At 61.2% G+C, this 115,343-nt stretch carries 106 protein-coding genes, 4 tRNA genes, 2 rRNA genes and 1 pseudogene (2 of these 113 cut by a window edge); 34 read left to right on the top strand and 79 right to left on the bottom strand.

The window, feature by feature from the left end; translation table 11 throughout:
• Window positions 1-1,115, top strand: the 3' portion of a protein-coding gene (locus tag AC6I6U_RS07240) for an ArnT family glycosyltransferase (RefSeq protein WP_497881304.1). The gene continues 340 nt to the left of window position 1, outside the view; 1,115 of the gene's 1,455 nt are visible here — the last part of the coding sequence; its start codon lies off the left edge, out of view; the stop codon is at window positions 1,113-1,115.
• Between the two features lie 56 nt (window positions 1,116-1,171).
• Here AC6I6U_RS07240 and AC6I6U_RS07235 read toward each other — a convergent pair whose 3' ends face one another.
• Window positions 1,172-1,507 carry a hypothetical protein gene (locus AC6I6U_RS07235; protein WP_497881303.1) on the bottom strand — a complete coding sequence of 112 codons (336 nt, stop codon included), beginning with the start codon at window positions 1,505-1,507 and terminating at the stop codon, window positions 1,172-1,174.
• Window positions 1,508-1,625: 118 nt separating this feature from the next.
• The gene (pmrG, locus tag AC6I6U_RS07230) at window positions 1,626-2,300 is read right to left on the bottom strand and encodes a lipopolysaccharide core heptose(II)-phosphate phosphatase PmrG (protein ID WP_497881302.1); all 675 of its coding nucleotides are present in this window, start codon (window positions 2,298-2,300) and stop codon (window positions 1,626-1,628) included.
• 244 nt (window positions 2,301-2,544) lie between these two features.
• On the opposite strand from pmrG, the pseudogene AC6I6U_RS07225 reads away from it, so the two are divergent.
• Together AC6I6U_RS07225 and AC6I6U_RS07220 are read left to right on the top strand one after the other, a co-directional pair.
• Window positions 2,545-3,735: pseudogene (locus AC6I6U_RS07225) on the top strand (methyl-accepting chemotaxis protein); the annotation flags it as partial.
• A 39-nt stretch (window positions 3,736-3,774) separates the two neighbouring features.
• On the top strand, window positions 3,775-4,638 hold the full coding sequence (locus AC6I6U_RS07220) for a methyl-accepting chemotaxis protein (protein ID WP_497882997.1): 864 nt from the start codon (window positions 3,775-3,777) through the stop codon (window positions 4,636-4,638).
• Between the two features lie 167 nt (window positions 4,639-4,805).
• Here AC6I6U_RS07220 and AC6I6U_RS07215 read toward each other — a convergent pair whose 3' ends face one another.
• Window positions 4,806-6,722 (bottom strand): sigma-54-dependent Fis family transcriptional regulator, encoded by a 1,917-nt coding sequence (locus AC6I6U_RS07215; protein ID WP_497881301.1) that lies wholly within the window; start codon window positions 6,720-6,722, stop codon window positions 4,806-4,808.
• Window positions 6,723-7,085: 363 nt separating this feature from the next.
• On the opposite strand from AC6I6U_RS07215, the gene exaC reads away from it, so the two are divergent.
• The 12 genes from exaC (at window position 7,086) to AC6I6U_RS07155 (ending at window position 21,969) form a co-directional block, all read left to right on the top strand.
• Entirely contained in the window at window positions 7,086-8,606 is a 1,521-nt protein-coding gene (gene exaC / locus AC6I6U_RS07210) for an acetaldehyde dehydrogenase ExaC (RefSeq protein WP_497881300.1), read from the top strand.
• 252 nt (window positions 8,607-8,858) lie between these two features.
• The gene (eat, locus tag AC6I6U_RS07205) at window positions 8,859-10,229 is read left to right on the top strand and encodes an ethanolamine permease (RefSeq protein WP_497881299.1); all 1,371 of its coding nucleotides are present in this window, start codon (window positions 8,859-8,861) and stop codon (window positions 10,227-10,229) included.
• A 318-nt stretch (window positions 10,230-10,547) separates the two neighbouring features.
• Window positions 10,548-11,942, top strand: a complete 1,395-nt coding sequence (locus AC6I6U_RS07200; RefSeq protein ID WP_497881298.1) for an ethanolamine ammonia-lyase subunit EutB — start codon at window positions 10,548-10,550, stop codon at window positions 11,940-11,942.
• Complete coding sequence (eutC, locus tag AC6I6U_RS07195) at window positions 11,939-12,769, top strand: ethanolamine ammonia-lyase subunit EutC (RefSeq protein WP_497881297.1); 831 nt, start codon at window positions 11,939-11,941, stop codon at window positions 12,767-12,769. The genes AC6I6U_RS07200 and eutC overlap by 4 nt, the downstream gene beginning before the upstream one ends.
• Before the next feature lie 107 nt (window positions 12,770-12,876).
• Window positions 12,877-13,335, top strand: a complete 459-nt coding sequence (locus AC6I6U_RS07190; protein WP_497881296.1) for a GNAT family N-acetyltransferase — start codon at window positions 12,877-12,879, stop codon at window positions 13,333-13,335.
• 264 nt (window positions 13,336-13,599) lie between these two features.
• The gene (locus tag AC6I6U_RS07185) at window positions 13,600-14,253 is read left to right on the top strand and encodes a DedA family protein (protein WP_497881295.1); all 654 of its coding nucleotides are present in this window, start codon (window positions 13,600-13,602) and stop codon (window positions 14,251-14,253) included.
• A 4-nt stretch (window positions 14,254-14,257) separates the two neighbouring features.
• On the top strand, window positions 14,258-15,070 hold the full coding sequence (locus AC6I6U_RS07180) for a M90 family metallopeptidase (RefSeq protein WP_497881294.1): 813 nt from the start codon (window positions 14,258-14,260) through the stop codon (window positions 15,068-15,070).
• A 144-nt stretch (window positions 15,071-15,214) separates the two neighbouring features.
• Window positions 15,215-15,742, top strand: a complete 528-nt coding sequence (ppa, locus tag AC6I6U_RS07175; RefSeq protein WP_017902328.1) for an inorganic diphosphatase — start codon at window positions 15,215-15,217, stop codon at window positions 15,740-15,742.
• 228 nt (window positions 15,743-15,970) lie between these two features.
• Window positions 15,971-16,729 (top strand): LexA family transcriptional regulator, encoded by a 759-nt coding sequence (locus AC6I6U_RS07170; RefSeq protein ID WP_497881293.1) that lies wholly within the window; start codon window positions 15,971-15,973, stop codon window positions 16,727-16,729.
• Between the two features lie 545 nt (window positions 16,730-17,274).
• Window positions 17,275-19,209, top strand: a complete 1,935-nt coding sequence (locus tag AC6I6U_RS07165; protein WP_497881292.1) for a putative bifunctional diguanylate cyclase/phosphodiesterase — start codon at window positions 17,275-17,277, stop codon at window positions 19,207-19,209.
• Complete coding sequence (locus AC6I6U_RS07160) at window positions 19,182-20,666, top strand: leucine-rich repeat domain-containing protein (protein ID WP_497881291.1); 1,485 nt, start codon at window positions 19,182-19,184, stop codon at window positions 20,664-20,666. Before AC6I6U_RS07165 ends, AC6I6U_RS07160 begins: the two co-directional genes overlap by 28 nt.
• A gap of 130 nt (window positions 20,667-20,796) precedes the next feature.
• Window positions 20,797-21,969 carry a GGDEF domain-containing protein gene (locus AC6I6U_RS07155; protein WP_497881290.1) on the top strand — a complete coding sequence of 391 codons (1,173 nt, stop codon included), beginning with the start codon at window positions 20,797-20,799 and terminating at the stop codon, window positions 21,967-21,969.
• A 137-nt stretch (window positions 21,970-22,106) separates the two neighbouring features.
• Here the strand turns inward: AC6I6U_RS07155 and AC6I6U_RS07150 are convergent, their stop codons facing one another.
• The 6 genes from AC6I6U_RS07150 to AC6I6U_RS07125 are packed head-to-tail and all read right to left on the bottom strand — an operon-like array spanning window position 22,107 to window position 32,463.
• Window positions 22,107-22,916, bottom strand: a complete 810-nt coding sequence (locus AC6I6U_RS07150) for a YfaP family protein (RefSeq protein ID WP_497881289.1) — start codon at window positions 22,914-22,916, stop codon at window positions 22,107-22,109.
• Window positions 22,917-22,919: 3 nt separating this feature from the next.
• Window positions 22,920-24,566 carry a DUF2300 domain-containing protein gene (locus AC6I6U_RS07145; protein ID WP_497881288.1) on the bottom strand — a complete coding sequence of 549 codons (1,647 nt, stop codon included), beginning with the start codon at window positions 24,564-24,566 and terminating at the stop codon, window positions 22,920-22,922.
• 1 nt (window position 24,567) lies between these two features.
• Complete coding sequence (locus tag AC6I6U_RS07140; protein WP_497881287.1) at window positions 24,568-29,139, bottom strand: alpha-2-macroglobulin family protein; 4,572 nt, start codon at window positions 29,137-29,139, stop codon at window positions 24,568-24,570.
• Window positions 29,136-29,906: a DUF1175 domain-containing protein gene (locus tag AC6I6U_RS07135; protein ID WP_497881286.1), complete on the bottom strand. Its 771-nt coding sequence runs from the start codon at window positions 29,904-29,906 to the stop codon at window positions 29,136-29,138. Before AC6I6U_RS07135 ends, AC6I6U_RS07140 begins: the two co-directional genes overlap by 4 nt.
• 5 nt (window positions 29,907-29,911) lie before the next feature.
• Window positions 29,912-31,636: a DUF2138 domain-containing protein gene (locus AC6I6U_RS07130; protein ID WP_497881285.1), complete on the bottom strand. Its 1,725-nt coding sequence runs from the start codon at window positions 31,634-31,636 to the stop codon at window positions 29,912-29,914.
• Window positions 31,637-31,671: 35 nt separating this feature from the next.
• Complete coding sequence (locus AC6I6U_RS07125) at window positions 31,672-32,463, bottom strand: YfaP family protein (protein ID WP_497881284.1); 792 nt, start codon at window positions 32,461-32,463, stop codon at window positions 31,672-31,674.
• Between the two features lie 411 nt (window positions 32,464-32,874).
• On the opposite strand from AC6I6U_RS07125, the gene AC6I6U_RS07120 reads away from it, so the two are divergent.
• From AC6I6U_RS07120 to dxs, 3 genes are all read left to right on the top strand, one after another.
• Complete coding sequence (locus AC6I6U_RS07120) at window positions 32,875-33,117, top strand: exodeoxyribonuclease VII small subunit (protein WP_017123293.1); 243 nt, start codon at window positions 32,875-32,877, stop codon at window positions 33,115-33,117.
• Window positions 33,114-34,001, top strand: coding sequence for a (2E,6E)-farnesyl diphosphate synthase (gene ispA, locus AC6I6U_RS07115; RefSeq protein WP_497881283.1), 888 nt, complete (start codon window positions 33,114-33,116; stop codon window positions 33,999-34,001). Before AC6I6U_RS07120 ends, ispA begins: the two co-directional genes overlap by 4 nt.
• 129 nt (window positions 34,002-34,130) lie before the next feature.
• Window positions 34,131-36,029, top strand: coding sequence for a 1-deoxy-D-xylulose-5-phosphate synthase (gene dxs, locus AC6I6U_RS07110; protein ID WP_497881282.1), 1,899 nt, complete (start codon window positions 34,131-34,133; stop codon window positions 36,027-36,029).
• A gap of 51 nt (window positions 36,030-36,080) precedes the next feature.
• Here the strand turns inward: dxs and AC6I6U_RS07105 are convergent, their stop codons facing one another.
• From AC6I6U_RS07105 to nrdR, 11 genes are all read right to left on the bottom strand, one after another.
• Window positions 36,081-36,500 (bottom strand): MFS transporter, encoded by a 420-nt coding sequence (locus AC6I6U_RS07105; protein WP_497881281.1) that lies wholly within the window; start codon window positions 36,498-36,500, stop codon window positions 36,081-36,083.
• A complete protein-coding gene (ribA, locus tag AC6I6U_RS07100; RefSeq protein ID WP_497881280.1) occupies window positions 36,497-37,114 on the bottom strand; it encodes a GTP cyclohydrolase II in 618 nt (205 codons plus the stop codon). The genes AC6I6U_RS07105 and ribA overlap by 4 nt, the downstream gene beginning before the upstream one ends.
• A 99-nt stretch (window positions 37,115-37,213) precedes the next feature.
• The gene (locus AC6I6U_RS07095; RefSeq protein ID WP_497881279.1) at window positions 37,214-37,984 is read right to left on the bottom strand and encodes a substrate-binding periplasmic protein; all 771 of its coding nucleotides are present in this window, start codon (window positions 37,982-37,984) and stop codon (window positions 37,214-37,216) included.
• A 10-nt stretch (window positions 37,985-37,994) separates the two neighbouring features.
• The gene (locus tag AC6I6U_RS07090; protein ID WP_497881278.1) at window positions 37,995-38,498 is read right to left on the bottom strand and encodes a phosphatidylglycerophosphatase A family protein; all 504 of its coding nucleotides are present in this window, start codon (window positions 38,496-38,498) and stop codon (window positions 37,995-37,997) included.
• Window positions 38,495-39,460: a thiamine-phosphate kinase gene (gene thiL, locus AC6I6U_RS07085; RefSeq protein WP_497881277.1), complete on the bottom strand. Its 966-nt coding sequence runs from the start codon at window positions 39,458-39,460 to the stop codon at window positions 38,495-38,497. Before thiL ends, AC6I6U_RS07090 begins: the two co-directional genes overlap by 4 nt.
• An 18-nt stretch (window positions 39,461-39,478) precedes the next feature.
• Window positions 39,479-39,979, bottom strand: a complete 501-nt coding sequence (gene nusB / locus AC6I6U_RS07080) for a transcription antitermination factor NusB (RefSeq protein ID WP_497881276.1) — start codon at window positions 39,977-39,979, stop codon at window positions 39,479-39,481.
• Window positions 39,976-40,452: a 6,7-dimethyl-8-ribityllumazine synthase gene (gene ribH / locus AC6I6U_RS07075; protein WP_108096324.1), complete on the bottom strand. Its 477-nt coding sequence runs from the start codon at window positions 40,450-40,452 to the stop codon at window positions 39,976-39,978. Before ribH ends, nusB begins: the two co-directional genes overlap by 4 nt.
• Window positions 40,453-40,543: 91 nt before the next feature.
• Complete coding sequence (gene ribBA / locus AC6I6U_RS07070; protein ID WP_497881275.1) at window positions 40,544-41,635, bottom strand: bifunctional 3,4-dihydroxy-2-butanone-4-phosphate synthase/GTP cyclohydrolase II; 1,092 nt, start codon at window positions 41,633-41,635, stop codon at window positions 40,544-40,546.
• Window positions 41,636-41,651: 16 nt separating this feature from the next.
• Entirely contained in the window at window positions 41,652-42,314 is a 663-nt protein-coding gene (locus tag AC6I6U_RS07065; RefSeq protein WP_497881274.1) for a riboflavin synthase, read from the bottom strand.
• Window positions 42,315-42,359: 45 nt separating this feature from the next.
• A complete protein-coding gene (gene ribD / locus AC6I6U_RS07060; protein WP_497881273.1) occupies window positions 42,360-43,499 on the bottom strand; it encodes a bifunctional diaminohydroxyphosphoribosylaminopyrimidine deaminase/5-amino-6-(5-phosphoribosylamino)uracil reductase RibD in 1,140 nt (379 codons plus the stop codon).
• Complete coding sequence (nrdR, locus tag AC6I6U_RS07055) at window positions 43,496-43,960, bottom strand: transcriptional regulator NrdR (protein ID WP_026144921.1); 465 nt, start codon at window positions 43,958-43,960, stop codon at window positions 43,496-43,498. Before nrdR ends, ribD begins: the two co-directional genes overlap by 4 nt.
• Before the next feature lie 140 nt (window positions 43,961-44,100).
• Here nrdR and AC6I6U_RS07050 point away from each other — a divergent pair, with 140 nt between their 5' ends.
• The 3 genes from AC6I6U_RS07050 to trxA all read left to right on the top strand — a co-directional run bounded on the left by AC6I6U_RS07050 (window position 44,101) and on the right by trxA (window position 46,192).
• The gene (locus AC6I6U_RS07050; protein WP_497881272.1) at window positions 44,101-44,556 is read left to right on the top strand and encodes a hypothetical protein; all 456 of its coding nucleotides are present in this window, start codon (window positions 44,101-44,103) and stop codon (window positions 44,554-44,556) included.
• Window positions 44,553-45,209 carry a 50S ribosomal protein L11 methyltransferase gene (locus AC6I6U_RS07045; RefSeq protein ID WP_497881271.1) on the top strand — a complete coding sequence of 219 codons (657 nt, stop codon included), beginning with the start codon at window positions 44,553-44,555 and terminating at the stop codon, window positions 45,207-45,209. Before AC6I6U_RS07050 ends, AC6I6U_RS07045 begins: the two co-directional genes overlap by 4 nt.
• Window positions 45,210-45,319: 110 nt before the next feature.
• A complete protein-coding gene (gene trxA, locus AC6I6U_RS07040; RefSeq protein ID WP_497881270.1) occupies window positions 45,320-46,192 on the top strand; it encodes a thioredoxin in 873 nt (290 codons plus the stop codon).
• Window positions 46,193-46,328: 136 nt separating this feature from the next.
• Here the strand turns inward: trxA and AC6I6U_RS07035 are convergent, their stop codons facing one another.
• Window positions 46,329-47,141, bottom strand: coding sequence for an XRE family transcriptional regulator (locus tag AC6I6U_RS07035; RefSeq protein ID WP_497881269.1), 813 nt, complete (start codon window positions 47,139-47,141; stop codon window positions 46,329-46,331).
• 179 nt (window positions 47,142-47,320) lie between these two features.
• On the opposite strand from AC6I6U_RS07035, the gene AC6I6U_RS07030 reads away from it, so the two are divergent.
• The gene (locus AC6I6U_RS07030) at window positions 47,321-48,763 is read left to right on the top strand and encodes an alanine/glycine:cation symporter family protein (RefSeq protein WP_497881268.1); all 1,443 of its coding nucleotides are present in this window, start codon (window positions 47,321-47,323) and stop codon (window positions 48,761-48,763) included.
• A gap of 75 nt (window positions 48,764-48,838) precedes the next feature.
• A complete protein-coding gene (locus AC6I6U_RS07025; protein WP_497881267.1) occupies window positions 48,839-49,828 on the top strand; it encodes an asparaginase in 990 nt (329 codons plus the stop codon).
• A 151-nt stretch (window positions 49,829-49,979) separates the two neighbouring features.
• Here the strand turns inward: AC6I6U_RS07025 and AC6I6U_RS07020 are convergent, their stop codons facing one another.
• Complete coding sequence (locus tag AC6I6U_RS07020) at window positions 49,980-50,330, bottom strand: hypothetical protein (protein WP_497881266.1); 351 nt, start codon at window positions 50,328-50,330, stop codon at window positions 49,980-49,982.
• Window positions 50,331-50,474: 144 nt separating this feature from the next.
• Here AC6I6U_RS07020 and AC6I6U_RS07015 point away from each other — a divergent pair, with 144 nt between their 5' ends.
• The 5 genes from AC6I6U_RS07015 (at window position 50,475) to AC6I6U_RS06995 (ending at window position 54,623) form a co-directional block, all read left to right on the top strand.
• Entirely contained in the window at window positions 50,475-51,068 is a 594-nt protein-coding gene (locus AC6I6U_RS07015; protein WP_497881265.1) for a DUF2796 domain-containing protein, read from the top strand.
• Window positions 51,069-51,203: 135 nt separating this feature from the next.
• The gene (locus AC6I6U_RS07010; RefSeq protein WP_497881264.1) at window positions 51,204-51,914 is read left to right on the top strand and encodes an ABC transporter ATP-binding protein; all 711 of its coding nucleotides are present in this window, start codon (window positions 51,204-51,206) and stop codon (window positions 51,912-51,914) included.
• Between the two features lies 1 nt (window position 51,915).
• The gene (locus AC6I6U_RS07005) at window positions 51,916-53,181 is read left to right on the top strand and encodes an ABC transporter permease (protein WP_497881263.1); all 1,266 of its coding nucleotides are present in this window, start codon (window positions 51,916-51,918) and stop codon (window positions 53,179-53,181) included.
• Between the two features lie 11 nt (window positions 53,182-53,192).
• Complete coding sequence (locus AC6I6U_RS07000) at window positions 53,193-53,726, top strand: DUF3299 domain-containing protein (RefSeq protein WP_497881262.1); 534 nt, start codon at window positions 53,193-53,195, stop codon at window positions 53,724-53,726.
• 198 nt (window positions 53,727-53,924) lie between these two features.
• A complete protein-coding gene (locus AC6I6U_RS06995; RefSeq protein ID WP_497881261.1) occupies window positions 53,925-54,623 on the top strand; it encodes an OmpW/AlkL family protein in 699 nt (232 codons plus the stop codon).
• A gap of 59 nt (window positions 54,624-54,682) precedes the next feature.
• Here AC6I6U_RS06995 and pgnE read toward each other — a convergent pair whose 3' ends face one another.
• Window positions 54,683-55,612, bottom strand: a complete 930-nt coding sequence (pgnE, locus tag AC6I6U_RS06990; protein ID WP_497881260.1) for a UDP-N-acetylglucosamine epimerase PgnE — start codon at window positions 55,610-55,612, stop codon at window positions 54,683-54,685.
• Complete coding sequence (locus AC6I6U_RS06985; RefSeq protein WP_497881259.1) at window positions 55,605-56,489, bottom strand: sugar nucleotide-binding protein; 885 nt, start codon at window positions 56,487-56,489, stop codon at window positions 55,605-55,607. Before AC6I6U_RS06985 ends, pgnE begins: the two co-directional genes overlap by 8 nt.
• 189 nt (window positions 56,490-56,678) lie before the next feature.
• On the opposite strand from AC6I6U_RS06985, the gene AC6I6U_RS06980 reads away from it, so the two are divergent.
• Window positions 56,679-60,989, top strand: coding sequence for a DEAD/DEAH box helicase (locus AC6I6U_RS06980; RefSeq protein WP_497881258.1), 4,311 nt, complete (start codon window positions 56,679-56,681; stop codon window positions 60,987-60,989).
• Here the strand turns inward: AC6I6U_RS06980 and AC6I6U_RS06975 are convergent, their stop codons facing one another.
• The gene (locus AC6I6U_RS06975) at window positions 60,990-63,092 is read right to left on the bottom strand and encodes a mechanosensitive ion channel family protein (protein ID WP_497881257.1); all 2,103 of its coding nucleotides are present in this window, start codon (window positions 63,090-63,092) and stop codon (window positions 60,990-60,992) included.
• A 376-nt stretch (window positions 63,093-63,468) separates the two neighbouring features.
• On the opposite strand from AC6I6U_RS06975, the gene AC6I6U_RS06970 reads away from it, so the two are divergent.
• Together AC6I6U_RS06970 and AC6I6U_RS06965 are read left to right on the top strand one after the other, a co-directional pair.
• A complete protein-coding gene (locus tag AC6I6U_RS06970; protein WP_497881256.1) occupies window positions 63,469-64,644 on the top strand; it encodes an AAA family ATPase in 1,176 nt (391 codons plus the stop codon).
• Complete coding sequence (locus tag AC6I6U_RS06965; protein ID WP_497881255.1) at window positions 64,637-65,338, top strand: hypothetical protein; 702 nt, start codon at window positions 64,637-64,639, stop codon at window positions 65,336-65,338. The genes AC6I6U_RS06970 and AC6I6U_RS06965 overlap by 8 nt, the downstream gene beginning before the upstream one ends.
• Window positions 65,339-65,364: 26 nt before the next feature.
• Here the strand turns inward: AC6I6U_RS06965 and AC6I6U_RS06960 are convergent, their stop codons facing one another.
• The gene (locus AC6I6U_RS06960) at window positions 65,365-68,664 is read right to left on the bottom strand and encodes an ATP-binding protein (RefSeq protein ID WP_497881254.1); all 3,300 of its coding nucleotides are present in this window, start codon (window positions 68,662-68,664) and stop codon (window positions 65,365-65,367) included.
• A gap of 285 nt (window positions 68,665-68,949) precedes the next feature.
• Here AC6I6U_RS06960 and AC6I6U_RS06955 point away from each other — a divergent pair, with 285 nt between their 5' ends.
• Both AC6I6U_RS06955 and AC6I6U_RS06950 read left to right on the top strand, forming a co-directional pair.
• Window positions 68,950-70,848, top strand: a complete 1,899-nt coding sequence (locus tag AC6I6U_RS06955; RefSeq protein ID WP_497881253.1) for an MAC/perforin domain-containing protein — start codon at window positions 68,950-68,952, stop codon at window positions 70,846-70,848.
• Between the two features lie 78 nt (window positions 70,849-70,926).
• The gene (locus AC6I6U_RS06950) at window positions 70,927-71,763 is read left to right on the top strand and encodes a hypothetical protein (protein WP_497881252.1); all 837 of its coding nucleotides are present in this window, start codon (window positions 70,927-70,929) and stop codon (window positions 71,761-71,763) included.
• A 97-nt stretch (window positions 71,764-71,860) separates the two neighbouring features.
• Here the strand turns inward: AC6I6U_RS06950 and AC6I6U_RS06945 are convergent, their stop codons facing one another.
• Window positions 71,861-72,367 carry a single-stranded DNA-binding protein gene (locus AC6I6U_RS06945; RefSeq protein ID WP_497881251.1) on the bottom strand — a complete coding sequence of 169 codons (507 nt, stop codon included), beginning with the start codon at window positions 72,365-72,367 and terminating at the stop codon, window positions 71,861-71,863.
• Between the two features lie 9 nt (window positions 72,368-72,376).
• Entirely contained in the window at window positions 72,377-73,774 is a 1,398-nt protein-coding gene (locus tag AC6I6U_RS06940; RefSeq protein WP_497881250.1) for an MFS transporter, read from the bottom strand.
• Between the two features lie 190 nt (window positions 73,775-73,964).
• Here AC6I6U_RS06940 and uvrA point away from each other — a divergent pair, with 190 nt between their 5' ends.
• Window positions 73,965-76,799, top strand: a complete 2,835-nt coding sequence (gene uvrA / locus AC6I6U_RS06935) for an excinuclease ABC subunit UvrA (RefSeq protein ID WP_497881249.1) — start codon at window positions 73,965-73,967, stop codon at window positions 76,797-76,799.
• Window positions 76,800-76,984: 185 nt separating this feature from the next.
• On the opposite strand, the gene bfr is transcribed toward uvrA, so the two are convergent.
• The 51 genes from bfr to AC6I6U_RS06680 form a co-directional block, all read right to left on the bottom strand.
• Window positions 76,985-77,449: a bacterioferritin gene (gene bfr / locus AC6I6U_RS06930; protein WP_497881248.1), complete on the bottom strand. Its 465-nt coding sequence runs from the start codon at window positions 77,447-77,449 to the stop codon at window positions 76,985-76,987.
• 156 nt (window positions 77,450-77,605) lie between these two features.
• Window positions 77,606-79,054, bottom strand: a complete 1,449-nt coding sequence (locus AC6I6U_RS06925) for a catalase (RefSeq protein WP_497881247.1) — start codon at window positions 79,052-79,054, stop codon at window positions 77,606-77,608.
• A 191-nt stretch (window positions 79,055-79,245) separates the two neighbouring features.
• A complete protein-coding gene (gene rplQ / locus AC6I6U_RS06920; RefSeq protein ID WP_017901545.1) occupies window positions 79,246-79,632 on the bottom strand; it encodes a 50S ribosomal protein L17 in 387 nt (128 codons plus the stop codon).
• Between the two features lie 42 nt (window positions 79,633-79,674).
• On the bottom strand, window positions 79,675-80,676 hold the full coding sequence (locus AC6I6U_RS06915; RefSeq protein WP_003186012.1) for a DNA-directed RNA polymerase subunit alpha: 1,002 nt from the start codon (window positions 80,674-80,676) through the stop codon (window positions 79,675-79,677).
• A gap of 22 nt (window positions 80,677-80,698) precedes the next feature.
• Window positions 80,699-81,319 carry a 30S ribosomal protein S4 gene (gene rpsD / locus AC6I6U_RS06910; protein WP_010443914.1) on the bottom strand — a complete coding sequence of 207 codons (621 nt, stop codon included), beginning with the start codon at window positions 81,317-81,319 and terminating at the stop codon, window positions 80,699-80,701.
• An 18-nt stretch (window positions 81,320-81,337) separates the two neighbouring features.
• On the bottom strand, window positions 81,338-81,727 hold the full coding sequence (gene rpsK / locus AC6I6U_RS06905) for a 30S ribosomal protein S11 (protein ID WP_007924177.1): 390 nt from the start codon (window positions 81,725-81,727) through the stop codon (window positions 81,338-81,340).
• 30 nt (window positions 81,728-81,757) lie between these two features.
• Complete coding sequence (rpsM, locus tag AC6I6U_RS06900; protein WP_497881246.1) at window positions 81,758-82,114, bottom strand: 30S ribosomal protein S13; 357 nt, start codon at window positions 82,112-82,114, stop codon at window positions 81,758-81,760.
• Window positions 82,115-82,243: 129 nt separating this feature from the next.
• The gene (rpmJ, locus tag AC6I6U_RS06895; protein WP_002555468.1) at window positions 82,244-82,360 is read right to left on the bottom strand and encodes a 50S ribosomal protein L36; all 117 of its coding nucleotides are present in this window, start codon (window positions 82,358-82,360) and stop codon (window positions 82,244-82,246) included.
• 28 nt (window positions 82,361-82,388) lie between these two features.
• Window positions 82,389-83,717 carry a preprotein translocase subunit SecY gene (gene secY / locus AC6I6U_RS06890; protein WP_010443917.1) on the bottom strand — a complete coding sequence of 443 codons (1,329 nt, stop codon included), beginning with the start codon at window positions 83,715-83,717 and terminating at the stop codon, window positions 82,389-82,391.
• Window positions 83,718-84,152 carry a 50S ribosomal protein L15 gene (gene rplO, locus AC6I6U_RS06885; RefSeq protein ID WP_010220318.1) on the bottom strand — a complete coding sequence of 145 codons (435 nt, stop codon included), beginning with the start codon at window positions 84,150-84,152 and terminating at the stop codon, window positions 83,718-83,720.
• A 3-nt stretch (window positions 84,153-84,155) separates the two neighbouring features.
• Window positions 84,156-84,332 carry a 50S ribosomal protein L30 gene (gene rpmD, locus AC6I6U_RS06880; protein ID WP_026144795.1) on the bottom strand — a complete coding sequence of 59 codons (177 nt, stop codon included), beginning with the start codon at window positions 84,330-84,332 and terminating at the stop codon, window positions 84,156-84,158.
• Between the two features lie 2 nt (window positions 84,333-84,334).
• Window positions 84,335-84,835 (bottom strand): 30S ribosomal protein S5, encoded by a 501-nt coding sequence (gene rpsE, locus AC6I6U_RS06875; protein ID WP_017901539.1) that lies wholly within the window; start codon window positions 84,833-84,835, stop codon window positions 84,335-84,337.
• A 3-nt stretch (window positions 84,836-84,838) separates the two neighbouring features.
• Entirely contained in the window at window positions 84,839-85,189 is a 351-nt protein-coding gene (gene rplR, locus AC6I6U_RS06870; protein ID WP_003186037.1) for a 50S ribosomal protein L18, read from the bottom strand.
• A gap of 10 nt (window positions 85,190-85,199) precedes the next feature.
• The gene (gene rplF, locus AC6I6U_RS06865; protein ID WP_010443920.1) at window positions 85,200-85,733 is read right to left on the bottom strand and encodes a 50S ribosomal protein L6; all 534 of its coding nucleotides are present in this window, start codon (window positions 85,731-85,733) and stop codon (window positions 85,200-85,202) included.
• A 12-nt stretch (window positions 85,734-85,745) separates the two neighbouring features.
• The gene (rpsH, locus tag AC6I6U_RS06860; protein ID WP_017901536.1) at window positions 85,746-86,138 is read right to left on the bottom strand and encodes a 30S ribosomal protein S8; all 393 of its coding nucleotides are present in this window, start codon (window positions 86,136-86,138) and stop codon (window positions 85,746-85,748) included.
• Window positions 86,139-86,349: 211 nt separating this feature from the next.
• Window positions 86,350-86,655 (bottom strand): 30S ribosomal protein S14, encoded by a 306-nt coding sequence (gene rpsN / locus AC6I6U_RS06855; protein WP_497881245.1) that lies wholly within the window; start codon window positions 86,653-86,655, stop codon window positions 86,350-86,352.
• A gap of 13 nt (window positions 86,656-86,668) precedes the next feature.
• Window positions 86,669-87,208, bottom strand: a complete 540-nt coding sequence (rplE, locus tag AC6I6U_RS06850) for a 50S ribosomal protein L5 (protein WP_010443923.1) — start codon at window positions 87,206-87,208, stop codon at window positions 86,669-86,671.
• Window positions 87,209-87,228: 20 nt separating this feature from the next.
• Window positions 87,229-87,543 (bottom strand): 50S ribosomal protein L24, encoded by a 315-nt coding sequence (gene rplX / locus AC6I6U_RS06845; RefSeq protein ID WP_010443924.1) that lies wholly within the window; start codon window positions 87,541-87,543, stop codon window positions 87,229-87,231.
• 11 nt (window positions 87,544-87,554) lie between these two features.
• Window positions 87,555-87,923, bottom strand: a complete 369-nt coding sequence (gene rplN / locus AC6I6U_RS06840; RefSeq protein WP_010443925.1) for a 50S ribosomal protein L14 — start codon at window positions 87,921-87,923, stop codon at window positions 87,555-87,557.
• A 23-nt stretch (window positions 87,924-87,946) separates the two neighbouring features.
• A complete protein-coding gene (gene rpsQ / locus AC6I6U_RS06835) occupies window positions 87,947-88,213 on the bottom strand; it encodes a 30S ribosomal protein S17 (protein ID WP_010443926.1) in 267 nt (88 codons plus the stop codon).
• 2 nt (window positions 88,214-88,215) lie between these two features.
• Entirely contained in the window at window positions 88,216-88,407 is a 192-nt protein-coding gene (gene rpmC, locus AC6I6U_RS06830) for a 50S ribosomal protein L29 (protein ID WP_002555481.1), read from the bottom strand.
• Window positions 88,407-88,820, bottom strand: coding sequence for a 50S ribosomal protein L16 (gene rplP, locus AC6I6U_RS06825; protein ID WP_003228729.1), 414 nt, complete (start codon window positions 88,818-88,820; stop codon window positions 88,407-88,409). Before rplP ends, rpmC begins: the two co-directional genes overlap by 1 nt.
• A gap of 12 nt (window positions 88,821-88,832) precedes the next feature.
• The gene (gene rpsC / locus AC6I6U_RS06820) at window positions 88,833-89,519 is read right to left on the bottom strand and encodes a 30S ribosomal protein S3 (RefSeq protein ID WP_010443927.1); all 687 of its coding nucleotides are present in this window, start codon (window positions 89,517-89,519) and stop codon (window positions 88,833-88,835) included.
• A 13-nt stretch (window positions 89,520-89,532) separates the two neighbouring features.
• Window positions 89,533-89,865, bottom strand: a complete 333-nt coding sequence (rplV, locus tag AC6I6U_RS06815) for a 50S ribosomal protein L22 (RefSeq protein WP_003103908.1) — start codon at window positions 89,863-89,865, stop codon at window positions 89,533-89,535.
• Window positions 89,866-89,876: 11 nt separating this feature from the next.
• Window positions 89,877-90,152, bottom strand: coding sequence for a 30S ribosomal protein S19 (gene rpsS, locus AC6I6U_RS06810; protein WP_002555486.1), 276 nt, complete (start codon window positions 90,150-90,152; stop codon window positions 89,877-89,879).
• A 16-nt stretch (window positions 90,153-90,168) separates the two neighbouring features.
• Entirely contained in the window at window positions 90,169-90,993 is an 825-nt protein-coding gene (gene rplB / locus AC6I6U_RS06805; protein ID WP_497881244.1) for a 50S ribosomal protein L2, read from the bottom strand.
• Between the two features lie 14 nt (window positions 90,994-91,007).
• Window positions 91,008-91,307: a 50S ribosomal protein L23 gene (gene rplW / locus AC6I6U_RS06800; RefSeq protein WP_002555488.1), complete on the bottom strand. Its 300-nt coding sequence runs from the start codon at window positions 91,305-91,307 to the stop codon at window positions 91,008-91,010.
• Window positions 91,304-91,906 carry a 50S ribosomal protein L4 gene (gene rplD / locus AC6I6U_RS06795; protein ID WP_010443949.1) on the bottom strand — a complete coding sequence of 201 codons (603 nt, stop codon included), beginning with the start codon at window positions 91,904-91,906 and terminating at the stop codon, window positions 91,304-91,306. The genes rplW and rplD overlap by 4 nt, the downstream gene beginning before the upstream one ends.
• Before the next feature lie 12 nt (window positions 91,907-91,918).
• The gene (gene rplC, locus AC6I6U_RS06790) at window positions 91,919-92,554 is read right to left on the bottom strand and encodes a 50S ribosomal protein L3 (protein ID WP_010443950.1); all 636 of its coding nucleotides are present in this window, start codon (window positions 92,552-92,554) and stop codon (window positions 91,919-91,921) included.
• 81 nt (window positions 92,555-92,635) lie between these two features.
• Window positions 92,636-92,947 (bottom strand): 30S ribosomal protein S10, encoded by a 312-nt coding sequence (gene rpsJ, locus AC6I6U_RS06785; RefSeq protein ID WP_003186070.1) that lies wholly within the window; start codon window positions 92,945-92,947, stop codon window positions 92,636-92,638.
• A gap of 158 nt (window positions 92,948-93,105) precedes the next feature.
• Window positions 93,106-94,299 carry an elongation factor Tu gene (gene tuf, locus AC6I6U_RS06780; protein ID WP_010443956.1) on the bottom strand — a complete coding sequence of 398 codons (1,194 nt, stop codon included), beginning with the start codon at window positions 94,297-94,299 and terminating at the stop codon, window positions 93,106-93,108.
• 30 nt (window positions 94,300-94,329) lie between these two features.
• Window positions 94,330-96,477 carry an elongation factor G gene (gene fusA, locus AC6I6U_RS06775; protein ID WP_497881243.1) on the bottom strand — a complete coding sequence of 716 codons (2,148 nt, stop codon included), beginning with the start codon at window positions 96,475-96,477 and terminating at the stop codon, window positions 94,330-94,332.
• A gap of 30 nt (window positions 96,478-96,507) precedes the next feature.
• Complete coding sequence (gene rpsG, locus AC6I6U_RS06770; RefSeq protein WP_007970418.1) at window positions 96,508-96,981, bottom strand: 30S ribosomal protein S7; 474 nt, start codon at window positions 96,979-96,981, stop codon at window positions 96,508-96,510.
• 110 nt (window positions 96,982-97,091) lie between these two features.
• Window positions 97,092-97,463, bottom strand: a complete 372-nt coding sequence (rpsL, locus tag AC6I6U_RS06765; RefSeq protein ID WP_003186084.1) for a 30S ribosomal protein S12 — start codon at window positions 97,461-97,463, stop codon at window positions 97,092-97,094.
• Between the two features lie 216 nt (window positions 97,464-97,679).
• Window positions 97,680-101,879: a DNA-directed RNA polymerase subunit beta' gene (gene rpoC / locus AC6I6U_RS06760; protein ID WP_497881242.1), complete on the bottom strand. Its 4,200-nt coding sequence runs from the start codon at window positions 101,877-101,879 to the stop codon at window positions 97,680-97,682.
• Window positions 101,880-101,942: 63 nt separating this feature from the next.
• Complete coding sequence (rpoB, locus tag AC6I6U_RS06755; protein ID WP_186683174.1) at window positions 101,943-106,016, bottom strand: DNA-directed RNA polymerase subunit beta; 4,074 nt, start codon at window positions 106,014-106,016, stop codon at window positions 101,943-101,945.
• Between the two features lie 220 nt (window positions 106,017-106,236).
• The gene (gene rplL / locus AC6I6U_RS06750; protein ID WP_041074960.1) at window positions 106,237-106,602 is read right to left on the bottom strand and encodes a 50S ribosomal protein L7/L12; all 366 of its coding nucleotides are present in this window, start codon (window positions 106,600-106,602) and stop codon (window positions 106,237-106,239) included.
• Window positions 106,603-106,681: 79 nt separating this feature from the next.
• Window positions 106,682-107,182, bottom strand: a complete 501-nt coding sequence (gene rplJ / locus AC6I6U_RS06745) for a 50S ribosomal protein L10 (protein WP_497881241.1) — start codon at window positions 107,180-107,182, stop codon at window positions 106,682-106,684.
• A 198-nt stretch (window positions 107,183-107,380) separates the two neighbouring features.
• On the bottom strand, window positions 107,381-108,076 hold the full coding sequence (gene rplA, locus AC6I6U_RS06740; protein ID WP_497881240.1) for a 50S ribosomal protein L1: 696 nt from the start codon (window positions 108,074-108,076) through the stop codon (window positions 107,381-107,383).
• Entirely contained in the window at window positions 108,076-108,507 is a 432-nt protein-coding gene (rplK, locus tag AC6I6U_RS06735) for a 50S ribosomal protein L11 (RefSeq protein ID WP_003210097.1), read from the bottom strand. Before rplK ends, rplA begins: the two co-directional genes overlap by 1 nt.
• Window positions 108,508-108,624: 117 nt before the next feature.
• A complete protein-coding gene (gene nusG / locus AC6I6U_RS06730) occupies window positions 108,625-109,158 on the bottom strand; it encodes a transcription termination/antitermination protein NusG (protein ID WP_010443972.1) in 534 nt (177 codons plus the stop codon).
• 9 nt (window positions 109,159-109,167) lie between these two features.
• Window positions 109,168-109,536, bottom strand: a complete 369-nt coding sequence (gene secE / locus AC6I6U_RS06725) for a preprotein translocase subunit SecE (protein WP_010443973.1) — start codon at window positions 109,534-109,536, stop codon at window positions 109,168-109,170.
• Window positions 109,537-109,581: 45 nt separating this feature from the next.
• Window positions 109,582-109,657 (bottom strand) — tRNA-Trp (locus AC6I6U_RS06720).
• A 104-nt stretch (window positions 109,658-109,761) separates the two neighbouring features.
• Window positions 109,762-109,837 (bottom strand) — tRNA-Thr (locus AC6I6U_RS06715).
• Window positions 109,838-109,863: 26 nt separating this feature from the next.
• A tRNA-Gly gene (locus AC6I6U_RS06710) sits at window positions 109,864-109,937 on the bottom strand.
• A gap of 26 nt (window positions 109,938-109,963) precedes the next feature.
• Window positions 109,964-110,048: transfer RNA gene (locus AC6I6U_RS06705), tRNA-Tyr, on the bottom strand.
• A gap of 142 nt (window positions 110,049-110,190) precedes the next feature.
• On the bottom strand, window positions 110,191-110,637 hold the full coding sequence (locus tag AC6I6U_RS06700; protein WP_497881239.1) for an SPOR domain-containing protein: 447 nt from the start codon (window positions 110,635-110,637) through the stop codon (window positions 110,191-110,193).
• A 7-nt stretch (window positions 110,638-110,644) separates the two neighbouring features.
• Window positions 110,645-111,394: a pantothenate kinase gene (locus tag AC6I6U_RS06695; RefSeq protein WP_497881238.1), complete on the bottom strand. Its 750-nt coding sequence runs from the start codon at window positions 111,392-111,394 to the stop codon at window positions 110,645-110,647.
• A complete protein-coding gene (gene birA / locus AC6I6U_RS06690) occupies window positions 111,384-112,343 on the bottom strand; it encodes a bifunctional biotin--[acetyl-CoA-carboxylase] ligase/biotin operon repressor BirA (RefSeq protein ID WP_497881237.1) in 960 nt (319 codons plus the stop codon). Before birA ends, AC6I6U_RS06695 begins: the two co-directional genes overlap by 11 nt.
• A gap of 338 nt (window positions 112,344-112,681) precedes the next feature.
• A 5S ribosomal RNA gene (gene rrf / locus AC6I6U_RS06685) occupies window positions 112,682-112,797 on the bottom strand.
• 149 nt (window positions 112,798-112,946) lie between these two features.
• Window positions 112,947-115,343, bottom strand: a 23S ribosomal RNA gene (locus tag AC6I6U_RS06680) (it continues 494 nt past the right edge of the window).

Here is a 115,343-nt window from a genome sequence, read left to right as displayed (position 1 = left end):
CCGCCGCAGCGATGCTGATGACCATGGCCAGCTACCTGGGCAACGCCCGCCAGGTCGGCGAAGACGCGATTCTCAGCCTTGGCGTGTCCCTGGCGCTGTTCGCTTTCTTCCACGCCAACGAGCAACGCAAGCGGCAAGCCGCGACCCTGGGCAGTTGGCTGGTATTCATGCTCGGTATCACCATCGCAACCCTGACCAAGGGCGTGCTGGGCCTGGCCCTACCGGGAATCGTGATTTTCTTCTACCTGGTCGCCGAGAGCCTGCTCGACAAGCGCTTCAGCTTCGGCAACTGGCTGCGTCCGGCGCTGTTCACCGTGGTCGGGCTGATTCCGCTGCTGATCTGGCTGAAGCTGCTGTACCTGCAAGGCGGCTCGTCGGCCGTCAACGAAGTGCTCTGGGCCAACAGCGTTGGTCGTTTCAGCGGCTCCTTCACCGCCGCCGGCCACTACGAGCCCTTCTACTATTACTTCACCAAGCTGCCCGAAGCGTTCCTGCCCTGGAACCTGCTGGTGTACCTGGGCCTCTGGCACTTGCGCAAGGACCTGGTGCACAAGCGTCACCTGCTGTTTGCCAGCATCTGGTTCCTGGCCCAGTTCACCCTGCTGACCCTGGCTTCGAGCAAACGCATGGTGTACATGGTGTCCATGGCGCCTGCCGCCGCCATCATCGCCGCCGAATACAGCGCGGTGGTCCTCGACTGGCTGCGCCGCCGTTCCGCCACGTCGACGTTCAGCCGCCAGTTGGTCGACAACCGTCGCCCCCTGGCCGCCGCACTGCTGGCCGTGATTGTCTGCGGCTACCTGGTGGTCGCCTGGCGCGCACCACTGGACGACCGCGACACCTCGTTCAAGCCGGTGACCGACCAGGTCATTGCCCTGCAGGCTAGCGGCAAGCAGGTCGCGCTGTACCAGCCAGACGAACGCCTGGCCTCGACGGTGTTCTACACCCAGCGCCAACAGGCGGTGGTGCAGACCCAGGAGCAACTGGATACGTTCCTGGAAGCCTCGCCAGACAATGTCGCCGTCGCCCAGAACCAGGCACCCGATGCCACGCACAAGGTGCTGGCCACCGTCAGCGTCGGCGGCAAGCGCACCTACTACTTTTATACGCGATAGGCGGCAGGCATAAAAAAACGGCGCTCCTGGAGCGCCGTTTTCATTTGGGCGGGTGCTTACTGAGCGGTCTTCAGCTTGACCACGTCGCCGGACACCTTGGTGGTGTAGCCGGTCAGGACCCAGGCCCAGAACCAGTTTTCCTGGATCTGGGTGTTGATCAGTGCGTCACCGCCCTTGGCCTGGATGGCAGCGGTCTGGGCACGGACGAAACGATCGTTCTGGCGGATCGGGATCACGCCGAACAGCAACATGCCGGTAGCGGTCGCTTCGCTATGGCCGATTACGGTGTACTGGTTGCTGTCCAGTTGACGGGTCTTCATCGCAGTGCCGGTGCAACCGCCCAACGCCAGGGTGACCAGCAGGGAGGCGGCGATTTTGCTCGCGTATTTCAAGGGATAACTCCATGGGAAAACACCCGGGATTCATTTCCCGGGGACGCGTACTGTAAAGGGGATGGCGGCAAACTCAAATGCTTCATCGAGTGCCCTGCGGCGCTGCCACTGCGTCGGCCTACGGCTTGAACAGCTTCGGCCAGTCCGAGGCTTCGAGATAGCCGAGAACCTTCGGCCCCTTGCTGGCCGCCGTCTCGGTGAGGAACAGGGACAGGCCGTAGCCTGGCGAGGGCATGGAGAAATTCATCGATTGTTCCAGTGCGCCCATGCATTCGCTGTGGGTGATCAGGACCAGGTTGCGCCCGGCGACCTTGTAGCGGCGAATGTCGCGCAACAGGGTCTTGCGGCAGTTGAACAGCCAGTCCTGGGTACTGCTGGCGTGGTTGAACATGTAGGTCGAGGTCTGCACCGTGCGGGTCAACGGGCTGTTGTAGATGTCGGTCCTGGCCAGGCCGAGCCGTTCGAAGCGCGCCCCCAGGCCTACCGCCACATCACGGGCCCGATCGGTGATACCATCCGCCTGCGCCAGGCACTGCGCCCTGGAACGGTCGCACCGTTCGACATGGCGCACCAGCACCACCATCTCGCCCTTGTCCCAGGCCGCACCGAGCATGTCCGCGCCCTGCCTGCCGCTGCGGGCCAGGTCGGCAACGGCCATCGGCTGCAGGATCGCCAGCGTCACGGGCGTGACGAATAGCGCGGCGAGCAGCACCACGAGGGTATTTCTGTATTTGGCCAGGCGGCTCAATTCGAACGAGCGCTTCACCCAGCGATACGACAGTCTTGATTCCACGTTCGGCGGCCCCAGAGGTGAAGGCGGGTTGAGTGCGCGGTGGCGATGACGCTACAACGCAAAAATGACAAGGGCGTCACTGCCGCTGGAAAAACCGCTCCGTTACCTGCTTTCAGCTCATTCGGGGCAAGAGCCTAGGTTTGTGGAAGTCGCGCTGCGGTGAAAGGAATGTGAAAATTTCCTCAATTCATGAACCTGACATGAGCCAGGCAAAGCCACCCGACGCAACGTAGACCCGCCAGGGATGCAGGCCCTGCAAGGAGTTACATTTCGTGAAACATCTTCGCGAAGAAAAACCTTTCAGCTATCGGCCCCGCCGCCGATACAGCCCTTACGAACCAATTCAGCTGGCACCAATAACAACACCTTCCAGCCACCCAACGAGCAAGCAACACCAAGTTACTGGAGGAATTCAATGAATAGCTGGTTTGGCAATATCAGCGTCAATCTGAAACTGGGCCTGGGCTTCGGCCTGGTCCTGGCGCTGACCACGATCCTGGCGCTGACCGGCTGGACCAGCCTGGGCGGCCTGATCGACCGCAGCAATTGGATGAGCGACATCACCCAGCTGAATGCCTCGCTGACCAAACTGCGCGTGGCCCGGCTGCAATACATGCTGACCAACGGCGACGAAACCGCCGCGCAGAACGTCCAGGTCAACCTCGACGCGTTCATCGCCCAGCAGCAGAAACTGCTCAACAGCTTCAAGAGCCCGGAAAACGTCAAGCTGCTCAAGGAGCAGGCGGCAACCATCACCGCCTACCAACAGTCGCTGAACAAGATGCGCGAGGCCTACCGCGCCGGTAACAGTGCTCGCCAGAGCATGGGCGACACGGCCGAAGTCGTACAGAAACTGATCAACACCCTTCATGACAACGTGCTGCAGATGGCTCCAGGCGACGACAACCGCTTCGAGCGGTTCCAGGCCATCATCCAGGCCAAGGAACAATTCCTGCTGACCCGCTACGAAGTACGTGGCTACACCGGCAACAGTAACCCGGAAACCGAACAGAAGGCTGCCAATCAGTTGAACGAAACGATTGCCGGCCTCAAGCAACTGGCTGAGCATTTCAGCAGCAGCCAACAGCGCGAACTGCAACAGCTGGAAACCGGCCTGAGCAACTACCGTACGGCCGTGCTGGCCTACAAACAGACCAACAACGATGTCGTGCAGGCCCGCAAGGAAATGACCGAGCAGGGCAACAGCATCGTCGCCCTCAGCGAACAGTTGTACCAGATCCAACTGGACCGCCGTGACAGCGAAAGCGCCCAGGCCCGCAGCCTGCAATTGGGCAGCACCCTGCTCGCCCTGCTGGTCGGCATCCTCGCCGCCGTGGTCATCACCCGCCAGATCACCCGCCCGATCCAGGAAACCCTGGGCGTGGTGGAGCGCATCGCTTCCGGCGATCTGACCCACAACCTGGTGGTCACCCGTCGTGACGAACTGGGCGTGCTGCAACAGGGTATCCAGCGCATGGGCGCGACCCTGCGCGATCTGATCAGCGGCATCCGCGATGGCGTGACCCAGATCGCCAGCGCCGCCGAGGAGCTGTCGGCAGTCACTGGGCAGACCAGCGCCGGGGTCAACAGCCAGAAGGTCGAGACCGACCAGGTGGCCACCGCCATGCACGAAATGACCGCGACCGTTCAGGAAGTTGCGCGCAACGCCGAAGAAGCCTCGCGTGCCGCCTCCGCGGCAGACGGCGAAGCCCGTGCCGGCGACCGGGTCGTGGGCGAAGCCATTGCCCAGATCGAACGCCTGGCCAGCGAAGTGGTGCGCTCTACCGAAGCCATGACCGTGCTGCAACAGGAAAGCGACAAGATCGGCAGCGTCATGGACGTGATCAAGGCCGTGGCCGAACAGACCAACCTGCTGGCGCTCAACGCCGCGATCGAAGCCGCCCGTGCCGGCGAGGCCGGGCGCGGTTTCGCCGTGGTTGCCGATGAAGTCCGTGGCCTGGCCCAGCGCACGCAGAAGTCCACCGAGGAAATCGAAGGCCTGGTGGCAGCCCTGCAGAGCGGTACCCAACAGGTAGCGACCGTGATGAACAACAGCCGCTCACTGACCGACAGCAGTGTCGAGCTGACCCGCAAGGCGGGCGTCTCGCTGGAGAACATCACCCGCACGGTGTCGAACATCCAGTCCATGAACCAGCAGATCGCCGCAGCGGCCGAAGAGCAGAGCGCAGTGGCCGAGGAAATCAGCCGCAGCATCATCAGCGTCCGCGACGTGTGCGAGCAGACCGCTGCCGCCAGCGATGATACCGCCGCATCGAGCGTCGAACTGGCCCGCCTGGGCGGCCAGTTGCAGACGATGGTCAGCCATTTCCGCGTCTGACCCCGCCGGGCCTGTGCCTGGCACAGGCCCCTTGAAGGTGCCGGCTTGCTGGCGATAGCGATCTGACAGTCGACATTTTTGTCGCTTGTAATAGCACTATCGCCAGCAAGCCGGCTCCCACAAGCATGTGGTTTATCCAGGATCCGTGGTGTTCAAAAATTTCGCGTCTAGCGAGCAATCCCATGCTTGCGCAGTTTTCGATACAGCGTATTGCGACTGACCCCAAGTTGCCCCGCGGTATTGGTCATGTGCCAACGCTGCTGCTCCAGGGCATTCAGAAGAGCCACGCGCTCGGCATCCTCCAACGGATGCCCACCCACCGGCTCAGCCACCACTGCCTCGACCACCGGGCGAACCTGGCGAATCATCGCTGGCAGGTCCTCGACGCCAATCCGCCCTTCCTCACACAACGCCACCAAAGTACGTAGCACCGTGCGCAACTGCCGAACATTACCCGGCCAGGCAAACCCCAGCAGGGCCTGGCGCGCCGCCGCGTCGATCGACACCACCTGCCCCGCCGCCTCCTGCGCCAGCAGGAAATCCAGCAACCGGGATTTGTCGCTGCGCTCACGCAAGGCCGGCAAGCCGATCTCCAGCCCATTGAGCCGGTAATACAGGTCCTCACGGAAGCCGCCGTCCTGCACCCGCTCCAATAGATGGCGATGGGTCGCGCTGATGATCCGCACATTGACCGCTTCGGGCTCGCCGCCGATCGGCACCACCTGCCGGTCCTCCAGCACCCTCAGCAGACGGGTCTGCAACGCCAGCGGCATATCGCCGATCTCATCGAGGAACAGCGTGCCGCCGTCGGCCTGCTGCAGCTTGCCGCGCATGCCCTCCTTGCGCGCGCCGGTAAAGCTGCCGCCGCGATAACCGAACAGTTCGCTTTCAATCAGGCTTTCCGGGATCGCCGCGCAGTTGAGCGCGACGAAGGGCTTGTCCGCGCGCTGGCTGGACTGGTGCACCGCCTTGGCAAATGCCTCCTTGCCGGAACCGGTTTCGCCGTTGATCAACAGCGGCACATCGCGTTCGAACACCCGCAACGCCTTGCGAAAATCACTTTGCAGGCTCTCGTCGTCCAGGCAGATGCCTGCCTGGGCGACCCGCTCGACCGCCACCGCAGCCGGCACCAACGACACAGGTACGCTACGCGGCTGGCCACGCAGCACCGCGAACAGGCTGCGGCCATCCCGTGTGCGCAACGGCCAGCTGGCGCTGGCCTGGGTGCTGGCCCGACCGAGCAGCTCATCCAGCGAACAGTCGAAAAACGCTTCCACCGGCTGCCCGAGCAAACTGCCACGGCCGAACCCGAGCAGGTTCAGTGCACTCTGGTTGACCGCGCAGACCTGCCCTTCGCCATCGAACGCCAGCAAGCCCTCGCTGAACAGGCCAACGGACTCCGCCTGCAAATGAAAACGCAGCAACCAGTGCTTGTCGTAATGCCGCAGGAAATAGCAGCTCTCGATCATCTTCGCCGACAGGTTCACCAACGCCATGGTGTGGAACTGGCTTTGCCGGGACACCTCGGGACGCGCCGAGGAAACATCCAGCACCGCCAGCAACTCGCCCTGGGGATCGAACACCGGGCTGGCCGAGCAGGTCAGCCCGGTATGGCGGCCGCGAAAGTGTTCGTCCTGATGGATGGTCAGCGCCTGCCGCTCCACCAGGCAGGTGCCGATACCGTTGGTGCCTTCGCAGGCCTCGCTCCAGTCTGCGCCGAGCCAGAGCCCGGCACGCTCGAATATCTTGCGTTCGGCGGGCGCGGTGACGCAGTTGAGGATCACCCCACGGGCATCGGTCAGCAGTACCGCGTGACCGGCACCGGACAATTGCTGGTGCAGGCTGGTCATCTCGCTGCCGGCGATCTGCAGCACCTGGCGCAGGCGTTCGCGGCTTTCCAGCAGGCGGCCGTGTTCAAGCACGGTTGGCGCGATGCTCAACGAGGGGTCGAGATGGTAGTCCTCCAGGCACCGCAGCCAGGAGCGGGCGATCGACGGATCACTGCCCGGACCGCCAGGCAGGCTCTTGCCCTGGGTCACAGTGAGCACCTGCTGGGCGTGGCGACTCAGATGGTTGTTCTGCATTTCTTATTGTTCTCCCCCGTCCTGTGTGGGAGCGGGCTTGCCCGCGAAGAGGCCGGCAGGCCCTGCCCACAACCCGAAGCCTTGAGGCATGTTCAACTTCACCGAGCGCCCAGCATCCTCCTGCCCGGCGAGCATTGCAATCTCCCCGCGACCACCGAGTCACGGGCTGTGCCATCTCCGTTACAAATTGTCACCCCAGCTTGTACCACCCCTGCCACAGCCCACTGGCTCGTGCTTCAGGCCGGCCAGGCCTAAGCCCGCCATAGAGGGCTTTCGACGCACTGGCCCGACCTTTGCTCTACGCTTGTCAGACGCTAAATCGCGTACTCCCCAATAAGCACAAAAGCCAAGGAGACACTCACCATGCGTTATGCCCACCCAGGTACTGCCGGCGCCATCGTTTCGTTCAAGGCCAAGTACGGCAACTACATCAATGGCGAGTTCGTCGCACCGGTCGACGGCCAGTACTTCACCAACACTTCGCCGGTCAACGGCAAGCCCATCGCCGAATTCCCCCGCTCCAACGCCAAGGACATCGACAAGGCCCTCGACGCCGCCCATGCCGCTGCCGATGCCTGGGGCAGCACGTCGGTGCAGGCCCGCTCACTGGTCCTGCTGAAGATCGCCGACCGTATCGAACAGAACCTGGAAACCCTGGCGATCACCGAAACCTGGGACAACGGCAAGGCCGTGCGCGAAACACTCAACGCCGACATCCCGCTGGCCGCCGACCACTTCCGCTACTTCGCCGGCTGCCTGCGCGCCCAGGAAGGCAGCGCCGCCGAGATCGACGGCAACACCGTCGCCTATCACATCCATGAACCACTGGGCGTGGTCGGCCAGATCATCCCGTGGAACTTCCCACTGCTGATGGCCGCCTGGAAACTCGCCCCGGCCCTGGCCGCCGGCAACTGCGTGGTGCTCAAGCCCGCCGAGCAGACCCCGCTGGGCATCTGCGTGCTGCTGGAACTGATCGGCGACCTGCTGCCGCCAGGTGTTCTGAACGTGGTACACGGTTTCGGCAAGGAGGCCGGCGAGGCCCTGGCCACCAGCAAGCGCATCGCCAAGATCGCCTTCACCGGCTCGACCCCGGTCGGCTCGCACATCATGAAATGCGCCGCCGAGAACATCATTCCGTCCACCGTGGAACTGGGCGGCAAGTCGCCTAACATCTTCTTCGAAGACATCATGCAGGCCGAGCCGAGCTTCATCGAAAAAGCCGCCGAAGGCCTGGTGCTGGCGTTCTTCAACCAGGGTGAAGTGTGCACCTGCCCATCCCGCGCCCTGGTGCAGGAATCGATCTACGACGAATTCATGCAGGCGGTGATGAAGAAGGTCGAGCAGATCAAGCGTGGCGACCCGCTGGACACCGACACCATGGTGGGGGCCCAGGCGTCCGAGCAGCAGTTCGACAAGATCCTCTCGTACCTGGAAATCGCCAAGCAGGAAGGCGCGCAGTTGTTGACCGGCGGCCAGGTGCAGAAACTCGAGGGCGACCTGTCCAGCGGTTACTACATCCAGCCGACCCTGCTCAAGGGCAACAACAAGATGCGTGTGTTCCAGGAGGAAATCTTCGGTCCGGTGGTGAGCATCACTACCTTCAAGGACGAAGCCGAAGCCCTGGCGATTGCCAACGACACCGAGTTCGGCCTTGGCGCCGGCCTGTGGACCCGCGACATCAACCGCGCCTACCGCGTCGGCCGGGCGATCAAGGCCGGTCGTGTCTGGACCAACTGCTACCACCTGTATCCGGCGCACGCCGCGTTCGGCGGCTACAAGAAGTCCGGGGTCGGTCGTGAAACCCACAAGATGATGCTCGACCACTACCAGCAGACCAAGAACCTGCTGGTGAGCTATGACACCAATCCGCTTGGGTTCTTCTAAACCCTGAAACCCATTCGCGGCGGTGCGGCGTCCCGACGAGCCCTGCTCCTACAGCCCAATGTTGTGCCCAGGAGGGCGTTACAACTCAAACCTGTAGGAGCGTGGCTTGTCGGGCCCCCGCGCCGCCGCGAAGAGGCCCACCCTGACACCCCACTTGACGCCTGGCCGCACCGGCACGGGCCCTGCGTGCACGCAAAACAGAGACACCCGAAAGTCCAACAACCGAACAATAAGAAAGACAAGCGAGGACTTATGACTACCCAAACAGAACTCAAACCGACCCTCGGCACCCTGCACCTGTGGGGCATCGCGGTCGGCCTGGTGATCTCTGGCGAATACTTCGGCTGGAGCTATGGCTGGGGCACTGCCGGGACCCTCGGTTTCCTCGTCACCGCCCTCTTGGTGGCGACCATGTACACCTGCTTCATCTTCAGTTTCACCGAACTCACCACCGCCATTCCCCACGCTGGCGGCCCCTTTGCCTACAGCCGTCGGGCCTTCGGCGAAAGAGGCGGCCTGATCGCCGGCATCGCCACCCTGATCGAATTCGTCTTCGCTCCACCGGCAATCGCCATGGCCATCGGCGCCTACCTCAACGTGCAGTATCCCGGCCTCGATCCGAAGCTCGCCGCCGTCGGCGCCTATATCGTCTTCATGACCCTGAATATCCTCGGCGTCAGCATCGCCGCCACCTTCGAACTGGTGGTCACCGTGCTGGCGGTGGCCGAGTTGCTGGTGTTCATGGGCGTGGTCGCGCCGGGCTTCAGCTTCAGCAATTTCGTGCTCAACGGCTGGTCCGGGTCGAGCACTTTCAGTATCGACGCCATTCCCGGCATCTTTGCCGCCATTCCCTTCGCTATCTGGTTCTTTCTCGCCATCGAAGGCGCGGCCATGGCCGCCGAGGAAGCCAAGGACCCCAAGCGCACCATTCCCAAGGCCTACGTCAGCGGCATCCTGACCCTGGTGTTCCTGGCCATCGGCGTCATGGTGATGGCCGGCGGCGTCGGCGACTGGCGCCAACTGTCGAACATCAACGACCCGCTGCCCCAGGCGATGAAAGCCGTGGTCGGCAACAACTCGACCTGGATGCACATGCTGGTGTGGATCGGCCTGTTCGGCCTGGTGGCGAGCTTCCACGGGATCATCCTCGGTTACTCGCGCCAGTTCTTCGCCCTGGCCCGCGCCGGCTACCTGCCGCAGTCGCTGGCCAAGCTCTCGCGCTTTCGCACGCCGCATCGGGCGATCCTCGCCGGCGGGGTGGTCGGTATCGCGGCGATCTACAGCGACGGCCTGGTCAACCTGCAGGGCATGAGCCTGACGGCGGCGATGATCACCATGTCGGTATTCGGCGCCATCGTGATGTACATCATCAGTATGCTCAGCCTGTTCAAGCTGCGTCGCAGCGAGCCGAACCTGGAGCGGACCTTCCGCGCGCCGGGCTATCCGATCGTGCCCGGCATCGCCCTTGCATTGGCCGTGGTCTGCCTGGTGGCGATGGCGTGGTTCAACACCCTGATCGGCCTGATTTTCCTGGGCTTCATGGTGGCGGGCTTCATCTACTTCCAGCTGACCGCCAGCCAGCGCTCGGAGGCGCCAACCGACGCTATGCTGACCGGTAACTGAATGCACCAGTGCAGGGCGCCTGGCGCCCTGCCATCGAACACCACTGAACTGTAGGAGCAGGGCTTGCCCGCGAAAGGGATCTTGAGATCGCCAAAAGCTGCGCGAGCAAGCCCCGCTCCTACGGATTACAACGCCAGCCCCTTGTGGCGAGGGGGCTTGCCCCCGTTGGGCCGCGTAGCGGCCCTGAAACCAGCGACTGCGCTGTGCCAGACAGAACAGGCGCTCAGGTTTTACGGCTGCTACGCAGCCGAGCGTGGGCAAGCCCACTCGCCACATCGGGTGCCACAGAAACAGTTCGGACCCAGGAGGACACCGCCCATGGCCACATTCGCCCATTCCGTCGGCGCCCAGACCTATCGCTTCGACAGCCTCAAGGAGGTCATGGCCAAGGCCAGCCCTGCCCGTTCCGGGGACTTTCTCGCCGGCGTCGCCGCCCAGAACGACGGCGAACGGGTCGCGGCCCAGATGACCCTGGCCAACATTCCCCTCAAGCATTTCCTCGAGGAGATGCTGATCCCCTACGAGTCCGACGAAGTCACCCGACTGATCGTCGACACCCACGACAAGCAGGCCTTCGCCGCCGTCAGCCACCTGACCGTCGGCGGCCTGCGCGACTGGCTGCTCAGCGACGCCGCCGACGAACAGAGCCTGCGCGCCCTGGCACCGGGGCTGACCCCGGAAATGGCCGCCGCGGTGTCGAAGATCATGCGCGTGCAGGACCTGGTGCTGGTGGCCCAGAAGATCCGCGTGGTGACGAAATTCCGTGGCACCCTGGGCCTGCGCGGCCGGCTGTCGACCCGCCTGCAGCCCAACCATCCCACCGACGACCCGGCCGGCATCGCCGCCAGCGTCCTCGACGGTCTGCTCTACGGCAACGGCGATGCGATGATCGGCATCAACCCGGCCACCGACAGCCTGGGTTCGATCTGCGACCTGCTGCACATGCTCGACGCGGTGATCAAGCGCTACGAAATTCCCACCCAGGCCTGCGTGCTGACCCACGTCACCACCTCCATCGAGGCGATCAACCGTGGCGTGCCGCTGGACCTGGTGTTCCAGTCCATCGCCGGCACCGAGGCGGCCAACGCCAGTTTCGGCATCAGCCTGAAGATCCTCCAGGAAGGCTACGACGCCGGCCTGAGCCTCAATCGCGGCACCCTCGGGCAGAACCTGATGTATTTCGAGACCGGCCAGGGCAGCGCACTGTCGGCCAACGCCCATTTCGGCGTCGACCAGCAGACCTGCGAAACCCGCGCCTACGCCGTGGCCCGGCACTTCAAGCCGTTCCTGGTCAACACCGTGGTCGGCTTCATCGGCCCGGAATACCTGTACAACGGCAAGCAGATCATCCGCGCGGGCCTGGAAGACCACTTCTGCGGCAAGCTGCTGGGCGTGCCCATGGGCTGCGACATCTGCTACACCAACCACGCCGAAGCCGACCAGGACGACATGGACACCCTGCTGACCCTGCTCGGCGTGGCCGGGATCAACTTCATCATGGGCATTCCCGGCTCCGACGACATCATGCTCAACTACCAGACCACCTCGTTCCACGACGCCCTCTACGCCCGCCAGACCCTGGGCCTCAAGCCCGCGCCGGAATTCGAGCAGTGGCTGGCAAAAATGGGCATCTTCACCCAGGCCGATGGCAAGGTGCATTTCGGCAACAACCTGCCGCCGGCGTTCCGCCAGGCCCTGGAGCAGCTAGGATGAACGACATGGCCAAACAGATCGACAGCGACAACCCCTGGCTGGAACTGCGCCGCCTGACCCCGGCACGTATCGCCCTGGGCCGCACCGGCACCAGCTTGCCAACCCGCGCGCAACTGGACTTCCAGTTCGCCCACGCTCAGGCCCGCGACGCGGTGCACCTACCGTTCGACCACGCCGGGCTCACCGACCAACTGGCCGGGCGCGGCCGGGAAACCCTGCTACTGCACAGCGCCGCCGATGACCGCCACAGCTACCTGCAACGCCCGGACCTGGGCCGCAAGCTCAACGACGCCTCGGCCCGGCAGTTGCGCGACCATGCCCAGGCTCATCCGGGCGGCGTCGACCTGGCGATCGTCGTCGCCGACGGGCTGTCGGCGCTGGCCGTGCACCGGCATACCGTGCCTTTCCTGACCCGCCTGGAGGAACAGCTCGCAGCCGAGGGCTGGTCGCAGTCACCGGTGATCCTGGTGGAACAGGGCCGTGTCGCCGTCGCCGACGAAATCGGCGAGCTGCTGGGGGCGAAAATGGTGGTGATACTGATCGGCGAACGCCCGGGCTTGAGCTCTCCGGACAGCCTGGGGCTGTATTTCACCTATAATCCCAAGGTCGGACTGACCGACGCCTATCGCAACTGCATCTCCAACGTGCGGCTGGAGGGCATGAGCTACGGCCTGGCCGCCCATAAATTGCTGTATCTGATGAAAGAAGCCTGCCGCCGACAGTTGTCGGGGGTCAATCTCAAGGACGAGGCCCAAGTGCAAACACTGGAAAGCGAATCGGATGTCCACCCAAACGGCAACTTCCTACTCGGTCCGCTTAAGGACTGATGGTCATCCGGATTGCTCTTTTCCTGCGCTTTGGGCAGCATCGGCGTTGCGGCTGCCCGAGTGAGTGAACCGTTTGCCGTCATATCCACGAAGTTGAGGCCTGATCTATGCGGATTACTCAAGCGACCCTGGAACATCTGGACCTGTTGACGCCCCTGTTCGTCAAATACCGTGAATTCTACGGTTCACTGCCCCTTCCCGATTCGTCCCGCAGCTTCCTGGAGAAGCGCCTGCGGCGAAAGGAGTCGGTGATCTACCTGGCGCTGGCGGACGATGACGACAAGAAGCTACTGGGGTTCTGCCAGCTCTACCCGAGCTTCTCCTCGCTGTCGCTCAAGCGCGTGTGGATTCTCAACGACATCTATGTGGCCGAGGATGCCCGGCGCCAACTGGTGGCCGACAACCTGATGCGCACAGCGAAGAAAATGGCCCGCGAAACCCATGCCGTGCGCCTGCGGGTGTCCACCAGCAGCGACAACCAGGTGGCGCAGAAAACCTACGAGTCCATCGGTTTTCGCGAAGACACCGAGTTCAAGAACTACGTGCTGCCGATCAGCGACGACTGACAGGCGACCTCTTCGCGGATAACCCAGGACGCCGGTTTATCCGCGAAGAGGGCACCAGGCTCAGCACCGCCCCACTACCGGCACACATTCGCAGGGCCACCGCAAGACATCCCTCGCTACAAACTCTGCAAGCAGAATCCTCTCCAGCTCTTATAATCCCGGTTTCATATCAATGTACGAAAAAACTACATCCCGTGTAGTTAACTACGCGTCCATTTTTTGCGCAGGCCTGCCGAGCCAGGCTATCAACACAGGTGCCACCCCATGGATTTCAACCCGCTGGACTTAATCCTGCATCTCGATGTGTACCTCGACATGCTGGTGAACAATTACGGGCCATGGATCTATGCCATCCTGTTTCTGGTGATCTTCTGCGAAACCGGCCTGGTAGTGATGCCCTTCCTGCCGGGCGACTCGCTGCTGTTCATCGCCGGTGCCGTCGCAGCCGGTGGCGGCATGGACCCGGTATTGCTGGGCGGGCTACTGATGCTGGCGGCGATCCTCGGTGACAGCACCAACTACATCATCGGCCGAACGGCCGGGGAAAAGCTTTTCAGCAATCCGAACTCGAAGATCTTCCGCCGCGACTACCTGCAGAAGACCCACGATTTCTACGATCGCCACGGCGGCAAGACCGTGACCCTGGCGCGCTTCCTGCCGATCCTGCGGACCTTTGCGCCGTTCGTCGCCGGTGTCGGCAAGATGTCCTATCCGCGCTTCTTCGGCTTCAGCGTGCTGGGGACGGTGCTCTGGGTCGGCGGCCTGGTGACTCTCGGCTACTTCTTCGGCAACGTACCGTTCATCAAGAAGAACCTGTCGCTGCTGGTGGTCTTCATCATCCTGCTGTCGCTGGTGCCGATGATCATCGGCGTGCTGCGCAGCCGTCTTGGCGGTACCTCCAAGGCCGAGACCCACTGAACCCGTGTGGTCGCTGAGCGCCTGGCGTCGCCGCCGCACCCTGGCCCGCCATCCCGTTGCCAGTGAAACCTGGCAGCGGGTGCGCGAGCACCTGAGCTTTCTCGACGGCCTGACTGAAGCCGAGGACCGCTGGCTGCTGGAACACAGCGTGCTGTTCCTCGCCGAGAAGCACCTGAGCGCCCTGCCAGGTGTCGAACTGGATCAGTACAGCCGCCTGCTGCTGGCAACCCAGGCGCAACTGCCGTTGCTGCACCTGGGCGACCTGGCGTGGTATTCGGGCTTCCATGAAATCGTCCTGTATCCGGACGATTTCCTCAGCCCGCAACGCCATCGCGATGCCAGCGGGGTCGAGCACGAGTGGGACGCCGAACACAGCGGCGAAGCCTGGCACCGAGGCCCGGTGATTCTCGCCTGGCCCGGCGTGCTCGCCAGTGGTGCCTGGGAAGGCTACAACCTGGTGATCCACGAACTGGCGCACAAGCTCGACATGCTCAACGGCGACGCCAACGGCCTGCCACCGCTGCATAGCGACATGCGGGTCGGCGACTGGGCCCAGGCCATGCAACACGCCTATGACGACCTCAACCGCCAGTTGGACCGTGACCCCGATGCCGAAACCGCCATCGACCCCTACGCGGCAGAAAACCCGGCAGAGTTCTTCGCGGTAACCAGCGAATACTTCTTCAGTGCCCCGGATTTGCTGGACACGGCCTATCCCAAAGTCTATGAGCAACTGCGTGCGTTCTACCGCCAGGACCCACTGGCACGCCTGCGCCACCTGCAGATGCACGACCCGCGCTACCAGGCCGAGGGCTGATCCGGCATTTGCCCCCCGCACGGCGCCAGACTCTCCGCACGTCCTGCAACACGTGGCATCCACCCCGGAATGTGCCTATAATCGCCGCCACTTTTTGGTCAATCCAACCAGGTTTTCTGGTCAACTAACGGGGGGCATCGCCCAATGAGCTACAGCAAGATTCCGGCTGGTAAAGACCTGCCGAACGACATCTACGTCGCGATCGAAATCCCGGCCAACCACGCGCCGATCAAATACGAAATCGACAAAGACAGCGATTGCCTGTTCGTTGACCGTTTCATGGCAACCCCGATGTTCTACCCGGCCAACTACGGTTTCATCCCCAACACCCTGGCCGATGACGGTGACCCCCTCGACGTGCTGGTCGTGACCCCTTACCCGGTTGCTCCAGGCTCGGTGATCCGTGCCCGTCCGGTCGGTATCCTGCACATGACCGACGACGGCGGTGGTGATGCCAAGGTGATCGCGGTTCCTCACGACAAGCTGTCCCAGCTGTATGTCGACGTGAAGGAATACACCGACCTGCCAGCCCTGCTGCTGGAGCAGATCAAGCACTTCTTCGAGAACTACAAGGATCTCGAGAAAGGCAAGTGGGTGAAGATCGAAGGCTGGGGCAATGCTGATGCTGCCCGTGCCGAAATCACCAAGTCGGTTGCCGCTTTCAAGGGCTGATTTGCCCTGCTGCCATGCGCTGATAAAGAACCCCGGTACGCCGGGGTTTTTTGTGCTTGTTTACGTAAAAACAAACATAGCGTTTACTAAATAAACGCACACAAATATTCAAATAACGACGAACGTAGGAATACTCAACTAAATCAATCACCTTGTGTGCTTTTTCAGATATTTTTTGAACACCTCGTTTATTTAAACGGGTGTAGCACGGCAGTAAACTCTGTGTTCATGAATACATCAGGTGACCGCTTACGAACACTCCTGCGGGAGTGCCATCTTTCCGCTTCGGATTTCGCTGCCAACCGGCAAGTGACCCCGCAGCACGTCAATAACTGGTTCAAGCGTGGCATCCCCATGGCACGCGTGGATGAGATAGCGGAGTTGTTGTGCGTCAACAGTCGTTGGCTGCGCACGGGCGATGGTCCGAAGCATCCCGGAACTTCTGCCGCCGAGACAGAGGGCGACTCCTTGCGGCTGCGGGCCGACGAAAAAGAACCCTATTCAACCTATGACGACCTGGCAGCCACCGAACGCAACGACGTCCAGGTCCAGCTTTACAAGGAAACCCCCATCGGGCCCGGCTCCAAGCAGACCCAGGTGAGCGCCATGCCCGGGCGCAAAGTGCGCCTGCCATACCGCATCCTGCAAGCCATGGGCGTCGACCCCGACAAAGCCATCTGCGCTCCCATGACCGGTAACGGCATGGCTGAAAAGATCGACGACGGCTCCACCATTGCCATCGACCGTAGCCTGACCCAGGTAGTGGATGGAGAAATCTATGCCCTGGAACACGACGGCATGTTGCGGGTGAAGTACGTCTACCGCCTGCCGGCAGGCGGGTTGCGGCTGCGCAGTCACAACAGCGACGAGTATCCCGACGAGGTCTTCAGCGCCGAACAGATCGAGCGTCAGGGTATTCGGATCCTCGGCTGGGTGTTCTGGTGGTCGACCTTGAACAAGCGTCGCCCCCCGGTCCCCTGCAAATAGTTTCAAAATGCTGCCTTTTCCAAAAACGACAGCTCTGCGTGGCGGTTTTCGCTGGGCATCTGTCGCAAATGTGGGTATCCTGCGCCCCACATTTGGGCAGCGTCCCCCGAAAACGGGTCAACGCGCCCCAGACACTGTGCAAGACTGCTGCACAGCGTTCCCCGACCAGACATTGCCCTAGCGCATGTACATTTTGAAGGCGGGCGAGGCTTACCAAAAATAGGCCAAACCCGTCCCCGAGAAGCCGGCCACAAGCCGGCTTTTTAATGCCTGCCATTTACCCTTTGCTTGCGGTCCGGGCACACATCCAGCGCCACCGTTGATCGCCTCTCATTCTCTAAAGCATCCAAAAGCCACTCTTCCCCTCCAGAACTCGACCACTCAGCCGAAACAAAGGGTACAGCCGGCACAGATCGGCCTGCGGACACCTGAACCTTGTAAAGACGCCTGTCCGAAGCCGCCTTCCAGCAGAGGGATCTGTATCGACCACGGCCACAGAGGCTCTCGTGATAATGACTGGTCCATTCAAGAAACTTCAGATACTCATGTCCCCGCCCCTGGACAACCCGCGGCTGCTCAGGGCCCAGTACGTTGCGCTGTCCCGCCAGTTGCCGCTGATGTACTTCATCCTGATCGTGAATACCTGGGCGCTGGTCATGACCCACCTGGACAATGCACCAGGCTGGCTGGTCTTCGACATACCGATGGCCATGACCCTGATCTGCGGCATCCGCGGCACCATGTGGTGGCGCATGCGGCACGATCCGCCAGCGCCGGAACTGATCGCGCGCGCGCTGGTGCGAACCAATCTCCTCGCCCCGCCCATTGCCACCGCCTTTGCCTTCTGGTCACTGGCGCTGTTCCCCTATGGCGATGTTTACGCGCAGTCCCACGTCGCCTTCTACATGGCGATCACCGTCATCGGCGTGATCTTCAGCATGATGCACCTGCGCCCTGCCGCGCAGAGCACGGCGCTGATCGTCAACCTGGTGTTCGTGGTGTTTTTCTCCAGCATGGGCAACACCGCCTTTACCGCCACGGCGCTGAACGTGCTGCTGGTGTCCATCACCATGCTGGTGATCCTCAACAACCACTACCGGGCCTTCACCAAGCTGGTCGACGCCCAGGCGCATGCGGAACAACTGAGCGACGAAAACCTCAAGCTGGCCAACGAAGACAGCCTGACCGGGCTGCCAAACCGCCGGCAGTTTTTCAGTACCCTGGACCGCGAGATGGCCAATGCCGAGGCCAGCGGTACCCGCCTGGCCGTGGGTATCATCGACCTGGACGGTTTCAAGCCGGTCAACGACCAGTTCGGCCACAGCGTCGGCGACCGCCTGCTGGCCCAGGTCGGCCAGCGCCTGAACGGCCTGCTCGAAGACAACATGCACCTGGCGCGCCTGGGTGGCGACGAGTTCGCGCTGGTCCTGGCCAACGATGCCAATGACCAGGCGCTCGCCGCCTTTGGCCAGCGGATCTGCGACGCCCTCTCCACACCTTTCCTGCTCACCGACCTGCCGGTGCAGATCGGCGGCTCCCTGGGCATGGCAACCTTTCCGGACATGGCGACCAATGCCATCGAGGCCTTCGAGTACGCCGACTACGCGCTCTATCACAGCAAGCGCACCAACCGCGGTGCGCTGTCGATGTTCACCGAGGGCCATCACCAGCAACTGTTGCATGAAGGCGTGACCGAACAGGCGCTGCGTCGGGCGGATATCGAGCAGGAGTTCCACTTGGTGTTCCAGCCGGTGGTCGACCTGCGCACCCACCGCACGGTGTCCTTCGAGGCCCTGGCGCGCTGGCACAACCCCAAGCTCGGCGACGTGTCGCCCTACCGGTTCATCCCCGTGGCCGAACGGATCGGCCTGATCAACCGCCTGACTCCGCCGCTGCTGCGCAAGGCCTTGGCGACTGCCAACGGCTGGCCAGCAGAGATTCGCCTGTCGTTCAACCTCTCGGCCCACGACTGTGCCTCGGACGAAGTGGCGCAACAGATCGTCGAGGTGATTGTCGCCAGCGGTTTCGATCCGCGCCGGCTCGACCTGGAAATCACCGAAACGGCAACCATGCAGGACATCGTCCAGGTGCAACGGACCATCGACGGTTTTCGCCAGCTGGGCTGCGGCATTTCCCTCGACGACTTCGGTACCGGCTATTCCAGCCTCAGCCAGTTGCACTCGCTGGCCTTCACCAAGATCAAGATCGACCGCAGTTTCGTCACCGGCTTGCATGAAAAGCCGGCCAGCTACAAGATCGTCAAGTCACTGGTGGCGCTGAGCCTGGACATGCAGCTCGATTGCATTGTCGAGGGCGTGGAAACCCGCAGCGAACTGGATGCCCTGGCCAGCCTGGGTTGCTCACTGGTACAGGGTTATTTCTATTCCAAGCCGATGTCACCGGCATCGGTCGAGGCCTGGCTTGCCCAGGAACACACGACGGACCGTAAACAGTGCTCACCCCCCATCGCAAGGCCCTGATCGAACGACTGGCTGCCACCCCCGACGATGTCGCATTGCGCGCCGCACTTTATCGCGACCTGCTCGATAGCGCGGATGCCGCACTGGATGGCGTGCGGCTCGCTGCCGGCCTGGGCGACCCGGCCGCCATCGTGATGATTGCCCAGTTGCAGGCCAAACCGCGATCCAATCGTCCCAGGGCCTGGCTACCGCAACTGCGCGGGCTGCCGGTCGACCGCCTGGAACTGAGCGATGCCGAACCCGACTGGCTGGATGCCCTGGCTGGCTTGCCGCTGCGCGCGCTGGTGCTCGATGGTCCGAACTTCAGTTGCGACCAGGACCTGTGGCACCGCCTGCCTGCGCTGGCGCTGGAGACCCTGGAAGTCAGCGGTTTTTCGCGTACGGACAACGATACCTGCCTGCCGTCGGTCGAGCGGCTGCGCCGGCTGAAACTGACGACCTACGGTGATGACTTCGACGACGCGTTCCTCCAGCAACTCGGTAACAGTGCGCTGCAGGAACTGTCGCTGAACCGTTGCGATGAAATGACCGACGACGGCCTGCTCGCGCTGTCGCGACTTCAATTGCGTTCGCTGGAACTGGAACGTATCGAGCAACTGACCTCGCGTGGCATGGCCCATCTGTCCAGCCACCCACTCGAACACCTGTCGCTCGGCTGGGGGCGTCTCGCTCTGCTGGAGAACACCGATTGGCTGCGCAGCCTGACGACCTTGCGCTCACTGAGCCTCGACCACTGCTACGCGAGCGAGAGCATCCTGCCGGCCATCCGCGGCCTGCCGCTCGAGCGGTTGTCCCTGCAATCCGCGTATATCAGCGAGGAAGACATTGCCGAGTTGGAGGGCATGCCGCTCGCCGAGCTGGACCTGAAGGCTGCGCAAGTGATGATCGAGCGGCTCGATACGCTGCACGCGTTCCCGCTCAAGCGGCTGGGGCTTGCCGATATCCAGGACATCAACGCGGGCACCCTGGCCGACCTGCGCGGCCTGCCGCTGGAGTCGCTGGACCTTTCCCTGAACGAGATCACCAGCAAGGAACTGAAGCAACTGGCCGGCCTGCCGCTGAAACGGCTGAGCCTCAACTTCTGCAATGGCGTGGACGGCAAGGCACTGCGGACGCTGGCCGAACTGGGCCTACCGCTGGAAGAACTGGAGATCGGCGGCCTGGACCTGCGCGATGCAGACCTCGCCTGCCTGCGCGACCTGCCCCTGCAACGCCTCGGCCTGTATGACAGCCCCTGGCTCACGGATGCCGGCGTCGCCCACTTTGCACACCTGCCGCTGCAAAGCCTGACGCTCAGTGCGAGCCCCGGAGAATCGCAGCTCACTTCGGCTTCGGTGCCGGTGCTGGAGCAGCTGCCGCTGCAAGCACTACTGCTGCAGAACTGCTCCGGGATCGATGCCGATGGCTGGGATCGCTTGGCCAGACTGCCAGCTCGGGTGACAGGGCCGGGTATCTGATACCCAACCAAGCGCCACGAAGGAGTTCGGTCTACAAGGAAGCAATTGAGGTACAGTTGCCATCCTTTAGCCATACCCTTGCGCTTGCTGCCGAAGCTCTCTTGGGTGCCAGGCAAAGGAGTTTCAGAGCATGACGCTACATATCCCGACCCTGCTCATCGTGTCGGTGTTCATCTTTTGCCTGATGGGCCTGTTGACCCTGCACGCCTGGAGCCGCGAAACCCGCGAGCGGCCGCTCGCCTACCTGGCCAGCACGATGCTGCTGGCGTCGCTGGGCATGGTGCTGGTGAGCCTGCGCGGCATGGGCATCGACTTCGTGCCCCTGGTGCTGGGCAATGTCGTGCTGTTGCTGGGTGCCGCAATGAACTGGACGGCCATGCGCATACTGGCCGGACGGGCGGCGTGGATGCCTGGAATACTCGCCGGCGCGATCATCTGGCTGATCCTGTGCCTGGTGCCCGCGTTCATGGCGTCGTTGAGCGCCCGGGTCACCGCCTACTCGCTGCTGACCGCCGCCTATGGGTCGGTCACGGTGCTGGAGTTCTGGCGCAGCCAGAAGAGTCTCGAAGTCTCCTACCTGCCGGCATTTCTCCTGACCCTGCTGCACACGGTGTTCTATTACATCCGGGCGTTCTACGACACGGGCGTGGGGCTGGACCAGGCACTGACCGGCGTCGGCCAAGGCATATCGTTTTTCTCGTTCATGCTGTTCGAGGCCATGGTCTACGTGATCGGCATTGCCTACATGACCCTGGCGATGGTCAAGGAGCGCGCCGAATTGCGCTTCAAGGCGGCGGCCTATAGCGATGCCCTGACGGGCGTCGGCAACCGTCGCTCGTTCCTGGGCCGGGGCGAGCACCTGCTGGCAGCCTGTGAACGGCGCGGTACGGTGGCGGCGCTACTGCTTTGCGACCTCGACCATTTCAAGCGGCTGAACGACACCTTTGGCCACGCCGTGGGCGACCAGGCGCTGATCGCCTTCAGCCGGGTCATGAGCCGGGCGTTGCACAAGAAGGATGTGTTCGGGCGCATTGGCGGGGAAGAGTTTGCCTGCCTGCTGGAAACCGACGAGGCCGGTGCCGTCGAAGTGGCGGAACGCATTCGCGTGGAATTTGCCGCACTGACCTTGCTGGAGCCGGGCCTGCTCAGCGTGAGCATCGGAGTGGTGACGACACGGGAAAACGGCTACGAGCTGTCACGGTTGCTGTCGCTGGCGGACGAGGCGTTATACGGGGCCAAGGGCAAGGGGCGTAACCGGGTGGAAGTGGCGCTGGCCGGAGCGGCAGTCTTGTCGGTTCGATGATCGGATTGAGCGTTTTTTGAGCATATTTGCCAAGGCCGGCGGCCGCATTTGCGGTGTTCCCAAGGGCCCTTTCGCGATCCAACTTGCCCGCGAAGAGGCCCCCAAACCTTGCTCAAGAACCTGGAAGCGCACCGGTATCAGGGATAACTGAACTTGCGCACCAACGTCAGCTCGCCCGGCGCGCGCATCGGGACAATGAACGATTCCATCTTCTCGTTCACCGTGCCCTCTTCCGTGATCAGGGTGATCTTCGCCGTGGTCAGGGCCTGGACGGCGTTTTCCTGGCCGCCATCTTCGTCGTCATCGCTGCGGTAGCCGCCACCGTAGTAGTTCACGTAGATCAGGTATTGGCCCTTGATCGGCGCCGGCATGGAAAAGATCTCCGGGCCGTAGCCGGTGGTGACATCGACGTCCAGCGAGCCGCCGTTGGGCGCCGTGCGGTCGCCGTACCAGATATGCGCGCCATCCGGCGTGACCACATGCAGGTCGAGGTCGGTGTGGTCGCTGTCCCAGGACAGCAGGATGCGCAGCTTGGCCTTGGTCGCACCGCCGGAGTTGAGGAACTGCACGCGCTTGCGCTGCTGACCATCGGGACTGCGGACTTCGACGCTGTTGGTGCCATTGGGGAACGCGAATGGTCGATCGAAGTTGCCCGAGGCATCGAGCTTGAGCGGCATGCTCACGCCATTGACGATCAGGTTGCCCGGCTCGCGGGCGTTCTTCGGCGCGCCCTTGATCTGGCCCATGATCCGCGCCGTGTCGGCCTGGCCCAGCGGCGTGTTGACCGAGGAGGCCGGGTAGTTGACGGTCTGGCTGTAGTTTTCACCATCCGACGCCCCCTGGCGCCAGCCACCGCGCGGGGTATCGAGCTTGATGTCGGCATGGGCCGTGCTCAGCGCAGCCAGGGCGGCGAGGAACAGGGCTACGGTGGAGTTACGCAATGTCATGGCCTATTCCAGTAACAGGTGACGGGCAAGCCCTTCGATATAGTCTTCGTCCTGGCCGTTCGGGTGGGCTTCGAACGCCAGGTGCAGGTATTCATGGGTCAGGTCGAGACGGTCCTGCTGGGTCAGCACGCCGCGCACGTAGATGCGCTGGCGCTCGCGGTCGACGTAGGGCCGGCCGAACGACACGCGGCACACGGCGAAGCGGCTCAGTTCGTTATAGCCGACTTCCCGGTCCAGGCGCTGGCGCCACACGCGGCGCTGCTTGAGCAGCCATTCCTGGGCCGCCGGCAACGGGTCGCAGGAGGCTACCGGGTTGTCCCAGCGGCTCAGGCTCGCCCGTGGGTAGGCATGCTGGAGAATCTGGTCGTAGCGCGCGCCGTTGCTGGCCTGCTCCACTGCCTGCTGCCAGGACAGCTTGTCCGGGCCGGATTGGTCGGAGTGATAGGTCACCGGACTGCCGGCCAGTACCAGGTCGCTGGTCCAGGCGGCGATGGCGCGCGCTTCGGTCGTGGCCGGACGCGGCGCCACGCGCTGGCGGCTGCTGCTGTCGTCGATGCTCAAGCAGTCGCCGCTACGCCCGGCGTTCTGCAGCAGGTAGCTGCGGATCGCCACGGCCAGGGCCTTGGCGGCCTCGACCGGCTCGCTCTTGGCCTCGCGTTGCAGCACCCGGGCGACATACTCTTCGCGATCCAACCGGGCCACCAGTTGTGGCTGGCCGGCATTTTTCAACAGGAACAGCTCGCCGGCACTTTCGATGTCCAACTGGTTACCGTTGGCGAAGTCGACCCGATAACGGCCTTGCAGTGCCCCCTCCACGACCGCCTGGCCATCAGCTCGGCTGACGCCCTTGAGCGGATAGCGCGAGAACAGTTCGACCTGCACGCAACGCCCCGCATCCTCCGCCTGGGACGCAGGCAGGAAGCTGCCCAGCACGTCCGAGTAGTGCCGCAGCACCATCTGGCTGGTGCCACGACCACCGACCCACAGCGGCGTACCATCCGCCAGCCAGCCGGCGAAACCACCCTGGCGCGACTGCGGGTCCTGGTCGCCGAGCCAGCTCCAGGTCTTGACTCGCAAACGCCCGCCCAGCACCGCCACGGCCTGGCCGTCGGCGGCATTGAGCACCACGTCGAGCAGCAGCCGGCGCGCGGCGTCCTGTGCCGGCAGCGTGCGCAAGGCATCCAGCAGTTGAACCACGGAGACGCGGGTCTGCGGTTGCAGTTGGCCGAGGTCGAGCAGCCAGCCAGGGGCCTGACGAGCCTGCCAGTAATCTCGCCAACGCGCGGCGTCGATGTCCAGGCGCTTGGGATCGAAGTACAGGCCACAGGAGCGGACCAGCGCCGCATCGCGGGCGATGGTGCCGCCCGGGGTGCAGCAATAGACTTCCTCGTGATCCTGGCCGTGGCAGTCGTAGGCCGGTTCCTGCTGGTCGGTGTCCACCAGCCAGGCATAGACGAACAGTTTCCACAGGCTGCCCAGCGGGGTCTGCAGATCTGCCGGCAACGGCTCGCGGCTGAGCACCTGGGTGGTGTTCAGTTGCACCAGCTCATAGCCATCGGCGGTTTTCCAGGCCAGGCGCAGCGGCGCCTCCTCTGCCGTCGCCAGCAGAGGGAGGATGCACAGCACCAGCCAGGTCAGCGGACGAATCATGTCATTCGACCGTGACTTGTCCGAGGGCGGCCTTCTGTTCCTGGGCCTGGTGCTCCGGCGCATAGATCTGGCTGAAGCGCGCCGGTGGCAGCTTGAACTGGCCTTTCTGCGAGAAGCGGATCAGGTGACGCACACGCACTTCACCGTTGAGGCTGTTGATCGGCACGCCATAGGCCATCTGCCCCGGCTCGAAGTGTGCTTTCTCCAGCGGCGTGGCTTCTTCGCCGGCCAGACCGGCCAGGTTGACGCCCCAGGTGGTGCGCTCGACATCCGCACCCGGCGGCAGCGGCAGTTCGAGCATGCCGTAGCGCACGGGCTTGGCCGCCTTGCTGGTGAGGGTCACTTCGTCCAGGTAGAGGCTGTCGCTGGACAGCGGCTTGTCGCCCACGGCCTTGAGGCTGAAGGTGTTGGCATCACCGTCCGGCACCAACTCCAGCAAGCGGCGCTTGATCTGTACCGGTAGGTCGGCGGCGGCCTTGCCCTGGCTGAGGTAGCTCAGGTTGGCGCGCAGCGGACGCTCCTGGGCACCGCTCAGGGTCAGCACGCTTGGCACGCCCTGGCCTTGCCACTGCCAGTAGGCTTCACCGGTACTACCCTGGCGAACCTGCCAGCCTTCGCCCGGAGTCAGGCTGACCATTTTCGGGGTCTGCTCGACGCTGCGTTGCAGCCAGGTCAGCGCCAGCGCACGCTCCAGGGTGGACTGTTGCGGCAGCAGGCGCTGCAGCAGGTCCTGGGCCTGGTCGGCATTGAACGGCTTGAGCGACAGGTTCAACGCCGTGGCGAACGGCTGCGCGCTGGCGCCAAGGCGCTGCTCGGCTGCCGGCAGCTGCTTGCTGAACGCATCCGGCAGGGCCACCTTGTTCTGCCGCGCCAGGGCGGCGGTCAGTACACGGGCACTGGCCAGGCCCAGGGCCGAGTCCGGTGCGCCCATCACCACGCTGTCTTCACCGTCATCCAGCAGATGGGCATCGGCGCCCTCGCCGGCTTTCGCCAACTCGTCCATCAGGCCGCTGACCAGGGTGTTGACCGGCAGTTGCATGTCCTTGGCAAACGACAGTACCAGCGCCCGTTGCAGCAACGGCGTGGCCGCAGCCTGCTTGCCGTAGACATCCAGCACCCGCTGCCAGTGCTCCGGCGGCAGGCTCACGCCCAAGGCCTTGCTGGCGTACCAGTCGGCGTAATAGGCGTAACCGGTAAGGAAGGCATCCGGCGTGACGTCTTCGCCCCACCAGGTGAACCAGGCATCGGGACCAGCCATCGACACCAGGCGCAGGCGGCTGTTCTGCAGGATCAGGCGCAAGCGGTCGCGGATCTGCGCGTTACCCGACAGCGCCGGGTAGGCAATGCTCAATGGCAGCAACTGGCTGGCGGTCTGCTCGACGCCGCCATAGGGGTAGCTGAGCAGGTCGTCGAGGCTGGCACGGAACAGCGCTTGCGGGCTGTCGTCGAGGCGCAGGCGAATATCGCTGGCGTCGGCCGGCAGGCTCAGCGGGGTATCACCGCTGGCCACGCTGAGGCTCTGGCTCTGGGTCACTTGCCAGCCGTCGCCCACCGCGGTGAGACGCACGGCCAGGGTGTCCTGGGCCTTGCCGTTCTGTTGCAGCTCGGCGGTCCAGTCGCCGCTGCTCAGGGCGATCGCCGGCAGCGGGATGTAGTTGATGCCCTTGTTCAGCGACAGCGGCAGGCGTTGTTCCTGGCCGGCGTAGCGGATCAGCAGTTCGGCCTTGGCCGGCTTGTCGTCCTGACTGAAGGCGAACAGGCCGAGCTTGGGCTGGTCGCCGGTGCGGAAGTGGGTCGGACCACTCCACTTCAGGTACAGCGGCTTGTCGGATCGGATGAACTGGTTGCGCTGGCCCACTTGCCCGCTATCGGCAATGGCGCGGGCGGTGATGCGCCAGCGGGTCAGGGAGTCCGGCATGCGGAAGGTGAAGCGCACCTTGCCGTTGGCATCGGTAACCAGTTCCGGCTGCCAGGCGGCGGTGTCGACGTCTTCGCGACGCGGCCGCTCCAGCACCTTCACTCCGCGTTCGCTGCGGTTGGCCTTGCCCGGCGCGCCAGGGCTGCCCGGCAATGCCACGTCGTAACTGATGAACGACAGGCTGGCACTGGTGCGCACGTTGTTGCGGCGCGGATGGTAGAAGAACTGGTCGATACTCGGCGCCACTTCCGGCTGCAGCGCATAGATCATTTCATCCACCACGCTGACAGTCAGGTGCGCCGGGATCGGCTTGCCGGCGAACTGGGTGGTCAGGTCCACCGAGACGGTGTCGCCCGGCTGGTAGCTGTCCTTGTCGGTGGCGATGGCCACGTCGATCTGCGGCGTGGCGACCTTGAGACCGGCGTTCTGGAAGCTGTATTCGCCGCCCTTGGTGTAGAGCACCGAGAAGGTCAGGTTGGGGGCGAAGTTGTCCTTCACCGGAATCCGCGCGCGGTACTGGTTGTCGCTGATTTTCTCCAGGCGCAGCCAGTCGCCGCCCTTGGACAGCAGCGCCGTGGCCTCGACCTTGTCGCGCTCCAGCGACAGCAGCGCATCGTTGACCGGTTCCGGGAAGGTGATCAGCGCCAGGGCTTCGTCACCGGCGTGATACTCGGGCTTGTCGAGCAGGATCTCGACGGTACCCGGCACGGCTTTCACGCCATCACCGGTCACCGAGTGGCCAGTGGCGCCGAGGATGCGCTCGTGTTCGTCCTTGAGCGACAGGTTGTAGGTGCCAGGACGATCGAAGGTGATGCTGAAACCCTTGTCGCTGGCCGCGAGCTTGCCGCCGCCGGTGGACTGGTCTTCCAGGCGTACCCAGCTGTAGCTGCTCGGCTTGCCGGCGTTGGCCTGCTCCACGGCGGATTCGTTGGCGTAGCTGAACGCGACCCTCTCGCCGCTGGCACTGAAGCGTTGCGGCGCCGACAGGCGATAGCGCGAGGCGCCACGCTCGATGAGGATTTCCTTGGTGGTCTTGACCCGATAGGCGGCGCCATCGCTGGCGAACACGGTGAGCATGTAGCGACTGGGTTTCTCCGCCGCCGGCAGGTCGAGTACGGCCTGGCCCTTGTCGTCGGTGGTCAGTTCGGCGCTGGTCAGCTCCACCGGGAATTGCCCGAGGTACTGCAGTTCGTTGTCGACCATCGACAGTTGCTGGGCACGCAGGGTCAGTTGCACACGGGCGTCGACCACCGGTTTGCCATCCGGGTAGAGCAGTTGCAGCTTGCCCTTGACCGGCTCGCCGGTGCGGAAGTCCTGCTTGGCCAGGTCCATGGAAATTTCGAAGTGCGGCTTGATGTACTCGGCAACGCGGAAGGCGCTGCTGTAGGTCTGGTCGCGGTAGGTGAAACGCAGCTCATAGCCACCGGCGACGGCATTGTCCGGCAGCTGGAAACGGCCCTGGGTACCGGCCTTGCCGTCCAGGTTCAGATCCAGGGTCTGCAGCGTGGTGCCGGTGGCATCCAGTACGCTGACCCGCACCGGCGCGCCGGTCGGGTTGACCGAGTCACGGGCGTTCTTGAATTCGCGACCGACGATCTTCAGCGACACCCAATCACCCGGCCGGTACAGCGGCCGGTCGGTGAAGGCGTAGAGCTTGGTGTCATAGATTTCGCTGTCGTAGTAGAAGTTCTCGGAGACGAACACCCCACCCTCGTCATCCTCGCCGATCATGAACGAGCGCTCCGGGCTGACGTGCTTGAGGCGCAGCAGGCCATCGGCATCGGTCTCGCCACTGCTCATCACGCCCAGGCCGTCGGTCCACAGCACCTTGACCTTGGGTACCGAGTTGCCTTCGTGCTTGCGTGCGGCCCACACCAGCAGTTCGTCGCCGGCGATCTTGCTCACGGCCACGGTGTTGGAGACGAACACCACGGTGGTCGCGCGGTATTTGCCGACCAGCGCTTCGACCAGGTACAGGCCCGGCTTCAGCTTGCCCAGCGGGATGTAGACGTTGCCCGGTGCGACGCTGACGAACTGGCTGGAGGAGCCGGCCAGGTCGACGCCCTTCGGCGGCTGGATCGGCTTGGCGTCCCACAGCGGGTAGCGGAACTGGCTGACCAGCGGCAGGCCAGGCAGCGGCGCATATTGCGGCGGGTTGTCATACGGGGTCGGCCGGTTGAAGCTGTCGCCCATCTTCAGCTCCGGCACTTCCTCGGTGACCTGCTTGCGCGACTCGTAGGAGAACGCCCGCTGCATCACGCGGCGCGACTTGCGGTACCAGTTGTCCCACAGGTAGGCCAGGGTGTTGGACAGCCCCTCGCCCTTGAACTGGCCATCGCTGACCACCCGGTGCAGGTTCTTCTGGCGCTTGAGGAATTCCAGCGGCTGGTCGATGCGGTACACGCGGATGTCCGCGCCACCGTACGGTTCCATGCGGAAACGTCGGTAGTCACGGCCCGGTGCTTCGAGGCGGACCAGCGCCTGCTCGTCGCTGGCGAAGCTGCTGTCGGCAAGCAGGAAGAAGCTCTCGCCGGCAATCGGCTCGTAGTTGCTCGGCGCCACCGAGTCATCGGCGGCACCTGCGGCGACCGGCAACAGCACGGCCAGGGCGAAAACCATTCGGGATAACAGACGCATCATGGAAGACCCGTTCATCGAGAGAGGAAGTTCAGCCGGTAGACGCCGATGAAGTTGGGGTTCGTTGCATCGGGTATCCATCGGGTGTCCTTCCATGTCATGAGTTGCTGCACGCTGGCGGAGCGCATGCCGTTGTCGGTAGGGGTGGTGGTGCCGGTGTGATAGGCGATGTTGCGGCCCATCCAGATCATCAGGTGCTGGTCGTCGCCCTGGTCGAAGAACAGCAGGTCACCGGGCCGCGCCTGGTTGAGGTCGCGGCTGACCAGTTGGCTGTTGAACTGGATCAGCTTGATCGCATTGACGTACGGCCCGACCTTGCCGCCGCCCTGCTGCCATTGCTGGGCCAGGCTGCGCTGGCCCTCGCTCAGGGTGAGTTCAGGCGGCAGGTAGCGGTTGGACAGGCCATTGGCCCGCAACCACTTGTCATCGTGTTTCTTCAGCGCCTCGTTGGCGGCGAAGCGCACCAGGCCCGCGCAGTCCTGCTGGTACCAGCGTGGGCTCGGGCCCTGGGTCAGTTGCTCCTGGGCGATGCGCACGAACCAGGCGCGGAACACCTGGGACTGCTCGACATCCAGGGCCGGCGTTTCAACGGCGAACGCCGGCGCGCTGATCAGCAGTGCCAGTGCGCACACCGTGGCGAGTGGGCTTGCCCACGCTCGGCTGCGAAGCAGTCGTAAAACAGGCCAACTCGATATGCCTGATAGACCTCGCGCGCAGGTTTCAGGGCTGCCAGGCAGCCCAGCGTGGGCAAGCCCACTCGCCACAGTGCAGGCGGTGCTGGACATAGCCGTCACATCGCCCGCCATTGCAGAGGCAGCCACTGCCAATGACCTTCAGGCTCGGTGCCTTCGGGCAGGGTCAGGGCGTACTTGCCGAAGCCGGCGAGCTTCTGCAGCTTGGGCAGCAGGTGGGTCTGCGCGGCGTTGCGGAACACCGGCTCCATGTCCTGGGGCAGGCTGTCGAGGGTTTCCTGCTTCATCAGTTGCGCCAGGGAATCCGGGCCGAGGTAGACCGGCATCAGCGCATCCTTGGGCGCCACGTCGGCCAGCGGCGGGAAGTGCTTGTCGAGCGTGCCGAGGGCCTTGTCCACCAGCTTGTCGTCCAGGGAGAACAACAGGGTCGAACCGTGCCGCGCCAGACTTACGCGGAAGAAAGCCCGGCCGGTAATGGCGTCGGGGTTCTCGGCTTCCTTGGCCGCGTACTGGCCGAAGGTGGAACTGACCACGCGCTTCCACCGGTGGAGGCTGTCCTTGTTCTGCTCATCGATCGGGAACAGGCCGCCTTCGACATTGCTTTCCCGGGTGCCGACCATCGAGCCGAACAGTTTGCCGAGGTCGGCATCGAGGCTGTCGTTGTCCTTGTTCAGGTTCGCCACCAGCAATGGCGTGTACAGGCGCGAATCGGCGTACCAGCACAGGCCTGCGGCGCCACTCATGTGCTCGGTGAGTTTCTGTGCGGTGGCCGCGTCCGCTCCCAGCTTGACCAGCAACGGCTGTTGCTGCTCGGCAGCCAGCGGCAGGGCCACGCAGGCACTGGCCCCGACCGGCATGGCCTGCCAGATCGGCTTGAAGTCGTAGTCGACGGACTTGTCTTGCTCGTCGAGCGCCAGGAAGCTGTGCCAGCCCTTGTCGTCCATGTCCAGGCGCAGGCCGGCAAAGCTTGGGATAAAGCGCTGGTACCCCATGGCCAGGACGCTGGAGGCCACCGAGATGCGCTGCTTGACGGTCGCTTCACGCGGCTTGAGGCCGAATGCCTCGGGGAACAGTTTTTCGCCACCGAGCAGCGCCGCCAGGGCCTGGTTCGACACCTCACCGGGGGCCACTTCGCTGTCATCGCTGGTCTGCTCATAGAGGCGGTCCGGGTTGGACAGCACCACCAGCTTGTCGCCACGGGAAGCGAACAGCAGCGCCTTGCTGGCGTTGTAGGCCAGGCGGTAGAGCGCCACGTTGTCGCCGGCCACCTTCAGTTCGCCGACCTTGGTCAGTTGGGTATCGTCGAGGGCGACATGGGCCAGCGGTTCGAGCAGCTTGGCCAGGCCGCCGCGATCCATCACCAGCAGGAAATCCTTGAGACGGCCATCGGCGCCGCGCCACAGGGCGATGTCGGCAGGCTGGTCGAACAGTTGCTCGATCAGGTTGTCCTGCAGCTTGAGGTCGTGCTCGTAGATGATCCGACGCAGGCTGCCGATCAGGCCGAGGCGGTCGCCGTGGGTCTCGTAGTAGAAAACGAAGTCCTCGGTGAGGGTGTCACGCAGGAACGGCACGCTGAGCAGGTCCTTGGGCAACTGGCTCAGCGACGCGGTTTCCAGCAGCGCGTCCGGGCGGCTGACGCCGAGTTTCTCCAGGGCCAGTTCCGGTACCGGTGCCACGGACTTGTGGTGGAAAAACCAACCCAGGCCGCCGACCACCGCACCGGTCACGCACAGCCCGAGCACCAGGCCCAACCAGCGGCGCGAACCGGCAGATGGAGGAGTGGCCGGCGCGGCGGCGGCCGGGGAAGCAGTGTTATCGCTCATGTTCGCAAAGCCCATTCATCCGTGGAGCGGGATGTTCAATAGTTGAAGGTCTTGACCAGCAGCAGGTCGCCGATGGCGCGCAGCGGTACGGTGAAACTCTCGCGCTTTTCATTGACGGTGTTTTCGTTGAGCACCAGGTTGATCTGCGAGGTGATGACCTCGTTCTGGTTGGCGCGCTCGTTGAAGTTATAGCCGTCGCTGGCGCTGTAGTTGCCCCAATAGTTCACATAGACCAGGTAGGTGCCGTGCATCGGCGCGGTCATGGTGAACATTTCCGGGCCGGGGCCGTCGACGCCGTCGGGGTCGAGGCCGCCGCCGTTGCTCAGGCGCGGATTGGCATAGAAGGCATGCTGGCCATCGGGTGTGATGATATGCAGGTCGAGTTCGGCCTTGGGGTCGTCCCAGCCGAGCACCACGCGGATCCGCGCCGGGGTGATCTGCTGGTTGGCTTCGTAGAACTGCACGCGCTTGAGGGACTTGCCCTGGGCGCTGCGCACTTCGACGCTGTTGGAGCCTGATCCGAAGGCATAGGGGCGCACGAACCGGCCCTTGTCGTCGGTGTAGAGATTCAGCGGGTTGCCGTTGACCGACAGGGTATGCGGTTCACGCGGGCCGGAAGGCGGATTGATCCGGCCCTCGATGGGTGTACGGCTGCGCTGGATGCCGCGGTCGATGGGCGGCGTCGGGTAGGCCACCTGCGGCGCATCACTGCGATCGAGCAGGCCCGAATAGCGCCAGCCGCCGGTCGGCTCCTGAAGCTCGGCCGAGGGCTCGGCCCAGGCGGCCACGGCCCAGAGGGCAATCAGGATTGGGAATAACCGGCGCATCAACAGCCTCCTTGCCATGCATCACGAAACCCTGCGCCCGGTCCAGACCTGGCACACCACTGAAACACGAAAAATCAGAAAGAACCTGGCGAGGCAGGTCGGGAAGTCGCAGAGGGTAGCGATTCAGATCTTGTTACACAATGGCGGAAAACGGGTATTTGCGGGGGCGATCAGCAAATGAGAGATCGTGCACACTCGATGGCCTGGAGGGCCCGAAAAACAAGGCAAAAGGCCATCACCGCAGTGTGCCAAAGCGGCTCAGGATTATCCCTGCTTCCGGGTGTAGAATAGCGACTCACAGAAGGTCGCGCGCGCGCCCGACGCCCTCGTGATTGGCAACCCCTCGCATTTGCCCCGAAACCCGCTGTCTGCTAGTGTCGCGCCCGTTCAACGCCTACCGAGATCGCCGCCATGGCCCGCAAAAAAGTTTCCCTGGATTTCGAACAATCCCTCGCCGATCTGCAGACACTGGTCGAGCGCCTGGAGAACGGCGAGCTGTCGTTGGAAGATTCGTTGACCGCCTTCGAGCAAGGCATCCGCCTGACCCGTGACTGCCAGGGCGCCCTGGCCCAGGCCGAGCAGAAGGTGCAGATCCTGCTGGAACGCGATGGAGAACTGGCCGAAGAGCCCTTCGACGCGGAACAGCCAGAATGATCAAGACCTACCAGGCCGCCTGCCAGGAGCGGGTCAACGCCGCCCTGGATACCCTGTTCGTCCCGCCCAGCGCCGGGCTCGCGCGTCTCTACGAGGCGATGCGCTACAGCGTGATGAACGGCGGCAAGCGTGTGCGTCCGCTGCTGGTCTACGCCGCCTGCGAAGCCCTCGGCGGCAAGCCGGAACAGGCCAACGGCGCCGCCTGCGCGGTTGAGCTGATCCACGCCTACTCGCTGGTCCACGACGACCTGCCGGCCATGGACGACGACGATCTGCGTCGCGGCCAGCCGACCACCCACAAGGCCTTCGACGAAGCCTGCGCGATCCTCGCCGGCGACGGCCTGCAGAGCCTGGCCTTCAGCGCCCTGCTCGACCCACGCCTGAGCGAGCTGCACGCAGAGATCCGCCTGTCGATGGTTGGCACCCTGGCCCAGGCCGCAGGACCGGCCGGCATGGTCGGTGGCCAGGCCATCGACCTCGGCTCGGTGGGCCTCAAGCTCGACCAGAAAGCCCTGGAAAACATGCACCGGCACAAGACCGGCGCCCTGATCGAGGCCAGCGTCACCCTTGGCGCCCTGGCCAGCGTCAACGTGCAGAAGGACGAACTCAAGTCGCTGCAGGCCTACGCCCAGGCCATCGGCCTGGCTTTCCAGGTGCAGGACGACATCCTCGATGTCGAAAGCGATACCGCAACCCTCGGCAAGCGCCAGGGTGCCGACATCGCCCGCGACAAGCCGACCTACCCGGCCCTGCTCGGCCTCGATGCCGCCAAGGCCTACGCCCTGGAGCTGCGCGACCAGGCGCTGCACGCCCTGCGACCGTTTGACGCGGCCGCCGAACCGCTGCGCGAGCTGGCGCGCTACATCGTCGAACGCCGCAGCTGACCGGATGGTCACGCTGGCTTTTCGCACAACCGAAAGGCCAGCATCTGATCCGCTGATGCGACATCGCGTGGGCAGCGTGCGCTCCATAAGGTAAACTGGCGCGTCTTCATACCTATAACGATTCGCCTGATGCCCACGACGTTCCATGAGATTCCCCGCAAGCGCCCGACCACGCCCCTGCTGGACCGTGCCGACACGCCGGCAGGTCTGCGCCGGTTAGGTGAAGCCGAGCTGGAAACCCTGGCCGATGAACTGCGCCTGGAGCTGCTCTATTCGGTCGGCCAGACCGGCGGGCACTTCGGTGCCGGTCTTGGCGTCATCGAGCTGACCATCGCGCTGCACTACGTCTTCGACACCCCGGACGACCGGCTGGTGTGGGACGTGGGGCACCAGGCCTATCCACACAAGATCCTCACCGGGCGTCGCGAGCGCATGCTCAGCCTGCGCCAGAAGGACGGCCTGGCCGCCTTTCCGCGCCGCTCGGAGAGCGAGTACGACACCTTTGGCGTCGGTCACTCCAGCACGTCCATCAGTGCCGCCCTCGGCATGGCCATCGCCGCCCGCCTGCAGAACAGCGACCGCAAGGCGATCGCGGTGATCGGCGACGGCGCCCTGACCGCAGGCATGGCCTTCGAGGCGCTGAACCACGCGCCGGAAGTCGACGCCAACATGCTGGTGATCCTCAACGACAACGACATGTCGATCTCGCGCAACGTCGGCGGGCTGTCGAACTACCTGGCGAAGATTCTCTCCAGCCGCACCTACGCGAGCATGCGCGAAGGCAGCAAGAAAGTGCTGTCGCGTCTGCCTGGCGCCTGGGAAATCGCCCGCCGTACCGAAGAATACGCCAAGGGCATGCTGGTACCCGGCACCTTGTTCGAAGAGCTGGGCTGGAACTACATCGGCCCGATCGACGGCCACGACCTGCCGACCCTGATCGCCACCCTGCGCAACATGCGCGACCTCAAGGGTCCACAGTTCCTGCACGTGGTGACCAAAAAGGGCAAGGGCTTTGCCCCGGCGGAAGTCGACCCGATCGGCTACCACGCGATCACCAAGCTCGAACCCCTGGACGCTCCCGCCGCTGCGCCGAAGAAGCCGAGCGGGCCGAAGTATTCCGCCGTGTTCGGCGAATGGCTGTGCGACATGGCCGCCGCCGACCCACGGTTGGTGGGCATCACCCCGGCGATGAAGGAAGGCTCCGATCTGGTGGCCTTCAGCGAGCGTTTCCCGCTGCGCTACTTCGACGTGGCGATCGCCGAGCAGCACGCGGTGACCTTCGCCGCCGGCATGGCCTGCGAAGGCGCCAAGCCGGTGGTGGCGATCTACTCGACGTTCCTGCAGCGCGGTTATGACCAACTGGTGCATGACGTGGCGGTGCAGAACCTCGACGTGCTGTTCGCCATCGACCGTGCCGGCCTGGTCGGCGAAGACGGCCCGACCCACGCTGGCAGCTTCGACCTGTCGTACCTGCGCTGCATCCCCGGCATGCTGGTGATGACCCCGAGCGACGAGAACGAACTGCGCAAGATGCTCAGCACTGGCCACCGGTACAACGGCCCCGCCGCGGTGCGCTACCCACGCGGCAGCGGGCCGAACGCGACCATCGAGAAAGACCTGGAGCCAATCGAGATCGGCAAGGGCGTTGTCCGTCGCCAGGGCAGCAAGGTCGCCCTGCTGGTGTTCGGCGTACAACTGGCGGAGGCGCTGGTGGTGGCCGAGAAGCTGGATGCGACCGTGGTCGACATGCGCTTCGTCAAGCCGCTGGACGAAGCCCTGGTCCGCGAGATTGCCGGTAGCCACGAGTTGCTGGTGACCATCGAGGAAAACGCCATCATGGGTGGCGCCGGTGCGGCGGTCAGCGAGTTCCTCGCGCAGGACAACCTGCTCAAGCCGATCCTGCACCTGGGCCTGCCGGATGTATACGTCGAGCATGCGAAGCCGGCGCAGATGCTGGCCGAGTGCGGCCTGGATGTGGCGGGGATCGAGGCGTCGGTGACAGAGCGGATGAAGCTGCTCGGGCTGTAGGTCAATGAAATAGCGGGCGGCCCCTTCTCCGGCACGCCCGCCGATGTCACATCAGCCGAGTTGACGCGGAATACGGTAGAGGTAGAACAGCACCACCGTGGATAGCACCAGCAGGAACAGCGGTACCGCCTCCAGGCCAACGAACACCGCCAGGATGCCGATCCAGGTCGGCAGGGCCGCGATCACCAGCGCCTTGCGCCGGACATTGGCCAACGCGATCCAGGCCGCCGGCTCCTGCGGGGTATCCAGGGCCTTCTCGGTGGCGATCAACGCATGCTTGTAGCCACCGAAGAAACGCAGGGTGAGAAACATCGACGCGATACCGGCAATGAACAACGGCATTGCCAGCACCGGCAGCACCGGCTCCGTCTGGCCAAAGGCCCAACTGGCCACGAACAGCGGCAGGACACTGAGCAGCAACTGCTTGTACCAGCCCACCGCCAGTCGGCGCTTCACCTGGCCACGGGTCACGCCGGGTCGGCCTCGCTCTGGTGCTCGTTGCCCATCATGTGGCCGAGCTTGCCGGCCTTGGTGGCCAGGTAGAGTTTGTTGTGCGGGTTGTGCCCGGTGTGCAGCGGCACCCGCTCGGCCACGGTGATGCCCATGTCGGTCAGCGCCTTGACCTTGCGCGGGTTGTTGGTCATCAGCCGCAGGGACTGGATGCCCAGGTGTTCGAGCATGGGCCGGCAGATCGCGTAGTCACGCTGGTCGGCGGCAAAGCCGAGGCGCTCGTTGGCTTCGACCGTGTCAGCGCCACCGTCCTGCAACTCGTAGGCGCGGATCTTGTTCATCAGGCCGATACCCCGGCCTTCCTGGCGCAGGTACAGCAACACGCCACGCCCCTCGCGGGCAATCGCCTGCAGGGCGGCTTCGAGCTGCGAACCACAATCACAACGCTGGCTGAACAAGGCATCGCCGGTCAGGCATTCGGAATGCACGCGGCCAAGCACCGGTGCACCATCGGCCACATCCCCGAGCGTCAGCACGACGTGTTCACGACCGGTGGCCTCTTCGAGAAAACCGTTCATGGTGAATGTCGCGAAAGGGGTAGGCAATTTGGAGGCAGCGACAAAAACGACAGGCACCCTGTGCTCCTGATCAGTATGAAGGCTGGAAATTCGCGGTTGCCGCATTGTAACAGGAGGTTCCTACAGACGCTTAGGCCGTTTTATCCATGATAACTATCAATAAGTTTGATCGGTTACGGCGGGAAACTTCCCGCTCTCGAACGGATAGGGCTGCTTCCAGTACTCGAATATCTTGCGCAGCCGTCCATCCTTGACCAGCTCGCTCATCCGTTGGTCATACAAGGCCAGCAAGGCCCGGCCCCGTTCGTTATTGGCGAAGCCTAGGTAGAGCGGCAACTCCGCCAGATGAGTGCGGCTGAACACCCTGGGGTCCTCTGCCTGCCCGAGAACAAAATCGACTTCGCTCAGCGCGTCGAGGTAGTAGTCCACCCGACCATGCTGCAGCATCGACAGGATCCCGTCGCGACGCTGTATCTCGTTGAAGTCATGCACGTTGGGCAGGTATTTCTGGTACTTGTAGCCACGCACCCAGGCAAGGCGATAACTGCCGAGCTTGCCCAGGTCGGGAGCCGGTTTGCTGGCCAGGCCCACGGCATAGATATGATCGGTGTCGTAGTTCCAGCGCGGATACAGGACGCCGCTGATTTCCTTGCTGTAGGAACCCACCCAGGCATCCGCTTCGCCCCGCTCCACCAGGCCGATCGAACGCACATAGGGTTCGCTGCGAATCTCGAGTTTTACACCACGCGGCTCGAACACCGCTCGCAAGACATCCCAGGCCAGCCCGCTGCCATCGGCGTTGGTGTAGTCGACCCACTCTTCGCTGACCAGGCGGATCTGCGCCGGCACGCCAGCGACCTCCGTTGCCCCGGCCAACGGACTGAGCAACAGCAGCAGGAGCAAGCTCCACAAGCGAAAACCGGCCATACCCAATCCCTCAGGCGAAGAGATGCACCAGCCCCTGCATGGCCAGCCAGGCAAAGACCCCGGCCAGCACGTCGTCGAGCATGATCCCGACACCGCCATGCACATGCCGGTCGATCCAGCGGATCGGCCAGGGCTTGAGGATGTCGAAGAAGCGGAAAACCAGGAACCCCGCCAACAGCCAGTACCAGCCTTGCGGCACCAGCCACAGGGTGATCCACATGCCGACCATCTCGTCCCAGACGATGCCCTCGTGATCATGCACCCGCAGGTCGTCGGCGACCTTGCCGCAAAGCCAGAAGCCAAACAGCATGGTGATGCCGAGCATCAGCCAGTACCCCCAGTCCGGCAACATCTGCCACAACGGTATGAAGGGTAGCGCAACCAGCGAACCCCAGGTGCCAGGCGCCTTGGGCAAGGTCCCGGAGCCGAAGCCGAAAGCCAGGAAATGCCAGGGATTGCGCCACACCGACGGTGGCACGAACTCAGCGGGAACCTGCTTGGGATGATCTGTCACGGCGTCTCCGGAAAATGTTGATACCCGCGGATTCGCGGGGTGATGTCCTGACCATCGGCGTCCAGCAAGGCAACGCCCTGTCCGGCGACCACCTGACCGACCACCCGGACCGCGTCATGGGCGAGCAACAGTGCGGGCAACTCGGCCGGTGGCAGGGTGAATGCCAGGACATAGTCGTCACCGCCACCGAGCGCCGCTTCCCAGGCTGACGCCTGGCCGAGAAAGCCCAGCAATGCCGGAGACAACGGCAGTTTTTCACGTTCGACCAACAAACGTACCCCGGATGCTGCAGCAATATGCCCACAATCGGCCAGCAGGCCATCGGAAATATCCAACGCCGCCGTTGCCTTGCCACGCAAGGCCAGGCCCAAGGCGAACTGTGGCCGGGGCGACCAGTAATGCGCCAGCAACGGTTCGGCCAACACCGGCTCGGCTGTGCGCTGGCCCAGCACCAGCGGCAAGGCACCGGCAGCATTGCCCAGATTACCGCCGACACACAGCAGGTCACCCACTCGCGCGCCACTACGGGTCAGCGCCTGCCCACGGGACACCCGGCCGAACACCGTCAGCGTCAGGCTCAGGGGACCGCGGGTGGTATCGCCGCCGACCAGGCGCAAGGCGCAGTGCCGGGCCATCTGGTCGAGCCCGCAGGCAAACGCCTGCAGCCAGTCGACTTCGTTGTGCGGCAAGGTCAGGGCCAGGGTGAAAGCGACGGGCGTCGCGCCCATGGCGGCCAGGTCACTGGCAGCCACGGCCAGCGCACGCTGTCCGAGCAGAAACGGATCGCAGGGGTCGGCGAAATGCACACCGGCCACCAGGGTGTCGGTAGAAACGGCCAGTTGCTCCCCGACGGGGACATCGAGCAGGGCACAGTCGTCGCCGATACCCAGTGCAACACCTTCGCCGGCCTGCGCACAGGGCGCGGCGGCAAAGAAATTGCGGATCAGCTCGAACTCACCCATGGGAAGAGCAAGCGCCGGTCAGCGCTTGAAAGCCTTCACTTCAGCTTCGCGCAGGTTCGGTGCCAGCTTGTCGAGCACACCGTTGACGAACTTGTGACCGTCGGTGGAGCCGTAGACCTTCGCCAGCTCGATGCCTTCGTTGATCACCACGCGGTAGGGAACGTCGACACGCTTGAGCAGTTCCCAGGTGGACAGGCGCAGCACCGACAACTCGACCGGGTCCAGTTCTTCGATCTCGATGTCCAGGCACGGCTTGAGTGCGTTGTCGATCTCGTTCTTGAACTGTGGAACGCCGTGGAGGATTTCCCGGAAGTACGCACCGTCGACATCGCTGAAATCGTTGTCGACACGGAACTGCGCTTCGATTTCGTTCAGCGATTGCTTGGCCATGTGCCATTGGTAGAGCGCCTGGGTCGCGAGCTGACGGGCTTCGCGACGCTTGGCACTCTTGGACGGCTTGCCGGCACCCTCAGGGCGTGGCTCGCGCGGGTTGAAACGATCGCTGTCGTCGTAAATCACTTGGCCTCCAACTGCGCCAGCAGACTGACCATTTCCAGGGCGGACAGGGCGGCTTCGGCACCTTTGTTACCGGCCTTGGTGCCGGAACGTTCGATGGCCTGCTCGATCGAGTCGACGGTCAGGACGCCGAAGGAAACCGGCACGCCGAACTCCATGGACACCTGGGCCAAGCCCTTGGTGCACTCGCCTGCCACGTATTCGAAGTGCGGGGTGCCGCCACGAATGACCGCGCCCAGGGCGATGATCGCCGCGTATTCGCTACGCTGCGCAACCTTCTGGGCCACCAGCGGGATCTCGAACGCACCCGGCGCACGAATGATGGTGATGTCGCTTTCGCTCACACCGTGGCGAACCAGGGCGTCAACGGCGCCGCTGACCAGGCTTTCGACGACGAAGCTGTTGAAACGGCCGACCACCAGGGCATAGCGGCCTTTGGGGGCGATGAAGGTACCTTCGATGGTCTTCAGGGTCATTCGACAATTCTCTTAAAGAGCCGGGACGCGTCTGTTACGCGCCCCTCAGGGATATGTGTACCGCGAATCAAGGTCGAAACCAGCCGGCCTTTTATTCGGAGGGCACGTATTCTACTACTTCCAGGTCGAAACCGGATATCGCGTTGAACTTCATCGGCGCACTCATCAGGCGCATTTTACGTACGCCCAGGTCGCGCAGGATCTGCGAACCGGCCCCGACGATGCTGTAGGTGGTCTGTTTTTTCACCGGCGCATGCTCGACCGTCTCGCGGATATGCGCCAGCAGCACGTCACCATCCAGCGGGTGACCAAGCAACAGCACCACGCCACTGCCGGCCTCGGCCACCGCCGCCATCGCCGCGCGCAGGCTCCAGCGTCCGGGCTGCTTGACCATCAGCAGGTCGCGCAGCGGGTCCATGTTGTGGACACGCACCAGGGTCGGCTCTTCGGCGCAGACCTTGCCCAGGGTCAGGGCCATGTGTACGTCGCCCTCTACCGAATCACGATAGGTCACCAGGGTGAACTGGCCCAGTTCGCTGTCGAGCGGCTGCTCGGCAATCCGCTGAACGGTACTCTCGTGGATCATCCGATAGTGGATCAGGTCGGCGATGGTGCCGATCTTGATATTGTGCTCGGCGGCGAAGGCTTCCAGCTCGGCACGACGGGACATGGTGCCGTCGTCGTTCATCACTTCGCAGATCACCCCACTCGGCTCGAAACCGGCCATGCGCGCCAGGTCGCAGGCGGCTTCGGTGTGGCCGGCACGGGCCAGGGTACCGCCAGGCTGGGCCATCAGCGGGAAGATGTGACCGGGGCTGACGATGTCTTCGGCCTTGGCGTCCTTGGCGGCCGCAGCCTGCACGGTACGTGCGCGGTCAGCAGCGGAGATGCCGGTGGTGACGCCTTCGGTGGCCTCGATGGACACGGTGAACTTGGTGCCGAAACCAGAACCGTTGCGCGGGGCCATCAGCGGCAGCTTGAGCAGCTCGCAGCGCTCGCGGCTCATCGGCATGCAGATCAGGCCGCGGGCGTGCTTGGCCATGAAGTTGATGTGTTCGGCCTTGCAGCACTCGGCGGCCATGATCAGGTCGCCTTCGTTCTCGCGGTCTTCGTCATCCATGAGGATGACCATCTTGCCCTGGCGAATGTCTTCGACCAGTTCTTCAATCGTGTTGAGCGCCACGCGGCACCCCCTTGCGTCAGGATTTGAGGTAGCCGTTGGCGGCCAGGAAACTTTCGGTGATGCCGCCGCTGGTCGGCTCCGCCGCCTTCTCGCCCAGGAGCAGGCGCTCCAGGTAGCGGGCCAGCAGGTCGACCTCGAGGTTGACCCGGCGACCTGGGCGGTAGTCGGCCATGATGGTTTCGACCAGGGTGTGCGGGACGATGGTCAGTTCGAACTCGGCGCCATGCACCGCGTTGACCGTCAGGCTGGTGCCGTCGACGGTGATCGAGCCCTTGTGGGCGATGTACTTGGCCAGTTCCTTGGGTGCGCGCACACGGAACTGGATGGCCCGGGCGTTTTCCTCGCGGGAGACGATCTCGCCGACACCGTCGACGTGGCCACTGACCAGGTGACCGCCCAGGCGGGTGGTCGGCGTCAGGGCCTTCTCCAGGTTGACCCGGCTGCCGGCCTTGAGGTCGTTGAAGGCGGTGCAGTCCAGGGTTTCGCGGCTGACGTCGGCCCAGAACCCGTCGCCCGGGAGTTCGACGGCTGTCAGGCAGACGCCGTTGACCGCGATGCTGTCGCCGAGCTTGACGTCGCCCAGGTCGAGCTTGCCGGTTTCTACATAAACACGTACGTCGCCGCCTTTCGGGCTCAGCGCACGGATGCTGCCGATGGATTCGATGATGCCGGTAAACATGAAGTACTCCTCGAAGACGAGCCAGCGCCTGGCGCTGGCCGCGAATTATACGCCGGGTGCCGGGTCAGGTATTGCGGTGACTCGCCAGTCATCGCCGACCGCGCGCATTTCTGTGATTTTCAGCCGTGGCGCCTCGCTCATCCGCTCCAGCGGCCAGTCGAGCAAAGGACGCGCCGTGGAACCGAGGAACTTGCCGGCGACAAAGATCTGGTACTCGTCCACCAACCCCTGGCGGGCAAAGGCTCCCGCCAGGCGCGGACCGGCTTCGACCAGCAGCTCATTGACGCCGCGGGTGGCCAGTTGCTTGAGCAACTGCGCCAGGTCGACCTGGCCGTCGCTGCCAGGCAGGCTCAGGACTTCGTGGCCGGCGGCCTGGTACTCGGCAGTGGCCGTGCTGGCGCAGGTCACCACCAACGCCGGACCGGCCTGGAAAAAGGCTGCATTCAACGGTACCCGCAGGCGGCCATCGATCAGCACGCGCAGCGGTGGCCGGCTCTCGGCCAGGGCCGTCAGTTCGGTGCCCAGGCCCAATTCGGCGGGACGTACGGTCAACCGGGCGCTGTCGGCCAGTACGGTATCGGCACCGGTGAGCACCACGCTGGACTCGGCGCGCAGGCGCTGCACGGCGGAGCGTGCGGCCGGGCCGGTGATCCATTGGCTTTCGCCACTGGCCATCGCCGTGCGACCGTCCAGGCTCATCGCCAGCTTGACCCGCACGAACGGCAGGCCATGTTCCATGCGTTTGAGGAAGCCACGGTTGATCGCCCTCGCCTCACCTTCGAGCACGCCGCTGTGCACGGCGATGCCGGCGTCGGCCAAGCGCTTTAGGCCGTTTCCGGCAACCTGGGGATTCGGGTCCTGCATGGCTGCCACCACCCGCCCTACACCCGCCTTGACCAGCGCCTCGGCGCAGGGCGGCGTGCGGCCGAAGTGGCTGCACGGTTCCAGGGTCACGTAGGCGGTCGCGCCACGGGCAAGCTCGCCCGCTTCACGCAAGGCATGGACTTCGGCATGGGGCTCGCCGGCCCGCACATGCCAACCTTCGCCGACCACCACGCCGTCGCGGACGATGACACAGCCAACCCGAGGGTTGGGGTGGGTCGAGTAGCGTCCCTTGCGGGCCAGTTCCAGCGCACGGGCCATGTAGTGGGCGTCGAGAACCGCCTGTTCGGCTGGAAGGCTCATTCCTTGGCGGGCTCCCGGGCAAGGCGATCGATTTCCTCGCGGAACTCGTCGAGGTCCTGGAAGCGGCGATAGACCGAAGCGAAGCGGATGTAGGCGACTTCATCGAGTTTCTGCAACTCGGTCATCACCATTTCGCCGACGACCAGCGACTTGACCTCGCGTTCGCCGGTGGCCCGCAACTTGTGCTTGATATGGGCCAACGCGGCTTCCAGGCGCTCGACACTCACCGGGCGCTTTTCCAGGGCCCGCTGCATGCCGGCGCGCAGTTTTTCTTCGTCGAAGGGTTGGCGGCTGCCGTCCTGCTTGATCAGGCGTGGCAAAACCAGTTCGGCGGTTTCGAAGGTGGTGAAACGCTCACCGCAAGCCACGCATTCGCGCCGGCGGCGCACCTGCTCGCCCTCGGCGACCAGACGCGAGTCGATGACTTTGGTGTCGTTGGCACCGCAGAAGGGACAGTGCATGGTGGCAGGCAACAAAAAATGGGGAGGGCCATGGTAGCGCATCTCCGTGGCAAGACAAGCCATAGGGTTTGCGGTATACAGTCGGCGGACTAACGTTATCCCATCGGGACCGTCGATTTTCGCCTCAGTTGGAGCTGTAGATGTCAGTACGACCGCTTGTTTTGCTCAGCCTCGCCGGCCTGCTGCTCGCTTGCAGCAGCGCACCCAAGCCCGTGCCGACGCCACCGCCGCAACAACAGGTGAAGAAGCCCCTCAGTGAATATGAACAACTCGGCCCGCTGCCCGCCCACCAGCGCGAACTGAGCGGTTCCCTGCTCGGCGTGCCGGCCAATGCCGAGGTCGAACTGGCCCTGCTGGTGATCGACGAGCGCGGCCGGCCACAGCAGTTGCTCGCCAGCAGCAAGATCAACGGCACCGGCCAGGCATTGCCATTCCGCCTGCGCTTCAACCCGGAGGTGTTTCCGGCAGGTGGCCGCGTCGAGTTGCGCGGACGGGCCAGCCAGTCCGGACAATTGATCCTGCACCTGCCTTCGGTGACGGTGAGCCAGCCGACCACCCAGGCCATGGGCCAGCTGCAATTCGTCAGCGCACCATGAACGTCCCGCTCGACCTGCAGCGCGCCCTCGCCGCGCTGCTCGGCGATGCCCGGCTGACGGCCTGCGCGCTGCCAGAAACCGATCTCAAGCTGTGGTTGATCGACGCCGAGAACATGGACCGCGCGTTCACCTCGGAAGAAACCCGGCGCATCCTCCACGAGCCGCCCTACTGGAGCTTCTGCTGGGCCAGCGGCCTGGCGATGGCCCGCTACCTGGCCGAGCGACCACAATGGGTCGCGGGCAAGCGCGTGCTGGATTTCGGCGCTGGCTCCGGCATCGCTGCCATTGCCGCGGCCCGGGCCGGGGCAATGGAGGTCGTGGCTTGCGACCTTGATCCACTGGCCCTGGCCGCCTGCCGGGCAAATGCCGCACTCAATGAGGTCGAACTGAGCTACAGCGAAGACTTTTTTGCCGAGGGCGATCGCTTCGACCTGATCCTGGTCGCCGATGTGCTGTACGACCGGGAGAACCTGCCGCTGCTGGACCACTTTCTCAGCCGCGGCCGGGAGGCGCTGGTGGCCGACTCGCGGGTTCGGGATTTCCGCCATCCGCTGTACAAGCGCCTGGAAATCCTCCAGGCGTTGACGCTGCCGGACCTGATGGAGCCGGAGGAGTTTCGCCAGGTCAGTCTTTATCACGCCAGCCGCCCCTGAGTGCACCCGGCCAGAGACAAGGCCCATCCAGCCGACGCCTGTATGCCCCGCTTTCAGCCAACCCGTGCAAGCCTTATAGTTGCGCGATACCCCGTTCTTCGAGACTCCCGATGACCCAGGACACGCCCTACATCTTCGATGCCACCGCCCTGAACTTCGACCAGGCGGTGATTCAGAACTCTTTCCACAAGCCGGTGCTGGTGGACTTCTGGGCGGAATGGTGTGCGCCCTGCAAGGCGCTGATGCCGATGCTGCAGCAGATCGCCGAGAGCTATCAGGGCGAGTTGCTGCTGGCCAAGGTCGATTGCGATGCCGAACAGGACATCGTCGCCCGCTTCGGTATCCGCAGCCTGCCGACCGTGGTGCTGTTCAAGGACGGCCAACCGGTGGATGGTTTCGCCGGCGCCCAGCCGGAGTCGGCCGTACGCGCGATGCTCGAACCCCATGTGCAGATGCCACCGCCGGCTGCTGCCGACCCGTTCGAGCAGGCCCAGGCACTGTTCAGCGAGGGCCGCGTCGCCGACGCCGAAGCCACCCTCGTCGCCCTGCTGGGTGAAGACAACAGCAATGCCAAGGCGCTGATCCTCTACGCCCGCTGCCTCGCCGAGCGCGGTGAGCTGGGTGAAGCCCAGACCGTGCTGGACGCGGTCAAGGGTGATGAGCACAAGGCCGCGCTGGCCGGTGCCAAGGCGCAACTGACCTTCCTGCGCCAGGCTGCCGACCTGCCGGATGCCGCCGATCTCAAGGCCCGCCTGGCGCAGAATGCCCAGGACGATGAGGCGATCTACCAGTTGGCGATCCAGCAACTGGCCCGCCAGCAGTACGAGGCGGCGCTGGATGCCCTGCTCAAGCTGTTCATCCGCAACCGTAGCTACAGCGAAGGCCTGCCACACAAGACCCTGTTGCAGGTGTTCGACCTGCTGGGCAACGACCATCCACTGGTGACCACCTACCGGCGCAAGCTGTTCGCCGCTCTCTACTGACCGCGCCATTCTCTCTGTGGGAGCCGGCTTGCTGGCGATTGCAATCCGACAGTCGACAGTTTCGTCGTTTGGCATACCGCTATCGCCAGCAAGCGGAGCGCCGCCCGGCCGTCTCCCACAATCGGGTTTCAGCGCCCTACTCGATCTCGAACAGGCCGTTGCCCACCGAGCCGGCACTCAGCCGCTCGCGCACATCGTCATCGATACGCGGGTCATCCGGGCGGTACAGCTTGACCTGGCGGAACGCATTGATGCGGTTGATCTCTTCCCCCAGGAACTCCCAGACCACGCGGGTGCACGCCGGATTGCGCCGGTCGCCGCTGGAGACACCGGTTTTCAGGCCATTGAGGCGGGTGATGCGACTCTTGAAGCTGGGAATCAGGATCGTCTGGCTCATTTCGTTGAGTGTCAGCGACTCGTAGTCGATCAGGAACAAGCGATCCTGTAGCTGAAAGGCCGCTCCCAGATAACGACAACGCACCTCGGCATGCCCTTCATTGGCGGTACTGCGCTCCTGCCGTTCCTGGCGCTCGAACAGGAAACTGCCGCGCTCCTCGCGCAGGTGCACCAGGGACACCAGGATCGAACCCGGCACCGACATGCAGTTTGAATACTCGAAGTAATAGCCGCAGTAGCGCGACAGGTTGCCCGCCTCCTGGTGCAGCGGCTTGAACAACTCGCTGATCGGATCATTCAGTTGCTCGGCGCGCATCGCCGGGTTGCGCGCACCGATCAAGCGGGCGAACTGCTCCGGCGGCAGCCCCAGTTCATAGTCCTCTACCCCAAAGAAGTCGCCGATGCGCTTGAGGTTGTAGTTCGTCGGATGGCTCTGGCCACTCAGGTACTTGTTGAACTGCGCGCGATTGATCGACAGCTGCCGGCAAACCTCCGAAATAGAGCGGTAGTGGCTGCAGGCCAGCTTGAGATTGACGGCGAAATGATCGCTCATGACGATGAACCTGGATGGTGCGAGTGATGCCAGTCTAGCATCAAGTCGCACCAAAGCAGAGCAACCCGCGAAATTGTAACCACCCCTGTCATGACCAACCATGCGCCCCAACGGATAGCAGTGCGCCTGCCGCCTGTTGCTCTTTTCATGCAAAGAATAAGAATCGAGGTCATTCTCCAATGCTAGAAGCACTCAATGATTTCCTCTCGGGGAAACTGCTTATCGTGCTGATCGTCGGACTCGGCAGCTACTTCACGATCCGCTCGCGGTTCGTCCAGTTCCGCCATTTCGGCCACATGTTCGGTGTGTTCAAGGAGTCCCTCCGTGGCCAGGCAGGCCAACTCAGCTCGTTCCAGGCCCTGATGCTCAGCCTCGCCGGCCGCGTCGGCGCGGGTAACATCGCCGGTGTCGGTATCGCCGTGACCCTCGGTGGTCCGGGCGCCGTGTTCTGGATGTGGGTCACCGCACTGGTCGGCATGTCCAGCAGCTTCTTCGAATGTACCCTGGCCCAGGTCTACAAGCGCGCCGATGGCGATGGCCTGTACCGTGGTGGTCCGGCCTACTACATCCAGCACGGCCTGAAGCTGAAAGGCATGGCGGTGGTGTTCTCGATCCTGCTGCTGGTCACCTACGGCTTCGCCTTCAACGGCCTGCAGTCGTACACCGTGACTCACTCGCTGCAAAATGCCTTCGGTTTCGCCCCGAGCCAAACCGGCATCGCCCTGGCCGTCTTGCTGGCGATCGTGTTCCTGGGTGGCATCAAGCGCATCGCCGCGGTGTCCGACCTGCTGGTTCCGGTGAAAACCCTGGCCTACATCGGCGTGACCCTGTACGTGATCGGCACCCAGATCGAACACGTACCGGCCATGCTAGAAACCATCTTCAAGAGTGCCTTCGGCCTTGACCCGGCGTTCGGCGGCCTGCTCGGCAGCGCCATCGTCATGGGCGTGAAGCGTGGCGTGTTCGCCAACGAAGCGGGCCTGGGCAGTGCACCGAACGTGGCTGCCGTGGCTGCCGTGAAGCACCCGGGCGCTCAGGGCGTGGTCCAGGCGTTCAGCGTGTTCCTCGACACCTTCGTCATCTGCACCTGCACCGCGCTGCTGATCCTGCTGTCGGGCTTCTACACTCCGGGCTTCGAAGGTGACGGCATCGTCCTGACCCAGAACTCCCTGGCTGCGGTAGTCGGTGACTGGGGCCGGATCTTCGTCAGCGTCGCGCTTTCGCTGTTCGTCTTCACCTGCATCCTCTACAACTACTACCTGGGTGAAACCAGCCTGCAGTTCCTCAGCCGCAACCGTGCCGTGCTGATGACCTACCGGGCCCTGGTACTGGCGCTGGTGGTCTGGGGCTCGACCCAGAACCTGTCGACCGTGTTCGCCTTCGCTGACATCACCATGACCTGCCTGGCCTTCGTCAACCTGATCGCCCTGGCCCTGCTGTTCAAGGTCGGCCTGCGTGTGATGCGCGACTACGACGCACAACGTCGTGCCGGCGTCAGCCAGCCGGTGTTCGACTCGAGCAAGTTCGCCGACCTGGATCTGGACCGTGCCGCCTGGCCAGCCAATCCGCAAGTTGAAACAGCAACTGACAACGCCGCCGCCCAAGCGCAGCCGCAACGCTGATATTCTCCTTGCCTCAGCCGCCCCGTTCGTGGGCGGCTGTCTCTTTCTCTCTCCAAATCGTTACGGAATGCTCCCATGGGTGCAGTCAAGAATCTTCTCGTCCTCTATACCGGTGGCACCATCGGCATGCTGCAGACCGCCGAAGGCCTGGCGCCGGCCGGTGGCTTCGAGGCGCGCATGCGCGAACACCTCGCCGGGCGCGCCGATGCGCCGCAAGTGCCGTGGTCGCTGCGTGAACTCAACCCGCTGATCGACAGCGCCAACATGCAACAGGCCAACTGGCTGGCAATGCGCGACGCCATCGTCGAGGCTGTCGAGCAGCAGGGCCATGACGGTGTGCTGGTGCTGCACGGCACCGACACCCTGGCCTACAGCGCCGCAGCTCTGTCGTTCCTGCTGCTCGGCCTGCCGGTTCCGGTGCTGCTGACCGGCTCCATGCTGCCGGCCGGTGCGCCGGACAGCGACGCCTGGGACAATCTGGTCGGCGCCCTGAACCACTTCGAGCACGGCCTGCCAAGCGGCGTACAGCTGTTCTTCCACGGCCAGTTGCTGCACGGCTGCCGTGTGTCGAAGCTACGCAGCGAGGCCTTCGATGCCTTCACCACCCTGCCACGCCATCGCGAAGGCGAGCGGGCGACGGATATCCCGGATCGGCTGCATTACCGCCAGCCACGGGTACCGGTCAACCTGGCCGTGCTACCGGTGTATCCGGGCCTGCAGGCCGCGCACCTGCGGGGCCTGGTCGACAGCGGCATCCAGGGCCTGGTGCTGGAGTGCTACGGCAGCGGTACCGGCCCGTCCGATGACCAGGCACTGCTCGATGTGCTGCACAACGCCCGCCAGCGTGGCGTGATGATCGTCGCCATCAGCCAATGCCCGGAAGGCTCGGTGGTGTTCGACACCTACGCCGCCGGCAGTCGCCTGCGCGATACCGGCTTGGTCAGCGGTGGCGGCATGACCCGCGAAGCAGCGCTGGGCAAGTTGTTCGCGTTGCTCGGTGCCGGGCTGGATGTGCAGGCGGCAGAGCAGTGGTTTGCCCTGGACCTGTGCGGCGAGCGCGCGTAAGCGCTGCCCTCTGGAACGCGGCTTCGATCAAGGCGACTCGAAGCGGCCCGAACCCAGGGTAATCGAAAGGAGGTGGGACGTTGCCCATCCTCCTTTCATCGCACCGACACTTACCGAACGCCCGCCATGCCCCCCCCAGTAATCAGCCTGTTCAGTCGCCGATCCAGTTGTAGAGCGGCGAATCCGCACCACTTTCGACCTTGACCTCACTACTGTGACGCAGCCGCACAAGCAGGCGCTTGCCCGCCGCCGTGCTGCCGGTCAGCGCTTCCAGTTGCTCCAGCAGCTCCGGCCCGCTCAATTGGCCAGCCTTGCGCAACAACTCCCTGGCCAGTTGCCATTGGGTGTCGTCCTGATTCAGCGGTTTGCTCGCCGCCGCGGTGGCTGCCGCCTCCTGCGGCGCTACCTGCAGTTGCGCGCCCAGCCGGGCCCACTCGCTATCGTCCAGTTCCAGCGTCAAATCCACCGGCCACTGGCCGACAGTCCCACGAATCCTCACCATGCATCGGTCCTCGATCATCTTCTACGCCACAGGCGAACCTGCATGCTCCCATGCGTCAGCAGGATAGCCAAGCGGGTGGCCGAAACCCCTCGAAACGTTATAAGATCACATAAAAACCCCCCTCGCCGTTTCCGGAGAAACGCCATGCGCCGCCTGCTTCTCGCCCTGCCTTTCGCCTTGCTGCCCCTGGTCGCCGCCCAGGCCCATGAAAAAGAACATGGCAGCCTCGGTGCCCATGAACATGGCGTGGGCCGCCTGAACGCGGTGCTGGATGCCCAGACCCTGGAGCTGGAACTGCAAAGCCCGGCGATGAATCTGGTCGGCTTCGAGCATGCCGCCACCAGCGACGCCGACAAGGCCAAGGTTGCTGCCGTGCGCGCGCTGCTGGACAAGCCGTTGGACCTGTTCAACCTGCCCAAGGGCGCCGGCTGCGTGGTCGCCAACCAGGAACTGGAGAGCCCGCTGTTCGGCGACAAGGCGCCGGAAGATGCCGACCATGACGACGATGATGAAGACGACCACGCCCAGGCTGGCGAGCACGAGCATCATCACGACCACAGCGAGATTCACGCACACTACCAGTTCACCTGCAGCACGCCGGCGGCCCTCAAGCAGCTCGACTTGGGCCAGGTGTTCAAGACGTTCCCCGCCACGCAGAAAATCCAGGTACAACTGATCTCGCCAAGCGGTCAGCAGGGTGTCGATGCGACGCCGAAGGCCGCTACCCTGAAGTTCTGACATAACGCACTTTTGCAGGAGCCGGCTTGCTGCGGGCGGCAATCCAGCGGTGGTGCCAGTAGCATCGCTATCGCCAGCAAGCGGAGCGCCGCCCGGCCGTCTCCCACAAGGCTCATCATCTGTGAAGCGGTTTCCATGACCCAAGCACTTATCGAACTGTCCGACCTGGGCTTCAACTGGCCCGGCCATCCACAGTTGCTGGATATCCCGGCGTTCCGCCTGGAACCCGGCGAAACCCTGTTTCTCAAGGGCCCCAGTGGCAGTGGCAAGACCACCCTGCTCGGCCTGCTCGGCGGCGTGCAGAAACCCAGCCGCGGCAGCATCCGCCTGCTCGGCCAGGAATTGACCGAACTCGGCGCCGGTGCACGCGATCGTTTTCGCGTCGATCACACCGGCTACATCTTCCAGCAGTTCAACCTGCTGCCGTTTCTCTCGGTGCGCGAGAACGTCGAACTGCCCTGTCATTTCTCCAAGCTACGCGCCAGTCGTGCCGCCCAGCGTCACGGCAGTGTCGACCAGGCCGCCGCGACCCTGCTCGCCCATCTCGGTTTGAAGGACCCGGCCTTGCTCGAACGCCGCGCCGACTCGCTGTCCATCGGCCAGCAGCAACGTGTCGCCGCCGCCCGTGCGCTGATCGGCCAACCGGAGCTGGTGATCGCCGACGAGCCGACCTCGGCCCTCGACTACGACGCCCGCGAAGCCTTCATCCAACTGCTGTTCGCCGAATGCCGCGAGGCCGGCTCCAGCCTGCTGTTCGTCAGCCATGACCAGAGCCTGGCGTCGCTGTTCGACCGCCACCTGTCCCTGGCCGAACTCAATCGCGCGGCCGCGCCCGCGGAGGTTTGAGATGTATCTGTTACGACTGGCCCTGGCCAGCCTGGCCAACCGCCGTTTCACCGCCCTGCTCACGGCCTTCGCCATCGCCCTCTCGGTCTGCCTGCTACTGGCGGTGGAAAGGGTTCGCACCGAGGCCCGCGCCAGCTTCGCCAGCACCATCAGCGGCACCGACCTGATCGTCGGCGCTCGCTCGGGTTCGGTGAACCTGCTGCTGTATTCGGTATTCCGCATCGGCAACGCCACCAACAACATCCGCTGGGACAGCTTCGAGCACTTCGCCAACGACCCGCGGGTGAAGTGGGCGATCCCGATGTCCCTCGGCGACTCGCACCGCGGTTACCGGGTACTGGGTACCAACGAGTCGTACTTCGAGCACTACCAGTACGGCCACCAGCAGAACCTGGAACTGGCCAGCGGCCGCGCCTTCGCCACCGACCCGTTCGAAGTGGTACTCGGCGCCGAAGTGGCCGAGGCCCTGCACTACAAGCTGGGTGACAAGCTGGTACTGGCCCATGGCGTGGCGGCGATCAGCCTGGTCAAGCATGACGACAAGCCCTTCACCGTGGTCGGCATCCTCAAGCGCACCGGCACGCCGGTGGACCGCACGCTGCACATCAGCCTCGGCGGCATGGAGGCGATCCACATCGACTGGCACAACGGCGTTCCGGCCCACGGTGCAGGGCGGATCAGCGCCGACCAGGCGCGCAACATGGATCTCACGCCCCAGGCGATCACCGCGTTCATGCTCGGCCTCAAGAGCAAGATCGCAACCTTCGCCCTGCAACGGGAGATCAACGAGTTCCGCGGCGAACCGATGCTGTCGATTCTCCCCGGCGTGGCCCTGCAGGAACTCTGGAGCCTGATGGGCACGGCGGAAAAGGCCTTGTTCGTGGTCTCGCTGTTCGTGGTGCTGACCGGCCTGATCGGCATGCTCACGGCGATCCTCACCAGCCTCAATGAACGCCGGCGAGAGATGGCGATTCTGCGCTCGGTGGGCGCGCGACCTTGGCATATCGCCAGCCTGCTGGTGCTGGAAGCCTTTGCCCTGGCACTGAGCGGCGTCGTGGCCGGGCTTGGCCTGCTGTACCTGGGCATCGCCCTGGCCCAGGGTTATGTGCAGTCCAACTACGGCTTGTACCTGCCGCTGTCCTGGCCAAGCGAATATGAATGGACGCTGCTCGGCGGTATCCTCGTCGCCGCCCTGTTGATGGGCAGCGTGCCGGCCTGGCGCGCCTATCGACAGTCCCTGGCCGATGGCCTGTCCATTCGTTTGTGAGCCCCTGTGCGATGAAGAAAGCCGTATTGCCCCGCGCCCTGCTGGCGCTGCTGTTGCTGGTGGCGCTGCCCTCCTGGGCCAAGGACACGATCCGCGAGCTGGTCTGGCAGGAAATGATCCCGCCGGACGCGCCGGAAGAAAAACCCGACATGCGCCCGCTGCACGACCTGTCGCAACTGGGCAACATGGACCCGGAGGCCGCTCCGGCAGCCAAGCAGGCGCTGCCCAACGCCCCGGTGGTCAAGGCCCTCGATGGCCAGCATGTACGCCTGCCGGGTTATATCGTGCCATTGGAGGTGAGCGAGGAAGGCCGTACCACGGAGTTCCTGCTGGTGCCGTATTTCGGCGCCTGCATCCATGTACCACCGCCGCCGTCGAACCAGATCGTGCACGTGACCAGCGAGCTGGGGGTCAAGCTCGATGAGCTGTACCAGCCTTACTGGATCGAGGGCGAGTTGCAGGTGAAGCCAAGCAGCAGCGAACTGGCGGATGCCGGCTACAGCATGGAAGCGCAGAAGATCTACGTGTACGAACTGCCGGATTGAGGCGCCATCCTGCGTGAAATGATGGCCTTTTGCAGGTAACCCGCTGTCCCGGTTTATCGTTACAAGGGCCATCAAGCACAGCACAAAAAACCCCGAGGGGTCGCTCCATTGGCCTTTCATTGAGCTGAGTCAAGAACCCGATCAGTTCGCTCCTTACCATTGGACACAGTGAATTCGAAACGTCCTCTGGAGCCCCCCATGCACAAGTCCCTGCTCAGCGCCTCTCTCGTTGCGCTCGCCTTCGCCGCCCCACTTGCCCAAGCCCACGATGCCGGTGACATCATCGTTCGTGCCGGTGCGATCACGGTCAACCCGAAAGCCGACAGCTCCAGCGTCAAGGTCGATCGCGGCCCGCTGGCCGGTGCCGACCTGGGCGGCAAGGCCACCATGAGCAGCGACACCCAGCTGGGCCTGAACTTCGCCTACATGGTCACCGACCACCTGGGTATCGAGCTGCTGGCGGCCACTCCGTTCGAGCATGACGTGAAGCTCAAGAACACCGCCCTGGGCGCTGCCAACGGCAAGCTCGGTACCCTCAAGCACCTGCCGCCGACCCTGAGCCTGGTGTACTACCCACTCGACGCCAAGTCGGCTTTCCAGCCGTACCTCGGTGCAGGTATCAACTACACCTGGATCTACGACGAGCACGTTGGCAGCGAAGCGAATGCCGCCGGTTTCGACAACTTCCGGGCGAAGAACTCCTGGGGCGTGGCCTGGCAGGTCGGTGCCGACTACATGCTCACCGACAAGCTGATGATCAACGCCCAGGTGCGCTACATCGACATCGACACCACCGCCTACGTGGACAACAACGCCGTGGCCGGCGGCACCCGTGCCAAGGTCAACGTCGATGTCGACCCGATGGTCTACATGGTCGGCCTGGGCTACAAGTTCTGATCCAGCCCAACGAAAAAAGGCGCCTCGAAAGGCGCCTTTTTCATTTCTGCCGACGGGCCTCAGCGGCCCAGCAAGCGAGCCAGGCCGACGCTCATCGGGGTCGGCTCGGGGAAGGTGAACCGTTCCAACAGGCGCTGGTTGTTCGCCCGCGAATGACGGATGTCACCAGACCGGGCCGGCGCGAAACTCACCGGAGGCAGCGGCCCGACCACTTCGGCCAGCGCCTGTAGCATCTGCCTGAGGGTGGTCGAGCGGTTCAGGCCGACGTTGATCGCACCCTCTTCCACCCGGGAAGCTTCGAGCGCCTGCACCAGCACATCGACCAGGTCGCCCACATAGATGAAATCACGGGTCTGCTCGCCATCGCCGAACACGGTGATCGGCAAGCCCTTCTCGGCCCGCTCGCTGAAGATGCTGATCACCCCGGAGTACGGCGAGGAAGGATCCTGACGCGGGCCGAAGACGTTGAAGAAGCGGAAGATCACCGGTTCCAGGCCATGCTGGCGGCGGTAGAAGTCGAAGTAGTACTCGCTGGCCAGCTTGTCCGACGCATAGGGCGTCAGCGGCGCCTTGGCCGTGTCCTCGACGATCGATTCACCTTCGCCGTTGTTGCCATAGACCGCCGCACTGGAGGCGAACAGTACGCGCTTAACTCCAGCCTGGCGCATGGCTTCGCAAACGTTCAGGGTGCCGATGAAATTGCTCTGGTGGGTGCGCACCGGGTCGTCCACCGAAGCCTGCACCGAAGCGACCGCCGCCAGGTGCACCACCGCCTGGCAGCCAACCATGACTTGGGCGACCAGTGCGGCGTCGGCCACGTCGCCCTCGATCAGTTCGACCCGCGGATCGTCCAGCGCCAGGTTGCTGCGCTTGCCGGTGGACAGGTCGTCCAGCACGCGAATCGAATAACCCTTGGCCAGCAGCAGCTCGGCCAGGTTGGAACCAATGAAGCCGGCGCCACCGGTAATCAGAATAGGGGCATCAGCCATGACGGTAGAACCTGTCCAGTAGAGCCGGCAGCCCGGCGCGCCAGGCGCGGGGCTTGATGCCGAAGGTGTGAAGGATTTTCTTGCAGGCCAGCACCGCGTGCTGCGGCTCTTCGAAGGCATCCGGCCGGGCCGCGTGGGCCTGGGCGGTCGGTGCCTCGATGGCCAGCGAACGGTAGCTGCGCGCCTCACCGAGGATTGCCTGGCCCAGCGCCAGGGGCGTGGTCGCCTCGTGGCCGGCGTAATGGTAGGTGCCCCACAGCGGCGCGGCGCAATCGAGTTGCTTGAGTACGGAAATGATCACCCGCGCGGCGTCGTCGACCGGTGTCGGATTACCACGCCGGTCGTCGGCGAGCAGCAGTTCGTCAGGCTTTTCGGCACGCGCAAGGAATCGTCCCAGCGAGCCTTCGGAGCTGTCATCCAGCAACCAGCCGAAGCGCAGCAGCACATGCTGCGGGCAGGTCGCCCGCACGCTCTGCTCGATGCGCCACAGCGCCTGGCCGCGTAGGCCGAGAGGCACCGGTTCGTCTTTTTCGCTATAGGCGGTTGCCCGCGAGCCATCGAACACCCGATAGCTGGAGGGCTGGACGAGGATAATGTTGTGATGCTGGCACAGTTCCGCCAGACGCTCGACGGCGTTTTCCTGGCCGGCCAGGCGCGTTTCGCTGACCGTTTCGGCCTGGAACCAGTCGAAATAATAGGCAAGGTTGATCAACGCATCCGGACGGGTATCGTCAAGCAGTTGCGTCAGGCTCGCGGCGTCCCAGCCGTCCTGCGGCGGGCGGGGGGCGAGGAAACTGATGTCTTCCTCCGCACCCAGGCGAATCAGCGCCTGCCCGAGGGCATTTCCGCCGCCCAATAACATAAGGCGCATTCGCATAGAGTCAGCTGGCCCAGAATCAGTTCAGAACGATGAAAGTGTACGGAAAACCTGGAGGTTTCCCATTTGCTAATAACCACAATCGTTGCATTTTGCGGGTTTTGGATGCAACCGTCACGGAGAAAGTGCCAGGAGGCCTGACAACCCCCGAAGCTTGCAACCTGCGCCCGGCGGCCGCATAAAGGGGATATGAACCTTCCCGAATCGGTCCCCGGCGTCCTGGCGGGTTTCCACCCAGCCGTCAGCGCCTGGTTTCGCAACACCTTCCCGGACGTCACTGCGGCCCAGGCCCGTGCCTGGCCGCTGATCGGCCAGCGCCAATCGACCCTGATCGCCGCGCCCACCGGCTCCGGCAAGACCCTCACGGCCTTTCTCGCGGTCATCGACGACCTGGTGCGCCAGGGCCTCGACCAGGGCGGCCAACTGCCGGCCGAGACCCAAGTGGTCTACGTCTCGCCGCTCAAGGCGTTGTCCAACGATATCCGTATCAACCTGCAGGAGCCCCTGGCGGGAATCGCTGCCGAGCTGGAGCGCCAGGGCCTGCCGCCGTTGCAGATCGATACCGCGGTGCGCACCGGCGACACGCCGAACAAAGAACGCGCGCAGATGCGCAAGCAGTCACCGCACATCCTCGTCACTACCCCGGAATCACTGTACGTACTGCTCGGCTCCGATTCCGGACGACGCATGCTCGCCACCACCCGCACAGTGATCGTCGACGAAATCCACGCCATCGCCGCCAGCAAGCGCGGCAGCCACCTGGCGCTGAGCCTCGAACGCCTGCAGGCGTTGTGCACCGAACCCTTGTTGCGGATCGGCCTGTCGGCCACGCAGAAGCCTATCGACGCGGTGTCGCGCTTCCTGGTCGGCAACCAGCGGCCCTGCGAAATCATTGATATCGGCCACGCGCGCCCGCGCGACCTGGCCCTCGAAGTGCCCAAGGTACCGTTGAGCGCGGTGATGGCCACCGATGTCTGGGAACTGGTCTACGAACGCCTTGCCGAGCTGAGCCGGGAGCATCGCACCACCCTGGTTTTCGTCAACACCCGGCGCCTGGCCGAACGCCTGACCCGCCACCTGAGCGAACGTCTGGGCAAGCAGGCCGTCGCCGCCCACCACGGCAGCCTGGCCAAGGAACAGCGGCTGGATGCCGAACAGCGCCTCAAGCGCGGCGAGTTGCAGGTGCTGGTCGCCACCGCATCGCTGGAACTGGGGATCGACATTGGTGAGGTCGAACTGGTCTGCCAGATCGGTTCGCCGGGCTCGATTTCGGCGTTTCTGCAGCGGGTCGGCCGTTCCGGTCACCAGGTCGGCGGTACACCCAAGGGGCGCCTGTTCCCCACCACCCGGGATGACCTGCTCGAATGTGCCGCCCTGCTCGACTGCGTGCGCCGCGGCGAACTCGACACCCTGCTGATTCCCCGTGCGCCGCTGGATGTACTGGCACAGCAGATCGTCGCCGAAGTCAGCTGCCAGGAATGGCAGGAAGCGGCACTGCTGCAGATGATCCGCCGCGCCAGCCCCTACGCCGAACTCGACGAACAGACCTACCAGGCGCTGCTGCAGATGCTCGCCGAGGGTTTCAACAGCCGCCAGGGCCTGCGCAGCGCCTACCTGCACCGCGACACCGTGGCCCGCACCCTGCGCGGACGGCGCGGCGCGCAACTGACGGCGCTGACCAGCGGCGGGACGATTCCAGACAACGCCGACTACGCCGTGCTGCTCGAACCCCAGGCGCTGAACATCGGCAGCGTCAATGAAGACTTCGCGGTGGAGAGCATTGCCGGGGACGTCTTCCAACTGGGCAACCATTCCTATCGGATCCTGCGGGTGGAAACCGGCCGGGTCCGCGTCGAGGATGCTCACGGGCAACCACCGAGCATTCCGTTCTGGCTCGGCGAAGCACCAGGGCGCAGTAACGAGCTGTCCTTCGCCGTGGCACGCCTGCGTGGGCAACTGGACGAGTTGCTCGGGGCCACGCCCGGTGACCTGCAGCCGAGCCTGGACTGGCTGGGCCAGCAACTCGGCCTGGACCTGGACAGCGCCGAACAGATCGTCGACTACCTGGCGCCGGCCCGCCAGGCCCTCGGCGCGCTGCCGTCGCAGGACACCCTGCTGATGGAGCGGTTCTTCGACGAGTCCGGTGGCACCCAACTGGTTATCCACAGCCCTTTCGGCAGCCGGGTCAATCGTGCCTGGGGCCTGGCACTGCGCAAGCGCTTCTGTCGTACCTTCAACTTTGAGTTGCAGGCAGCCGCCAGCGAAGACGCCATCGTGCTGTCGCTGTCCACCAGCCACAGCTTCGCCCTGGAGGAAGTCTGGCGTTACCTGCACAGCAACAGTGCCGAGCAGATCCTCGTCCAGGCGTTGCTCGACGCCCCACTGTTCGGCGTGCGCTGGCGCTGGAATGCCGGGGTCGCGCTGGCGTTGCCGCGCTTCGTCGGCGGACGCAAGGTGCCGCCGCAGATCCAGCGGATGAAGGGCGAAGACCTTACCGCCTGCGTGTTCCCGGACCAGATCGCCTGCCTGGAAAACCTTGCCGGCGAGCGGGAGATTCCCGACCACCCGCTGGTACGGCAAACAATCGACGACTGCCTGCACGAGGCCATGGACAGCGAAAGCTGGCTGGCCCTGCTACGACGCATGGAGTCCGGCGACATCCGCCTGGTTGCCCGCGACCTACCGACACCCTCGCCGCTGGCGGCGGAGATTCTCAGCGCCAAGCCGTACACCTTTCTCGACGATGCGCCACTGGAGGAACGCCGGACCCAGGCCGTGCTCAACCGCCGCTGGAGCGACCCGCAGAGCACCGACGATCTCGGCGCGCTGGATGCTGATGCAATCGAAGCGGTGCGCGCCGAGGCCTGGCCGCAACCCGGCAGTGTCGACGAGATGCACGAAGCGCTGATGAGCCTGGCGCTGGTCAGCGACACCGAGGCGAATGACAACGAACATTGGACGGACTGGCTCCAGGCCCTGGCGACCAGCGGGCGTGCCACTCGCCTGCAATTGGACGGCCATGGCGGCTGGGTTGCCCTGGAACGGCTGGCTTGCCTGCTGGCACTTTATCCACAGGCCAGGCGGCAACCGCCGTTGCAGCCGTTGGCGGATTTCGAAAGAAGTTGGGACAGCGACGAGGCCGCCGTCGAGGTGGTCCGCGCCCGTCTCAGCGGCTTTGGTCCATTGTCGCTGGCAGAGATCGCCCAGCCCCTGGCCCTCGGCGCCAGCCCGGTGGCTCAAGCCCTGGCGAAGCTGGAAGGCGAAGGTTATGTGCTGCGTGGCCACTTCAGCCCTGGCGCCAGCACCGAGCAATGGTGCGAACGGCATCTGCTGGCGCGCATCCATCGTTATACGGTCAAGCGCCTGCGTCGGGAAATCGAGCCGGTGTCCCTGCAGGACTTCATGCGTTTCCTGTTCGACTGGCAGCACCTGTCCAGCGCCAGCCAGGCCCGTGGCAGCACCGCACTGCCGGCGATCGTCAGCCAGCTGGAAGGTTACGCCGCGGCTGCCGGCGCCTGGGACAGCGAACTGCTGAATGCCCGGCTGAAGGATTACTCGTCGAACTGGCTGGATGAGCTGTGTCGGTCCGGCAAGCTGGTCTGGACCCGGCTCAACGCCCGAGGCAAGAGCGCCGTGACGACGCTGCGCAGCACGCCGATCGTATTGCTGCCTCGGCCCCAGGTGGCGCTGTGGAGCAGCCTGGCGCAGCAGGCGGCGGTCGAAGAGCTGTCACCACGCACGTTGAAAGTCCATACCGCGCTGAGCCAGCACGGCGCCCTGTTCTTCGATGAGCTGCTGCAAGAAGCCCATCTGCTGCCGACCGAACTGGAGACCGCGCTACAGGAACTGGTCGGCGCCGGCTTGGTGAATGCCGATAGTTTCGCCGGGCTGCGGGCACTGATCGCTCCGGCCAGCAAGCGCCAGGCCCGTAGCCCAAGACGCGGACGTGGGCCGCTGGTCGGCGGGATGGATGATGCCGGGCGCTGGGCGCTGTTGCGTCGCCCGTCGGTGGAGGCCAGCGGCGCCGACCGCTTGCCGGAGGAGACGCTCGAACACATCGCCAGGACCCTGCTGCACCGTTATGGCGTGGTGTTCTGGCGGCTGCTGGAGCGGGAAGCGGAATGGCTGCCGAGCTGGCGCGAGCTGCTGCGCACCCTGCATCGCCTGGAGGCCCGTGGCGAGATTCGTGGCGGGCGCTTCGTCAGTGGCCTGGCGGGGGAACAGTTCGCCTTGCCTGAAGCGATCCCGTTGTTACGAGAAGTCCGTCGTCGGCCGCTGGATGGCAGCCTGGTCGCGGTGTGCGGCGCCGACCCGCTGAATCTGGCCGGGACCTTGTTGCCGGGCAGCAAGGTCCCGGCGCTGGCGGGCAATCGGCTGGTGTATCGCGATGGGATACCCGCAGCCGCAGAAATCGCCGGCAAACAACAGTTCTGGCTGGAACTCGAGCAGCCGGCCGCGGATGAGGTACGACAGAAGCTGATCCGGCATCAGCTGCGCTGATCACTGAGTCTGCACCTGATCCCCGGGCAATAGCACCGAACCAGCCTCCGGCTTCTGCGCCACCTCGTCCACTGGCGGTGTGCGGTTCGGCAACATCACCTGCTGTGGATAAGTCTGCGCGAAGTGCACCCAAGGGCTCTGGTCCACCAGTTTTTTCAACCGCTCGTTGAATGCCCGGCTCACCGCATACTGCCCGCCGGACACCGTGCGGAACTGCGCCGTCAGCACCACGCCGTTGAGGTCCATGCGGTCGACCCCGAACACCTCCAGCGGCCCCTGCAGGTTGAACTTGAGGAAACTGTCCTCGCTGATCATCCGCCCGGCTTCGCGAATCAGCGCGGTGGCCTTGTCGACATCGGTGTCGTAGGTGAACTGCACCGAGAAGAAGGCAAAGGCGAATTGCCGCGACTGGTTGGTGACCGCCTTGATCTGGCCGAACGGTACCGAATGGACGAAGCCCTTGCCATCGCGCAGGCGCAGGGTCCGGATCGTCAGTCCCTCCACGGTGCCGGCGTGGCCGGAGTCGAGCACGACCCAGTCGCCGATGGACAAGGTGTCCTCGATGATGATGAACAGGCCGGTGATCACGTCCTGCACCAGTTGCTGGGAACCGAAGCCGATCGCCAGCCCGACCACCCCGGCACCCGCCAACAGCGGTGCAACGTTGATCCCCAGGTTGGCCATGGTGGTGATGGTGCAGATCACCACCAGGATGATCTTCACTGCATTGCGTAACAGCGGCAGGATGGTTTTTACCCGCATGCTCGGCTGGCGCGCGGAACGGGGATTGACCGGCGGCTTCAGCGCTTCCTGGATCGCCGTGTCGAGTACCACCCAGAGCAGCCAGGTGGCGAGGAAGATCAGGCCGATGCGGCTCAAGGCATCGCTGATGGCCCGGCCCACGGTGTTCTGCACCGCGAACTCGTAGAGCGACAGCCCCCAGACCCGCCCCAGCAGTTCGATGAAGGTCACCGCCAGGACGATCCGCAGCAACGCATGCAGCAGGCTCAACAGACGCTCCTTGTACACGCTGCTGCGCTGGATCACTTCGGCACTACGGCCCTTGAACAGGTGCTGGATGATGGTACTGAGGAACACCGTACCGATCAGCAGCACAGTGGTCAGCAAGGCGCAGCGCAAGGCCTTCTGACTGTCTTCGCCGGCGCCGATCAGGTTGATCACCGACACCAGTACCATCAGCAGGATTGGCCAATACCACAAACCGGAGAAGATCCGTAGCGACTCCTGCAGGGCTGGCTGGCTCAGGCGCTGTGACAACGATCGGTTGCGGATGAGGTGGGCCACCGGTCGCCGCAGGCGGAACACCAGGAAACCGAAAAACAGCGAAGCGAACAGCCCGGTGAAGACCGCCACACTGCTGGTGATGTTGCCGCCCAGTTGCCGGGCAATCTGCGGGCTGGTGAGGGCATCGCTGAGGGCCGCCAGGAAGCCGATCAGGAATAGCGGACGTGGGCTGTAGTTACGGATGATCCGCACCGCCCGGCGCTTGTGGCCAAGATCGAAGAGCACGCTCAGGCACAACAGCAGGCCGGTGGAGAACACCCCGCTGCTGGTGGCGTAGGCCAGGCACAGCGCCAGGGCGCGACCCACCGAAACCGGCAACAGGTGGCTGGCGTAGAGGGTCAGCGGCAGGCTGGCCAGGGCCGGCAGCATGTACGGCAGGATGTAATCCACCAGCGTACGGCCACGCTCGCGATCGAGCAGCAGTTTCTGGCGGTTGAGCCGACGGGCGAAAAACCGACCAAGCAGGCTCAGTCCGGCAAAGCTGCCGATCCAGATCAGCGACAGCAGGAGAAAGTCCGCGGCCACGCTCCAGGGCGAGCGTTCGACGGTCTGGCTGACCAGCCGATCCATCTCGTCGGCCGCCCGGTCAGCCCGCAGGCGCCAGGCGTCGAGCAGGTTGTCGTTGATGTCGAGCTTGTCCTGAACGTCCTCGATACTGGAGCTCAGCGCGCCGAGCAGGCCACCCTGCACCAGCGGCTGGGGCGCGGCCGGTGGGGCGGCAGCGGGAGCCGCGCCAACGCCGCAACTGACGGCTAGCAGGAAGATCGACGATACAATGGCCAGCTTGAATCTGGGCACGGGCGCAATTCCTCTTCGGCAGTCTCTGTTAGGAACTGAGTCCCGGGAGGCCGGCAAAGTTCGGTTCAAGATGGGCTGGGGCTGCCTGATTTGCCGATGTGGCCTCTTCGCGGATAAATCCTCACAAAGTGTTGCGCCGCGAATGGGATCTATGTCCGGCGCGATCATGGAGGAACCAATAGTCTTTAGTCACGCGATGATAAGCGCTCAAACTGGCTGATCATGCCTAGAACACCCGGGATGACGGTGCCTGCTCACTGTTAGCTGAGCGTCAGCCCAGAACGTTGTACAGTACCCGACTGGATATGCGCTTGTTCTGATAGAAGGACACAGTGCCTGAGCCCAGTATCTTCGCCAACTTAATGACAGGTACGCCATGATCGTCAAGACCATTCATGTTGATGGTTTCAAGTCCATCCATTCGGAAACGGTTGAACTGGGTCGTGTCAACTGTTTCATTGGCGCCAACGGCGTGGGTAAAAGCAATATCCTGGAGGCGATAGGCGTGCTGGGCGCTGCTGCCAACGGGGTTGTCGATGACGAGGCGTTGTTGCGTCGTGGCGTACGGGCAGGAGTACCGCGGCTGTTCAAAAGTTCGTTCACCACCAAACGGACCCCGGCGCATATCGGTATCAGTGCGGAAGGCTGCGCCGAGCAACTTTACCGTGTCTCTCTGCTCAACCCTCTGGAATCACCGGAGCCTGCATGGACCTACAAGACTGAAGTGCTGAAGGATGGACTTCAGGACATCGTTTCCGATGGTGTGCGCAACAAGAAAAACCTCAACCCCCAAGCAGGCTTGGCGGCGTTGAAACTGGTCGATATAGAGCAGGAAAACCCAGCAGCGCGGTTGATGAAATGCCTGCAGGAATATGCGATCTACTGCCCGAACACTCCGACTTTACGCGGGACGGCACCAGATATGCAGCCACGGGCCCCGGTAGGCCTAAGTGGAGGTCAGTTGGCTGAGGGGTTTGCAGAACTGAGCAAGCTGCTTGATGACAGCGAGATACTGGATGAAGTGCTTGAGTTGATCGATTGGGTTTCGGACGTCCAAGCCACGACGCGGGGTTCAGCACTACTCTCCCCCAAGATTCCGCGAACCAAATGGATGTTGAAATTCACCGATCGCCACATGCACAAAAGCCGCAACGAACTGACAGCCTACGACGCCAGTGAAGGTGCCCTCTACGTCATATTCTGTGCACTCCTTTGCCTACTGCCGTCTGCCCCCAAACTTTTTGCCATCGACAACCTGGATCAGGCGCTGAATCCAAGGCTTGTCGCGCGACTGACCGCACGCCTGGCCGGCTGGCTGAAGCACAACGGACCAGAGCGGCAAATGCTTTTCACCGCCCATAACCCAGCAGTTCTGGATGGACTGGACTTGTCCGACCCTGATGTTCGGCTGTTTGTCGTGGAACGTAACAGCGAAGGACTGACCAGGGTGCGCAGGCTGGAACTGTCGGACAAACTTCGAGCAATGAACGAGGAGTATCCGTTGTCGCGCCTTTGGCTGATGGGAAATCTGGGAGGCGTGCCGAATGTCTGAGCTGCACATTGCTCTGATTGCCGAAGGACCAACGGACTATGAGTTGATCAGTGCAGCATTGCGGGCCATTCTTCCAAACTCATTCCAAATGACACTGCTTCAGCCCGAGCCTAAGCCTGGCTTGCGAGGAAATGGTTGGCCGGGTGTACTCAAATGGTGCAAGGACGCTGGCGAACGGTATTCCGGGCCACTGAGTTCGGACCCGACGCTGGAAGGCTATGACCTGTTCATCATTCATCTGGATACCGACGTGGCGCTCAAGCGCTACGCCGATTGCGGCCCGGCGATAGACGAGATGGCACGTCAGAAAAACTGGCGGCCGTTACCCTGCAATCAGCCTTGCCCACCGGTTGTTGATACCTGTGCACAACTCGAAGCGATGATGAGGGGTTGGTTATCGCCAACGACGCCAGACGCCAAAACCCTTTGGTGTCTACCGGCCCAATCGACGGGAAGTTGGCTGGCAACCGCCATACTTCCCGAGAACCATCCACTTTGCACTGACGCAGAATGCAACCCTGCGTTGGAGGATGCATTGGCTCAACTGCCGAAAGCGCACCGCATCAAGAAAAGCGTTCGAGCCTATAGAGAGAACGCCGATAGTGTCCGTGTAAACTGGGCACAAGTTAAAAGGCTCTGCAGTCAGGCTGTAGTTTTTGAAGATTCGGTACTCGAATTTCTTAATCGTCCCTGAATTTACTCAGCGTACAAATCCGATTATCAGGATAAGTCCTCCAGACTACTGGTCAGAAGAGGCATGGTCGCGACGAAACCCAGCGATTCGGCGTCGCCACGAATGGCCCGCAATGCCTGGGCACTGGCCTGATCGGCGTTTTTCAGCCACTGCCCTGCCACGCCGATCAGGCGTACATGATGACGAACCCAGGCACAGGATGCGGATTCGGGCAGCAACGCCATCTGCTGGCCGTGCTTGACCGCCGACTCCATATCCCCTGCCAGCAGGCAGACCTCGGCTGCGCTCACCCGGAAGCGCAAGGTGTTGTGCGCCAGGCAAGCCTGGCCCAGCAGCGCTTCGCCACGCATCAGCGCCTGCTGCCTTAACGCCGTGTCATCGACCATCAGCGCCTGGCTCCCATAGATCCACGGGCCGATATAACGCTGCAGGCCAAAGCGCTCAACCCGCTCCACCGCGGCCATGATCAGCTCCCTGGCCTGCTCTCGATCGCCCTGGTGCAGGGCTACCCGCGCTTGCCCTTCCAGCAGGATCGCCTCGAAGCGGCTGGCGCCCAGGGTACTCGCCAGCTCAAGGGCCTCGGACAACTCCTGTGTCGCCCTCGCCTCTTCGCCGGAGGCCAACAGCACCCAGGTCGCCGTCAGCCGGGAAAACACTTCGGCCCGGTGGTTGCCGATCCGCCGGCTATTGCCGACCGCCTGCATGGCATCCTGCAGGGCCTGCTCCGGCTGGCCAAGATAAAAGTGCGCCGAGCCGCGGGCACTGCGATTGGCCGCCTCGACCTGCACCAGCTCATGGCGCTCACACAGGCGCACGCATTGGTCGAACACTTCGCAAGCGGTGTGCATGCTGCCCTGGGCGTAGTAGGAGTCGCCGATACCACTGAGGGCCTTGGCCTGGGTCTCGAGATGCTGGCCGATGCGCGCAAAGGACAGCGATTCCTCGTGCAGGCGCCGGCACTCGGCATAGTCACCACGCGGGAAGTAGATATTGCCGCGCAAGTGGTACAAACGGGCCAGCTCAGTGTGTGCCCGCAGGTTGTGCGCCATCGGCAAGGTCTGCTCGATCAGGCGCTCTTCCTCATCCAGGCAATCGAGGGTGTTCAGCACCGCAGCCAGGCCCAGCGCCGCCTCGATGCGTTCTTCAGCGCGTGCGGCCAGCAGCAGCGCCTGCTGGAAATGCTCGCGGGCCTGCAAGGTGCGCCCCAACCCCGAACACGCCTGGGCACAGTGGTACGCCAGTTCGAAGCTGGCCTCGGCACGCGCTCCCAGGCCTGCCGCCTGCTGGCCGAGGGCAAGCACCGAGTCGTACTGGCAGTTCTGCAGTTTTTCCGCCATCGCCGCCAGCAGGGCGTCGAACGCCTCCGGCGCATTGGCCCGCAGCAGATGCTGGGCACACAAGGCCTGGTCACGCCGACGGTAGAGCGACGCCACCTCACGGTGCAGTTGCTCGCGCAGCGCCTGCGGCATCGCCTCGTAGAGGCAATGCATGACCAGGTCATGGACGAACATGTAACTGCCCGGCTCGATCTCACGCAACAGGCTCTGGCGCCATTGCACGTCGGGAACGTAGCCAGGCTGGGCCAACGCCTCGCGCCAGAGCGCCAGTTCGAAGCGATTGCCGAACACCGCGGCATAATGCAGGGCCCGGCGCTGTTCAGCCGTGAAGCGCTCCACTCGTGTCTGGATCAAGTGACGCAGGCTGTCGGGGACGATCCGCTCCTGGCTCGACAGCAACTGCGTGAGGTACAGCGGGTTGCCCTGGGCACGCACCACACAGTCGGCGCGATAGGCCGGATCGACTTCGGCAAACTGTTCGGCGAGCAACGTCGCTTCTCGCGCACGAATCGGTGCGATATCCAGCAGGCTCATGGGGCTGGCACAACGCGGACGCAGCTCGCTTTCCAGCGGATCGCCTTCGGGACGGGAGGTCAACAGCCAGATGATCGGCGCTTCGCTGCTGGCGTCGAGCAGCCGGCCAAGCATCGCAAAGAGCCCGCTGTCGCCCCAATGCAGGTCTTCAACAATGATCAGCAGCGGTTGTTGTACCGCCACACGCAGCAACAGTTGCAACAGCGCGTTGAACAACCCCTGCGTGCGCGCCTCGCTGCCCATTGCCGCGTACAACGCCTGCTCTGCCTTGAACGCACGGTCGACAGGGTGCACGCCGGTGAGCATCTGCAGGAATATCAGCGACGATTGCGCCAGTTTCAGGCGCCTCGCCGCCGCCTCCAGCGCCTCGGCCTGGGTCGGCTCCGCAGTGCCCAAGCCCAACAGGCTGAGCACCAGTTGACCGAGGGGCCAGAGACCATGGTCCATGCCGAAATCCAGTACATCGCCACGATGGCAGGCGAAACTGCCCTGGCGCGCCATTTCGAAGAACTCGCTGACCAGGCGGGTCTTGCCGATGCCGGCCATGCCACGCAGATAGACCACGTGACCGTCCTGGCATTCCTCGGTGGCTTCGATCACGCCCTTGAATTGCAGCAGTTCTATCGCCCGTCCCACCAGCGGCCGCGGCGCATTTTCGTCGAGGCGGCACAGCCGCAGGCATTTACGGTAGTTGGGCAGCATCGACTCGGCCGCCGCGAACTCGAAACGCTGGGACAGTTGCTCGATCAGGTCCTGTGCGACATGCACCGGCGCATTGCCATGCTGGGAGGGAAACACATGATGGGCCAGGGCGAGGACTTCGACCGGCAATGCTTCATTCTCGCGCACCAGCCGCAGCACAATGCCGTGCCCGCCCCGGACAAACTGTTCGCGACTCAACGCCAGAGCGCAGAGCAGGCCCCGCTCGCTGTCGCTGCGATAGGCCTGGGGCGACCCGAAACGGGCGATGACCAGGCCCTGGGTACTACCGAGAATGACCCCGCCAAACTGCTGGATCAGGCGCTCGATGCCTTCGGCCAGGGATGCGGACAACGCCCCTTCGTCGGTGACGAAGCACAACTCCAGGACATAGCGGGTCACCGCATATTCCGGTGCCAGGAAGATGCGTTCATGCAATTGGGCAAGGGTGCTTTCAACTTCGACCAGCGCCTCGGCGACCGCCTGCCCCAGCAGGGTGCCGACGTCGACATCGAAGGCCGTCGCCAGGTGGCGGGCCGTGCGATAGAGCACCGGCTTGCCTGTTTCGGCACGCTTGATGGACGCAATGGATACGCAGAGATGGCGATTCAGGCAGGCTTCGGCGAGGGTTTCCTGGCTCAGGCCATGCTGTTTGCGCAGGGCTTTGAGCAAGCCGCCATCCAGCAGGACCCGGCCATCGGAAAGCGGCGGCTCGACCCTCGGCGCAGCGGAAAGCGGAAGATCTCTGGAATCCATGTCGATAGCCCCGGCCATCCCGTCGTCGCGGGCCGGCTCGCCAGTGAAAGCGCCGGGGGATATCGGCGTGAGGCAATGCCAAGTTGCTATCATCCGGCTGTCGCGGGAGTTTACCCCAGCGCCGCGACTACGTTAACCCGCCACCGTGACAGTTTGGTCAGCGTGCTGATACCGAACTGATACTGCACTGAGACCGCTCTGGACTGTCCCGCCTTCCCCCCTCTCCCGATACTGGCCCCATCAATTGGCACCCGGTTGATAGAACCCGGATGAAAGGAGAAGGTGATGAGCAACGACGTTACAGATATCAGTGGTTCGCAACTGTTGGGGCTTGGCCTGAACAAACTGGACTGGTCCGGCGACGCCAAGGAATGCCAGAAGGTCGGCGATACCGAAATCGGCAAGCACCCGATCACCTGCCTGGGCCGCTCCTACACCATCGGCAAGCACGTCACCCTCGACCTCGTGACCCAGGAAGACTATTTCACCGAAAGCTTCTCCTCCCATGAGGCATACGAACGGCACACTCAATCGAGCGTCGAGGCCAAGGGTAGCTATGGCGCCTTCTCGGCAGGCTTCAAGGCCACCTTCGGCAGCGATATCTCGCAGTTGCAGGACCATGAGGCCGCCCTCTACAGCCACACCGTGCGCTTGTGGCGACTAAGCCTGGCGGTCAACCCCGACAACGCCACCGAGGTGTTCAAGAGCCGGGTAACGGAACTGCCCGAAACCTTCAATCCGGCCGATGCGAAGAAGTTCTTCAATTTCTTCGTCGACTTCGGCGCCGACATCGTCAGGGAAGTGCTGGTTGGCGGCTCGCTCAATTACGCCATGACGGCGTCCAAGCAATACCTGAACAACAGGACCAGCCTCAAGGCGATGGTCGAGGCGGAATATGGGGCGTTCGTCAGCGGCACCGCCTCGACCTCGATTACCGAGGAGGTCAAGCGCCACATCGCCAACCGTCACAGCCGGCTGACCACCTGTGGTGGCACCCACTCCATCGATTTCAGCTCGATCAACCCGCAGAACTACCAACCGGAATTTGCCAAGTGGCGGCAATCGCTGCCCGATAGCCCACGAGTGGTGGAGCTGAAACTCGCCCCGGTCTATGTCTTCGTCAAGGAAGGCCCGAGCCGCACGGCCCTGGAAGAAGCCTACCAGTGGTACACCAGCTACAAGGCCGAGATCGATGCGACCTGGGCCGACTCGGTGGTTGTCATTGGCCGCGACAGCCGTCGCAGTTCATTCAATGCCGCCGCCAGTGGCCCTGCCCTGCGCGCGGTGTTCATCGACAACAAGAGCAAGCAGACCAGCGAGGGCCTGCACTACCCGCCGGCGGCCGATGCCGCTCCCGAAGCCTTCGGGAAATTCTGGGACGCCATGGCGCTGTTGCTGAACGGCAGGGCCGAGCACAAATTGTTGCTGACCACCGAACGCTGGCCCCGCGACAGCCGCTACTCCCCGAACGCCGCCATGCGCGAAGCGCTGCTGGTCCATGGTGCCAGCGAGCGTACCCTGACGCGCTGGGACAGCCTGACCCGCAACATGCAGCTTAACCCCCTGGCCGGCCTGACCTATGCATTGGCCGGCAATACCCTGGAAGAGGCCGGGGTGGATGGCGTGATCGCCGGTTTCGGCGAGCCGGGGAAAGACCTCAAGCCACGGGTGAAGATCAGTGCGCGACTGTCCCACGACTCCTTTGGCCGGGTGAAACTGGTGCAGACCGCCAAGGTACTCGAAGACACGCAAACCGTCCTCTATCGTCTGCACAACAACACCGGCGAGCATCCGGTACTGGCCACCGATCCGCAGAACAAGACCCGGATCGCCATGCAGCAACCGGATGCCAGCAATCCAGGACAACTCTGGTACATGAGGGAGCTGGAAAAGCCCTACCCGGAAATCAATCATCCGACCCTGTTGATCAACTACGAGACCGGCAGTCTCCTGCAAGGCATGCAGGACCAGGGTGATAGCCGGCTTCACCCGATAAAACCGGGTCGCCAGGAGGACGATGTGATCTGGGACCGTCGCGGCGATGACGTCTTCCACCTGCTGATGGTCTACCACCATGGCGCCGGCCTGTGCCTGACCCAGGTTGAAAGACGTGCAGCGGTTCGGCGCTGGCGCGAGCCCCATGGCATGGACTGGTTCCGCGTACAGCAACAGCCGCAACATTAAACGGATAAGCTGACCGGTCTGGCGCTGCCGCCGGATCGGTTCTTCAATTCCCAATCCCTGACCTGGATGGTCCCCGTCATGATGCAGTTCTTCAACAGCATTTCCTTTATCGAGGACGGCGCCCAGCAGCCGCTCGATACCCACAAGTTTCCGTTCCTGTACAACGACCAGGGCCTGGCGGTTCCCAGCAGCGAACCCCGTGGCAAGTTGATCGAACTGGCGCCGACCCGGCCGGATCTCGCGCTTGGCCACCGCTACAACGGCATCAGCCACAAGCCGCGCCAGGTGCAAACAGCCTGCAGCTCCTACGAAATCACCGAGTTCGACTTCCATGCGAAGGAGGTCTATTACCGACCGCTGTGGGCCACGGAAGAAACAGCCCAGTCTTTCGGCATGACCCTGCTCAGGAGCGGCGAAAGCATCCGCTTCGAATACGAGCAACTGATGATTGCGCAATACACCTACGGCAAGTGGGCGGGTCATCAGTCGCCCTATCTCGGGCCGGCGCGCCAGCGCGAGTTACTCAACTACAACCCGACCGACCTCGAGTACCACAACTTCGCCCACGTATTCCTGGCCCGCTATGGCCGCCTGCCGCTGGTCATCAGCGTGGCGCGCTGGCGGCCCTACGTGAACCAGATCGAGCTGGCCGACCTCTGGGTCAAGCCGGGCGATGCGCTGGTGCTGCCACCCAAGACATATCCCGAGAAACCGACCAACGAGGCCGACTATTACCTGACTGTGGTCGACATGCATGGCAACCGCAACTCGGCGCTGGCCTGCTGGTTCCAGGGCGACGAGGATTGCCTGCTGACCGAAACCATCCTCGCCACCCCGGCGCTGATGGATTCCAAGGAGGGAAGCCCGCACTATCACGAAGAGAAGACACCGACGCGGCATGAGTCGCTGTTGTAGGTATTCTCGAGCGATCAGTGTTTTTGTAGCAGGCAATAAAAAAGCGAAGCCAGGGTAGTGGCTTCGCTTTTTGGTTCTCAGCGCTGGGAAAGCAGGGTTAGAACGGGATATCGTCATCGAAGCTGTCGAAGTCCGGAGCCGGCTGCGGGGCGGCCTGCTGTGGAGCTGGACGCTGTGGGGCCTGCTGTGGACGCGGCGCCTGCTGGCGAGGTGCGGACTGCTGGTAGTTGTTACCCCCGCCCTGTTGGTCGCCCTGTTGTGGACGGCCGCCCAGCAGTTGCATGGTGCCCTGCATGTCGACGACGATCTCGGTGGTGTAGCGCTTGATGCCGTCTTTTTCCCACTCGCGGGTCTGCAGCTTGCCCTCGATGTAGACCTGCGAACCCTTGCGCAGGTATTCGCCAGCGATCTCGGCAACCTTGCCGAACATCGAGACACGGTGCCATTCGGTCTTCTCGACTTTCTGGCCGGTCTGCTTGTCGGTCCACTGCTCGCTGGTGGCCAGACTCAGGTTGGTCACGGCGTTGCCGTTAGGCAGGTAGCGAACTTCGGGATCCTGGCCGCAAGTGCCGACCAATATGACTTTGTTAACCCCACGGGCCATAACGTTCTCCTAGGCTTCGCACGCTTGCGAGGCTGGTTCGTTGACCAGGCGCTCAAGGGTGGTGCGATCCAACAATTCGGTGTCCAGTTTGATGTAGATGGCGGCCTCTTCGGCGACGACGACTGCATCGGTTACCCCTACGACGGCCTTCAGGCGCTCGACCAGGCCCGCTTCGCGGATCGCCTCAGGCGATAACGGCAAGCGCAGGCTCGTCACATAGGGAGGTTCACGCATGGTAACAGCAAAGGCCAGCCAGATGGCAGCCAGAGCGGCGCATCCGAGGAAGACTGCCGACAGACCGCCATGCTGAAACATCCAGCCGCCCAGAATACCGCCGAGTGCCGAGCCGAGGAACTGGCTGGTGGAATACACCCCCATCGCCGTGCCCTTGCCACCGGCTGGTGAAACCTTGCTGATCAGCGATGGCAACGAAGCCTCCAGCAGGTTGAAGGCGATGAAGAACACCACCGTACCGATCACCAGGGCCCGCAAACCATTGCCGAACTCCCAGAAGAATAGCTCAGTGAGCATCAACGTCGTCACGGCACCGAGTAAAACTCGTTTCATTTTGCGTTTCTTCTCGCCGTAGATGATGAACGGGATCATGGCGAAGAAGGAAATCAGCAAGGCGGTCAGGTATACCCACCAGTGTTGTTCCTTGGGCAGGTCGGCCTTTTGCACGAAGGCCAGCGGCAAGGCGACAAAACTCGACATCAGCATTGCGTGCAACACGAAGATGCCCAGGTCCAGGCGCAACAGGTCCGGGTGCTTGAGCGTCGGCAGCAGCGCCTGGCGGGCGACCCCGGACTCGCGGTGCTGCAGCGGGCTGGTAGCCTTGGGCACCATCAGGGCGATGATCAGGATACCGACCAGCGCCATGCCACCGGTCGCCAGGAACAGCCCGGACAAGCCGAAGGCGCGGGTCAGCAGCGGCCCGACCACCATCGCCACCGCGAACGACAGACCGATGGTCATGCCAATCATGGCCATGGCCTTGGTGCGATGCTGTTCGCGGGTGAGGTCCGAGAGCAGTGCCATGACCGCGGCGGAAATCGCCCCGGCGCCCTGCAGGATGCGTCCGGCGATCACGCCCCAGATCGAGTCGGCGTTGGCCGCCAGCAAGCTGCCAAGCGCGAAAACGATAAGGCCCAGGTAGATCACCGGGCGACGGCCAATACGGTCGGAAATGATCCCGAACGGGATCTGGAACAGCGCCTGGGTCAGGCCGTAGGCACCGATGGCCAGGCCGATCAGCGCTGGTGTCGCGCCTGCCAGATCCATCCCGTAGGTCGCCAGGACCGGCAACACCATGAACATGCCAAGCATACGGAACGCGAACACCAGGGCCAGGCCGCTTGCCGCGCGGGTCTCGCCGCCACTCATGCGTTCGCTGTGGGGATCGTGCATGGAATAACCTCGTGTGAACCGGCGGCGATTCTATCAGTCCCATCGTTTGAGCGGGTATAGGGTGACGCTTTGTCGCGAACTCGTTCAGCATCCTGTCATGCAAGGCTGCAATGCTGTGTCGCGATAGTGTGCATCCATCCAGTATTTAGCCTTATACTCCAGCCTTTACCGCCCGCCGTGCGAGGCCACTTTGGACAAGATCCTGATTCGTGGGGCTCGAACCCACAACCTGAAGAACATCGACCTGACCCTGCCCCGGGACAAGCTGATCGTCATCACCGGCCTGTCCGGGTCCGGCAAATCTTCCCTGGCGTTCGACACGTTGTATGCCGAAGGCCAGCGCCGCTACGTCGAGTCGCTGTCGGCCTATGCCCGGCAGTTCCTGTCGATGATGGAAAAGCCCGACGTCGACACCATCGAAGGCCTGTCGCCAGCCATTTCCATCGAACAGAAATCGACCTCCCACAACCCGCGGTCGACCGTCGGCACCATTACCGAGATCTACGACTACCTGCGCCTGCTCTACGCCCGCGTGGGTACGCCGCGCTGCCCGGACCACGACATTCCGCTGGAGGCACAGACCGTCAGCCAGATGGTCGACCTGGTGCTGGCCCAGCCCGAAGGCGCCAAGCTGATGCTGTTGGCGCCAGTGATTCGCGAGCGCAAGGGCGAGCACCTGTCGGTGTTCGAGGAATTGCGGGCCCAGGGCTTCGTCCGGGCACGGATCGACGGCAAGCTGTACGAGCTGGATGAAGTGCCCAAGCTCGACAAGCAGAAGAAACACTCGATCGATGTGGTGGTGGACCGCTTCAAGGTTCGCTCCGACCTGCAGCAGCGCCTGGCGGAATCCTTCGAAACCGCGTTGAAGCTGGCGGACGGCATCGCCCTGGTCGCACCGATGGACGACGAGCCGGGCGAGGAGATGATTTTCTCCGCCCGCTTCGCCTGCCCGATCTGCGGCCACGCCATCAGCGAGCTGGAACCCAAGCTGTTCTCCTTCAACAACCCGGCCGGTGCCTGCCCGACCTGCGACGGCCTGGGGGTCAAGCAGTTCTTCGACGTCAAGCGCCTGGTCAATGGCGACCTGACCCTGGCCGAAGGGGCGATACGCGGCTGGGACCGGCGCAATGTCTATTATTTCCAGATGCTCGGCTCACTGGCCGCGCACTATGGCTTCAGCCTGGAAGTACCGTTCAACACCCTGCCGGCGGATCAGCAGAAGGTCATCCTCAACGGCAGCGGCAACCAGAACGTCGACTTCAAGTACCTCAACGACCGCGGCGACATCGTCAAGCGCTCGCACCCGTTCGAAGGCATCGTGCCGAACCTCGAGCGCCGCTACCGCGAGACCGAATCGGCCACCGTGCGCGAGGAACTGGCCAAGTTCCTCAGCACCCAGCCCTGCCCGGATTGCCGTGGCACACGCCTGCGTCGCGAGGCACGGCATGTGTGGGTCGGCGAGAAAACCCTGCCGGCAGTGACCAACCTGCCGATCGGCGACGCCGCCGGCTACTTCGCCGGACTGAAACTGACCGGGCGTCGTGGCGAGATCGCCGACAAGATCCTCAAGGAGATCTGCGAGCGCCTGCAGTTCCTGGTCAACGTCGGCCTCGACTACCTGACGCTGGACCGTAGCGCCGACACCCTGTCCGGTGGTGAAGCCCAGCGCATTCGCTTGGCCAGCCAGATCGGCGCCGGTTTGGTAGGCGTGATGTACATACTCGATGAGCCGTCCATTGGCCTGCACCAGCGCGACAACGATCGCCTGCTCGGCACGCTGAAGCACCTGCGGGATATCGGTAACACGGTGATCGTGGTCGAACACGACGAAGACGCCATCCGCCTGGCCGACTATGTAGTGGATATCGGCCCAGGCGCCGGCGTGCATGGTGGCAGCATCGTGGCCGAAGGTACGGCGGCCGAAGTCATGGCGCACCCGGACTCGCTGACCGGTAAATACCTGTCGGGCCGGGTGAAGATCGAAGTGCCGGCCAAACGCACGCCGCGCAACAAGAAGTTGTCGCTGACCCTCAAGGGCGCCCGCGGCAACAACCTGCGCAATGTCGACCTGGAAATCCCGATCGGCCTGCTGACCTGCGTGACCGGTGTGTCCGGCTCGGGCAAGTCGACGCTGATCAACAACACCCTGTTCCCGCTCAGCGCTACTGCGCTCAATGGTGCGACCACCCTTGAGGCTGCCGCTCACGACAGCATCAACGGCCTGCAGCATCTGGACAAGGTCGTGGATATCGACCAAAGCCCGATCGGCCGGACACCACGTTCGAACCCCGCGACCTACACCGGGCTGTTCACGCCCATACGCGAGCTGTTCTCCGGCGTACCGGAATCGCGCTCACGTGGCTATGGGCCGGGGCGCTTCTCGTTCAACGTCAAGGGCGGCCGCTGCGAGGCTTGCCAGGGCGACGGCCTGATCAAGGTGGAGATGCACTTCCTGCCGGATATCTATGTGCCGTGCGACGTGTGCAAGAGCAAGCGCTACAACCGTGAAACCCTGGAGATCAAGTACAAGGGCAAGAGCATTCACGAGGTGCTCGAGATGACCATCGAAGAAGCACGGGAGTTCTTCGACGCGGTGCCAGCACTGGCGCGCAAGCTGCAGACGCTGATGGACGTAGGGCTTTCCTACATCAAGCTGGGGCAGTCGGCGACTACCCTGTCCGGCGGCGAGGCGCAGCGGGTCAAGCTGTCTCGCGAGCTGTCCAAGCGCGATACCGGCAAGACTCTGTATATCCTCGACGAGCCGACCACCGGCCTGCACTTCGCGGATATCCAGCAATTGCTGGACGTGTTGCACCGTCTGCGCGATCACGGCAACACCGTGGTGGTGATCGAGCACAACCTGGATGTGATCAAGACTGCCGACTGGCTGGTGGACCTGGGGCCGGAAGGCGGCTCCAAGGGCGGCCAGATTATCGCAGTGGGTACACCGGAGCAGGTAGCGGAGATGCCGCAGTCGCATACCGGGCATTACCTGAAGCCGTTGTTGATTCGCGATCAAGCGTAAACGACGGGAATGAAAAAGCCCCGGTCATCGTGTGATGACCGGGGCTTTTTTGTGCGGCTTGAAATCGCCTTCGCTGGTAAACCAGGCTCCTACGAGGGTAGCGGCTGGCTCCGTATCGGAGCACGACACGACTCCGTAGGAGCTTGGCTTGCCAACGAACCGGTGCTCAGCACCGGGCATTCAACTCAGAACTGCGACTGCAGGTAGTTCTCCAGCCCTACGGACTTGATCAGGCCCAACTGTTTCTCCAGCCAGTAGGTGTGATCTTCCTCGGTATCGGCCAACTGTTGACGCAGGATATCGCGGGAGATGTAGTCCTTGTGCTGTTCGCAGAGCTGGATGCCCTTGCACAGAGCAGCGCGAACCTTGTACTCCAGGCGCAGATCGGCGGCGAACATGTCCGGCACAGTGGTGCCGACGTCCAGATCGTCCGGGCGCATGCGCGGGGTGCCTTCGAGCATCAGGATCCGGCGGATCAGCGCATCGGCGTGTTGCGCCTCTTCTTCACTCTCGTGATTGATGCGTTCGTAGAGCTTGCCGAAGCCCCAGTCCTCATACATCCGCGAATGGATCAGATATTGGTCACGAGCTGCCAGTTCACCAGTCAGCAACGTGTTGAGGTAATCGATTACGTCCGGGTGACCTTGCATCGCCCTACATCTCCCTGCTTGAAAGTCTTTATTTTGAACCAAGCTGACCGGAAGGTCACGGCCAGAACAGCAAAAAAGTCAGAAATAGCAGAGAAAACCCGTCGATTTGAAGCGAAAAACCGCCCAAATGCGGGCGGTTCTGCTTCTCGTTTAGACTTACTTCAGCACTATCCCCAGCGCCTTCGCGACGCCTTCACCGTAAGCAGGGTCGGCCTTGACGAAATACTGCAACTGGCGCTGCACGACATCGTCGGAGACACCGGCCATCGCACCGGCAATGTTGTTGATCAACAGCGCCTTCTGCTCATCATTCATCAGGCGGAACAGCGCACCGGCGTGACTGAAATAGTCGGTATCTTCGCGATGATCGTAGCGATCTGCGGCACCGCTCAGGGCCAGGGCCGGCTCAGCATAGCGAGGAGCCTGTTTCGGCGCGTCGGCGTAGCTGTTCGGCTCGTAGTTCGGCGCCGCACCACCGTTGCTGCCAAAGGCCATGGAGCCGTCACGCTGGTAGCTGTTGACCGCGCTGCGTGGAGCGTTCACCGGCAGTTGCTGGTGGTTGGTGCCAACACGATAGCGGTGAGCATCGGCGTAGGCGAATACACGGCCTTGCAGCATGCGGTCTGGCGACAGGCCAACACCTGGAACCATGTTGCTCGGACCGAACGCCGCCTGCTCGACTTCAGCGAAGTAGTTCAGCGGGTTGCGGTTGAGCTCCAACTCGCCGACTTCGATCAGTGGGAACTCTTTCTGCGACCAGGTCTTGGTCACGTCGAACGGGTTCTCGTAGTGCGCCGCGGCCTGGGCCTCGGTCATGATCTGGATGCACACGCTCCATTTCGGGAAGTCGCCGCGCTCGATGGCATTGAACAGGTCGCGCTGGGCGTAATCCGGATCAGTACCCGCCAGGCGCGCTGCCTCGGCCGGCGCCAGGTTCTTGATACCCTGCTTGGTCTTGTAGTGCCATTTCACCCAGTGGCGCTCGCCCTTGGCGCTGATCAGGCTGTAGGTGTGGCTACCAAAACCGTGCATATGACGGTAGCCGTCGGGGATCCCCCGGTCGGAGAACAGGATGGTGATCTGGTGCAGTGCTTCTGGCGAGTGCGACCAGAAGTCCCACATCATTTGCGCGCTCTTCAGGTTGCTTTGCGGCAGGCGCTTCTGGGTGTGGATAAAGTCCGGGAATTTCAGCGGATCACGGATGAAGAACACCGGGGTGTTGTTGCCGACGATGTCCCAGTTACCTTCTTCGGTGTAGAACTTCAGGGCGAAACCACGAGGATCTCGCTCGGTGTCAGCCGAACCACGCTCGCCGCCCACGGTGGAGAAACGCAGGAAGGTCTCGGTCTTCTTGCCGACCGACTCGAACAGCTTGGCACTGGTGTACTGGGTGATGTCCCGGGTCACGGTGAAAGTACCGTAGGCACCCGAGCCCTTGGCATGTACGCGACGCTCAGGAATGTTTTCACGGTTGAAGTGGGCAAGCTTCTCGATCAGGTGAAAGTCGTCGAGCAGCAGCGGGCCACGTGGGCCAGCGGAACGGGAATTCTGGTTATCTGCGACGGGAGCGCCGCTGGCGGTCGTCAGCGTTTTGTTCTGGCTCATACTCATCCTTCCTCTCTGGGTCTTGGTGCTGCCGGCTAATCGGCTGAGAGGGAGTATTGACCAGGAAGGTTACAGGTACAAATTCATTAAGCGTTACGAGCCAATAGTTAACAACTATTAACAGCAATCACTTTAATAGCAGGCACAAAAAACCGGGCACTAGGCCCGGTTTTCTGCTTCAGACTGACGTCTTACTCGGCAGATACAGCATCGCCAGCAGTAGCACGATCAACCAACTCGACGTACGCCATAGGAGCGTTGTCGCCAGCGCGGAAACCGCACTTCAGGATGCGCAGGTAGCCGCCCTGACGGGTAGCGTAACGCTTGCCCAGGTCGTTGAAGAGCTTGCCAACGATAGCTTTCGAACGAGTACGGTCGAAAGCCAGACGGCGGTTAGCAACGCTATCTACTTTAGCCAGGGTGATCAGCGGCTCGGCAACGCGGCGCAGTTCCTTGGCTTTTGGCAGAGTGGTTTTGATCAGCTCGTGCTCGAACAGCGACACAGCCATGTTTTGGAACATGGCCTTGCGGTGCGAGCTGGTGCGGCTCAGGTGACGTCCACTTTTACGATGACGCATGGTTCATTCCTTACCAAACACTACGTTCGGTGATTACGACGATCAGGCAGTCGCCTTGTCGTCCTTCTTAAGACTTGCAGGCGGCCAGTTATCGAGGCGCATGCCGAGGGACAGACCGCGGGAGGCCAGAACATCCTTGATTTCAGTCAGGGATTTCTTGCCCAGGTTCGGAGTCTTCAACAGCTCTACTTCGGTACGCTGAATCAGGTCGCCGATGTAGTAGATGTTTTCCGCCTTAAGGCAGTTGGCCGAACGTACAGTCAGTTCCAGATCGTCAACCGGGCGAAGCAGGATCGGATCGATCTCGTCTTCCTGCTCGACAACCACTGGCTCACTGTCACCCTTGAGGTCGACGAACGCAGCCAACTGCTGTTGCAGGATGGTTGCAGCGCGGCGGATAGCCTCTTCAGGATCCAGGGTACCGTTGGTTTCCAGATCAATAACCAGTTTGTCCAGGTTGGTACGCTGTTCGACACGGGCGTTTTCCACCACGTAGGCGATACGGCGAACCGGGCTGAACGAAGAGTCGAGCTGCAAGCGACCGATGCTGCGGCTTTCGTCTTCATCGCTCTGACGCGAGTCTGCTGGTTCATAGCCACGACCACGAGCTACGGTGAGCTTCATGTTCAAGGCGCCATTGGACGCCAGGTTGGCGATTACGTGATCGGGATTAACGATCTCGACATCATGATCCAGCTGAATATCGGCAGCGGTAACCACCCCCGAACCCTTCTTCGACAAGGTCAGCGTAACTTCGTCACGGCCGTGCAGCTTGATAGCCAGACCTTTAAGGTTCAACAGGATTTCAATGACATCTTCCTGTACACCTTCGATGGCGCTGTACTCGTGGAGCACACCGTCAATCTCGGCCTCGACTACTGCACAGCCTGGCATTGAGGACAACAGGATGCGGCGCAGCGCGTTGCCCAGGGTGTGGCCAAAACCACGCTCGAGAGGCTCGAGAGTGATTTTAGCGCGGGTTGGACTGACAACCTGCACGTCGATATGACGGGGTGTCAGGAACTCATTTACCGAAATCTGCATGGATGCACCTATTTTCTAGCCCTTACTTGGAGTAGAGCTCGACAATCAGGCTTTCGTTGATGTCGGCGGAGAGGTCACTGCGAGCAGGAACGTTCTTGAAAACGCCCGACTTCTTCTCAGCGTCCACTTCTACCCATTCTACGCGGCCACGCTGGGCACACAGTTCGAGAGCCTGGACAATGCGCAGTTGATTCTTTGCTTTCTCACGAATAGCAACCACGTCACCAGCACGAACCTGGTAGGACGGGACGTTTACGGTCTTGCCGTTAACGCTGATCGACTTGTGCGATACCAGCTGACGGGATTCGGCACGAGTAGAACCGAAGCCCATGCGGTATACAACGTTGTCCAGACGGCATTCGAGCAGTTGCAGCAGGTTTTCACCGGTTGCACCTTTCTTGCCAGCAGCTTGTTTGTAGTAGCCGCTGAACTGACGCTCAAGAACGCCATAGATACGACGAACCTTCTGCTTCTCACGCAGCTGGGTGCCGTAGTCGGACTGGCGACCGCGGCGCTGGCCGTGGATACCAGGGGCTGCTTCGATGTTGCACTTGGATTCGATAGCGCGCACGCCGCTCTTCAGGAAGAGATCGGTGCCCTCGCGACGAGCCAGTTTGCATTTTGGACCAATGTAACGAGCCATTCTTTACAATCTCCTGGATTACACGCGGCGCTTCTTCGGCGGACGGCACCCGTTGTGCGGGATAGGCGTCACGTCGGTGATGCTGGCGATCTTATAGCCACAGCCGTTCAATGCACGGACAGCAGACTCACGACCTGGACCTGGACCCTTGACGTTGACGTCGAGGTTCTTCAGGCCGTATTCCAGCGCAGCTTGACCAGCACGTTCAGCAGCTACCTGAGCAGCGAACGGGGTGGACTTACGGGAACCGCGGAAACCCGAACCACCGGAGGTAGCCCAGGACAGAGCGTTACCTTGACGGTCGGTGATGGTCACGATGGTGTTGTTGAAAGACGCGTGGATGTGGGCGATGCCATCAACCACTGTCTTTTTAATTTTCTTACGAGGACGAGCAGCAGGTTTTGCCATGACTAAATTCCTGTCGATTCGCTGGTGCGATTACTTGCGGATCGGCTTACGCGGACCTTTGCGAGTACGCGCGTTGGTCTTGGTACGCTGACCGCGTACTGGCAGACCTTTACGATGACGCAGACCGCGGTAGCAGCCCAGGTCCATCAAGCGCTTGATTTTCATGTTGATTTCGCGACGCAGGTCACCTTCAGTGGTGAACTTCGCCACTTCGCCACGCAGCTGTTCAATCTGCTCGTCGCTCAGATCCTTGATCTTTGCGGCTGGGTTGACCCCAGTCTCTGCACAGATTTTCTGTGCAGTAGTGCGACCAACACCATAGATGTAGGTCAGCGAGATAACAGTGTGCTTGTTATCTGGAATGTTAACGCCTGCAATACGGGCCATTCAGTGGGACTCCAATTGACAGCTACCTACGCCCCGGAAGCCAAGAAATAGGGCGCGAGATAATATCGCTGTAATAACAAATAATCAACCCAGCAGCGCACTAGCTGCTGGGCTTCAAGCAGATCACACTCAGCCTTGGCGCTGTTTGTGACGCGGTTCCGCGCTGCAAATTACTCGAACCACACCTTCGCGGCGAATAATCTTGCAGTTACGGCACAGCTTTTTCACCGATGCACGAACTTTCATCACCAACTCCTCGAACCTTATGGGTGCTTCAGCGCAGCATGCCGCTGCCGTAGCCCTTCAGGTTGGCTTTCTTCATCAGGGATTCGTACTGGTGCGAAACGAGGTGCGATTGCACTTGGGACATGAAGTCCATCACAACCACGACCACGATCAGCAACGAGGTCCCGCCAAGGTAGAACGGAACGTTTGCTGCAACCACCAGGAACTGGGGCAGCAGGCACACGGCCGTCATATATAGAGCACCGAACATGGTCAAACGGGTCAGAACGCCATCAATGTAGCGCGCCGACTGCTCGCCCGGACGGATACCCGGAATAAAGGCACCGGACTTCTTCAGGTTTTCCGCTACGTCTTTCGGATTGAACATCAACGCCGTATAGAAGAAGCAGAAGAAAATAATCCCTGCACTAAACAGCAGAATATTCAACGGCTGACCAGGAGCGATCGACTGCGAGATGTCCTGCAACCAGCCCATACCTTCAGACTGACCGAACCAGGCACCCAACGAAGCCGGAAACAGCAAGATGCTGCTCGCGAAGATAGCTGGAATCACACCGGCCATATTCACTTTCAGCGGCAAGTGGCTGGTCTGCGCAGCGAAGACCTTGCGGCCCTGCTGACGCTTGGCGTAGTGAACAGCAATACGACGCTGACCACGCTCAATGAACACCACGAAACCGATAATCGCTACTGCCAGCAAACCGATGGCAACCAGGGCGAAAATGTTGATATCACCCTGACGCGCAGACTCGAAAGACTGCCCGATCGCTCTCGGAAGACCGGCGACGATACCCGAAAAAATCAACATCGAGATACCGTTGCCAACACCGCGCTCTGTAATCTGCTCACCCAGCCACATCATGAACATCGCACCAGCCACGAACGTGGATACCGCGACGAAATGGAAGCCGAAGTCAGCAGAAAAAGCTACGCCCTGACCAGCCAGACCAATGGACATGCCAATGGCTTGAACAAGAGCCAGGACGACGGTGCCATAGCGGGTGTACTGGCTGATCTTACGACGACCAGCCTCACCTTCCTTCTTCAACTGCTCCAGCTGCGGGCTGATAGCGGTCATCAGTTGCATGATGATCGATGCCGAAATGTACGGCATGATCCCCAGTGCAAAGATACTCATCCGCTCCAGCGCGCCGCCGGAAAACATGTTGAACAAGCTAAGAATGGTCCCCTCATTCTGTCGAAACAGGTCCGCCAGCCGGTCCGGATTGATACCTGGAACTGGGATGTGCGCACCTATCCGGTAGACGATAATCGCCAGGAACAGGAAGCGCAGTCGAGCCCAGAGCTCGGATAACCCGCCTTTGCTGAGCGCTGAGAGAGCACCTTGCTTAGCCATTTATTCCTCGAACTTGCCGCCAGCTGCTTCGATAGCCGCACGCGCACCTTTGGTGGCGGCGATGCCCTTGATAGTTACAGCGCGAGTCACTTCGCCCGACAGCATGATTTTCACACGCTGAACGTTCTGGTTGATCACGTTGGCATCTTTCAGGGACTGCACGGTTACGACGTCGCCTTCCACCTTGGCCAGCTCGGACAGACGCACTTCTGCGCGATCCATGGCTTTCAGGGAAACGAAACCGAACTTCGGCAGGCGACGATGCAGCGGCTGCTGACCGCCTTCAAAGCCTGGAGCGATGGTGCCACCGGAACGGGAGGTCTGACCTTTGTGGCCACGGCCACCAGTCTTACCCAAACCGCTACCGATACCACGGCCCGGACGATGCTTTTCGCGACGGGAACCCGGCGCTGGACTCAGATCATTGAGTTTCATCGATTAACCCTCGACACGCAGCATGTAGTAAGCCTTGTTGATCATCCCGCGATTCTCGGGAGTATCCTGGACTTCTACAGTGTGACCGATGCGACGCAGACCCAGACCCTTAACGCACAGTTTGTGGCTAGGGATGCGGCCGCTGGTGCTTTTGATCAGCGTTACTTTTACCGTTGCCATGATCACAGGATCTCCGCTGCAGTTTTGCCGCGCTTGGCAGCAATGGACTCAGGGGACTGCATGGCTTTCAGACCTTTGAAAGTGGCGTGAACCACGTTTACCGGGTTGGTCGAGCCGTAGCACTTGGCCAGAACGTTCTGAACGCCAGCAACTTCGAGGACAGCACGCATAGCGCCGCCAGCGATGATACCGGTACCTTCAGATGCAGGCTGCATGTAGACCTTCGAAGCGCCATGGGCGGACTTCGTGGCGTACTGCAGAGTAGTACCGTTCAGGTCTACCTGGATCATGTTGCGGCGAGCAGCTTCCATAGCCTTCTGGATCGCAGCAGGCACTTCACGCGACTTGCCACGGCCGAAGCCTACACGGCCCTTACCATCACCAACCACGGTCAACGCGGTGAAAGTGAAGATACGGCCACCTTTTACGGTTTTGGCTACGCGGTTAACTTGAACCAGCTTCTCGATGTAGCCTTCGTCGCGCTTTTGGTCGTTATTGGACATAACTTAGAACTCCAGCCCAGCTTCACGAGCAGCATCAGCCAGCGCCTTGACGCGGCCGTGGTACTTGAAGCCAGAGCGGTCGAAAGCCACCTGCGAGACGCCAGCGGCCTTAGCACGCGTAGCGACCAGCTGGCCAACCTTAGTGGCCGCGTCGATGTTGCCGGTGGCACCATCACGCAGTTCTTTATCCAAAGTCGAGGCGCTGGCCAGGACCTTGTTGCCGTCGGCCGAAATGACCTGGGCGTAGATGTGCTGCGAAGAGCGGAACACGCAGAGACGCACGACTTCGAGTTCGTGCATTTTCAGGCGTGCTTTGCGAGCGCGACGCAGTCGAGTAACTTTTTTGTCGGTCATTTGCTATGCCCTACTTCTTCTTGGCTTCTTTACGACGGACGACTTCGTCCGCGTAGCGCACACCTTTACCTTTGTAAGGCTCTGGTGGACGGAAGTCGCGGATCTCGGCGGCCACCTGACCTACCAGCTGCTTGTCGATACCCTTGATCAGGATGTCGGTCTGGCTAGGAGTTTCAGCGGTGATGCCTTCCGGCAGTTCGTAGTCCACTGGGTGCGAGAAGCCAAGGGCCAGGTTCAGGACCGAGCCTTTTGCTTGCGCTTTGTAACCAACACCGACCAGCTGGAGCTTGCGCTCGAAGCCTTGGCTTACGCCCTGGACCATGTTGTTTACCAACGCACGAGTGGTACCGGCCATTGCGCGAGTTTGTTGATCGCCATTGCGAGCAGCGAAACGCAGCTCACCAGCTTCTTCAACAATTTCAACGGACGAATGGACGTTCAGTTCGAGAGTGCCCTTGGCACCCTTCACCGAAAGCTGTTGGCCGGCGAATTTGACTTCGACACCAGCTGGCAGCTTAACGGGGTTCTTAGCGACGCGAGACATGCTTATCCCCCCTTAGAACACTGTGCAAAGAACTTCGCCGCCGACACCGGCAGCGCGCGCAGCACGATCAGTCATCACACCTTTGTTGGTGGAGACGATAGACACGCCCAGACCGCCACGTACTTTCGGCAGTTCTTCGACGGACTTGTACTGACGCAGGCCAGGACGGCTAACGCGCTTCACTTCCTCGATGACCGGACGGCCTTCGAAGTACTTCAGCTCGATGGACAGCGACGGCTTGGCGTCGGTAGTTACCTGAAAACCCGCGATGTAACCTTCGTCCTTCAGGACTTTTGCTACAGCCACCTTCAGCGTGGAAGACGGCATGCTTACGACGGACTTTTCAGCCATCTGGGCATTACGGATTCGAGTTAGCATGTCCGCTAACGGGTCCTGCATACTCATGGGCTAGATGCTCCTGATACAAAAAAAATGAGCCTTGCGGCTACAACTGTCGCCGAGTACTCCACACGTAAAAAGTGCAGGCTCAGGCGAGCCGGTCATTCTAGACACACACCAGAAATGAATCAAGCCCCAAAAGGGGCTTGATTCAGACTCCAGGTCACCGCCGGTCAGTATCTTGCGAACCCGACCGAGGCGACTTAGGAAGTGCGGCTTACCAGCTGGCTTTGACCAGACCTGGTACGTCACCACGCATGGCGGCTTCACGCAGCTTGTTACGGCCCAGGCCGAACTTGCGGTAAACGCCGTGCGGACGACCAGTCAGGCGGCAGCGGTTACGCAGGCGCGAGGCGCTGGCGTCACGTGGCTGCTTCTGCAGAGCGACGGAAGCTTCCCAACGCGCTTCTGGACTTGCGTTCAGATCGACGATGATAGCTTTCAGCGCTGCACGCTTGGTGGCGTACTTGGCAACGGTGAGCTGACGCTTCAGCTCACGGTTTTTCATGCTCTTCTTGGCCATTTTCCTACTCCAATCAGTTGCGGAACGGGAATTTGAAAGCACGCAGCAGTGCGCGACCTTCTTCATCCGTCTTGGCAGTGGTGGTCAGGGTAATGTCCAGACCGCGCAGAGCATCGATCTTGTCGTAATCGATTTCCGGGAAAATGATCTGCTCTTTCACGCCCATGCTGTAGTTGCCACGACCATCGAAGGACTTGGCATTCAGGCCGCGGAAGTCGCGAACCCGAGGCAGGGAGATCGACAGCAGACGATCCAGGAACTCATACATACGATCGCGACGCAGGGTCACTTTGACACCGATCGGCCAACCTTCGCGGACCTTGAAGCCAGCGATGGATTTGCGAGCGTGAGTCACAACGACTTTCTGGCCGGTGATCTTCTCCAGGTCAGCAACAGCGTGCTCGATGACTTTCTTGTCGCCGATCGCTTCGCCCAGACCCATGTTCAGGGTGATCTTGGTAATGCGCGGAACTTCCATCACGTTCGCCAGCTTAAGTTCTTCCTTAAGCTTCGGAGCGATTTCCTTCCGGTAAATCTCTTTCAGTCGTGCCATGGTCTTCTACCTAGCAGTGTTCAAGCATCAACCGCTTTTTGGGTCGACTTGAAGACACGAATTTTCTTGCCGTCTTCTACTTTGAAACCAACGCGGTCAGCCTTGTTGGTTTCGCTGTTGAAAATGGCGACGTTGGAAGCGTGCAGTGGCGCTTCTTTCTCGACGATACCGCCCTGTACGCCCGACATCGGGTTAGGCTTGGTATGACGCTTGACCAGGTTCAGGCCACCGACGACCAGACGGTCATCAGCCAGAACCTTAAGCACCTTACCGCGCTTACCTTTGTCTTTGCCGGCGATCACGATGATCTCGTCGTCACGACGAATCTTTTGCATGTCGGATCTCCTTACAGCACTTCTGGGGCGAGCGAGACGATCTTCATGAACTTCTCGTTGCGAAGTTCACGGGTCACTGGCCCAAAGATACGGGTGCCGATCGGCTCTTGCTTGTTGTTCAGCAGAACAGCAGCGTTGCCATCAAAGCGGATAATCGAACCATCGGCACGACGTACGCCGTGACGGGTGCGGACTACAACAGCAGTCATCACCTGGCCTTTCTTCACCTTACCGCGAGGAATTGCTTCCTTGACGGTAACTTTGATGATGTCACCGATAGCAGCGTAACGACGATGAGAGCCACCAAGCACCTTGATGCACATAACGCGACGAGCGCCGCTGTTATCGGCCACATCGAGCATGGATTGAGTCTGAATCATATAATTTCTCCGACCCCTAGCCCTTAGACTTCCACAGCGCGTTCGATAACATCAACCAGCGCCCAAGACTTGGTCTTGGCCAGCGGACGGGTCTCACGAATAGTGACCTTGTCGCCGATGTGGCACTGATTGGTTTCGTCGTGCGCGTGCAGCTTAGTCGAACGCTTAACGTATTTACCGTAGATCGGGTGCTTTACGCGACGCTCGATCAGAACGGTGATGGTCTTGTCCATTTTGTCGCTGACAACACGGCCAGTCAGCGTACGGACGGTCTTTTCGGCTTCAGCCATGATCACTTACCTGCCTGCTGGTTGAGCACAGTTTTCACACGAGCGATGTCGCGCTTAACTTGCGAGAGCAGGTGAGACTGCCCCAACTGGCCAGTTGCTTTCTGCATGCGCAGATTGAACTGGTCGCGCAGCAGGCCGAGCAGTTGCTCGTTCAGCTGCTGTGCGGATTTTTCACGAAGTTCATTCGCTTTCATCACATCACCGTCCGTTTAACAAAGGAGGTGGCGAGCGGCAGCTTTGCAGCAGCCAGGGCGAAAGCCTCACGCGCCAGCTCTTCAGAAACACCCTCGATTTCATACAGGACTTTGCCTGGCTGAATCTGGGCAACCCAGTATTCCACGTTACCCTTACCTTTACCCATCCGAACTTCGAGGGGCTTTTTGGAGATAGGCTTGTCCGGGAATACACGGATCCAGATCTTGCCGCCACGTTTTACGTGACGGGTCAGGGCACGACGTGCCGACTCGATCTGACGAGCGGTGAGACGACCGCGAGCAACAGACTTCAGCGCGAACTCGCCGAAGCTGACTTTGCTACCGCGCAGTGCCAGACCACGGTTGTGGCCGGTCATCTGCTTGCGGAACTTCGTACGCTTTGGTTGCAACATTTGGCGTACCCCTTACTTAGCAGCTTTTTTACGAGGCGCTGGTGCTTGTGGTTTCAGTTCTTCTTGGCGACCACCAATTACTTCGCCTTTGAAGATCCAAACCTTCACACCGATCACACCGTAGGTGGTGTGAGCTTCGTAGGTGGCATAGTCGATATCGGCACGCAGGGTGTGCAGTGGCACACGACCTTCGCGATACCATTCAGTACGTGCGATCTCAGCACCGCCGAGACGACCGCTCACCTGGATCTTGATGCCCTTGGCACCAATGCGCATGGCGTTCTGTACGGCGCGCTTCATGGCGCGACGGAACATTACGCGACGCTCCAGCTGCTGAGCTACGCTCTGCGCAACCAGCATACCGTCGAGTTCCGGCTTGCGGATCTCTTCGATATTGATGTGCACGGGCACACCCATTTGCTTGGTCAGGTCCTGACGCAGCTTCTCAACATCTTCACCTTTCTTCCCGATAACGATACCTGGACGAGCGGTGTGGATGGTGATGCGTGCGGTTTGAGCCGGACGATGGATATCGATACGGCTTACGGACGCGCTTTTTAGTTTGTCTTGGAGGTACGCACGCACGTTCAGATCTGCAAGCAGATAGTCCGCGTAAGTGCGACCGTCTGCGTACCAGACGGAGGTGTGCTCCTTGACGATTCCCAGGCGAATGCCAATGGGATGTACTTTCTGACCCATCTCTTCGACTCCGTTACTTGTCAGCAACCTTGACAGTGATATGGCAAGACCGCTTGACGATGCGATCAGCACGGCCTTTGGCACGTGGCATGATGCGCTTCAGCGAACGCCCTTCGTTGACGAAAACAGTGCTGACCTTCAGGTCATCAACGTCTGCGCCTTCGTTATGCTCGGCGTTGGCTACGGCCGACTCCAGCACTTTTTTCATGATCTCGGCGGCTTTCTTACTGCTGAAAGCCAGCAGGTTGAGCGCTTCGCCCACCTTCTTCCCGCGGATCTGGTCGGCGACCAAGCGGGCTTTCTGGGCGGAGATTCGAGCGCCCGACAACTTAGCGGCTACTTCCATTTCCTAACCCCTTAACGCTTGGCTTTCTTGTCGGCCACATGACCACGATAGGTACGGGTGCCGGCAAATTCGCCCAGTTTGTGACCGACCATGTCTTCGTTCACGAGAACTGGAACATGTTGACGACCGTTATGCACAGCGATGGTCAGACCGACCATTTGTGGCAGGATCATCGAACGACGCGACCAGGTCTTAACTGGTTTGCGATCGTTCTTCTCCGCCGCCACTTCGATCTTCTTCAGTAGGTGAAGATCGATAAAAGGACCTTTTTTCAGAGAACGTGGCACTGTCGTATCCCTCTATTTACTTGCGACGACGGACGATCATTTTGTCGGTACGCTTATTACCACGAGTCTTCGCGCCCTTAGTCGGGAAGCCCCACGGCGATACCGGATGACGACCACCGGAGGTACGACCTTCACCACCACCATGCGGGTGGTCAACCGGGTTCATGGCAACACCACGAACGGTTGGGCGAACGCCACGCCAGCGTTTGGCACCGGCTTTACCCAGGGAACGCAGGCTGTGCTCGGAGTTCGAGACTTCGCCAAGCGTTGCACGGCATTCCGACAGCACTTTACGCATTTCACCGGAACGCAGACGCAGGGTAACGTAGACGCCTTCACGAGCGATCAGCTGAGCCGAAGCACCAGCGGAACGAGCGATCTGAGCACCCTTGCCTGGTTTCAGTTCGATACCGTGTACGGTCGAACCCACCGGGATGTTGCGCAGCTGCAGGGAGTTGCCTGGCTTGATTGGAGCCAGAGCACCCGCGATCAGCTGGTCGCCAGCACTCACGCCTTTAGGCGCGATGATGTAGCGACGTTCGCCGTCTGCGTACAGCAGCAGAGCGATGTGAGCAGTACGGTTTGGATCGTATTCGATACGCTCGACAGTGGCAGCGATGCCATCTTTGTCGTTGCGACGGAAGTCGACCAGACGATAATGCTGCTTATGACCACCACCCACGTGACGTGTAGTGATACGGCCATTGTTGTTACGACCACCAGACTTCGATTTTTTCTCGAGCAGCGGTGCGTGAGGAGCGCCTTTGTGCAGCCCCTGGTTGACCACCTTGACCACAAAACGGCGGCCAGGGGAAGTCGGTTTGCATTTAACGATTGCCATGATGCACCCCTTCCTTACTCAGCACTGCTGCTGAAATCGAGATCTTGGCCTGGCTGAAGGGAAATAACTGCCTTCTTCCAGTCATTACGCTTGCCCAGACCGCGAGCGGTACGCTTGCTCTTACCCAGAACGTTCAGGGTAGTCACGCGCTCTACTTTCACGCTGAACAGGCTTTCGACGGCCTTCTTGATTTCCAGCTTGGTTGCGTCAGTTGCAACCTTGAAAACGAACTGGCCTTTCTTGTCTGCCAGAACCGTAGCCTTCTCGGAAACGTGCGGGCCAAGCAGAACTTTAAATACGCGTTCCTGGTTCATCCCAGCAGCTCCTCGAATTTCTTCACGGCCGACACGGTGATCAACACCTTGTCGTATGCGATCAGACTGACCGGATCGGAACCCTGCACGTCACGAACATCGACGTGTGGCAGGTTGCGAGCAGCCAGGTACAGGTTCTGGTCAACAGCGTCGGACACGATCAGAACGTCGGTCAGACTCATGCCAGTCAGTTTGCTCAGCAGGTCTTTGGTTTTCGGGGTTTCAACAGCGAAATCCTGAACAACAACCAGACGATCAGTACGCACCAGCTCAGCAAGGATGGAACGCATTGCTGCGCGGTACATCTTCTTGTTCAGCTTCTGGGAGTGATCCTGAGGACGAGCTGCGAAAGTGGTACCGCCGCCGCGCCAGATTGGGCTACGGATAGTACCGGCACGAGCACGGCCAGTACCTTTCTGACGCCACGGGCGCTTGCCGCCACCGGAAACGTCGGAACGGGTCTTCTGCTGCTTGCTACCTTGACGGCCGCCAGCCATGTAGGCCACGACTGCTTGGTGAACCAGCGTCTCGTTGAACTCGCCGCCAAATGTCAGTTCGGAAACTTCGATCGCTTGAGCGTCATTTACATTTAATTGCATGTCAGCTTCCCCTTAACCGCGAGCCTTGGCTGCTGGACGTACAACCACGTTGCCGCCAGTAGCGCCAGGAACAGCGCCCTTGACCAACAACAGATTGCGTTCAGCGTCCACGCGCACTACTTCCAGGGACTGCACGGTCACGCGCTCTGCGCCCATATGACCGGACATTTTCTTGCCCTTGAATACACGACCAGGAGTCTGGCACTGGCCGATAGAGCCTGGAACGCGGTGGGATACGGAGTTACCGTGGGTGTTATCTTGCCCGCGGAAATTCCAACGCTTGATCGTACCGGCGAAACCCTTACCTTTGGACTGACCGGTTACATCAACCAGTTGACCAGCAGCGAAGATTTCAGCGTTGATCAGGTCGCCGGCCTTGTATTCGCCTTCTTCAAGGCGGAATTCCAGCACGGTGCGACCAGCGGCAACGTTCGCCTTGGCGAAGTGACCAGCTTGAGCAGCTGTAACACGCGAAGCGCGACGCTCGCCGACAGTGACTTGCACTGCACGGTAGCCATCGGTCTCTTCAGTTTTGAACTGGGTGACGCGATTCGGTTCGATCTCGATGACCGTGACCGGAATGGAGACACCTTCTTCGGTGAAAATACGGGTCATACCGCATTTACGACCGACTACACCAATAGTCATGTTGTAAACCTCATGAGTGTACGGGGCTTTCACCCGCTATGGCCGCCCATTTCAGAGCGTTACACGACCAAGACCTGAGTCTTAGCCGAGGCTGATCTGCACTTCCACACCTGCCGCAAGATCAAGCTTCATAAGAGCGTCAACGGTTTTATCCGTTGGCTGGACGATGTCCAGGACGCGCTTGTGAGTGCGGATCTCGTACTGGTCACGCGCGTCTTTGTTGACGTGCGGGGAGACCAGAACGGTGAACCGCTCTTTGCGAGTAGGCAGTGGAATTGGACCACGCACTTGAGCACCAGTACGTTTCGCGGTTTCCACGATTTCCTGGGTGGATTGGTCGATCAGGCGATGGTCAAAGGCCTTCAACCTGATACGGATTTGCTGATTTTGCATTGGATTTCAGACTCCGGCTGCTATTCCCACCGGGCGCAATACGCCCGTTAAAAGGAGGCGCAATTCTATAGACGCCCCAGATAGGTGTCAACCCAATAAAAAAGCCCCCGCTGAGCGGGGGCTTTTTCAAAGCATCAAGCTGACTCTAGAAAAGAGGCTTACTCGATGATTTTAGCTACGACGCCAGCACCAACGGTACGGCCGCCTTCACGGATTGCGAAACGCAGACCGTCTTCCATCGCGATGGTTTTGATCAGGGTAACAACCATTTGGATGTTGTCACCTGGCATTACCATTTCAACGCCTTCTGGCAGTTCGCAGTTACCGGTCACGTCAGTAGTACGGAAGTAGAACTGTGGACGGTAGCCTTTGAAGAACGGAGTATGACGGCCGCCTTCTTCCTTGCTCAGAACGTAGACTTCTGCGGTGAACTTGGTGTGCGGCTTGACCGAACCTGGCTTGACCAGAACCTGGCCACGCTCAACGTCGTCACGCTTGGTACCACGCAGCAGAACGCCGCAGTTCTCGCCAGCACGACCTTCGTCGAGCAGTTTGCGGAACATTTCAACACCGGTGCAGGTGGTGGTGGTGGTGTCACGCAGACCAACGATTTCCAGCGCGTCTTGAACCTTGACGATACCACGCTCGATACGGCCAGTTACTACGGTACCGCGACCGGAGATCGAGAACACGTCTTCGATTGGCATCAGGAACGGCTTGTCGATAGCACGCTCTGGCTCTGGGATGTAGCTGTCCAGAGTCTCTACCAGCTTCTTGACAGCGGTAGTGCCCATTTCGTTGTCGTCTTTGCCTTCCAGCGCCATACGAGCCGAACCGATGATGATTGGAGTGTCATCACCTGGGAAGTCGTAGGTGCTCAGCAGGTCGCGAACTTCCATCTCGACCAGTTCCAGCAGCTCAGCGTCATCTACCAGGTCAGCCTTGTTCAGGAAGACCACGATGTACGGAACGCCTACCTGACGGGACAGCAGGATGTGCTCACGAGTTTGCGGCATCGGACCATCAGCAGCCGAGCAAACCAGGATCGCGCCGTCCATCTGGGCAGCACCAGTGATCATGTTCTTCACGTAGTCAGCGTGACCTGGGCAGTCAACGTGAGCGTAGTGACGAATGTTCGAGTTGTACTCAACGTGCGCGGTGTTGATGGTGATACCGCGAGCTTTTTCTTCTGGAGCGCTGTCGATCTTGTCGAACTCAACGACTGCGGAACCGAAAACTTCGGAGCAAACGCGAGTCAGAGCAGCGGTCAGAGTGGTTTTACCGTGGTCAACGTGACCGATGGTGCCGACGTTGACGTGAGGTAGGGAACGATCAAATTTTTCTTTAGCCACGACAATTAACTCCTTGCCTAAAGGGCTGGATTAGCCTTGTTTTTTAACGAGAGCTTCGACGATGTTCGACGGAGCTTCGGCGTACTTGGAAAACTCCATGGAGTAGCTCGCGCGACCCTGGGACATGGAGCGAACATCGGTCGCATAACCGAACATTTCACCCAGCGGAACTTCAGCACGGATAACCTTGCCGGAGACCGAGTCATCCATACCCTGGATCAGACCACGACGACGGTTCAGGTCACCCATCACGTCACCCATGTAGTCCTCTGGGGTTACCACTTCAACCTTCATGATCGGCTCAAGCACAACACCGCCGCCCTTCTGGGCCAGCTGCTTGGTCGCCATGGAAGCCGCTACCTTGAACGCCATCTCGTTGGAGTCGACGTCGTGGTAGGAACCATCAAACACGGTAGCCTTCAGGCCGATCAGCGGATAGCCGGCAACAACGCCGTTCTTCATCTGCTCTTCGATACCCTTCTGGATAGCCGGGATGTATTCCTTAGGAACCACACCACCAACAACTTCGTTCGTGAAGACCAGACCTTCGGTGATGTTGCCATTCGCGTCAACATCCGGCTCCGAGAAACGGATCCAGCAGTGACCGAACTGACCGCGACCGCCGGACTGACGAACGAACTTGCCTTCGATCTCGACGTTGCTCTTGCTGATTTTCTCGCGGTACGAAACCTGCGGCTTGCCGATGTTGGCCTCGACGTTGAACTCGCGCTTCATGCGGTCAACGAGGATGTCCAGGTGCAGCTCACCCATACCGGAGATGATGGTCTGACCAGTCTCTTCGTCGGTCTTGACGCGGAACGACGGGTCTTCCTGAGCCAGCTTGCCCAGTGCGATACCCATCTTCTCCTGGTCCTGCTTGGTTTTCGGCTCTACCGCTACCGAAATTACAGGCTCAGGGAAATCCATACGCTCAAGGATGATCTGCTTTTCCAGATCGCACAGGGTGTCACCAGTGGTGACGTCCTTCATGCCGATCAGAGCAGCGATGTCACCTGCACGTACTTCCTTGATCTCTTCACGCTGGTTCGCGTGCATCTGCACCATACGACCAACGCGCTCTTTCTTGCCCTTGACCGAGTTGATGACGGAGTCGCCAGAGCTCAGGAAGCCAGAGTAGACACGCACGAAAGTCAGCGTACCAACGAACGGGTCGGTAGCGATCTTGAACGCCAGAGCCGAGAACGGTTCAGCATCGTCCGCATGACGCTCGTCGTAGTCGGCCTCGACCAGCTCATCCTTCGGCTTCTCGATGAGATCCGGATGAATACCTTTGATCGCAGGGATCTCGGTAGGAGCAGGCAGGAAGTCGATAACGGCGTCGAGAACCAGGGGAACACCCTTGTTCTTGAACGAAGAGCCGCAGACAGCAGGAACGATCTCGCTCGCCAGAGTACGGGCGCGCAGACCAGCCTTGATCTCTTCAGCCGACAAGTCACCTTCTTCAAGGTACTTGTTCATCAGCTCTTCGTTGGCTTCGGCAGCAGCCTCAACCATGTTGTTGCGCCACTCATTGGCCAGCTCGACCATATCGGCAGGAATCTCTTCCTCGCGATAGGTGGTGCCTTTATCGTCATCGTTCCAGTAGATGGCTTTCATCTTGATCAGGTCAACCTGACCCTGGAAGTTGTCTTCAGAACCGATCGCCAGTTGAACAGGAACCGGGGTGTGACCCAGGCGGTTCTTGATCTGACCGACAACGCGCAGGAAGTTGGCACCAGCGCGATCCATCTTGTTCACGTAGACAACACGTGGAACGCCGTACTTGTTGGCCTGACGCCATACGGTTTCGGACTGAGGCTCAACACCGGAAGTACCACAGAACACAACGACAGCGCCGTCAAGTACGCGCAGCGAGCGCTCTACTTCGATGGTGAAGTCAACGTGGCCGGGGGTGTCGATCACGTTCACACGATAGTTATCGTATTGACCGCGCGAACCTTTCCAGAAAGTGGTTACGGCAGCGGAGGTAATGGTAATACCCCGCTCCTGCTCCTGCACCATCCAGTCGGTGGTAGCAGCGCCGTCGTGAACCTCACCCATCTTGTGGCTGAGACCTGTGTAGAACAGGATCCGCTCGGTAGTGGTGGTCTTGCCCGCATCAACGTGGGCACAGATACCAATGTTACGGTAGCGGTTGATTGCTGTAGTACGAGCCATAAAGCCCTCGCAAAATTAGTGACGCTAAAATTAGAAGCGGTAGTGCGAGAAAGCCTTGTTGGCTTCAGCCATACGGTGCACGTCTTCACGCTTCTTAACTGCAGCACCTTTGCCTTCGGCGGCGTCCAACAGTTCGCCAGCCAAACGCAGAGCCATGGACTTCTCGCCGCGCTTGCGGGCGAAGTCTACCAACCAACGCATTGCCAGAGCATTACGGCGCGAAGGACGAACTTCTACCGGAACCTGGTAAGTAGCACCACCAACGCGGCGCGACTTCACTTCGACCAGCGGAGCGATGGCGTCGAGTGCTTTTTCGAAGAGTTCCAGGGGATCGGTACCGGCCTTGCGTGCCTTTACGGTATCCAGAGCACCGTAAACGATACGCTCGGCAACGGCCTTCTTGCCGCTTTCCATTACGTGGTTCATGAACTTGGCGAGAATCTGCGATCCGTACTTAGGATCGTCGAGAATCTCACGTTTGGCTGCTACGCGACGTCTTGGCATGATAAGCCCTCAAACGGTCTTCAGGTTAGCTCGGGACAACACACCCAAGGGTGTTCATGCCCGACCTTACTCTTATCGACTCAATAAAATTAAAAACTGCAAACGACCGATTACTTCGGACGCTTGGTACCGTATTTCGAACGACCCTGGTTACGGCCTTTAACGCCCGAAGTATCCAGAGAGCCGCGAACGGTGTGGTAACGAACACCTGGCAAGTCTTTTACACGACCGCCACGAATCAGAACCACGCTGTGTTCTTGCAGGTTGTGACCTTCACCACCGATGTACGAGGAAACCTCGAAACCGTTGGTCAGGCGCACACGGCATACTTTACGCAGTGCCGAGTTAGGTTTTTTCGGCGTAGTGGTGTACACACGGGTGCACACGCCACGACGTTGCGGGCAGTTCTGCAGCGCAGGAACGTCGGATTTCTCGACGATACGCTTACGCGGCTGACGTACCAGCTGGTTGATAGTTGCCATCTACTAGCTCCACTGTTGTCTTGCGACGCTATTGTCTCAAGAAAGCAAAATGGCAGGAACGGATCCCCGCCAAATTTAGGGGTACAAGAGTCTAAAGAGGATCTTGTCCCCAGTCAAGACGAGGCCCCGGCCTCCCCCTCCCACTCATCGCGACAAAAGATGTCGCGGTGAGCGGGAAAAAGCTACCAGGGCCTCACTCTACTACTACCGTCGAACTCAGTTACCGCTTGAGTTCAGCGCTTCGGTCAGTGCAGCTTCCACTTCACTGGCGCTTACGCGCAGCGGTTTGTCCAGTTCACGGCGACGCTTGCGCTCGCTGTGGTAGGCCAGACCGGTACCAGCCGGGATCAGGCGACCCACGACCACGTTTTCTTTCAGGCCGCGCAGGTAGTCGCGCTTGCCGGTTACGGCCGCTTCGGTCAGTACGCGGGTAGTTTCCTGGAAGGAAGCCGCGGAAATGAACGACTCGGTCGACAACGACGCCTTGGTGATACCCAGCAGCACGCGAGTGAACTTGGAGACGAACTTGTCTTCCGTCGCCAGGCGCTCGTTTTCCACGAGAACCTGAGTCAACTCCATCTGGTCGCCCTTGATGAAGCTGGAATCACCCGACTCACTGATCTCAACTTTACGCAGCATCTGACGCAGGATGGTCTCGATGTGCTTATCGTTGATCTTCACGCCCTGCAGACGGTAAACGTCCTGGATCTCGTTGACGATGTACTTGGCCAGCGCGCTGACACCCAGCAGACGCAGGATATCGTGCGGATCGCTTGGACCGTCGGAGATAACTTCGCCGCGGTTTACCTGTTCACCTTCGAAGACGTTCAGGTGGCGCCACTTCGGAATCAGCTCCTCGTACGGATCGCTACCATCGTTCGGGGTAATGACCAGACGGCGCTTGCCCTTGGTCTCTTTACCGAACGCGATGGTACCGCTGACCTCAGCCAGGATCGACGCCTCTTTCGGACGACGGGCCTCGAACAGGTCGGCAACACGCGGCAGACCACCGGTGATGTCGCGGGTCTTCGAAGTTTCCTGCGGGATACGCGCGATAACATCACCGATCGCGATCCGCGCACCGTCGGCCACACCGACCAGGGCGTTGGCTGGCAGGAAGTACTGAGCGATTACGTCAGTACCTGGCAGCAACAGATCCTTGCCGTTGTCGTCGACCATCTTCACCGCAGGACGAATGTCCTTGCCAGCAGCTGGACGATCCTTGACGTCGAGGACTTCGATGTTGGTCATACCGGTCAATTCGTCGGTCTGACGCTTGATCGTGATGCCTTCTTCCATGCCCACGTAGGTCACGGTACCTTTCATTTCGGTAACGATCGGGTGAGTGTGCGGGTCCCACTTGGCCACGATAGCGCCAGCGTCGACCTTGTCGCCTTCCTTCACCGAGATCACCGCACCGTACGGCAGCTTGTAGCGCTCGCGCTCACGACCGAAGTCGTCGGCAATCGCCAGCTCACCGGAACGGGATACCGCAACCAGGTGACCGTCGACACGCTCAACGTGCTTCAGGTTGTGCAGACGAACGGTACCGCCGTTTTTCACCTGGACGCTGTCGGCAGCCGAGGTCCGGCTCGCCGCACCACCGATGTGGAACGTACGCATGGTCAGCTGGGTACCCGGCTCACCGATGGACTGGGCAGCGATAACGCCGACCGCTTCACCGATGTTCACCTGGTGACCACGAGCCAGGTCGCGACCGTAGCACTTGGCGCAGATGCCATAACGGGTTTCGCAACTGATCGGCGAACGCACGATCACTTCGTCGATGCTGTTCAGCTCGATGAACTCGACCCACTTCTCGTCAACCAGGGTGCCAGCAGGAACGATGACGTCCTCGGTACCCGGCTTGAATACGTCACGGGCGATAACACGACCCAACACGCGCTCACCCAGCGGCTCTACGACGTCACCGCCCTCAATGTGCGGAGTCATCAGCAGGCCGTGCTCGGTGCCGCAATCGATCTCGGTCACCACCAGGTCTTGTGCCACGTCTACCAGACGACGAGTCAGGTAACCGGAGTTGGCGGTTTTCAACGCGGTATCCGCAAGACCCTTACGAGCACCGTGAGTGGAGATGAAGTACTGGAGTACGCTCAAACCTTCACGGAAGTTCGCAGTGATCGGCGTTTCGATGATGGAACCGTCCGGCTTGGCCATCAGGCCACGCATACCAGCCAGCTGACGAATCTGTGCTGCGGAACCCCGCGCACCCGAGTCAGCCATCATGTACATCGAGTTGAAGGATTCCTGGTCGACGGTTTCACCGTGACGATCGACAACCTTCTCTTTCGAGAGGTTTGCCATCATCGCCTTGGAAACTTCGTCGTTCGCCTTGGACCACAAGTCGATGACCTTGTTGTACTTCTCGCCCTGGGTTACCAGGCCGGACGCGTACTGGCTCTCGATCTCTTTCACTTCGTCGGTGGCAGCACCGATGATGCGGGCTTTCTCGTCAGGGATAACGAAGTCGTTAACACCGATGGAAACGCCGGAGATGGTCGAGTAGGCAAAACCGGTGTACATCAACTGGTCAGCGAAGATCACGGTCTCTTTCAGACCAACCACGCGGTAGCACTGGTTGATCAGTTTGGAGATCGCTTTCTTCTTCATCGGCAGGTTGACGACGTCGAACGACAGGCCCTTTGGAACCACCTGGAACAGCAGCGCACGGCCGACAGTGGTGTCGACGATACGGGTGTTCTGGACACTGCCGCCATCACGGTCGTTGACAGTTTCGCTGATACGAACCTTGATCTTGGCGTGCAGCGCGGCTTCGCCGGCGCGGAATACGCGGTCGACTTCCTGCAGGTCGGCGAACACACGACCTTCGCCCTTGGCGTTGATCGCTTCACGGGTCATGTAGTACAGACCCAGAACCACGTCCTGCGACGGAACGATGATCGGCTCACCGTTGGCTGGCGACAGGATGTTGTTGGTCGACATCATCAGCGCGCGCGCTTCCAGCTGGGCTTCCAGCGTCAGCGGCACGTGCACGGCCATCTGGTCACCGTCGAAGTCGGCGTTGTACGCAGCACAGACCAGAGGGTGCAGCTGGATGGCCTTACCTTCGATCAGTACCGGTTCAAAGGCCTGGATACCCAGACGGTGAAGGGTCGGCGCACGGTTGAGCAGTACGGGGTGTTCGCGAATCACTTCGGCGAGAACGTCCCACACCTCGGGCAGCTCGCGCTCGACCATCTTCTTGGCAGCCTTGATGGTGGTCGCCAGACCACGCATTTCCAGCTTGCCGAAAATGAACGGCTTGAACAGCTCGAGAGCCATTTTCTTCGGCAGACCGCACTGGTGCAGACGCAGGGTCGGGCCTACGGTAATTACCGAACGACCGGAGTAGTCAACGCGCTTACCGAGCAGGTTCTGACGGAAACGACCTTGCTTACCCTTGATCATGTCGGCCAGGGATTTCAGAGGACGCTTGTTCGAACCGGTGATGGCGCGACCGCGACGACCGTTGTCCAGCAGGGCGTCAACGGCTTCCTGCAGCATGCGCTTTTCGTTGCGCACGATGATGTCAGGCGCGGACAGATCCAGCAGGCGCTTGAGACGGTTGTTACGGTTGATCACTCGACGATACAGGTCGTTGAGATCGGAAGTCGCGAAACGACCGCCATCCAGTGGAACCAGTGGACGCAGGTCTGGCGGCAGAACCGGCAGAACGGTCAACACCATCCACTCAGGCAGGTTGCCGGAACCCTGGAAGGCTTCCATCAACTTCAGGCGCTTGGACAGCTTCTTGATCTTGGTTTCCGAGTTGGTTTGCGGAATCTCTTCGCGCAGACGGCCAATCTCGTGCTCCAGGTCGATCGCGTGCAGCAGTTCGCGGACAGCCTCGGCACCCATGCGGGCGTCGAAGTCGTCACCGAACTCTTCGAGGGCTTCGAAGTACTGCTCGTCGTTCAGCAGCTGGCCTTTTTCCAGGGTGGTCATGCCTGGGTCGATAACGACATAGCTCTCGAAGTAGAGAACGCGTTCGATATCACGCAGGGTCATGTCCATCAGCAGGCCGATACGGGACGGCAGGGACTTCAGGAACCAGATGTGGGCAACCGGCGAAGCCAGTTCGATGTGCGCCATGCGCTCACGACGAACCTTGGCCAGGGCGACTTCAACGCCGCACTTCTCGCAGATCACACCACGGTGCTTCAAGCGCTTGTACTTACCGCACAGGCACTCGTAATCCTTGACCGGGCCAAAGATCTTGGCGCAGAACAGGCCGTCACGCTCAGGCTTGAACGTACGGTAGTTGATGGTTTCCGGCTTTTTAACTTCACCGAACGACCACGAACGGATCATCTCAGGCGAGGCCAATCCGATACGGATGGCGTCGAACTCTTCGACTTGACCCTGGTTTTTCAGCAAATTCAGTAGGTCTTTCAAGGCCTTTCCTCCTGGCGGAGCAGAGAGCGGGCATTACCGCCCCGCTCTCGATCGCGTCACGTGTTATTCGGTTTCCAGATCGATATCGATGCCGAGGGAACGAATTTCCTTGATCAACACGTTGAAAGACTCGGGCATGCCCGGCTCCATACGGTGATCGCCGTCCACGATGTTTTTGTACATCTTGGTCCGACCGTTCACATCGTCCGACTTCACTGTGAGCATTTCTTGCAGAGTGTATGCGGCACCGTACGCTTCCAGTGCCCAGACCTCCATCTCCCCGAAACGCTGACCACCGAACTGCGCCTTACCACCCAGCGGCTGCTGGGTAACCAGGCTGTAAGAACCGGTAGAACGAGCGTGCATCTTGTCGTCTACCAAGTGGTTCAGCTTCAGCATGTACATGTAGCCAACGGTAACCGGACGCTCGAACTTGTTGCCGGTACGGCCGTCGAACAGCTGCATCTGGCCGCTTTCTGGCAGGTCAGCCAGTTTCAGCATGGCCTTGATTTCAACTTCCTTGGCACCGTCGAACACTGGGGTAGCCATTGGAACGCCGCCCTTCAGGTTCTTCGCCAGATCCAGGATTTCCTGGTCGGAGAAGCTGTCCAGCTCTTCGTTGCGACCGCCGATCTCGTTGTAGATCTCGTGCAGGAACTTACGCAGGTCAGCGACCTTGCGCTGCTCTTCGAGCATGCGGTTGATCTTCTCGCCCAGGCCCTTGGCCGCGAGGCCCAGGTGGGTTTCGAGGATCTGACCGACGTTCATACGTGAAGGTACGCCCAACGGGTTAAGAACCACGTCGACTGGAGTACCGTTGGCGTCGTGCGGCATGTCTTCGACCGGCATGATCACGGAGACCACACCCTTGTTACCGTGACGACCGGCCATCTTGTCGCCCGGCTGGATGCGACGACGGATTGCCAGGTAGACCTTGACGATCTTCAGTACGCCCGGAGCCAGGTCATCGCCCTGCTGCAGCTTGCGCTTCTTGTCTTCGAACTTGTCGTCCAGCAGACGGCGGCGATCAACGATGTAGGCCTGGGCCTTCTCGAGCTGCTCGTTCAGAGCGTCTTCGGTCATGCGCAGCTTGAACCACTGGCCATGCTCGAGACCGTCGAGAACTTCGTTGGTGATCTCCTGGCCTTTCTTCAGGCCTGCACCGCCTTCGACGGTGTGACCAACCAGGGCCGAACGCAGACGCTCGAAGGTCGCGCCTTCAACGATGCGGAACTCCTCGTTGAGGTCCTTGCGGATCTCGTCGAGCTGGCTCTTCTCGATGGACAGGGCACGGCTGTCACGCTCAACGCCATCACGGGTGAAAACCTGGACGTCGATGACGGTACCCTTGGTGCCGGTTGGCACGCGCAGGGAAGTGTCTTTAACGTCGCTGGCCTTCTCACCGAAGATTGCGCGCAGCAGCTTTTCTTCCGGAGTCAGTTGGGTCTCGCCTTTCGGAGTGACCTTGCCAACCAGGATGTCGCCAGGGCCGACTTCGGCACCAACGTAGACGATACCGGCTTCGTCCAGTTTGTTCAGCGCAGCTTCACCCACGTTCGGGATGTCTGCGGTGATTTCCTCTGGACCAAGCTTGGTGTCGCGGGCCACACAGGTCAGTTCCTGGATGTGGATCGTGGTGAAGCGGTCTTCCTGAACAACGCGTTCCGACAGGCAGATGGAGTCTTCGAAGTTGAAGCCGTTCCACGCCATGAAGGCGATGCGCATGTTCTGACCCAGTGCCAGTTCACCCATGTCGGTGGACGGGCCGTCGGCCATGATGTCGCTACGCTGAACGCGATCACCCTTGCTCACCAGCGGACGCTGGTTGATGCAGGTGTTCTGGTTCGAGCGGGTGTATTTGGTCAGGTTGTAGATGTCGACACCGGCTTCGCCTGGTTCAACTTCGTCATCGGCAACACGAACCACGATACGGCTGGCATCGACGGAGTCGATCACGCCGCCACGACGAGCCACGACGCAAACGCCGGAGTCACGGGCAACGTTACGCTCCATACCAGTACCGACCAGCGGCTTGTCGGCACGCAGGGTTGGTACAGCCTGGCGCTGCATGTTCGAACCCATCAACGCACGGTTGGCGTCGTCGTGCTCGAGGAACGGAATCAGCGACGCAGCAACCGAAACTACCTGCTTCGGCGAAACGTCCATCAGGGTGACGTCTTCCGGCGCCTTGACGGTGAATTCGTTCAGGTGACGAACGGCTACCAGCTCGTCGACCAGCACTTTCTGTTCGTTCATGGTCGCCGAAGCCTGCGCGATCACGTGATCGGCTTCTTCGATGGCGGACAGGAACACGATGTCGTCGGTGACCACACCCTCTTTAACCACGCGGTACGGGCTTTCCAGGAAGCCGTACTGGTTGGTGCGGGCATAGGCCGCCAGGGAGTTGATCAGGCCGATGTTCGGACCTTCAGGGGTTTCGATCGGACATACACGACCGTAGTGGGTCGGGTGTACGTCACGGACTTCGAAGCCTGCGCGCTCACGGGTCAGGCCACCTGGGCCGAGTGCGGAAACACGGCGCTTGTGAGTGATCTCGGAGAGCGGGTTGTTCTGGTCCATGAACTGCGACAGCTGGCTGGAACCGAAGAACTCCTTCACCGCCGCAGCCACTGGCTTGGCGTTGATCAGGTCTTGCGGCATCAGGCCTTCGCTTTCAGCCATCGACAGACGTTCCTTGACCGCGCGCTCAACACGCACCAGGCCAACACGGAACTGGTTCTCGGCCATCTCGCCGACGCAACGTACGCGACGGTTACCCAGGTGGTCGATGTCGTCGACGATGCCTTTGCCGTTACGGATATCGACCAGGGTCTTGAGAACCTCGACGATATCTTCCTTGCACAGCACGCCCGAACCTTCGATCTCGGTGCGACCGATACGACGGTTGAACTTCATGCGGCCAACGGCGGACAGGTCGTACCGCTCGGCGCTGAAGAACAGGTTGTTGAACAGGGTCTCGGCAGCATCCTTGGTTGGCGGCTCGCCAGGACGCATCATGCGATAGATCTCGACCAGCGCTTCCAGTTGGTTGCTGGTGGAGTCGATCTTCAGGGTGTCGGAGATGAACGGACCGCAGTCGATGTCGTTGGTGTACAACGTTTCGATACGAACGACCTGCGCCTTGGCCATCTTGGCCAGCAGTTCGGTGTTCAGCTCGGTGTTGCATTCAGCCAGGATTTCACCGGTAGCCGGGTGCACGATAGCCTTGGCGGTAGTACGGCCGAGGACGTAGTCCAGCGGTACTTCCAGCTCTTTGACACCGGCCTTTTCCAGCTGGTTGATGTGACGAGCGGTGATACGACGACCCTGCTCGACAATAACCTTGCCGTTGCCATCCTGGATGTCGAGAACAGCGATTTCACCACGCAGGCGCTGAGGCACCAGCTCCAGGCTCAGGGTCTCGCCCTTAACGTGGAACACGTTGGTGGTGTAGAACGCATCGAGAACTTCTTCGGTGCTGTAGCCCAGCGCGCGCAGCAGCACGGAAGCTGGCAGCTTGCGGCGACGGTCGATACGCACGAACACGCAGTCTTTCGGGTCGAACTCGAAGTCCAGCCACGAACCACGGTAAGGAATGATACGCGCGGAGTACAGCAGTTTGCCGGAGCTGTGCGTCTTGCCGCGGTCGTGGTCGAAGAACACGCCCGGGGAACGGTGCAGCTGGGAAACGATTACGCGCTCGGTACCGTTGATAACGAAGGTACCGTTCTCAGTCATCAGGGGGATTTCACCCATGTAGACTTCTTGCTCTTTGATGTCCTTGATCGCTTTGTTCGACGATTCTTTGTCGAAAATGATCAGGCGCACTTTCACCCGCAGCGGAACCGCGTAGGTTACACCGCGCAATACGCATTCCTTGACGTCAAAGGCCGGTTCGCCCAAACGATAGCCAACGTACTCCAGAGCAGCGTTGCCGGAGTAGCTGATGATCGGGAAAACGGATTTGAAGGCCGCATGCAGACCGACGTCACGGAACTGGTCCTTGGTCGCGCCCGCCTGCAAGAATTCGCGATACGAATCCAGCTGGATAGCCAGGAGGTACGGTACGTCCATGACGTCCGGCAACTTGCTAAAGTCCTTGCGGATACGTTTTTTCTCAGTATATGAGTAAGCCATCAGCGTTCCCCAGCTTGGTCACCTGCTTGTTTGGCTTCTCCCGACGGGAGCAGCCAGAAAATCGTGCAGACCCCTTGGTCTGCGCCACCACTTCGGGTGGGTGAAGCACGTTAATGGCGCCGACCGAGCCGGTCGCCAATAACGGAAAAAGGCCGGTGGCAAGAGCCACCAGCCATCAGCCTTTCGCTTAACGCTTGGGCCGGAGACGCAAGGTCTGAGCTTACTTGAGCTCGACTTTGGCGCCTGCTTCTTCCAGCTTCTTCTTGGCGTCTTCAGCAGCTTCTTTCGAAACGCCTTCAGCGACAACCTGAGGAGCGCCGTCAACTTTCTCTTTGGCTTCTTTCAGGCCCAGACCGGTCAGTTCACGAACGGCCTTGATCACGTTGACTTTCTTCTCGCCGGCTTCAACCAGGACAACGTTGAACTCGGTTTGTTCTTCAACAGCAGCGGCAGCAACAGCTGGGCCAGCCGAAGCGGCAGCAGCGGTAACACCGAAGGTTTCTTCCATCGCCTTGATCAGCTCAACGATTTCCACTACGGATTTCTGGCCGATCGCTTCGATGATTTGTTCGTTAGTCAGAGACATGACTCAATTCCTGAATTGGGGGACAGCCTGCAAGGCCATCGAAATAAACAAAAATACGCGAGAGAGGAAGTGCTCAGCCTCAGGCTGCTGCAGCTTCTTTCTGGTCGCGAATTGCCGCCAGAGTACGAGCCAACTTGCTGGTAGCGCCTTGAATCACGCTCATCAGCTGAGAAATTGCTTCGTCGCGGGTCGGCAGAGTTGCCAGTACGTCGATCTGATTCGCTGCGAGGAACTTGCCCTCGAACGCAGCTGCCTTGATCTCGAACTTGTCCTGACCCTTGGCAAACTCTTTGAAGATACGGGCAGCAGCGCCCGGATGTTCGTTGGAGAATGCAATCAGGGTCGGGCCGGTGAACACGTCGTTGAGGACACTGTATTCAGTGTCGGCAACAGCGCGCTTGAGCAGGGTGTTACGTACGACACGTACGTATACGCCAGCTTCACGAGCCTCTTTACGGAGTCCGGTCATTGCGCCTACTGTTACGCCACGGGCATCAGCCACGACAGCGGACAGAGCGACTTTGGCAGCCTCGTTGACTTCAGCGACGATGGCCTTCTTGTCTTCGAGATTAATTGCCACGGGTTTAACTCCTGCTTGTTACCGTTTCATCAGGCCAGGGCCTGATGTCGTTTTGGTGTCTGATTCGGTAAGGAACCGGGAGCACCATCTGCGTAGGCTTGAGGTTTAAGGCTTTCGCCGCCTACGGTCTTGGATAGCCCCCGCCAGGCAGGGACCCCAATTTTTCAATGAGGGCAATCGCTTGCCCCCATGCTTGTCTTACGCGTCCAGCGAGCTTTGGTCGATGACCAGACCTGGGCCCATGGTGGTGCTCAGGGTAACGCGCTTGACGTAGATACCTTTCGAGGAAGCTGGCTTGATACGCTTCAGGTCAGCGATCAGGGCTTCAACGTTTTCCTTCAGCTTGACGGCGTCGAAGCCGATCTTGCCAACGGAAGTGTGGATAATGCCGTTTTTGTCGGTGCGATAACGAACCTGACCAGCCTTGGCGTTCTTGACAGCGTTGGCGACGTCTGGAGTTACGGTACCGACTTTCGGGTTAGGCATCAGGCCGCGTGGACCCAGAACCTGACCCAGTTGACCTACAACGCGCATTGCATCCGGGGAAGCGATGACGACGTCATAGTTCAGGTCGCCGCCTTTCATTTCGGCAGCCAGGTCATCCATACCAACGCGGTCGGCGCCAGCAGCCAGAGCAGCTTCAGCAGCTGGACCCTGGGTGAACACGGCAACGCGAACGGTCTTGCCAGTGCCGTGTGGCAGCACGGTAGCGCTACGTACGACCTGGTCGGATTTACGTGGGTCAACGCCCAGGTTTACAGCAACGTCAACGGACTCGCTGAACTTGACAGTCGACAGCTCGGTCAGCAGAGCAGCGGCGTCTACAAAGCTGTAGGCCTTGCCTGCTTCGATTTTGCCGGCGATAGCCTTTTGGCGCTTGGTCAGCTTAGCCATTACACACCCTCCACGTTAAGGCCCATGCTACGAGCAGAACCGGCGATGGTACGCACGGCTGCATCCATATCAGCTGCAGTCAGATCGGCGTTTTTGGTTTTCGCGATCTCTTCCAGCTGGGCACGGGTCACGGTGCCAACCTTAACAGTGTTAGGACGTGCGGAACCGCTGGTCAGGCCAGCAGCTTTCTTCAGCAGAACCGAAGCCGGAGTCGACTTGGTTTCGAAAGTGAAGCTACGGTCGCTGTAGACAGTGATGATCACTGGAGTCGGCAGACCTGGCTCGATACCTTGGGTACGGGCGTTGAAGGCCTTGCAGAATTCCATGATGTTCACGCCGTGCTGACCCAGAGCTGGACCGACGGGTGGGCTAGGGTTGGCCTGGGCGGCCTTCACTTGCAGCTTGATGTAAGCGGTAATCTTCTTGGCCATGAGGCACTCCAATTACGGGTTCGAACGCCTCGAGAGGCTCCCCGGTTACTTGCGCGTTTATCCCAGTGACGACAAAACCCCACAGCCTTGGACTGTGGGGTTGGGATGCTTGCCCAGCTAGACCTTTTCGACCTGGCTGAACTCCAGCTCCACCGGAGTAGAGCGACCGAAAATGAGCACCGCGACCTGGATCCGGCTCTTTTCGTAGTTAACTTCTTCGACTGTGCCGTTGAAATCTGCGAACGGACCGTCGGTAACACGTACCACTTCGCCCGGCTCGAACAGAGTCTTTGGCTTGGGCTTGTCGCTACCATCGGCAACGCGACGCAGAATGGCCTCAGCCTCTTTGTCGGTAATTGGCGCAGGCTTGTCGGCAGTACCACCGATGAAACCCATCACCCGAGGAGTATCCTTGACCAAGTGCCAAGTACCCTCGTTCATATCCATCTGTACCAGCACATAGCCAGGGAAGAATTTGCGCTCACTCTTGCGCTTCTGGCCATTACGCATTTCCACTACTTCTTCAGTAGGGACCAGAATTTCGCCGAAGCCATCTTCCATGCCTGCCAGCTTTACTCGCTCGATCAACGAGCGCATGACATGCTTCTCGTAACCGGAGTAAGCATGCACAACGTACCAACGCTTAGCCACGGGACACCCTTAGCCAACAATCAAGGAAACAATCCAGCCGAGCAGGGAGTCGAGACCCCACAGCAGCAACGCCATAACCAGGACCACAGCCACGACAATCAAAGTGGTCTGGGTGGTTTCTTGGCGAGTCGGCCATACGACTTTACGAATCTCGGTGCGGGCTTCCTTGAGCAGTACGAAGAACGACTTGCCCTTGGCAGTCTGCAGGCCCACATAGGCAGCGACAGCAGCAATGACGAGCAATGCAAGTACGCGATACAGGATCGGCGACCCAGCGTAATACTGGTTACCCACCACACCAACAACCACCAGCGCGACTACAACGAGCCACTTGAGAAGATCTAAGCGAGAGCCTTGGGCTTCGGTGTTGGTGGTCATCTACGAGGATCCTGTGAGAAGAAAGCCAGACACATCGAGTGAATCTGGCAGGTCAGGAGGGAATCGAACCCCCAACCTACGGTTTTGGAGACCGTCGCTCTGCCAATTGAGCTACTGACCTAAAACTTGAATCAGGCCGACCATTATGCCGACCAGACAGAGACATTGCAACAACTACAACCACTTAAAACAAAGGCGGATATTTGCATATCCGCCTTGTCTGTATGGAGCTCTTGAGCGGATTTGAACCGCTGACCTCACCCTTACCAAGGGTGTGCTCTACCAACTGAGCTACAAGAGCGAAACACTTTGCAAAACCAGAAAACTTGGAGCGGGTAGCGGGAATCGAACCCGCATCATCAGCTTGGAAGGCTGAGGTTCTACCACTAAACTATACCCGCGGAGCTTGCTGCTTCCGCTGAAATTATGGTGGAGGGAGAAGGATTCGAACCTTCGAAGTCTGAGACGTCAGATTTACAGTCTGATCCCTTTGGCCGCTCGGGAACCCCTCCAATGTGAGACGCATTCTACATCATGCTGAACCTCTGTCAAGCAATTTCTCATTTAAAATTATGAGGTTAGTTGCATTGACGCTGCTTCGTGGCTAATCCCTCTAGAGGTCTTCGCTGCGGAGCGGGCGCCATTCTATGCAAACTATTCGACACCTGCAATACCCTCGCACAACATTATTTTATGTTTTAACTCATTGAATTCTTTAACAAGATTCTGCAGCTGCGCATCGTCCAGCAAACGCCGGCTCTCAGGCGCGACACGAACCCAATAGCCAGGTGAATCGGGAACATTCACGCGCTGCACCCTGGTCTTGATATCCAGGCCCTGCAGGCGCTGCTGGATCGACTGGGCCACCTCCTGGCGCGACACCCCACCCAGGTAAAGGCATTCCAACTCGGCGTCCTGATCCTTCGCAGCCGTTTTACGAGCACCGGCGTTATCCGACTCGCTCAACAGCTGGATATCCTGGTGACCGCTACGATACAGCGACAGTGGAGCCACCTCCTTGGCCTTCAGGGGAGCTTCCTGCTGATGCCAGACGTAATAGACACCATTGAGCACCAGCAACAGCAGAAACAGCCAACGCATATGAACCTCAACTCAACGGGCAGGCTATCGCCAAGCCGACAAATACCAGATCGGGCACCCAGCGAGCGCCGGGCACCATCTCGTTGACCAGCACTGCGTCACCTCCAGTGAGGAACACCTTGAAGTCATCCCCCCAATACTCACGAGCCTGCTGCAGCTGGGTCAGGATAAATCCGCGCAGCATCAACAAGCAGCCACGCTCTACCGCTTCTACAGTTTCCCGCCCCGGGGCCAGGCTGGCCAATGCTCGCTCGGCAGCGACATCGTCGTAACGGATACGTCGAGTATGGGTACGCAACTGGTTACGCATCAACTGCATTCCAGGACAAATAAAGCCTCCCAGGTGCAAACCGTCCGCATCGATGAAATCAGCAGTGACTGCAGTCCCCAGATCCAGCACCAGGCAAGGACCGCCAGCTAGACGAAAGCCGCCCAGCATCGCCAGCCAACGATCGAGCCCCAGGCGCTCATGTGCCCTGTAGCCATTGCGTACGCCCGCCATTTCCTCGGCAGGCTGCGCACACGCGACGTCAACCCCAAAGGCATCGGAAAGCGCCGCAACCAGGCGGCGAGTCTCGTCCTCCGTGCGCACGCTGACCAGACGACACCAAACCAGAGCCAGGCCGGCCTCTTCGCGAAGGCGCTGCAGCAACGCCAGATCCGAATCGACAACTCCGCCAGCCACCACATCCAGACAACTCGTCCGGATAATGCGCCATTTAATGAAGCTGTTCCCGCAATCGAGCTCAAGAATCATCGCGCAACCTCAGGCTGAGCTCACCACCACTGAAGATTCTCTCGACACCGTCGACCTTCAGGCGCAGCGCCCCCTGCTGATCAATGCCCAAGACGGTGCCATTGACACTCTTGACGCCGGCAACCAGGGACACTTCCCGCCCCTGCCAGAGGTGATTGCGCTCCCACTCTGCCTGTATGGCGGAAAAACCAGCCTCCCGATGCAGTTCCAGGTATTCCTGGAGCTTTTGACTGAGAGAGGAGACCAGCCGATTACGATCGACAGAGTGGCCCGACTCGGCCCGCAGGGACGTCCAGGGCTGATCGATCTGCTCGGCGACCTGCATGTTGGCGTTGATGCCGATACCCAACACCACGTGACAGACATCTGCGGGATCACCGACCAGCTCCAACAGGATGCCGGCGATCTTCTTGCGCCCGACCAGGACGTCATTTGGCCACTTCAACCCTACCCCTGCCAGCCCGTGCTCACGCAGGGCATGCAGGACTGCCAGGCCAACGACGAGGCTCAGACCTTCGAGCTGGCGCATGCCGCCATCGATCCTCAACAGCAGGCTGTAATAGATGTTTTCCGCAAAAGGACTGATCCACTGCCGCCCACGACGACCACGGCCGGACGACTGACGCTCGGCAACGACAATGAACGGCGCAGGCGTGCCCTGATCAACCAGCCGCAATGCCTCGGCATTGGTCGAATCAATGGAGTCATAGACACGTACAGGCCAGGCAGGAGAAGGCCCGGCCCCTGCTATTGCCTGCTCATCGAGCAGGATCAGAGGAGAAGCCAGTTGATAACCACGTCCACGAACCTTGTGGATCGACAGTCCGAGTTCCGCCTCCAACTGCTGAAGTTGCTTCCACACCGCGCTGCGACTGACGCCCAACGCAGCCCCAAGCGCCTCTCCGGAGTGGAACCGGCCGTCTTTCAGGAGTTTTAACAAGGTCAGCATGCAGATTTCGCCTCACAATGAGGCACGCATGATAGCCATGAGCCGGTTCATTGCATAGAAAACATGGGCAGGAGGGGCTGGGGTTGGGGCTGCCTTGCAGCCCAGCGGGGCGGTGCGGCGTCCCGACAAGCCCCCTTGGGTCTTGTGTCGGTTGTGGCGGCCTCTTCGCGGGCAAGCCCTGCTCCTACAGACGGGTGGCGAGCACAACCTGTATGGACGACGAAGTATTGTAGGAGTAGGGCTTGCCCGCGAAGAGGCCCTCAAGCTCCGCACCGGACTTGCCAACGCCACAAAGACAAAACCCCAACCGCTTTCGCAATTGGGGTTTTGGAATTTAATCTTGACGATGACCTACTCTCACATGGGGAAACCCCACACTACCATCGGCGATGCATCGTTTCACTTCTGAGTTCGGGATGGGATCAGGTGGTTCCAATGCTCTATGGTCGTCAAGAAATTCGGTAGCCAGCTCGTAGCCCTTGCGGGTCACGCTCCAGCGAATTCGGGTATGTGATTCAGGTATTTGTGCGTTGCAAACTTTCGGTTCACTTCGTCTTCATATACCGCAATCTGCTCATTCGACGCAAATTGCTTGGGTGTTATATGGTCAAGCCTCACGGGCAATTAGTATGGGTTAGCTCAACGCCTCACAGCGCTTACACACCCCACCTATCAACGTCGTAGTCTTCGACGGCCCTTCAGGGAACTCAAGGTTCCAGTGAGATCTCATCTTGAGGCAAGTTTCCCGCTTAGATGCTTTCAGCGGTTATCTTTTCCGAACATAGCTACCCGGCAATGCCACTGGCGTGACAACCGGAACACCAGAGGTTCGTCCACTCCGGTCCTCTCGTACTAGGAGCAGCCCCTCTCAAATCTCAAACGTCCACGGCAGATAGGGACCGAACTGTCTCACGACGTTCTAAACCCAGCTCGCGTACCACTTTAAATGGCGAACAGCCATACCCTTGGGACCGGCTTCAGCCCCAGGATGTGATGAGCCGACATCGAGGTGCCAAACACCGCCGTCGATATGAACTCTTGGGCGGTATCAGCCTGTTATCCCCGGAGTACCTTTTATCCGTTGAGCGATGGCCCTTCCATACAGAACCACCGGATCACTAAGACCTACTTTCGTACCTGCTCGACGTGTCTGTCTCGCAGTCAAGCGCGCTTTTGCCTTTATACTCTGCGACCGATTTCCGACCGGTCTGAGCGCACCTTCGTACTCCTCCGTTACTCTTTAGGAGGAGACCGCCCCAGTCAAACTACCCACCATACACTGTCCTCGATCCGGATAACGGACCTGAGTTAGAACCTCAAAGTTGCCAGGGTGGTATTTCAAGAATGGCTCCACGCAAACTGGCGTTCACGCTTCAAAGCCTCCCACCTATCCTACACAAGCAAATTCAAAGTCCAGTGCAAAGCTATAGTAAAGGTTCACGGGGTCTTTCCGTCTAGCCGCGGATACACTGCATCTTCACAGCGATTTCAATTTCACTGAGTCTCGGGTGGAGACAGCGCCGCCATCGTTACGCCATTCGTGCAGGTCGGAACTTACCCGACAAGGAATTTCGCTACCTTAGGACCGTTATAGTTACGGCCGCCGTTTACCGGGGCTTCGATCAAGAGCTTCGCGTTAGCTAACCCCATCAATTAACCTTCCGGCACCGGGCAGGCGTCACACCCTATACGTCCACTTTCGTGTTTGCAGAGTGCTGTGTTTTTAATAAACAGTCGCAGCGGCCTGGTATCTTCGACCGGCATGGGCTTACGGAGCAAGTCCTTCACCCTCACCGGCGCACCTTCTCCCGAAGTTACGGTGCCATTTTGCCTAGTTCCTTCACCCGAGTTCTCTCAAGCGCCTTGGTATTCTCTACCTAACCACCTGTGTCGGTTTGGGGTACGGTTCCTGGTTATCTGAAGCTTAGAAGCTTTTCTTGGAAGCATGGCATCAACCACTTCGCGTCCTAAAGGACACTCGTCATCAGCTCTCGGCCTTAAGATCCCGGATTTACCTAAGATCTCAGCCTACCACCTTAAACTTGGACAACCAACGCCAAGCTGGCCTAGCCTTCTCCGTCCCTCCATCGCAATAACCAGAAGTACAGGAATATTAACCTGTTTTCCATCGACTACGCTTTTCAGCCTCGCCTTAGGGACCGACTAACCCTGCGTCGATTAACGTTGCGCAGGAAACCTTGGTCTTTCGGCGTGGGTGTTTTTCACACCCATTGTCGTTACTCATGTCAGCATTCGCACTTCTGATACCTCCAGCAAGCTTCTCAACTCACCTTCACAGGCTTACAGAACGCTCCTCTACCGCATCACTTACGTGATACCCGTAGCTTCGGTGCATGGTTTGAGCCCCGTTACATCTTCCGCGCAGGCCGACTCGACTAGTGAGCTATTACGCTTTCTTTAAAGGGTGGCTGCTTCTAAGCCAACCTCCTAGCTGTCTAAGCCTTCCCACATCGTTTCCCACTTAACCATGACTTTGGGACCTTAGCTGACGGTCTGGGTTGTTTCCCTTTTCACGACGGACGTTAGCACCCGCCGTGTGTCTCCCACGCTCGGCACTTCCAGGTATTCGGAGTTTGCATCGGTTTGGTAAGTCGGGATGACCCCCTAGCCGAAACAGTGCTCTACCCCCTGGAGTGATACGTGAGGCGCTACCTAAATAGCTTTCGAGGAGAACCAGCTATCTCCGAGCTTGATTAGCCTTTCACTCCGATCCACAGGTCATCCGCTAACTTTTCAACGGTAGTCGGTTCGGTCCTCCAGTCAGTGTTACCTAACCTTCAACCTGCCCATGGATAGATCGCCCGGTTTCGGGTCTATACCCAGCGACTAAACGCCCTATTAAGACTCGCTTTCGCTACGCCTCCCCTATTCGGTTAAGCTCGCCACTGAATATAAGTCGCTGACCCATTATACAAAAGGTACGCAGTCACAGAACAAAGTCTGCTCCCACTGCTTGTACGCATACGGTTTCAGGATCTA

The organism is Pseudomonas sp. UTLPPB19802 (genome assembly GCF_059730225.1).
Note: the sequence above shows the minus strand (reverse complement) of the source record. Positions and strands in the feature narration are given on the sequence as shown.

Coding starts and splice junctions, on each gene's coding strand:
- AC6I6U_RS06945 (WP_497881251.1), bottom strand. CDS start 72,367: ATGGCCCGTGGGGTTAACAAAGTCATATTGGTCGGCACTTGCGGCCAG.
- rpmD (WP_026144795.1), bottom strand. CDS start 84,332: ATGGCAACGGTAAAAGTAACGCTGATCAAAAGCACCAGCGGCCGCATC.
- eat (WP_497881299.1), top strand. CDS start 8,859: ATGACTACCCAAACAGAACTCAAACCGACCCTCGGCACCCTGCACCTG.
- rpsN (WP_497881245.1), bottom strand. CDS start 86,655: ATGGCCAAGAAGAGCATGAAAAACCGTGAGCTGAAGCGTCAGCTCACC.
- rplP (WP_003228729.1), bottom strand. CDS start 88,820: ATGTTGCAACCAAAGCGTACGAAGTTCCGCAAGCAGATGACCGGCCAC.
- AC6I6U_RS06960 (WP_497881254.1), bottom strand. CDS start 68,664: ATGGATTCCAGAGATCTTCCGCTTTCCGCTGCGCCGAGGGTCGAGCCG.
- AC6I6U_RS06695 (WP_497881238.1), bottom strand. CDS start 111,394: ATGATTCTTGAGCTCGATTGCGGGAACAGCTTCATTAAATGGCGCATT.
- rplD (WP_010443949.1), bottom strand. CDS start 91,906: ATGCAATTAAATGTAAATGACGCTCAAGCGATCGAAGTTTCCGAACTG.
- rpsG (WP_007970418.1), bottom strand. CDS start 96,981: ATGCCAAGACGTCGCGTAGCAGCCAAACGTGAGATTCTCGACGATCCT.
- rplC (WP_010443950.1), bottom strand. CDS start 92,554: ATGACTATTGGTGTAGTCGGTCGTAAATGCGGTATGACCCGTATTTTC.
- secE (WP_010443973.1), bottom strand. CDS start 109,536: ATGACCACCAACACCGAAGCCCAAGGCTCTCGCTTAGATCTTCTCAAG.
- ribH (WP_108096324.1), bottom strand. CDS start 40,452: ATGACCCTGAAGACCATCGAAGGTACCTTCATCGCCCCCAAAGGCCGC.
- AC6I6U_RS07200 (WP_497881298.1), top strand. CDS start 10,548: ATGGCCACATTCGCCCATTCCGTCGGCGCCCAGACCTATCGCTTCGAC.
- AC6I6U_RS07035 (WP_497881269.1), bottom strand. CDS start 47,141: ATGAGCGATCATTTCGCCGTCAATCTCAAGCTGGCCTGCAGCCACTAC.
- AC6I6U_RS07050 (WP_497881272.1), top strand. CDS start 44,101: ATGTCAGTACGACCGCTTGTTTTGCTCAGCCTCGCCGGCCTGCTGCTC.
- rplV (WP_003103908.1), bottom strand. CDS start 89,865: ATGGAAGTAGCCGCTAAGTTGTCGGGCGCTCGAATCTCCGCCCAGAAA.
- AC6I6U_RS06970 (WP_497881256.1), top strand. CDS start 63,469: ATGATCGTCAAGACCATTCATGTTGATGGTTTCAAGTCCATCCATTCG.
- secY (WP_010443917.1), bottom strand. CDS start 83,717: ATGGCTAAGCAAGGTGCTCTCTCAGCGCTCAGCAAAGGCGGGTTATCC.
- rpmC (WP_002555481.1), bottom strand. CDS start 88,407: ATGAAAGCGAATGAACTTCGTGAAAAATCCGCACAGCAGCTGAACGAG.
- AC6I6U_RS07030 (WP_497881268.1), top strand. CDS start 47,321: ATGCTAGAAGCACTCAATGATTTCCTCTCGGGGAAACTGCTTATCGTG.
- AC6I6U_RS07140 (WP_497881287.1), bottom strand. CDS start 29,139: ATGAACGGGTCTTCCATGATGCGTCTGTTATCCCGAATGGTTTTCGCC.
- AC6I6U_RS07185 (WP_497881295.1), top strand. CDS start 13,600: ATGGATTTCAACCCGCTGGACTTAATCCTGCATCTCGATGTGTACCTC.
- AC6I6U_RS06950 (WP_497881252.1), top strand. CDS start 70,927: ATGATGCAGTTCTTCAACAGCATTTCCTTTATCGAGGACGGCGCCCAG.
- rplW (WP_002555488.1), bottom strand. CDS start 91,307: ATGAACCAGGAACGCGTATTTAAAGTTCTGCTTGGCCCGCACGTTTCC.
- AC6I6U_RS07145 (WP_497881288.1), bottom strand. CDS start 24,566: ATGATTCGTCCGCTGACCTGGCTGGTGCTGTGCATCCTCCCTCTGCTG.
- AC6I6U_RS07150 (WP_497881289.1), bottom strand. CDS start 22,916: ATGACATTGCGTAACTCCACCGTAGCCCTGTTCCTCGCCGCCCTGGCT.
- rplB (WP_497881244.1), bottom strand. CDS start 90,993: ATGGCAATCGTTAAATGCAAACCGACTTCCCCTGGCCGCCGTTTTGTG.
- AC6I6U_RS06965 (WP_497881255.1), top strand. CDS start 64,637: ATGTCTGAGCTGCACATTGCTCTGATTGCCGAAGGACCAACGGACTAT.
- rpsM (WP_497881246.1), bottom strand. CDS start 82,114: ATGGCCCGTATTGCAGGCGTTAACATTCCAGATAACAAGCACACTGTT.
- AC6I6U_RS07125 (WP_497881284.1), bottom strand. CDS start 32,463: ATGCGCCGGTTATTCCCAATCCTGATTGCCCTCTGGGCCGTGGCCGCC.
- AC6I6U_RS07135 (WP_497881286.1), bottom strand. CDS start 29,906: ATGTCCAGCACCGCCTGCACTGTGGCGAGTGGGCTTGCCCACGCTGGG.
- rpsE (WP_017901539.1), bottom strand. CDS start 84,835: ATGTCCAATAACGACCAAAAGCGCGACGAAGGCTACATCGAGAAGCTG.
- rpsH (WP_017901536.1), bottom strand. CDS start 86,138: ATGAGTATGCAGGACCCGTTAGCGGACATGCTAACTCGAATCCGTAAT.
- AC6I6U_RS07045 (WP_497881271.1), top strand. CDS start 44,553: ATGAACGTCCCGCTCGACCTGCAGCGCGCCCTCGCCGCGCTGCTCGGC.
- AC6I6U_RS06915 (WP_003186012.1), bottom strand. CDS start 80,676: ATGCAGATTTCGGTAAATGAGTTCCTGACACCCCGTCATATCGACGTG.
- rplQ (WP_017901545.1), bottom strand. CDS start 79,632: ATGCGTCATCGTAAAAGTGGACGTCACCTGAGCCGCACCAGCTCGCAC.
- rplA (WP_497881240.1), bottom strand. CDS start 108,076: ATGGCTAAGCTGACCAAGCGCCAAAAGGCTATCGCCGGCAAAATCGAA.
- AC6I6U_RS06955 (WP_497881253.1), top strand. CDS start 68,950: ATGAGCAACGACGTTACAGATATCAGTGGTTCGCAACTGTTGGGGCTT.
- rpmJ (WP_002555468.1), bottom strand. CDS start 82,360: ATGAAAGTTCGTGCATCGGTGAAAAAGCTGTGCCGTAACTGCAAGATT.
- AC6I6U_RS06940 (WP_497881250.1), bottom strand. CDS start 73,774: ATGCACGATCCCCACAGCGAACGCATGAGTGGCGGCGAGACCCGCGCG.
- AC6I6U_RS07170 (WP_497881293.1), top strand. CDS start 15,971: ATGAATACATCAGGTGACCGCTTACGAACACTCCTGCGGGAGTGCCAT.
- rpsL (WP_003186084.1), bottom strand. CDS start 97,463: ATGGCAACTATCAACCAGCTGGTACGTCAGCCGCGTAAGCGTATCGTC.
- exaC (WP_497881300.1), top strand. CDS start 7,086: ATGCGTTATGCCCACCCAGGTACTGCCGGCGCCATCGTTTCGTTCAAG.
- ispA (WP_497881283.1), top strand. CDS start 33,114: ATGATCAAGACCTACCAGGCCGCCTGCCAGGAGCGGGTCAACGCCGCC.
- rplR (WP_003186037.1), bottom strand. CDS start 85,189: ATGACCGACAAAAAAGTTACTCGACTGCGTCGCGCTCGCAAAGCACGC.
- AC6I6U_RS07215 (WP_497881301.1), bottom strand. CDS start 6,722: ATGCAGAACAACCATCTGAGTCGCCACGCCCAGCAGGTGCTCACTGTG.
- AC6I6U_RS07010 (WP_497881264.1), top strand. CDS start 51,204: ATGACCCAAGCACTTATCGAACTGTCCGACCTGGGCTTCAACTGGCCC.
- AC6I6U_RS07015 (WP_497881265.1), top strand. CDS start 50,475: ATGCGCCGCCTGCTTCTCGCCCTGCCTTTCGCCTTGCTGCCCCTGGTC.
- rplK (WP_003210097.1), bottom strand. CDS start 108,507: ATGGCCAAGAAGATTACCGCTTACATCAAGCTGCAAGTGAAGGCCGCC.
- rpsD (WP_010443914.1), bottom strand. CDS start 81,319: ATGGCTCGTTACATTGGTCCAAAATGCAAACTGGCTCGTCGCGAGGGC.
- AC6I6U_RS07000 (WP_497881262.1), top strand. CDS start 53,193: ATGAAGAAAGCCGTATTGCCCCGCGCCCTGCTGGCGCTGCTGTTGCTG.
- ppa (WP_017902328.1), top strand. CDS start 15,215: ATGAGCTACAGCAAGATTCCGGCTGGTAAAGACCTGCCGAACGACATC.
- fusA (WP_497881243.1), bottom strand. CDS start 96,477: ATGGCTCGTACTACAGCAATCAACCGCTACCGTAACATTGGTATCTGT.
- dxs (WP_497881282.1), top strand. CDS start 34,131: ATGCCCACGACGTTCCATGAGATTCCCCGCAAGCGCCCGACCACGCCC.
- AC6I6U_RS07155 (WP_497881290.1), top strand. CDS start 20,797: ATGACGCTACATATCCCGACCCTGCTCATCGTGTCGGTGTTCATCTTT.
- AC6I6U_RS06995 (WP_497881261.1), top strand. CDS start 53,925: ATGCACAAGTCCCTGCTCAGCGCCTCTCTCGTTGCGCTCGCCTTCGCC.
- rplN (WP_010443925.1), bottom strand. CDS start 87,923: ATGATTCAGACTCAATCCATGCTCGATGTGGCCGATAACAGCGGCGCT.
- AC6I6U_RS07005 (WP_497881263.1), top strand. CDS start 51,916: ATGTATCTGTTACGACTGGCCCTGGCCAGCCTGGCCAACCGCCGTTTC.
- AC6I6U_RS07130 (WP_497881285.1), bottom strand. CDS start 31,636: ATGAGCGATAACACTGCTTCCCCGGCCGCCGCCGCGCCGGCCACTCCT.
- AC6I6U_RS07025 (WP_497881267.1), top strand. CDS start 48,839: ATGGGTGCAGTCAAGAATCTTCTCGTCCTCTATACCGGTGGCACCATC.
- rplE (WP_010443923.1), bottom strand. CDS start 87,208: ATGGCACGACTGAAAGAGATTTACCGGAAGGAAATCGCTCCGAAGCTT.
- AC6I6U_RS07120 (WP_017123293.1), top strand. CDS start 32,875: ATGGCCCGCAAAAAAGTTTCCCTGGATTTCGAACAATCCCTCGCCGAT.
- AC6I6U_RS06700 (WP_497881239.1), bottom strand. CDS start 110,637: ATGCGTTGGCTGTTTCTGCTGTTGCTGGTGCTCAATGGTGTCTATTAC.
- rpsK (WP_007924177.1), bottom strand. CDS start 81,727: ATGGCAAAACCTGCTGCTCGTCCTCGTAAGAAAATTAAAAAGACAGTG.
- birA (WP_497881237.1), bottom strand. CDS start 112,343: ATGCTGACCTTGTTAAAACTCCTGAAAGACGGCCGGTTCCACTCCGGA.
- AC6I6U_RS07095 (WP_497881279.1), bottom strand. CDS start 37,984: ATGGCCGGTTTTCGCTTGTGGAGCTTGCTCCTGCTGCTGTTGCTCAGT.
- rplL (WP_041074960.1), bottom strand. CDS start 106,602: ATGTCTCTGACTAACGAACAAATCATCGAAGCGATCGGCCAGAAATCC.
- AC6I6U_RS06980 (WP_497881258.1), top strand. CDS start 56,679: ATGAACCTTCCCGAATCGGTCCCCGGCGTCCTGGCGGGTTTCCACCCA.
- pgnE (WP_497881260.1), bottom strand. CDS start 55,612: ATGGCTGATGCCCCTATTCTGATTACCGGTGGCGCCGGCTTCATTGGT.
- nrdR (WP_026144921.1), bottom strand. CDS start 43,960: ATGCACTGTCCCTTCTGCGGTGCCAACGACACCAAAGTCATCGACTCG.
- thiL (WP_497881277.1), bottom strand. CDS start 39,460: ATGGGTGAGTTCGAGCTGATCCGCAATTTCTTTGCCGCCGCGCCCTGT.
- AC6I6U_RS07165 (WP_497881292.1), top strand. CDS start 17,275: ATGTCCCCGCCCCTGGACAACCCGCGGCTGCTCAGGGCCCAGTACGTT.
- rplX (WP_010443924.1), bottom strand. CDS start 87,543: ATGCAAAAGATTCGTCGTGACGACGAGATCATCGTGATCGCCGGCAAA.
- trxA (WP_497881270.1), top strand. CDS start 45,320: ATGACCCAGGACACGCCCTACATCTTCGATGCCACCGCCCTGAACTTC.
- rpsQ (WP_010443926.1), bottom strand. CDS start 88,213: ATGGCTGAAGCCGAAAAGACCGTCCGTACGCTGACTGGCCGTGTTGTC.
- eutC (WP_497881297.1), top strand. CDS start 11,939: ATGAACGACATGGCCAAACAGATCGACAGCGACAACCCCTGGCTGGAA.
- rpsC (WP_010443927.1), bottom strand. CDS start 89,519: ATGGGTCAGAAAGTACATCCCATTGGCATTCGCCTGGGAATCGTCAAG.
- AC6I6U_RS06985 (WP_497881259.1), bottom strand. CDS start 56,489: ATGCGAATGCGCCTTATGTTATTGGGCGGCGGAAATGCCCTCGGGCAG.
- rpoB (WP_186683174.1), bottom strand. CDS start 106,016: ATGGCTTACTCATATACTGAGAAAAAACGTATCCGCAAGGACTTTAGC.
- bfr (WP_497881248.1), bottom strand. CDS start 77,449: ATGCAAGGTCACCCGGACGTAATCGATTACCTCAACACGTTGCTGACT.
- rplF (WP_010443920.1), bottom strand. CDS start 85,733: ATGTCTCGCGTCGCTAAGAACCCCGTTAAGCTGCCAGCTGGTGTCGAA.
- AC6I6U_RS07220 (WP_497882997.1), top strand. CDS start 3,775: ATGGGCGCGACCCTGCGCGATCTGATCAGCGGCATCCGCGATGGCGTG.
- AC6I6U_RS07190 (WP_497881296.1), top strand. CDS start 12,877: ATGCGGATTACTCAAGCGACCCTGGAACATCTGGACCTGTTGACGCCC.
- ribD (WP_497881273.1), bottom strand. CDS start 43,499: ATGAGCCTTCCAGCCGAACAGGCGGTTCTCGACGCCCACTACATGGCC.
- AC6I6U_RS07020 (WP_497881266.1), bottom strand. CDS start 50,330: ATGGTGAGGATTCGTGGGACTGTCGGCCAGTGGCCGGTGGATTTGACG.
- rpsJ (WP_003186070.1), bottom strand. CDS start 92,947: ATGCAAAATCAGCAAATCCGTATCAGGTTGAAGGCCTTTGACCATCGC.
- AC6I6U_RS07065 (WP_497881274.1), bottom strand. CDS start 42,314: ATGTTTACCGGCATCATCGAATCCATCGGCAGCATCCGTGCGCTGAGC.
- AC6I6U_RS06925 (WP_497881247.1), bottom strand. CDS start 79,054: ATGAGCCAGAACAAAACGCTGACGACCGCCAGCGGCGCTCCCGTCGCA.
- rplO (WP_010220318.1), bottom strand. CDS start 84,152: ATGAAACTCAATGATCTGAGTCCAGCGCCGGGTTCCCGTCGCGAAAAG.